Source organism: Nocardia puris (genome assembly GCF_003315035.1).
Taxonomy (GTDB): domain Bacteria; phylum Actinomycetota; class Actinomycetes; order Mycobacteriales; family Mycobacteriaceae; genus Nocardia; species Nocardia puris.
Window position 1 is genome coordinate 52,826 of sequence record NZ_QNRE01000004.1, and the last position, 114,366, is coordinate 167,191.

General features: G+C 70.3%; 103 protein-coding genes and 1 pseudogene (1 of these 104 running past the window's edge). 54 read left to right on the plus strand and 50 right to left on the minus strand.

All coding sequences use genetic code 11. The annotated features are described in order from the left end of the window. Positions 1-252 precede the first annotated feature (252 nt). Entirely contained in the window at positions 253-633 is a 381-nt protein-coding gene (locus DFR74_RS13355; protein WP_147265821.1) for a hypothetical protein, read from the minus strand. Positions 634-898: 265 nt separating this feature from the next. Here DFR74_RS13355 and DFR74_RS13360 point away from each other — a divergent pair, with 265 nt between their 5' ends. Then, positions 899-1,579, plus strand: a complete 681-nt coding sequence (locus tag DFR74_RS13360) for a phosphatase PAP2 family protein (RefSeq protein ID WP_067503620.1) — start codon at positions 899-901, stop codon at positions 1,577-1,579. A 21-nt stretch (positions 1,580-1,600) separates the two neighbouring features. Further along, the gene (locus tag DFR74_RS13365; protein WP_067503617.1) at positions 1,601-2,107 is read left to right on the plus strand and encodes an SRPBCC family protein; all 507 of its coding nucleotides are present in this window, start codon (positions 1,601-1,603) and stop codon (positions 2,105-2,107) included. A 39-nt stretch (positions 2,108-2,146) separates the two neighbouring features. Here the strand turns inward: DFR74_RS13365 and DFR74_RS13370 are convergent, their stop codons facing one another. The 6 genes from DFR74_RS13370 to DFR74_RS13395 form a co-directional block, all read right to left on the minus strand. Then, the gene (locus DFR74_RS13370; protein ID WP_067503614.1) at positions 2,147-2,497 is read right to left on the minus strand and encodes a hypothetical protein; all 351 of its coding nucleotides are present in this window, start codon (positions 2,495-2,497) and stop codon (positions 2,147-2,149) included. 86 nt (positions 2,498-2,583) lie between these two features. Beyond that, the gene (locus tag DFR74_RS13375) at positions 2,584-3,108 is read right to left on the minus strand and encodes a flavin reductase family protein (RefSeq protein WP_067503611.1); all 525 of its coding nucleotides are present in this window, start codon (positions 3,106-3,108) and stop codon (positions 2,584-2,586) included. Continuing rightward, complete coding sequence (locus tag DFR74_RS13380; RefSeq protein ID WP_067503608.1) at positions 3,101-3,613, minus strand: NADPH-dependent FMN reductase; 513 nt, start codon at positions 3,611-3,613, stop codon at positions 3,101-3,103. The genes DFR74_RS13375 and DFR74_RS13380 overlap by 8 nt, the downstream gene beginning before the upstream one ends. A gap of 29 nt (positions 3,614-3,642) precedes the next feature. Then, positions 3,643-4,989, minus strand: a complete 1,347-nt coding sequence (locus tag DFR74_RS13385) for an acyl-CoA dehydrogenase family protein (RefSeq protein ID WP_067503604.1) — start codon at positions 4,987-4,989, stop codon at positions 3,643-3,645. After that, positions 4,989-6,104, minus strand: a complete 1,116-nt coding sequence (gene sfnG, locus DFR74_RS13390) for a dimethylsulfone monooxygenase SfnG (protein ID WP_067503600.1) — start codon at positions 6,102-6,104, stop codon at positions 4,989-4,991. Before sfnG ends, DFR74_RS13385 begins: the two co-directional genes overlap by 1 nt. A 181-nt stretch (positions 6,105-6,285) precedes the next feature. Further along, positions 6,286-7,671 carry a styrene monooxygenase/indole monooxygenase family protein gene (locus DFR74_RS13395; protein WP_067503598.1) on the minus strand — a complete coding sequence of 462 codons (1,386 nt, stop codon included), beginning with the start codon at positions 7,669-7,671 and terminating at the stop codon, positions 6,286-6,288. Between the two features lie 97 nt (positions 7,672-7,768). Here DFR74_RS13395 and DFR74_RS13400 point away from each other — a divergent pair, with 97 nt between their 5' ends. Then, entirely contained in the window at positions 7,769-8,254 is a 486-nt protein-coding gene (locus DFR74_RS13400) for a GAF domain-containing protein (protein ID WP_067503593.1), read from the plus strand. A gap of 7 nt (positions 8,255-8,261) precedes the next feature. Here the strand turns inward: DFR74_RS13400 and DFR74_RS13405 are convergent, their stop codons facing one another. Both DFR74_RS13405 and DFR74_RS13410 read right to left on the minus strand, forming a co-directional pair. Then, positions 8,262-9,692: an LLM class flavin-dependent oxidoreductase gene (locus DFR74_RS13405; RefSeq protein ID WP_067503994.1), complete on the minus strand. Its 1,431-nt coding sequence runs from the start codon at positions 9,690-9,692 to the stop codon at positions 8,262-8,264. Further along, positions 9,689-10,900 (minus strand): acyl-CoA dehydrogenase family protein, encoded by a 1,212-nt coding sequence (locus tag DFR74_RS13410; protein ID WP_067503589.1) that lies wholly within the window; start codon positions 10,898-10,900, stop codon positions 9,689-9,691. The genes DFR74_RS13405 and DFR74_RS13410 overlap by 4 nt, the downstream gene beginning before the upstream one ends. 101 nt (positions 10,901-11,001) lie before the next feature. Between DFR74_RS13410 and DFR74_RS13415 the strand changes: the two genes are divergently transcribed. After that, on the plus strand, positions 11,002-11,304 hold the full coding sequence (locus DFR74_RS13415) for a DUF1905 domain-containing protein (protein ID WP_067503585.1): 303 nt from the start codon (positions 11,002-11,004) through the stop codon (positions 11,302-11,304). A 173-nt stretch (positions 11,305-11,477) separates the two neighbouring features. Here the strand turns inward: DFR74_RS13415 and DFR74_RS13420 are convergent, their stop codons facing one another. The 3 genes from DFR74_RS13420 to DFR74_RS13430 form a co-directional block, all read right to left on the minus strand. Beyond that, a complete protein-coding gene (locus DFR74_RS13420; protein ID WP_147265822.1) occupies positions 11,478-11,891 on the minus strand; it encodes a hypothetical protein in 414 nt (137 codons plus the stop codon). 63 nt (positions 11,892-11,954) lie between these two features. Next, a complete protein-coding gene (locus tag DFR74_RS13425) occupies positions 11,955-12,251 on the minus strand; it encodes a hypothetical protein (protein WP_067503577.1) in 297 nt (98 codons plus the stop codon). Continuing rightward, the gene (locus DFR74_RS13430; RefSeq protein WP_067503573.1) at positions 12,238-12,462 is read right to left on the minus strand and encodes a hypothetical protein; all 225 of its coding nucleotides are present in this window, start codon (positions 12,460-12,462) and stop codon (positions 12,238-12,240) included. The genes DFR74_RS13425 and DFR74_RS13430 overlap by 14 nt, the downstream gene beginning before the upstream one ends. Positions 12,463-12,559: 97 nt before the next feature. Between DFR74_RS13430 and DFR74_RS13435 the strand changes: the two genes are divergently transcribed. Continuing rightward, a complete protein-coding gene (locus DFR74_RS13435) occupies positions 12,560-13,348 on the plus strand; it encodes an alpha/beta fold hydrolase (RefSeq protein ID WP_067503570.1) in 789 nt (262 codons plus the stop codon). Positions 13,349-13,361: 13 nt separating this feature from the next. On the opposite strand, the gene DFR74_RS13440 is transcribed toward DFR74_RS13435, so the two are convergent. From DFR74_RS13440 to DFR74_RS13450, 3 genes are read right to left on the minus strand one after another with little or no spacing between them, the layout of a single operon-like run. Next, positions 13,362-13,997, minus strand: coding sequence for a TetR/AcrR family transcriptional regulator (locus DFR74_RS13440; RefSeq protein ID WP_067503567.1), 636 nt, complete (start codon positions 13,995-13,997; stop codon positions 13,362-13,364). 4 nt (positions 13,998-14,001) lie between these two features. Then, positions 14,002-14,766 (minus strand): crotonase/enoyl-CoA hydratase family protein, encoded by a 765-nt coding sequence (locus tag DFR74_RS13445; protein WP_067503564.1) that lies wholly within the window; start codon positions 14,764-14,766, stop codon positions 14,002-14,004. Then, positions 14,763-16,292: an acetyl-CoA acetyltransferase gene (locus DFR74_RS13450; RefSeq protein WP_067503560.1), complete on the minus strand. Its 1,530-nt coding sequence runs from the start codon at positions 16,290-16,292 to the stop codon at positions 14,763-14,765. The genes DFR74_RS13445 and DFR74_RS13450 overlap by 4 nt, the downstream gene beginning before the upstream one ends. 118 nt (positions 16,293-16,410) lie before the next feature. On the opposite strand from DFR74_RS13450, the gene DFR74_RS13455 reads away from it, so the two are divergent. The 4 genes from DFR74_RS13455 (at position 16,411) to DFR74_RS13470 (ending at position 20,407) form a co-directional block, all read left to right on the plus strand. Continuing rightward, positions 16,411-17,160 carry a crotonase/enoyl-CoA hydratase family protein gene (locus DFR74_RS13455; RefSeq protein WP_067503557.1) on the plus strand — a complete coding sequence of 250 codons (750 nt, stop codon included), beginning with the start codon at positions 16,411-16,413 and terminating at the stop codon, positions 17,158-17,160. A 198-nt stretch (positions 17,161-17,358) separates the two neighbouring features. Beyond that, a complete protein-coding gene (locus DFR74_RS13460; RefSeq protein ID WP_067503552.1) occupies positions 17,359-18,465 on the plus strand; it encodes a DUF4185 domain-containing protein in 1,107 nt (368 codons plus the stop codon). Positions 18,466-18,549: 84 nt separating this feature from the next. Beyond that, a complete protein-coding gene (locus DFR74_RS13465; protein ID WP_232331626.1) occupies positions 18,550-19,707 on the plus strand; it encodes an erythromycin esterase family protein in 1,158 nt (385 codons plus the stop codon). A 10-nt stretch (positions 19,708-19,717) separates the two neighbouring features. Then, positions 19,718-20,407 (plus strand): class I SAM-dependent methyltransferase, encoded by a 690-nt coding sequence (locus tag DFR74_RS13470; protein WP_067503548.1) that lies wholly within the window; start codon positions 19,718-19,720, stop codon positions 20,405-20,407. Between the two features lie 166 nt (positions 20,408-20,573). Here DFR74_RS13470 and DFR74_RS13475 read toward each other — a convergent pair whose 3' ends face one another. Continuing rightward, positions 20,574-21,170: an alpha/beta hydrolase family protein gene (locus DFR74_RS13475; protein WP_067503546.1), complete on the minus strand. Its 597-nt coding sequence runs from the start codon at positions 21,168-21,170 to the stop codon at positions 20,574-20,576. 230 nt (positions 21,171-21,400) lie between these two features. On the opposite strand from DFR74_RS13475, the gene DFR74_RS13480 reads away from it, so the two are divergent. Both DFR74_RS13480 and DFR74_RS13485 read left to right on the plus strand, forming a co-directional pair. Then, positions 21,401-23,236 (plus strand): acyl-CoA dehydrogenase, encoded by a 1,836-nt coding sequence (locus tag DFR74_RS13480; RefSeq protein WP_067503543.1) that lies wholly within the window; start codon positions 21,401-21,403, stop codon positions 23,234-23,236. Between the two features lie 391 nt (positions 23,237-23,627). Next, positions 23,628-24,713 (plus strand): DUF4185 domain-containing protein, encoded by a 1,086-nt coding sequence (locus tag DFR74_RS13485; RefSeq protein ID WP_067503540.1) that lies wholly within the window; start codon positions 23,628-23,630, stop codon positions 24,711-24,713. A gap of 78 nt (positions 24,714-24,791) precedes the next feature. Here DFR74_RS13485 and DFR74_RS35390 read toward each other — a convergent pair whose 3' ends face one another. After that, positions 24,792-24,995, minus strand: coding sequence for a hypothetical protein (locus DFR74_RS35390; protein ID WP_067503537.1), 204 nt, complete (start codon positions 24,993-24,995; stop codon positions 24,792-24,794). Between the two features lie 571 nt (positions 24,996-25,566). Between DFR74_RS35390 and DFR74_RS13490 the strand changes: the two genes are divergently transcribed. After that, positions 25,567-26,706, plus strand: a complete 1,140-nt coding sequence (locus tag DFR74_RS13490; RefSeq protein ID WP_067503534.1) for a sialidase family protein — start codon at positions 25,567-25,569, stop codon at positions 26,704-26,706. Positions 26,707-26,779: 73 nt separating this feature from the next. On the opposite strand, the gene DFR74_RS37100 is transcribed toward DFR74_RS13490, so the two are convergent. Beyond that, positions 26,780-30,640, minus strand: coding sequence for a VanW family protein (locus DFR74_RS37100; protein ID WP_232331625.1), 3,861 nt, complete (start codon positions 30,638-30,640; stop codon positions 26,780-26,782). A 201-nt stretch (positions 30,641-30,841) separates the two neighbouring features. On the opposite strand from DFR74_RS37100, the gene gnd reads away from it, so the two are divergent. Beyond that, complete coding sequence (gene gnd / locus DFR74_RS13500; protein WP_067503532.1) at positions 30,842-31,867, plus strand: phosphogluconate dehydrogenase (NAD(+)-dependent, decarboxylating); 1,026 nt, start codon at positions 30,842-30,844, stop codon at positions 31,865-31,867. A 40-nt stretch (positions 31,868-31,907) separates the two neighbouring features. Here gnd and DFR74_RS13505 read toward each other — a convergent pair whose 3' ends face one another. Together DFR74_RS13505 and DFR74_RS13510 are read right to left on the minus strand one after the other, a co-directional pair. Continuing rightward, positions 31,908-33,245: a lipase family protein gene (locus tag DFR74_RS13505; protein WP_067503530.1), complete on the minus strand. Its 1,338-nt coding sequence runs from the start codon at positions 33,243-33,245 to the stop codon at positions 31,908-31,910. A 1-nt stretch (position 33,246) separates the two neighbouring features. Next, the gene (locus DFR74_RS13510; protein WP_067503527.1) at positions 33,247-34,521 is read right to left on the minus strand and encodes a hypothetical protein; all 1,275 of its coding nucleotides are present in this window, start codon (positions 34,519-34,521) and stop codon (positions 33,247-33,249) included. A gap of 647 nt (positions 34,522-35,168) precedes the next feature. Here DFR74_RS13510 and DFR74_RS37975 point away from each other — a divergent pair. Next, positions 35,169-35,339: a helix-turn-helix domain-containing protein gene (locus DFR74_RS37975; RefSeq protein WP_170160755.1), complete on the plus strand. Its 171-nt coding sequence runs from the start codon at positions 35,169-35,171 to the stop codon at positions 35,337-35,339. Positions 35,340-35,462: 123 nt separating this feature from the next. Here DFR74_RS37975 and DFR74_RS13520 read toward each other — a convergent pair whose 3' ends face one another. Then, positions 35,463-36,785, minus strand: a complete 1,323-nt coding sequence (locus tag DFR74_RS13520; RefSeq protein ID WP_067503521.1) for an acetyl-CoA C-acetyltransferase — start codon at positions 36,783-36,785, stop codon at positions 35,463-35,465. A gap of 246 nt (positions 36,786-37,031) precedes the next feature. Here DFR74_RS13520 and DFR74_RS13525 point away from each other — a divergent pair, with 246 nt between their 5' ends. Both DFR74_RS13525 and DFR74_RS13530 read left to right on the plus strand, forming a co-directional pair. Then, positions 37,032-38,390 carry a 3-oxoacyl-ACP reductase gene (locus DFR74_RS13525; protein WP_067503518.1) on the plus strand — a complete coding sequence of 453 codons (1,359 nt, stop codon included), beginning with the start codon at positions 37,032-37,034 and terminating at the stop codon, positions 38,388-38,390. After that, positions 38,387-39,256 (plus strand): MaoC/PaaZ C-terminal domain-containing protein, encoded by an 870-nt coding sequence (locus DFR74_RS13530; protein WP_067503513.1) that lies wholly within the window; start codon positions 38,387-38,389, stop codon positions 39,254-39,256. The genes DFR74_RS13525 and DFR74_RS13530 overlap by 4 nt, the downstream gene beginning before the upstream one ends. Before the next feature lie 75 nt (positions 39,257-39,331). Here DFR74_RS13530 and DFR74_RS13535 read toward each other — a convergent pair whose 3' ends face one another. From DFR74_RS13535 to DFR74_RS13545, 3 genes are all read right to left on the minus strand, one after another. Next, entirely contained in the window at positions 39,332-40,630 is a 1,299-nt protein-coding gene (locus tag DFR74_RS13535; RefSeq protein ID WP_084537322.1) for a DUF5685 family protein, read from the minus strand. A gap of 86 nt (positions 40,631-40,716) precedes the next feature. Then, complete coding sequence (locus tag DFR74_RS13540) at positions 40,717-41,313, minus strand: TetR/AcrR family transcriptional regulator (RefSeq protein WP_067503510.1); 597 nt, start codon at positions 41,311-41,313, stop codon at positions 40,717-40,719. Between the two features lie 88 nt (positions 41,314-41,401). After that, a complete protein-coding gene (locus DFR74_RS13545) occupies positions 41,402-42,562 on the minus strand; it encodes a glycoside hydrolase family 3 N-terminal domain-containing protein (RefSeq protein WP_067503986.1) in 1,161 nt (386 codons plus the stop codon). A gap of 305 nt (positions 42,563-42,867) precedes the next feature. Between DFR74_RS13545 and DFR74_RS13550 the strand changes: the two genes are divergently transcribed. The 4 genes from DFR74_RS13550 to DFR74_RS13565 all read left to right on the plus strand — a co-directional run bounded on the left by DFR74_RS13550 (position 42,868) and on the right by DFR74_RS13565 (position 49,141). Next, on the plus strand, positions 42,868-43,347 hold the full coding sequence (locus tag DFR74_RS13550) for a universal stress protein (RefSeq protein WP_113975122.1): 480 nt from the start codon (positions 42,868-42,870) through the stop codon (positions 43,345-43,347). Positions 43,348-43,604: 257 nt separating this feature from the next. Beyond that, complete coding sequence (locus DFR74_RS13555) at positions 43,605-44,696, plus strand: isochorismate synthase (RefSeq protein ID WP_067503507.1); 1,092 nt, start codon at positions 43,605-43,607, stop codon at positions 44,694-44,696. A gap of 94 nt (positions 44,697-44,790) precedes the next feature. Continuing rightward, complete coding sequence (locus DFR74_RS13560) at positions 44,791-44,961, plus strand: DUF2613 domain-containing protein (protein WP_084537321.1); 171 nt, start codon at positions 44,791-44,793, stop codon at positions 44,959-44,961. Between the two features lie 4 nt (positions 44,962-44,965). Beyond that, positions 44,966-49,141, plus strand: a complete 4,176-nt coding sequence (locus DFR74_RS13565; protein WP_113975123.1) for an alpha-(1->3)-arabinofuranosyltransferase domain-containing protein — start codon at positions 44,966-44,968, stop codon at positions 49,139-49,141. 20 nt (positions 49,142-49,161) lie between these two features. Here the strand turns inward: DFR74_RS13565 and DFR74_RS13570 are convergent, their stop codons facing one another. Then, on the minus strand, positions 49,162-50,562 hold the full coding sequence (locus tag DFR74_RS13570; RefSeq protein ID WP_067503504.1) for an Abi family protein: 1,401 nt from the start codon (positions 50,560-50,562) through the stop codon (positions 49,162-49,164). A gap of 129 nt (positions 50,563-50,691) precedes the next feature. Further along, complete coding sequence (locus tag DFR74_RS13575; protein ID WP_147265823.1) at positions 50,692-51,111, minus strand: restriction system modified-DNA reader domain-containing protein; 420 nt, start codon at positions 51,109-51,111, stop codon at positions 50,692-50,694. A 378-nt stretch (positions 51,112-51,489) separates the two neighbouring features. Here DFR74_RS13575 and DFR74_RS13580 point away from each other — a divergent pair, with 378 nt between their 5' ends. Further along, positions 51,490-53,142 (plus strand): ABC-F family ATP-binding cassette domain-containing protein, encoded by a 1,653-nt coding sequence (locus tag DFR74_RS13580; RefSeq protein ID WP_067503977.1) that lies wholly within the window; start codon positions 51,490-51,492, stop codon positions 53,140-53,142. 54 nt (positions 53,143-53,196) lie between these two features. Here the strand turns inward: DFR74_RS13580 and DFR74_RS13585 are convergent, their stop codons facing one another. Beyond that, on the minus strand, positions 53,197-54,369 hold the full coding sequence (locus DFR74_RS13585) for an acyltransferase family protein (protein ID WP_067503498.1): 1,173 nt from the start codon (positions 54,367-54,369) through the stop codon (positions 53,197-53,199). Positions 54,370-54,571: 202 nt separating this feature from the next. Here DFR74_RS13585 and DFR74_RS13590 point away from each other — a divergent pair, with 202 nt between their 5' ends. Beyond that, positions 54,572-55,729, plus strand: coding sequence for a PorA family protein (locus DFR74_RS13590; RefSeq protein ID WP_067503495.1), 1,158 nt, complete (start codon positions 54,572-54,574; stop codon positions 55,727-55,729). A gap of 153 nt (positions 55,730-55,882) precedes the next feature. On the opposite strand, the gene DFR74_RS37105 is transcribed toward DFR74_RS13590, so the two are convergent. Then, positions 55,883-57,412, minus strand: a complete 1,530-nt coding sequence (locus tag DFR74_RS37105; protein WP_232331623.1) for a polysaccharide biosynthesis protein — start codon at positions 57,410-57,412, stop codon at positions 55,883-55,885. 463 nt (positions 57,413-57,875) lie between these two features. Between DFR74_RS37105 and DFR74_RS13605 the strand changes: the two genes are divergently transcribed. Then, on the plus strand, positions 57,876-59,804 hold the full coding sequence (locus tag DFR74_RS13605) for a hypothetical protein (RefSeq protein ID WP_067503491.1): 1,929 nt from the start codon (positions 57,876-57,878) through the stop codon (positions 59,802-59,804). Positions 59,805-59,856: 52 nt separating this feature from the next. Here the strand turns inward: DFR74_RS13605 and DFR74_RS13610 are convergent, their stop codons facing one another. Both DFR74_RS13610 and DFR74_RS13615 read right to left on the minus strand, forming a co-directional pair. Beyond that, positions 59,857-60,567, minus strand: a complete 711-nt coding sequence (locus DFR74_RS13610; RefSeq protein WP_067503488.1) for an HAD family hydrolase — start codon at positions 60,565-60,567, stop codon at positions 59,857-59,859. A gap of 8 nt (positions 60,568-60,575) precedes the next feature. Then, entirely contained in the window at positions 60,576-61,748 is a 1,173-nt protein-coding gene (locus tag DFR74_RS13615) for a glycosyltransferase family 4 protein (RefSeq protein WP_067503486.1), read from the minus strand. 219 nt (positions 61,749-61,967) lie between these two features. On the opposite strand from DFR74_RS13615, the gene DFR74_RS35945 reads away from it, so the two are divergent. Both DFR74_RS35945 and DFR74_RS13620 read left to right on the plus strand, forming a co-directional pair. Beyond that, a complete protein-coding gene (locus DFR74_RS35945; RefSeq protein ID WP_157115791.1) occupies positions 61,968-62,105 on the plus strand; it encodes a hypothetical protein in 138 nt (45 codons plus the stop codon). Between the two features lie 143 nt (positions 62,106-62,248). After that, positions 62,249-63,031 (plus strand): class I SAM-dependent methyltransferase, encoded by a 783-nt coding sequence (locus DFR74_RS13620; protein ID WP_067503482.1) that lies wholly within the window; start codon positions 62,249-62,251, stop codon positions 63,029-63,031. 1 nt (position 63,032) lies between these two features. On the opposite strand, the gene DFR74_RS13625 is transcribed toward DFR74_RS13620, so the two are convergent. Continuing rightward, a complete protein-coding gene (locus tag DFR74_RS13625; RefSeq protein WP_067503479.1) occupies positions 63,033-63,326 on the minus strand; it encodes a hypothetical protein in 294 nt (97 codons plus the stop codon). A 200-nt stretch (positions 63,327-63,526) separates the two neighbouring features. On the opposite strand from DFR74_RS13625, the gene DFR74_RS13630 reads away from it, so the two are divergent. After that, entirely contained in the window at positions 63,527-64,969 is a 1,443-nt protein-coding gene (locus DFR74_RS13630) for an aldehyde dehydrogenase (protein ID WP_067503476.1), read from the plus strand. 300 nt (positions 64,970-65,269) lie between these two features. Here the strand turns inward: DFR74_RS13630 and DFR74_RS13635 are convergent, their stop codons facing one another. Continuing rightward, a complete protein-coding gene (locus DFR74_RS13635) occupies positions 65,270-65,455 on the minus strand; it encodes a hypothetical protein (protein WP_067503468.1) in 186 nt (61 codons plus the stop codon). A 767-nt stretch (positions 65,456-66,222) separates the two neighbouring features. Here DFR74_RS13635 and DFR74_RS35395 point away from each other — a divergent pair. Continuing rightward, positions 66,223-66,876, plus strand: a complete 654-nt coding sequence (locus DFR74_RS35395; RefSeq protein ID WP_147265824.1) for a hypothetical protein — start codon at positions 66,223-66,225, stop codon at positions 66,874-66,876. A gap of 82 nt (positions 66,877-66,958) precedes the next feature. Here DFR74_RS35395 and DFR74_RS13645 read toward each other — a convergent pair whose 3' ends face one another. Then, positions 66,959-67,909 (minus strand): GlxA family transcriptional regulator, encoded by a 951-nt coding sequence (locus DFR74_RS13645; RefSeq protein ID WP_113975105.1) that lies wholly within the window; start codon positions 67,907-67,909, stop codon positions 66,959-66,961. Positions 67,910-68,015: 106 nt separating this feature from the next. On the opposite strand from DFR74_RS13645, the gene DFR74_RS13650 reads away from it, so the two are divergent. Beyond that, the gene (locus DFR74_RS13650; RefSeq protein WP_067503465.1) at positions 68,016-68,765 is read left to right on the plus strand and encodes an HD domain-containing protein; all 750 of its coding nucleotides are present in this window, start codon (positions 68,016-68,018) and stop codon (positions 68,763-68,765) included. Between the two features lie 55 nt (positions 68,766-68,820). Here DFR74_RS13650 and DFR74_RS13655 read toward each other — a convergent pair whose 3' ends face one another. The 4 genes from DFR74_RS13655 to DFR74_RS13670 form a co-directional block, all read right to left on the minus strand. Further along, the gene (locus DFR74_RS13655; RefSeq protein WP_067503462.1) at positions 68,821-70,653 is read right to left on the minus strand and encodes a phosphoenolpyruvate carboxykinase (GTP); all 1,833 of its coding nucleotides are present in this window, start codon (positions 70,651-70,653) and stop codon (positions 68,821-68,823) included. Between the two features lie 240 nt (positions 70,654-70,893). Continuing rightward, a complete protein-coding gene (locus DFR74_RS13660; protein ID WP_233444439.1) occupies positions 70,894-72,411 on the minus strand; it encodes a hypothetical protein in 1,518 nt (505 codons plus the stop codon). 385 nt (positions 72,412-72,796) lie between these two features. Beyond that, positions 72,797-73,915 (minus strand): hypothetical protein, encoded by a 1,119-nt coding sequence (locus DFR74_RS13665; protein ID WP_067503319.1) that lies wholly within the window; start codon positions 73,913-73,915, stop codon positions 72,797-72,799. Positions 73,916-73,979: 64 nt separating this feature from the next. Continuing rightward, entirely contained in the window at positions 73,980-74,762 is a 783-nt protein-coding gene (locus tag DFR74_RS13670) for an SDR family oxidoreductase (RefSeq protein WP_067503316.1), read from the minus strand. Positions 74,763-74,931: 169 nt separating this feature from the next. Between DFR74_RS13670 and DFR74_RS13675 the strand changes: the two genes are divergently transcribed. The 4 genes and pseudogenes from DFR74_RS13675 to DFR74_RS13690 form a co-directional block, all read left to right on the plus strand. Next, positions 74,932-76,257 carry a lipase family protein gene (locus DFR74_RS13675; protein ID WP_067503313.1) on the plus strand — a complete coding sequence of 442 codons (1,326 nt, stop codon included), beginning with the start codon at positions 74,932-74,934 and terminating at the stop codon, positions 76,255-76,257. 278 nt (positions 76,258-76,535) lie between these two features. Beyond that, positions 76,536-77,345: a tRNA (guanosine(46)-N7)-methyltransferase TrmB gene (trmB, locus tag DFR74_RS13680; protein ID WP_084537305.1), complete on the plus strand. Its 810-nt coding sequence runs from the start codon at positions 76,536-76,538 to the stop codon at positions 77,343-77,345. Next, positions 77,345-78,070 carry an NYN domain-containing protein gene (locus DFR74_RS13685; protein ID WP_084537304.1) on the plus strand — a complete coding sequence of 242 codons (726 nt, stop codon included), beginning with the start codon at positions 77,345-77,347 and terminating at the stop codon, positions 78,068-78,070. The genes trmB and DFR74_RS13685 overlap by 1 nt, the downstream gene beginning before the upstream one ends. After that, positions 78,070-80,691, plus strand: a pseudogene (locus DFR74_RS13690) (MMPL family transporter); the annotation flags it as partial. The gene DFR74_RS13685 and the pseudogene DFR74_RS13690, both read left to right, overlap by 1 nt. A 1,953-nt stretch (positions 80,692-82,644) precedes the next feature. Here DFR74_RS13690 and DFR74_RS13695 read toward each other — a convergent pair. Both DFR74_RS13695 and DFR74_RS13700 read right to left on the minus strand, forming a co-directional pair. Beyond that, positions 82,645-85,128: a DUF2339 domain-containing protein gene (locus tag DFR74_RS13695; protein ID WP_232331622.1), complete on the minus strand. Its 2,484-nt coding sequence runs from the start codon at positions 85,126-85,128 to the stop codon at positions 82,645-82,647. Between the two features lie 127 nt (positions 85,129-85,255). Further along, complete coding sequence (locus tag DFR74_RS13700; protein ID WP_067503310.1) at positions 85,256-85,714, minus strand: hypothetical protein; 459 nt, start codon at positions 85,712-85,714, stop codon at positions 85,256-85,258. Between the two features lie 309 nt (positions 85,715-86,023). Here DFR74_RS13700 and DFR74_RS13705 point away from each other — a divergent pair, with 309 nt between their 5' ends. Beyond that, positions 86,024-87,214, plus strand: coding sequence for a helix-turn-helix domain-containing protein (locus DFR74_RS13705; RefSeq protein WP_067503306.1), 1,191 nt, complete (start codon positions 86,024-86,026; stop codon positions 87,212-87,214). Positions 87,215-87,301: 87 nt separating this feature from the next. On the opposite strand, the gene DFR74_RS13710 is transcribed toward DFR74_RS13705, so the two are convergent. From DFR74_RS13710 to DFR74_RS13725, 4 genes are all read right to left on the minus strand, one after another. Next, positions 87,302-87,946: a DUF1707 SHOCT-like domain-containing protein gene (locus DFR74_RS13710; RefSeq protein ID WP_113975125.1), complete on the minus strand. Its 645-nt coding sequence runs from the start codon at positions 87,944-87,946 to the stop codon at positions 87,302-87,304. Between the two features lie 138 nt (positions 87,947-88,084). Next, positions 88,085-88,717 carry a response regulator gene (locus DFR74_RS13715; RefSeq protein ID WP_067503448.1) on the minus strand — a complete coding sequence of 211 codons (633 nt, stop codon included), beginning with the start codon at positions 88,715-88,717 and terminating at the stop codon, positions 88,085-88,087. A 63-nt stretch (positions 88,718-88,780) separates the two neighbouring features. Then, positions 88,781-89,956 carry a MacS family sensor histidine kinase gene (gene macS, locus DFR74_RS13720; RefSeq protein WP_084537303.1) on the minus strand — a complete coding sequence of 392 codons (1,176 nt, stop codon included), beginning with the start codon at positions 89,954-89,956 and terminating at the stop codon, positions 88,781-88,783. After that, positions 89,953-91,197 (minus strand): AI-2E family transporter, encoded by a 1,245-nt coding sequence (locus DFR74_RS13725; RefSeq protein WP_067503298.1) that lies wholly within the window; start codon positions 91,195-91,197, stop codon positions 89,953-89,955. Before DFR74_RS13725 ends, macS begins: the two co-directional genes overlap by 4 nt. 128 nt (positions 91,198-91,325) lie before the next feature. On the opposite strand from DFR74_RS13725, the gene DFR74_RS13730 reads away from it, so the two are divergent. The 3 genes from DFR74_RS13730 (at position 91,326) to DFR74_RS13740 (ending at position 94,395) form a co-directional block, all read left to right on the plus strand. Next, the gene (locus DFR74_RS13730) at positions 91,326-92,846 is read left to right on the plus strand and encodes an adenylate/guanylate cyclase domain-containing protein (RefSeq protein WP_195126408.1); all 1,521 of its coding nucleotides are present in this window, start codon (positions 91,326-91,328) and stop codon (positions 92,844-92,846) included. Positions 92,847-92,850: 4 nt separating this feature from the next. After that, a complete protein-coding gene (locus DFR74_RS13735; RefSeq protein WP_067503295.1) occupies positions 92,851-93,945 on the plus strand; it encodes a lysylphosphatidylglycerol synthase transmembrane domain-containing protein in 1,095 nt (364 codons plus the stop codon). A gap of 87 nt (positions 93,946-94,032) precedes the next feature. Further along, on the plus strand, positions 94,033-94,395 hold the full coding sequence (locus DFR74_RS13740; protein ID WP_067503439.1) for a DUF3054 domain-containing protein: 363 nt from the start codon (positions 94,033-94,035) through the stop codon (positions 94,393-94,395). A 4-nt stretch (positions 94,396-94,399) separates the two neighbouring features. Here DFR74_RS13740 and DFR74_RS13745 read toward each other — a convergent pair whose 3' ends face one another. Then, positions 94,400-96,010 carry an NTF2-like N-terminal transpeptidase domain-containing protein gene (locus DFR74_RS13745; protein ID WP_232331621.1) on the minus strand — a complete coding sequence of 537 codons (1,611 nt, stop codon included), beginning with the start codon at positions 96,008-96,010 and terminating at the stop codon, positions 94,400-94,402. A gap of 453 nt (positions 96,011-96,463) precedes the next feature. On the opposite strand from DFR74_RS13745, the gene DFR74_RS13750 reads away from it, so the two are divergent. Together DFR74_RS13750 and aroQ are read left to right on the plus strand one after the other, a co-directional pair. Then, entirely contained in the window at positions 96,464-97,045 is a 582-nt protein-coding gene (locus DFR74_RS13750; protein ID WP_067503292.1) for a hypothetical protein, read from the plus strand. 21 nt (positions 97,046-97,066) lie between these two features. Beyond that, positions 97,067-97,498: a type II 3-dehydroquinate dehydratase gene (aroQ, locus tag DFR74_RS13755; protein ID WP_067503289.1), complete on the plus strand. Its 432-nt coding sequence runs from the start codon at positions 97,067-97,069 to the stop codon at positions 97,496-97,498. A gap of 3 nt (positions 97,499-97,501) precedes the next feature. Here the strand turns inward: aroQ and DFR74_RS13760 are convergent, their stop codons facing one another. Then, complete coding sequence (locus DFR74_RS13760) at positions 97,502-97,948, minus strand: nitroreductase/quinone reductase family protein (RefSeq protein WP_067503286.1); 447 nt, start codon at positions 97,946-97,948, stop codon at positions 97,502-97,504. A gap of 170 nt (positions 97,949-98,118) precedes the next feature. On the opposite strand from DFR74_RS13760, the gene DFR74_RS13765 reads away from it, so the two are divergent. Genes DFR74_RS13765 through DFR74_RS13775 form a run of 3 tightly spaced genes read left to right on the plus strand, consistent with a single transcriptional unit; the run spans position 98,119 to position 100,122 of the window. Next, entirely contained in the window at positions 98,119-99,048 is a 930-nt protein-coding gene (locus DFR74_RS13765) for an ABC transporter ATP-binding protein (protein WP_067503283.1), read from the plus strand. Beyond that, on the plus strand, positions 99,045-99,896 hold the full coding sequence (locus tag DFR74_RS13770) for an ABC transporter permease (RefSeq protein ID WP_067503280.1): 852 nt from the start codon (positions 99,045-99,047) through the stop codon (positions 99,894-99,896). The genes DFR74_RS13765 and DFR74_RS13770 overlap by 4 nt, the downstream gene beginning before the upstream one ends. After that, a complete protein-coding gene (locus DFR74_RS13775) occupies positions 99,886-100,122 on the plus strand; it encodes a helix-turn-helix transcriptional regulator (RefSeq protein ID WP_195125068.1) in 237 nt (78 codons plus the stop codon). The genes DFR74_RS13770 and DFR74_RS13775 overlap by 11 nt, the downstream gene beginning before the upstream one ends. 176 nt (positions 100,123-100,298) lie before the next feature. On the opposite strand, the gene DFR74_RS13780 is transcribed toward DFR74_RS13775, so the two are convergent. After that, entirely contained in the window at positions 100,299-101,171 is an 873-nt protein-coding gene (locus DFR74_RS13780) for an NAD(P)-dependent oxidoreductase (protein ID WP_067503277.1), read from the minus strand. Between the two features lie 130 nt (positions 101,172-101,301). Here DFR74_RS13780 and DFR74_RS13785 point away from each other — a divergent pair, with 130 nt between their 5' ends. Together DFR74_RS13785 and DFR74_RS35950 are read left to right on the plus strand one after the other, a co-directional pair. Next, positions 101,302-101,652: a winged helix-turn-helix transcriptional regulator gene (locus DFR74_RS13785; protein ID WP_067503273.1), complete on the plus strand. Its 351-nt coding sequence runs from the start codon at positions 101,302-101,304 to the stop codon at positions 101,650-101,652. Beyond that, positions 101,649-101,804, plus strand: coding sequence for a hypothetical protein (locus DFR74_RS35950; RefSeq protein ID WP_157115790.1), 156 nt, complete (start codon positions 101,649-101,651; stop codon positions 101,802-101,804). Before DFR74_RS13785 ends, DFR74_RS35950 begins: the two co-directional genes overlap by 4 nt. Before the next feature lie 43 nt (positions 101,805-101,847). Here DFR74_RS35950 and DFR74_RS13790 read toward each other — a convergent pair whose 3' ends face one another. Next, positions 101,848-102,969, minus strand: a complete 1,122-nt coding sequence (locus DFR74_RS13790) for a glycerate kinase (RefSeq protein ID WP_067503270.1) — start codon at positions 102,967-102,969, stop codon at positions 101,848-101,850. A gap of 197 nt (positions 102,970-103,166) precedes the next feature. On the opposite strand from DFR74_RS13790, the gene DFR74_RS35400 reads away from it, so the two are divergent. Continuing rightward, on the plus strand, positions 103,167-103,604 hold the full coding sequence (locus DFR74_RS35400; RefSeq protein WP_147265825.1) for an esterase/lipase family protein: 438 nt from the start codon (positions 103,167-103,169) through the stop codon (positions 103,602-103,604). Then, on the plus strand, positions 103,561-103,809 hold the full coding sequence (locus DFR74_RS13795) for a hypothetical protein (protein WP_147265826.1): 249 nt from the start codon (positions 103,561-103,563) through the stop codon (positions 103,807-103,809). Before DFR74_RS35400 ends, DFR74_RS13795 begins: the two co-directional genes overlap by 44 nt. 138 nt (positions 103,810-103,947) lie before the next feature. Here the strand turns inward: DFR74_RS13795 and DFR74_RS13800 are convergent, their stop codons facing one another. Beyond that, positions 103,948-105,513, minus strand: coding sequence for an alpha/beta hydrolase (locus DFR74_RS13800; protein ID WP_067503429.1), 1,566 nt, complete (start codon positions 105,511-105,513; stop codon positions 103,948-103,950). Positions 105,514-105,992: 479 nt separating this feature from the next. Between DFR74_RS13800 and DFR74_RS13805 the strand changes: the two genes are divergently transcribed. After that, positions 105,993-106,304 carry a GNAT family N-acetyltransferase gene (locus tag DFR74_RS13805; RefSeq protein ID WP_067503262.1) on the plus strand — a complete coding sequence of 104 codons (312 nt, stop codon included), beginning with the start codon at positions 105,993-105,995 and terminating at the stop codon, positions 106,302-106,304. 1 nt (position 106,305) lies between these two features. Here the strand turns inward: DFR74_RS13805 and DFR74_RS13810 are convergent, their stop codons facing one another. Continuing rightward, positions 106,306-107,067, minus strand: coding sequence for a lysophospholipid acyltransferase family protein (locus DFR74_RS13810; RefSeq protein ID WP_067503259.1), 762 nt, complete (start codon positions 107,065-107,067; stop codon positions 106,306-106,308). A 173-nt stretch (positions 107,068-107,240) separates the two neighbouring features. On the opposite strand from DFR74_RS13810, the gene DFR74_RS13815 reads away from it, so the two are divergent. The 7 genes from DFR74_RS13815 (at position 107,241) to DFR74_RS13845 (ending at position 113,629) form a co-directional block, all read left to right on the plus strand. Next, positions 107,241-107,882 (plus strand): YqgE/AlgH family protein, encoded by a 642-nt coding sequence (locus tag DFR74_RS13815; RefSeq protein WP_084537301.1) that lies wholly within the window; start codon positions 107,241-107,243, stop codon positions 107,880-107,882. A 67-nt stretch (positions 107,883-107,949) separates the two neighbouring features. Then, positions 107,950-108,468, plus strand: a complete 519-nt coding sequence (locus tag DFR74_RS13820) for a sigma-70 family RNA polymerase sigma factor (protein WP_067503253.1) — start codon at positions 107,950-107,952, stop codon at positions 108,466-108,468. Then, complete coding sequence (locus tag DFR74_RS13825) at positions 108,465-109,166, plus strand: anti-sigma factor family protein (RefSeq protein ID WP_067503249.1); 702 nt, start codon at positions 108,465-108,467, stop codon at positions 109,164-109,166. The genes DFR74_RS13820 and DFR74_RS13825 overlap by 4 nt, the downstream gene beginning before the upstream one ends. Before the next feature lie 85 nt (positions 109,167-109,251). Further along, the gene (locus DFR74_RS13830) at positions 109,252-110,910 is read left to right on the plus strand and encodes a thiamine pyrophosphate-binding protein (protein ID WP_067503246.1); all 1,659 of its coding nucleotides are present in this window, start codon (positions 109,252-109,254) and stop codon (positions 110,908-110,910) included. Then, on the plus strand, positions 110,907-111,563 hold the full coding sequence (locus DFR74_RS13835) for a hypothetical protein (RefSeq protein ID WP_067503242.1): 657 nt from the start codon (positions 110,907-110,909) through the stop codon (positions 111,561-111,563). The genes DFR74_RS13830 and DFR74_RS13835 overlap by 4 nt, the downstream gene beginning before the upstream one ends. Positions 111,564-111,569: 6 nt before the next feature. Further along, positions 111,570-112,598, plus strand: coding sequence for a 3-oxoacyl-ACP synthase III family protein (locus DFR74_RS13840; protein WP_067503239.1), 1,029 nt, complete (start codon positions 111,570-111,572; stop codon positions 112,596-112,598). After that, the gene (locus DFR74_RS13845; RefSeq protein WP_067503237.1) at positions 112,595-113,629 is read left to right on the plus strand and encodes an aminotransferase class I/II-fold pyridoxal phosphate-dependent enzyme; all 1,035 of its coding nucleotides are present in this window, start codon (positions 112,595-112,597) and stop codon (positions 113,627-113,629) included. Before DFR74_RS13840 ends, DFR74_RS13845 begins: the two co-directional genes overlap by 4 nt. A 152-nt stretch (positions 113,630-113,781) precedes the next feature. Here the strand turns inward: DFR74_RS13845 and DFR74_RS13850 are convergent, their stop codons facing one another. Further along, positions 113,782-114,105: a hypothetical protein gene (locus DFR74_RS13850; RefSeq protein WP_195125062.1), complete on the minus strand. Its 324-nt coding sequence runs from the start codon at positions 114,103-114,105 to the stop codon at positions 113,782-113,784. Between the two features lie 94 nt (positions 114,106-114,199). Here DFR74_RS13850 and DFR74_RS13855 point away from each other — a divergent pair, with 94 nt between their 5' ends. Continuing rightward, positions 114,200-114,366: the 5' portion of a cupin domain-containing protein gene (locus DFR74_RS13855; protein WP_067503233.1), read on the plus strand. Its footprint extends 223 nt past the window's final position; 167 of the gene's 390 nt are visible here — the first part of the coding sequence; it begins with the start codon at positions 114,200-114,202; its stop codon lies off the right edge, out of view.

A 114,366-nucleotide genomic window follows, 5' to 3' on the forward strand; every position in this document is an offset into this window, starting at 1 on the left:
GGGAAGATTTTGCAACCGATCAAGCCTGAAACCCGGCGAAACCGACCGAACAGCGCAATGGCTTCTTCACGACGATGAGACTCGGGAAACGCAATAATCGCTGGTCATGGCGTCTGACCACCGGATTCGCCCCGCAGCATGGAAGTGGATTTGCAGACAGCGTATTGGGAAGCAGCGATTCTACCATTGAACTACATCGGCAGTGTGTCGCTCGCGACTTTATCAGACCGGGGTCCGGGCCGGTCAACTCTGTTACTCGGGAGGATCGGGCCGACCGGCCCGATCCCGCTCACGTGCTGTTCGCAGCTCGGCGATCTCCCGCTCGAGGTCCTCCGCCACCACCGAAGAAGCGGCGATGGTCTCATCGGACCGTCCCCGGGAGCCCCGGGCGTACCACTCCCTATCACTGTCGGGCGCGTAGCGGCCGGTAGCTTTCGCGAGAACGAGCCAGAGATGGCGCACAAGCATGGCTACGGCGATCACGACGACGGCGACGATGGATTTGACCATCGTGCCGTAGAGCACCGCGCCGACACCTCCATCACTCGATGCCAACGATAAGGCGAAGGCGCCCCCGAGCAAGCACGCAAAGACCAAGGGCGGCAACCACACCGGACCGAACTTGTTCGCCATCGCCCCCTCCCCGAGAATCCGCCCGCGCAAGCCCCGCGGGCATCGGACGCGCAGTGCCAGTTTACAGCGCGGTCCCGGGTACCTCCTGGACGAATCTCCTCCGAACCGAGAAACGCGCTGCTCATACGCCTTGGCTCGGGCACCGCGGGCCGGGACGTGCTTTTCTGCGCGGCTCACGCATGACACCAAGCCTTCGCGGTGGCGCCGCGCACCACGCGGGCCGGGCCCGGCGAATCAAGAGCTACCGAAGTGTCATGGTGGAGGGGTGACTTCCGAATCGGATCGGCGTTCGCGGGTGGCGGGGGTGCTGGTCGCGAGTGGGGTGCTGCTCGTGGCGTTCTTGGCGGTGCTGACGCGCAGTGTGGTGGCGGGCAGCGGGTTGGCGGCGGCCGATCCGGACGTGGCGCAGTGGGTGGTGGTGCGGCGCAACGGGACGCTCACGACGCTGGCGGCGGCGGTGAGCGATCTCGGCAGCACACTGGCGATGACGATCGTGGTGATCGTGACCTGCGGTGTGCTGCTGTATTGGCGCGATCAGCTGGGGGCGGTGCTGGTCGCGACCGCGGGGATCGGCGCGGGGTTGATCGTGACGATCGGCAAGCGGGTGATCGGGCGGGAGCGGCCGCCGGTCGCGGAACGGCTCGCGGTCGAGTCCAGCCTGTCGTATCCGTCGGGGCACAGCGCCGGGTCGTTCGCGGTGATCGGGATCGTCGCGATCGTGCTCATCCCGCTGTTGAGTCGCGCGGCGGCGCGGATCGCGGCGGCGGTGCTCGCGGCGTTGTTCGTGTTCAGCGTCGGTTTGTCGCGCGTGTACCTGGGGATGCACTGGCTCACCGACGTGCTGGCCGGGTGGAGCGTGGCGGCGCTGTGGTTGCTGCTGTGCGTGTGGGCGTTCTTTTCGATCGGATGGCGTCCGGCCGAGGTCCGCGCGGACACCCGGGCCTGAGCCGCCCGCTACAGTCGGGGCGTGTCACGCACGAAAACGGTCTCGGGCAGCATCGTCGTCGCCACCGACCCGGAAACGGTCTACGACCAGGTCAGCGACGTCACCCGCATGCACCGGTGGAGTCCGGAGAACACGGGCGCCCTGGTCGCCGAACCGGGCGTGCCCGCGCGGGTGGGCGACTGGTTCGTGGGCACCAACCGCCGTCGCGGCGTCCGCTGGAGCACCGGCTGCGAGATCATCGCCGCCGAGCGCGGCCGCCGCTTCGCCTTCCGCGTCCGCCGCTACGGGGTCGGCGCGAAACCCGCCCTCCCGGTCGCCATCGCCACCTGGGAGTACACCTTCGAACCGGTCCCCGAGGGCACCCTCGTCACCGAAACCTGGACCGACGACCGCCGCGGCTGGCCCGACCTCCCCACCCTCTGGTTCGACCGCCTCGTCACCGGCCACCCCGGCTTCGCCTCCTTCCAGCGCCGCAACATCCACCGCACCCTCACCAACCTGAAAACCGACCTGGAATCCGCGGACTGAGAGCCCGACCCTCACCCGCCACCGGCCGCTCTGCGACACCTAGTCGCTCTGGGCCCAGGCTGCTACCGGGAAGGTGAGGTAGATGCCGAAGTTGCGGAGGGGGGTGGAGTCGGCGATGGCGGCGTGGAGGGTGTCTACGCGAGGTTGGCGGGTGGCGGCTCGGGAGCCGAAGTACTTCGAGCGGATTTCGATGACCGCGTCGAGGGCGGAGCGATCGTAGGGGCCGCGAGGGTGGAAGCGGAGTTCGACGTCGCCGGGTTGGAGGTTGTGGTCGTAGGGCTCCTCCGGGCATTCGACAGCCAGGGAGACCAGATGGGGGAGGTGGTCGGCGAGGGCTTCGAGGGTGGATTCGGGGACGGAGGGGGCGTAGGTGACGTCGATCAGTGGCACGGTAGGAGGGTAGTCCCCTGTCCGCGTGGTGATTCGATAGCTGAGGGAGATCCCGCCCGGCGGCCGGCCGGGCGGGATCGGGGTGGTCAGCTGGCCACGTGGGCTACTTCCGCGGGTTCCGCGTGCAGGCGGCGGAACCTACTTCCTTGGAAGACAAGGGGTTCCAGGTCGTGGCGGGCGGCGAGGCGGGTGATGCGGAGGATGACGACGGTGTGGTCGCCCGCGGGGACGAGGGATTCGGTGGTGCCCTCGATCCAGGCGGTGGCGCCGTGGATGAAGAGGGCTTCGGCGGCGCCGCGGTGCAGTTCGGAGGCGCGGAAGCGGTCACCGTGGCGGGAGCCGAGGGCACGCGCCGCGTCGTGCTGGTCGGTGCCGAGCAGGCTCAGGCCCAGGTGCGAGGCGGCGGCCAGGTGCGGCCAGGTGGAGGAGCTGTCCTGCACGCAGAACGACACCAGCGCGGGCTCCAGCGAGACCGGCACGAAGGTGCTCACCGCGAGACCGTAAGGGGTGCCGTCCACTTCGGCCGCCACGGCCACGACGCTGCTCGGGAAGTTCGCGAACGCGCGCCGCAAACCCGTTCCGTCACCGGGGGTTTCGAAGAGATCATGCATGTTCCACCGCCTTGCCCGCGGCCAGCGCCTGCGCGACCGGCCGCCATCGTTGCGTGTAAGCGTCGATCGCGCCGTCCTCGGTGAAGGTGCGATCGGAGAGGTAGAGACCGGGAAGCGCGGCAGTCGCGCCGATCTCCACGAGGACCGGTTTGAGCAGCAGATCCGGCGCCAGCGCGTGCGCGGGCCCGGCGCCGAGCATCACCGGCACGGCCACCACGCCGGCCAGCCCCGTCCCGCCCTCGAACTGTTCGAGGAAAAGCTTGAGCAGTCCGGTGTAGGTGGCCTTGAAGGTGGGGCTGGCGACGACGACCAGCTCGGACTCGCGCACGGTGCGCACGGCCGCGCCGACCCGCTCGTCACCCCAACTGAGCAGGGCGGGACCGAATTCGACCAGGTCGAGCACGGTGGACTCCACGTCGGGGCGCAGCCCGCGCGCGACCAGGGTGCCCGCGTCGAGGGTGCGCGAGGCGGGTTTCGGATTGCCGACGACGACGGTCACTGTCACAGCCGATGTCCTCACTTGTTGATAGCCGGTCAGATCACGCCGTGTAGCGGCGGCGCGGAATCGTGCAGCACGGCGCGGCCGATGTGCTGGTACTTCCAGCGGACCGGGTCGTGCAGGGTGTGGGTGCGCGCGTTGCGCCAGAAGTGGTCGAGTCCGAGTTCGGCTGCCGCGCTGCGGGTTCCGCTCACCTCGAACAGGGCGGAGGAGACGTCGGTCGCCGCGCGGTCGGCGAGGACCTTGGCGGTGGCGACGGCCAGCGACGCGGAGGCGATCGGGTTCGGCACCGGAACGGTATCCACCGCCGACGGCCCGGAATCGGTAGTGTGTCGCGCCACTCGGGAGCCAGGATCCGCGGCATCTCCGGAAGCGGAGGAATCGGACCGTGCCGCGCGACCGGACGGAACCTGCGAGCCCGGCACCTCGGAAACAGCGGCGCCCACCGCCACCCCGGCCGCGGTCAACGTCGCCTCGGCCGCCGACACCGCCACCGACAACTCCCCGAACCGCTGGATCAACAGCGGATCGTCGATCGCCCGTGACACCCCCGCCTCGAACCACGGACGGCTCTTGCTCCGCACGAATTCCGTTGCGGCGCTGAGCGCTCCGCGCGCGATACCGGTGTCGATCGCAGCGTGCAGCAGCTGCGCGAACGCACCGTACCCGGTGGGCGCGTTCACCGCGCCCGCCCGCGCGACGAGCTGATCGCGATCCACCACCACACCGTCGAATTCGACGGTCCCGCTGCCGGTCGTGCGCTGCCCCAACCCGTTCCAGTCGTCCACAATCCGCACACCCGGGGTGTCGGCGGGCAGGTAGACGACGTACTCCCCAGCCGGCAACCCGCTCGCGCCGTCCGGATCGTCCAGCCGCGTGAGCACCGCCAGCAGATCCGCGAAAAGCGAACCGGTGCAGTAGTACTTGATCCCGTCGACGCGGAACCGATCCCCCACCGGACGCACGGTGGTCGAGATCTCGGCGACCGTGGCCCCGCCGCGCTCGGACTGCGCGTTCGCGATGCGCGCGCCGTCGAGCACCTGCGAGAAGTGCCGCTGCCGCTGCGCGTGAGATCCCGCCAGCCGCAACAGGTTCAGATACACGAAGTGGCTGTGCGGGATCTGCGCGATATTCGGATCGGCCGCCGCCAGCACCCGCACCACCTCCGCCACCGCGCCGGGCGGCAGGTCGGCCCCACCGTATTCGGTGGGCACGGTGACGGCGAGCAGTCCCGAAGCGGCCAACCGGTCCACTTCCGCGTGCGGCAGTCGCCGCTGCCGGTCGCGCTCGGCCGCACCCTCGGCGAACTCCGCCGCCAGCGCCGCCGCCACGCGCAGAGCCTGCTCCGCCGACGTGATGCGGTCGGCGGCGACCGCGGTCATCAGCTCACCGCCGCGACCGGTTCGCGGGCGGCCTCGAGCTCGCGCACCAGCGGGAGCACCTTCTCGCCGAAGTACTCGATCTCCTCCTGGAAGTGCAGGAATCCGCCGAGGATCAGGTCGACGCCGAGCGCCTTGTAGGCCACGATCCGCTCGGCGACCTGTTCGGGCGTGCCGATGAGCTCGGTGCGGAAGCCGTCGTTGTACTGGACCAGATCCTCGAAGGAGGAGTCGGCCCACATGCCCTTGCGGTCGCTGGTCGAGGCGCCCGCTTGCTGCACCGCGTCCCGGAATCCTTCCACCGCGGGCTTGTTGGCCTTGGCGATGATCTCGCGCAGGGTGTCCTGCGCCTCCTTCTCGGTGTCGCGGGCGATGATGAAGCCGTTGAGGCCGAACCGCACCTCGCGGTGGTGTTCGCGGGCCACGGCGCGCACGTCCTCGAGCTGTTCGGTGACGCCGTCGAAGTCCTTGCCGTTGGAGAAGTACCAGTCGGCGTAGCGACCGCCGTTGCGGCGCGCGGCCGAGGAGTTACCACCCTGGAACAGTTCGGGATTCGGCCGTTCGGGAGTGTTCAGCGGCTTGGGCTCGAGCGTGAAATCGCGGATGCGGTAGAAGTCACCGCCGTAGTTCACCTCGTCCTCGGTCCAGATCTTGCGGATCACCTCGAGGAATTCGGCGCTGCGCCGGTACCTTTCGTCGTGCTCGAGCCACGGCTCGCCGAGCGCTTGGAATTCGCCCGCGAACCAGCCGGAGACGACGTTGATGGCGAAGCGGCCGCCGGAGAGGTGGTCGGCGGTCGCGCCGAACTTGGCCAGCACGGCCGGATGCCACAGGCCCGGGTGCACGGCGGCGATGACCTTCAGGCGCTCGGTGGCGCCCAGCAGCGCGAGGCTGAACGAGGTGGACTCGTGCTGGAACTCGGCGCCGTAGGAGGCGGTGTAGCGGACCTGGGAGAGCGCGTACTCGAATCCGTTGTTCTCGGCGGTCTGGGCGAGTTTCTTGTTGTATTCGAAGTCCCAGCTGGTGCGCTGCTCGATATCGCTGGTCACCAGGCCGCCGCTCACATTGGGCACCCAGTAGGCGAATTTGATCTCGTCGGCGATCCGTTCCGTGCTCATGGCCGCTCCGTGGTTGTCTCGGGACTCGTTCGGATTGCCAGGCGTCCGCTACCCGGCTTTCTCCCAGTGCAACACCGGCCCGACCGGCAGACGAGGGTTTGAATCTGTGCGATCGGATGCCGCGACAGGCACGGCGAACACCCCGCGCGGTGGTGACCGCGCGGGGTGTGAGTACGTCGGATCAGGCGCGGGCGAGCGCGCTGCCGTAGGTGGACCGGGCGAACTTGCCCGCCGGCGCGAACCTGGCGAGCAGATCGGCCGCGTTCTCCCCGGTGACGGCGGTGATGTAGTCCGCGGCGGCGTCCGGCGAGTCGATGCCGACGAACGGCAGCGGCCGGTGCAGCAGCCCGACCAGCGCCGAGGCGAAGCGCGGATCCACGGCCGCGGCGGCGAAGAACTGGTTGCCGATCTCGGCGAGGTCGGGGTCGCCGAGGAACAGCTGCGTCACCTTGCTCGCCGCGACGGCACGCGCGGCCAGGAACTCCGAGTACCTGGCGCGCAGCCACTCCTCGTCGAAGGCGCCCTCGTGCACGGCCGCCGCGGCGACCAGGCGCTGGGCCTGGATGAGCCCGCTCTGCGCGCCCTGGCCGGCGATCGGGTCGTAGGCCACCGCCGTGTCACCGAGCGCGCCCACCGCGTGACCGCCCGCCGTGCGGCCCACACCGACCCGGATGGCCGGACGCACCGCGCCCTTCAGCCACGAGTGCGGGTCCTCGGCGATGTTGCGGGTGGCCAGCACCTCCGGCAGGTCCCACTCGATGTAGTCGCGGTAGAGGTCGTGCACGATGCGCAACGCCGACTCGGCGGAATCGGCTGCGGCGAAACGCTTTTCCCAATCGCTGCCGGGCCGCGCCCAGCCGAGGAACGCCCAACTGGGGCCGGCGTCCTTGTGCAGGTACGGCCCCCACCAGCCCTCACCCTGTTCGGCGAGGATGGAGAACCCGCTGTGCGCGCTGCCTGCGACGCTGCGGTGGGCGAACACGTCCGGCCCGTGCTCCAGGCCGGTCACGGTGACGGTGAGCAGCGACCGCTGCGGCGCGTCGTAGGCGGAACGCTCGGTGTCGATGGGGAACAGCTCCGAGAGGCCGCCGCGCCCGGTGGCCACCAGCGTCAGGTCGTTGGCGGCGGCGATCGGATCGAGCGATTCGGGCGTCACCTGCTCCACCACGAACCGGCCGCCGCGCTCCAGGATCGTGGTGAGCCGTTCGTCGGCCTTGAGCCGGGTGTCGACCGCGACGCCGACGTAGCCGTCGAAATGGCCGTCGAACGCGATGAGTTCGGCCTGCTCCGGGCCCGCGATACGCACGCTGAGCCCGGTGTGGCGGGGCGCGCGCCCGGTGAAGTTGTCGAGGCCGAGCGCGGACTCGGCCTGCTGGGCCTCCCCGAATTCGAGCGCGGTGCCGGTGGCGGGCACATCGTCGCGCAGGGCGCGCTGATCGCGATCGCTGTAGAGGGTCACGTCGAAACCGGCGTCGAGGAGGCCGAGTGCCGCAGTGACGCCGGCCTGCCCGGCGCCGATCACCGCGGCCGAACGTGTGGAACGGGAAACGGAATTCTGCGAAGTCATTGTCGGATAGTGCGCCTCGCGGGCGCCGTGGCGCAGGGGTTGGGATCAGCGAGAATCAACGGGCAGACAGGGTTTCGCCGGCGCCTACCATCGCGTCATGTCCTTCACCGTGGAGAACCTGACCGGCGACCGTCCCGAACAGTACCGCCAACTGGCCGAACAGGCGCGCGCGCTGGTGGCGGGCGAATCCGACCGGATCGCCAACGCGGCCAACCTCTCGGCGCTGATATTCCACACACTGCCCGAATTGAATTGGGCGGGTTTCTATTTCCACGACGGCACGGAGCTGGTGGTCGGGCCGTTCCAGGGGAAGCCGGCGTGCGTGCGAATCGCGCTCGGAAATGGGGTGTGCGGCACCGCCGCCGCGACGCGCACCACGCAGGTGGTGGCGGATGTGCACGCGTTCCCCGGCCATATCGCCTGCGACGCCGATTCCCGCTCGGAAATCGTCGTCCCGCTCACGCGCGGTGCGGAACTGATCGGCGTTCTGGATCTGGACAGCCCGAAACCCGGGCGGTTCGACGAGATCGACCGGGTGGGCATCGAAGCGCTGGCGGCGATTTTCGTCGATTCGCTCGGGTGAGCGGCGGCTATGAGACCGGCGCCGTCGCGCCCGGCCGCGACACCGCATCGGGCAGCGCCGTCGAACCCGGGCCGCCGAGCCGATACCGCGCGCCCCGATGCTCCTCGGGCAGCCGGTCACCCTTCTCGAACAACGCGTTGCGCAGTGTCCCCGGCGTGTACTGCGCCGCGTACGCGCCGCGTTCGGTCAGCACCGGAACCACGTGCCGCACAATATCTTCGAAGGTGCCCGGCGTGATCGCGTAGGCGAGGTTGAACCCGTCCACGTCGGTGTCGGCGACCCACTCCTGCAACCGGTCCGACACGGTCTCCCCCGACCCCACGAAGACCGGGCCGATGCCGCCGATGCCCGCCCAGCGCCCGATATCGCGCACGGTCCATTCGCGGCCGTCGTCGTCGAACTCCTGGAACGCGGCCACCGCCGACTGGATCGCGTTGCTCTGCACCGCGCCGATCGGGGCGTCGAGGTCGTAGCGGGACAGGTCGATTCCCATCCACCCGGACATGAACACCAGCCCGCCCTCGACGCTGGCGTAGCTCAGGTACTCCTCGTGCTTGCGTCGGGCGGCCTCGTCGGTGGCGTCGGTGATGATGGTGGCCAGCGCGTAGATCCGGGCCGCGTACGGGTCGCGCCCGGCCGCACGCAATGCGTCACGGATGCGGGAAACCGTCTGGGCAAGCACGCGTTTCGACGGTGCGGCGACGAAGATCGCCTCCGCGTTCTCCGCCGCGAAGCGCACGCCGCGCGGGGACGCGCCCGCCTGGTAGATCACCGGCGTGCGCTGCGGCGAGGGCTCGGACAGGTGCACGCCGGGCACCGTGTAGTGCTTGCCGCTGTGGCCGATGTGGTGCACCTTCGCCGGGTCCACGTACACGCCGCTCGCCGCGTCGCGCACCACGGCGTCGTCCTCCCACGAGCCTTCCCACAGCTTGTACAGGACCTCCAGGTACTCGTCGGCCTGGTCGTAGCGGTCGTCGTGGTCGAGCTGGTCGTCGGCGCCGAAATTCCTTGCGGCCGAGGGCAGGTAGCCGGTCACGACGTTCCAGCAGATGCGGCCGCGGGTGAGGTGATCCAGCGTGGAGAGCCGGCGCGCGAACGGATACGGATGCTCGAAACCGGTGCCGGTGGTGATGCCGAACCCGAGGTGCTCGGTCACCGCCGCCATGGCCGAGACGAGCAACAGCGGGTCAGCGACCGGGATCTGGGCGCCCTGGCGCAGCGCCGCGAGGTCGTTGCCGCCGTAGACGTCGTAGGTGCCGAGCACATCCGCGATGAAGATGCCATCGAATCGCCCCTGTTCCAACAGGATCGCCAGATCGGTCCAGTAGCCGAGCTCCTTGTAGCGGTGCGACCGGTCGTCGGGGTGGCGCCACAGTCCCGGGGACTGGTGCGCCACGCAGTTCATGTCGAAGGCGTTGAACCGGATGCGCCGGGTCACTTGGCGGCTCCGCGTTCGCCCGCGCTCCACGCGAACGGCAGATCGGTGCCGTTGAGCAGGTGATCGCCGATGGCGCGGGCCTTCTGGATGGCCGGGTTGTGCACGGAGATGGTGCGCGCGTTGCGCCAGTGCCGGTCCAGCCGCAGGCCCTCCGACACGATCGAGGCGCCACCCACCTCGAAAAGCAGGCTGGTGGCGGGCAATACCGTGTCGATGACACCCAGCTGCGCCCGCGCCGCCGCGAGTTCCACTGCCACCAGCGCCTTTTCGTCCTTCGCGCCGGCGTCGAGGACTTCGTCGAGCTGGTCGGCGACGGCCAGCACGGTGGCGCGCGCGGTGTAGGCCGCGGCCGACAGCTTGCCGATCACCTGCTGCACCAACGGGTCGTGACGCGGCAGGTCGGCCGCCGAGTGGGTGTAGCCGCGGGTGCGCTGGGCGACCCACTCCCGGGTGTCGCGTTCGGCCCGCTGCGCGATGCCGGCCAGCACCGCCAGCTGGACGAGCTGGAGGTAGGACGTGCCGTAGGTGGGTCCCGGCGCGCCGTACCCCGGGCCGAGGATGCGGTCCTCGGCGACTGGGACGTCGGTGAATTCCGTTGTGCCACTGGCTGTGAGGCGCTGACCGAATCCGTCCCAGTCGTCGTGCTGGCGCACCCCTTCGGCGTTCGCGTCCACTAGCACGCCCACCCGCTCGCCGTCGCGGTCGGCGGCGGCGAGGATGTAGTCCGAGTAGAGCGAACCGGTGCTGTAGTACTTGGTGCCGTTGAGCAGCCAGTGGTCGCCGCTGCGGGTGAGGGTGGTGCGGTAGCGATCCACCGCGCCCACACCGGGTTCGGTGATGGCGTTGCCCACCAGCGTGCCGTCGCTCAGTGCGCGCAGCCACTGCTCGCGCCGCGGGCCCGGATCGGCCAGCAGTTGGTCCTCGACGAACGAGAAGTGCACGCGCAGCGCCTGCGGCAGGTTCGACTCGGCCGCGGCCAGGTCGATGAGCAGCCGGAACAACTGGCGCACGCTGACGCCGTAGCCGCCGTATTCGACCGGCACCCGCAGCGCGCCGAACTTGGCCGCCCGCAGCCAGGCGATCTCGTCGTGGGCCAGTCGCCGGTCGGTCTCGCGTGCCACCGCGTCCCGGGCGATCCGTTCGAAGATCGGCCCGAAGATCTCATCCAGATCGGAGTCCGCGGTGCGTTTCTGCTCGATGGATGTCATCACCCCACGATGGACGCGATCATCGCCGGCCTCACGGGTTGCGCGCAGCGCGATCCGAATACCCGGCGGATCTGTCGGACCACCGGCCTAGAGTCACGGGCGTGGCGAGTTCGCGGTTCACTTTCACGGCGGAGGTGTGGGAGCACGCCGGCGCCGGGTCCTGGCATTTCGTCTCGCTGCCCGAGGACGTCGCCGACGAGATCGAGGAACGCTACGGGCACCGGACCGGCGGCTTCGGCGCGGTGAAGGTGCGCGTGACGATCGGGGGTAGCACGTGGTCCACGTCGGTGTTCCCCGACAAGTCGCGCGGCACCTACATCCTGCCGGTGAAGAAGCCGGTGCGGGTCGTCGAGGACCTGGGGGCCGGGTCACGCCCGCGGATCGAGATGGCGGTCACGCTGTGAGCGAGGCCGCGGGTCCCGGTCGGCAGCCTTTCTTCGTACCGGCGACGCTCTGCGTACAGCGCGCCACCCCCCAGCGGCCTCTGTTCGCACCGGCGACGCTCCGCGTTCAGCGCGCCACCCTTCCCAGCGGCCGCTATTCGTAGCGGCGGCGCTCCGCATTCAACGCGCCGCGCTCAGAGGATGCACTCCTGGACCAGGCGCTGCGAGGCCGTGGACAGGCGCGCCCGATCCTCGGCGCTGAGCTCCAGTTTCGAGGAGTCGATCGGACCCGCGGAGAAATCGGTCTCCAGGATCTCGCGCAGCCCGCTCTCCGAGATCTCCTCCTCCACGTAGATCCTGGCGGCGCAGTCGGCCTGTTTCTGCGGCAAGCCCTTACCGGTGAGCGCCGCCGCGATCTCCGCTTCGGTGAGGTCCCCTCCGGCGGGCGCACCTTCGGTGGGAGTGGACGACGACGTGGCCGCCGATGTCGTCGTGGTCTGCGCCGGGGTGGTGGGCGCCGGGACGTCGGCCACCGGTTCCGCGTCGCCGCCGCAGCCTGCCAGCAGCGGCAGCGCCACCAGCGCCGCCGCCATGAGGGTGGTACGCACCGAGAATGCCTCGCTTCCACACGATTTCGCTCCCGCGGACGGTATCAGCCCGAGGGCTCCCGGTCACAGGTCCAGCGCGGCCCGCAGCGCGGTGTCCAGGCGTTCCTGCACCTCGGCGTCGATCTCGTCGACGCGTTCGGCCAGCCAGTCGCGGTAGATGCGGCCGATATTGCCCGCGTGCACCCAGCCGTGGCCGGGCACCGCGACGGCGAGGATATCGAGCGGATCGGTGTCGAGCAGTTCGGCGGCGACGAGCCACGGGCGCGGCGAATCGTTGATGCCGTCACTGCTGATGAGCACGACGGTACGGCGCCGTGGCGAACCGTGCGGGTGATAGAGCCACAGTTCACCCCTGCGCACGCATCGCCTCCTCGGCGGCGGCCAGTTCCGCCTCGTCGGCCGCGGCCTGGGCGGCCGGGTCGGGCACGGGGCCGACGCCGGTGCGCACGGCCTCGCGCCGGGCGGCCTTGGAGATCCACGCCGACGGGGACATGCCCGCGCGGGCCGCCGCCTGTTCCGCGAACGACCAGGCCGCCTCGTCCAGCGAAAGAGTGACCTTACGCGTTGCCATACCGTTTATCGTACCCGCGAGCGAACGCTCTGCCAGGGTAAACGCGGGTGCGCTACCGTTGGCACGCCGCCAATGGAACGGAAATGAGGGGCCGCCGATGCCGACGTTGAACCACCACCGGACCGGAGCGGGCGAACCGCTGGTGCTCGTGCACGGGATCGGCAGTCGCTGGCAGGTGTGGGAACCGGTGCTCGAGTCGCTGGCCCAGCGGTTCGAGGTGATCGCCGTGGACCTGCCCGGCTTCGGCGGCTCGGACCCGCTGCCGCACCCGACCACCGTGCCCGCGCTGATCGACGCGCTCGCGGATTTCCTTGCGGCGCAAGGTATCGAGCGGCCGCACGTGGCGGGCAATTCGATGGGCGGGTACATCGCACTGCAACTCGGGGCGCGCGGGCTGGCGCGCTCGGTCACCGCGTTCTCCCCGATCGGGTTCTGGGACACGGCCGGTCGCGTGTGGACGCAGCAGTCACTGGGCAAATCGGTGATCCTGGCGCGCACCCTGCGGCCCGCTCTGCCACGCATTCTCGGCACCGCCGCGGGCCGGACCGCGTTCCTGGGCTTGGTGTTCGGCAAGCCGTGGGCGGTGAGCAAGCAGGTCGCGGTCGACACCGCCGAAGGCGCGGCGAACGCCCCCGGCTTCGACGGCGCCCTCGCCTCGTTCTCCGAGGTCGGCCTGCCCGACGTGGACGCCGTCGCGAACATCCCGGTCACGGTCGCCTGGGGCAACCGCGACATCCTGCTCACCTACGCCACCCAGAGCCGCCGCGCCCGCGTCGAGCTCCCCGAGGCCAGGCACGTCACGCTGCACGGCAGCGGGCACACGCCGTTCTACGACGATCCGGCGGCGTGCGCGGGAGTGATCTTGGACCAGTTGTCCAGGGGCTGAACAGGATTCGTTCCTACGTCGTGCTCAGAAGAGCCTCCGGCGACTCCGGACCGAGCAGCAGCCGCACGGCGTTCTCCCAGCGGCGCTGGAGGATTCGGTTGTGCCCCGTGTCGCCGGTGAGCAGGGCGCGCATGGCCATGCCGGTCATGATCTCGAGGGTGAACTCGGTGATCGTGGGCACGCGCGGATCGTCGGGGAATTCGGCGCGGAACAGGTCGCGGATACTGGTGTGCATCCGCTCGAACAGGCGCTGCTCCAAGGGCAGAAACGCGGCGCGCAGTTCCTCGTCGGTGCGCGCGCCGACCCAGATCTCCAGCGCGGCAAGGAAAGTCGAGTCCTCGAAGATGCGCGCGGTGAGCCCCACGGCGGTGGCGAGCCGGTCGGCGCCCTGCGGGATCGCGGCGAATTCGGCGGCGAGCTGGTCGGCCCGGCGTGCCGCGATGTGTTCGGCGACACCGGCCAAGAGATCGGCCTTGGTGGGGTAATGATGTTGCAGCGTGCCGCGCGGCACGCCGGCCCGGTGCTGTACCTCGAGCGTGGTGGTGCCCGCGTAGCCCACCTCGAGCAGGCTCTCCACGGCCGCGTCCAGGAGCCGCGTGCGCATCCGCTCACGGCGCAGCGCCTGCGTCTCCCGGACGCGGCCCGTCATCGGATCAGCGCCCCTGCCACCGGGGTTCGCGCTTCTGCGCGAAGGCCAGCGCGCCCTCGGCGGCGTCCTTGGAGAACAGTGCTGGCAGCGCGATCTCGCCCTGTTTGGCGAAGCCCTCGGCCACCGTCCAGTCCGGCGACTCGTCGATGATCCGCTTGCTCGCGGCCACCGAAAGCGGCGCGGCGGCAACGATTTCCGCCGCCAGCTCCAGCGCGACGTCGAGCGCGGCGCCGGGCTCGGTCACCCGGTTGACCAGGCCCAGCTGGTAGAGCCGCTCGGCGCCGATCCGCCCGCCGGTCAACGCGAGTTCGGCGGCGATCGGCCGGGGCAGGCGCTGCGTCAGCCGCAGCACGCCACCACCGGCGGCCACCAGGCCGCGCTTCACCTCGGGGATGCCGAACTGGGCGTCGCGCGCGGCGACGAGGAGATCACCGGAGAGCGCGAGTTCGAAACCACCCGCCAGGGCGAACCCTTCGACCGCCGAGATCATCGGCTTGGCGGGCGGTTTCGCCGCGATGCCCAGCGGACCCCGCTTCTGCGTCATCGGCATCTCGCCCTTCGATGCGGCGACGAGATCCATTCCGGCGCTGAAGGTTCCACCCGCGCCGGTGAGCACCAGCACGCGCGCCTCGGCGTCGTCCTCGAACGCGTCGACGGCCGCCTCGATGGCGCGGGCGGTGGCCAGGTCGATGGCGTTGCGGGCCTCGGGGCGGTTGACGGTGAGCACGGTGATCGCCTCACGGCGTTCGACCAGTACCTGATCGGTCATCGGGCGGTCCTCTCGGTGCGCAGGGTGAGACGGTCGGCGGCCAGATCGGCGGGCGCGCCGATCGGATCGCCCTCGGTGAACGCCGCGAGCATGCCGGCGTCCGAAACCCGGACCAGTATGCGGGCGCCCGCGGGATTCAGTGCGCTCACCACCACGGCTTCGGGTTCGTCGATGTGGTCGGGCGCGGGGCCCTTGCGGTAGACCACGGTGTAGGCCTCGACGGTCGCGGGGCCGGTGTAGCCGGGTGCGGTCTCCCGGCGCGCGGCGGGCACATCGGCCTCGACCGGCTGGAACAGTCGCGCGGGCGGCCGCGAAGAGTACACGCCCACACCGTGTTTCGTGACGTACCAGCCGAGCGAGGTGGACAGGCCGTAGGCCGTGTCGTCAGCGCGCAGCCGTTCGGTGAGGGCGGCCAGCGCGTGCGTGGAGTAATTGTTGCCCGGTCCGCCCCCGAAGGTGAGACCACCGGTGAGGGTGAGCGGGCGCGACGGGTCATCGATCGGCAGGCCGAGCGCGTCGGCGGCGATCTGCACCGCGACGGGGAAGCAGGAGTACAGGTCGATGTGCGCGACCTCATCGATGCCGATGCCGGCGGCCGCGAGCGCCGCGCGCCCGGCGGCCGCGATGGCGGGCGAGGCGGCCATGTCGGTGCGCTCGGTCACGAACCACTCGTCGGTGGCGGTCGCGCCGCCGTGCGGGAAGACCCAGCGCTCGCGCGGCACCCCGGCGGCGTCGGCGGCGGCCGCGCTGCACACGATCAGCCCCGCGCCCTGATCCACCGACAGGTTCGCCACCAGCAGTTTCGGATACGGCGTCGAGACCAGCCGGTTCGCCGACGACGGCGTGACCAGTTCGGCGGCCGAATGCTCGCGCGGCAGCCACGCGTACGGGTTGGCGGCGGCGACCGCGGAGAACCGGGACCACAGCCCGCCGATGCGCGCCGCGTGCTCCGCCTCGCTCAGGCCCAGTTTCGCGCGCAGGGCCGTCTCCATGAGCGCGTAGAAGTAGACCGGGCCCCACATGCCCGCGGCCGTCTCCATCTCGGAGTTCGGGCCCCGGTCGGAGCCGACGATCTCGGTGGGCGCGGCGTCCTCGGGCTGTTCGGGCCAGTCGAGCGCGGCGCCGGAGCGAGTGGCGGCGTTCCACGAGGCGACCGCTTCCGCGCCCGTGATCAGGGCGACCTCGGCCCGGCCGCGCGCGATCTCGCCCGCGACCGTGTTGAGCAGCCGCTGCGGCGCGTCGCCACCGAACCGCACCGATTGCAGCGTCCGCGCCGGCGCGGCGCCGAGTTCGGCGGCGACGAGCGCCGCCAGGTCCGGGTACGGCTTGCTCACCGGGGCCGCGGCGGCGATCAGGTCGGCCGATTTCAGCAGGCGATCGCCCGATCCGCTGTCGGCGCCCGCGCGGCGCAGGGATTCGGCGGCGAGCGCGACGGGCCCCGGCAACCCGGCATCGCCGGTACGGTGCACGACCTGTCCGACGCCGACGATCACCGGCGTCCTCGGGTCCATTCCGGCTGGCAGCATGGTTCCTCCACTCCCAGTACCGTCAACTCTGACGGTAACTTGCCTTCGATTAGAGCAGAGGCCGCCGACCGGGGCAATGGCCCGTGGACAAGAACTGACTGCCGAGTAAGATCTGGGCATGGGTTCCCACATCGCGCTGCGGTTCGACGGCGATCGCGCCTACGTCACGCTGGACCGGCCCGACAAGCACAACGGCCTCACCCTCGAGATGCTGGGCGACCTGGTCGACGCGGCGCACACCGTCGGCAAGCGCGAGGACGTGCGCGCGGTGATCCTCGGCGGCAACGGGCCCAGTTTCAGCAGCGGCCTCGACATCGCCAAGGCCGCGAGCGACCCGCTGGCCATCGTGCGCAATTTCGTGCCGCTGCCCTGGCGCGGCACCAACACCTTCCAGGAGGCGTGCTGGGCGTGGCGCAGGCTGCCGGTGCCGGTGATCGCCGCCGTGCACGGCCGCTGCTTCGGCGGCGGGCTCCAGCTCGCCCTGGCCGCCGACTTCCGGTTCGCCACACCCGATTCGGAGTACTCGGTGATGGAGGCCAAGCACGGCCTGATCCCGGATATGACCGGCGCCGCGACGCTCTCGCGACTGGTCGGCGTGGACAAGGCGCTGCTGCTGACCATGACCGCCGATATCGTCGACGCCGCCTACGCCGAGCGGATCGGCCTGGTCACCGAGGTCACCGCCGATCCGGTGGCCGCGGCCGAGAAGCTGGCCGACCGCATCGCCGCCCGCCCGCAACACGCCGTCGCGAGCGCGAAGAAACTCTTCGATCGGTCCTGGCACGCGGCCGCGCGGCGCACCTTCGCGATCGAGCGCGCGACCCAGCTGCCCCTGGTGCTGCGGCTGGCATCGGGCCGTAAGGGTTAACCACAGTCTCCGGGCCGAAACCTTGTATCCGGGCCTTCATTTTCACCGTTCGACGGTGCAAGCCACCATTTTTCCCGGCATCGCTGTTAGCATTTCGGACGATTTGGCAGCTAGTCGAAGTGTGGCCCGGAACACAGTCGGTTGGGGATGTGACCGGTCCCCGCCTCGGCTTATCAACTCCCGGAGGGCCGAAGAACCGTGAAGAAGACCGCCTCGATCCTGCTGTCCACACTGGCGGGGGCCACGGCCGTGCTTCTCACCGCCCCCGCGCCCGCGGTGGCCAACCCCAACGCCATCAACCCGATCCCGGTGCTCAACGGCACCAACGGACTTCCCGTGCTGCACGGACGCAGTCGCGCGGTCTTCCAGGTGACGGGCATGGCCAGCCCCAACAACACCCACAACTACAACGTGCTCGGCACCGACCTGGGCATCATGTGGGACAACGGCCGCGGCGAGATGCTCACCGCCTTCGGCGACACCGCGGGCCTGGGCTTCCCCAATCTGCTCGCGGGCAGCACCTGGGCGTGGCGCAGCAACATCCTGGTGCGCAGCAACACCAAGAACCCCGCGCAGGGCATCTACTTCGACAGCGTGGTGCGCGACATCTTCGGGCAGGCGCGCGATCTGATCCCCTCCCCCAAGATCCCGTTCCTGGAAATCAGCCGCATCCCCACCGCGGGCATCGCGGTCGACGGCGTCCAGTACATGAGCATGATGTCGGTCAAGACCTGGGACAACGTCGGCGAGTGGACGACCAACTTCTCCGGCCTGGCCGCCTCCGCCGACAACGGCGAGACCTGGGCCGACCTCGGCCACACCCGCAGGCCCAACGAGGGCGGCAACGCCAACTTCCAGATGGGCGCCTTCCTGAAGTCGGGCGGTTTCGTCTACCAGTACGGCACGCCGTCGGGCCGCAATAACGCCGCCTACCTGGCGCGCGTCCCCGAACGCGAGATCCAGAACCTCGGCGAGTACGAGTACTGGGACGGCCAGGGCTGGAAGAAGAACGACGTGAACGCGGCCGCGCCGGTCATGCACGGCGTCGGCGAGCTCTCGGTGATGTGGAACGACTACCTGGGCCAGTACATCTCGCTCACCACCGACCCGTTCAATTCCGTGGTGATGCGCCGCGCGTCGTCGCCGGAGGGGCCGTGGAGCGCGCCCGAGGTGCTCATCGACACCCGCGAGCTGCCGACGGCCTACGCGCCGTCGATCTTCCCGTACCAGACCGGGCGCGATCTGTATTTCCTCACCACGGTGCACACCCAGTACAACGTGGTGCTCATGCGTGCCACGCTCTGAATCTCCCTCCCGGGGCTTGACCTGAACGATGGTTGATGTTCGAGGGTGGTCTCAGGACCTACCTCGAGCCCCAGGGAGGACATCGTGACCACCCCAGCAGTACGTGCATGGCTGCGCGCCAACGCCGTGCCCCTCGTCGACGACGGCCCGGTCCCCGCGTTCGACGGTGCGCGCATCGTCGGCATCGGCGAGTCGACCAGGTTCTCCCGGCAGATCACCGGCCTCCGGCAGCGCTGGACCCGCGATCTGATCGAGCACCACGGGTTCCGCGCGCTCGGCCTACAGGACAGCGCCCGCGCCGGTGCACGATTGGACGCGTACGTCCGCGCGGGCGTGGGCGATCCGGTGTCGGTGCTGGACGGCGCGTGGGCCCCGTGGCGCACGACCGAAACCGCCGAGGCGCTGCGCTGGTTGCGCGAATTCAACACGCGACACCCCGACGACATGGTCACCGTCTTCGGCGTGGAACCGCCCGCGGCCGAACCCTCGGACTACGACCTCGTGCGCGACCACGTCTACGCCGTCGCACCCGATCGGCTGCCCGAACTAGAGGCGCACCTGACGCCGATTCGCACGGCGCACCGGATCGGCGAACACGTCCAGCGGCACCAAGGCATCCACCCCGGCCGGCCATTCGTCGAGGACGCCGCCGATGCCCTCGCCCTCGTCGAGGCACTGCCCGACGCACCGGGAACAGCGGAAGTGCTCGCCGCGATGCGCTCGATCCACCACTTCCACGCCACCAGCGTGGCGGCCGGTGGCGCGCAGGCCAACGAACACGCCTCCGCCGAGTCGATCGCCGACCACGCGGCAAGCGCGAAGGTCGTGTACTGGGACGGCATCGCCCACACCTCGGCGCTGCCGCTGGGGGTCGGCTCGGCGGTGTTCCGCGGCGCGGGCAGCCACCTGCGGGAACGGTTCGGCGCGGCGTACGCGTCGGTGGGGATCGGGTTCCACCACGGCGACCTCGGGGTGGCGGTCGCGCCGCCGCCCGGCCCTGATCTGCTGGAATCGGCGCTCGGCGAGTTCGGGCTGTCCGCGTTCTCCGTGGACCTGCGCGCCGGCGGGCTTGACGCGCCCGCGCGGATGCGCGTCATCAGCGGCGTGTACGACCCCGAGCGCGACGAGGACGCCACGGCCGAGGTGCCGTCGCTGTCGGGCGCGTTCGACGTGATCGCGCACATCCGGGAAACCGCCCCGGTGGACTGGCTTCCCGAACCGGCGTCGGCGCGCGGTCAATAGACTCGTGCGCATGGATGCGGCCGAGTGGGACGCGCGGTACGCGCAAAGTGAATTGGTCTGGGGCGCACCGCCGAACAGCACCGTCGTGGAGCACGTCTACGGGCTGGAGCGGCGCGCGCCGGTGGGCGAGGACGCGCCGGAGCTGCCGCGGGCGCTGGACCTGGCCTGCGGCGAGGGCCGCAACGCGCTGTGGTTGGCGACGCACGGCTGGCAGGTGCACGCCGTCGACTACTCGCAGGTGGGGATCGACAAGGGCCGCACCGTCGCGACCCGGTTGTCACGGTCGGTGCGCACCCGCATCACCTGGCAGTGCGCCGACGTCACCGACCTGGACGCCGCCGAAATCACCGGGCCGTTCGAACTGGTCCTCATGGTGTTCCTGCACCTGCCCGCCGAACGGCGCCGCGCCCTGCTGCGCCGCGCCGCCGGGATGCTGGCGCCCGCAGGCACTCTGCTCGTTCTCGGGCACGACAGCATCAATCTCACCGACGGGTACGGCGGACCGCAAGACCCCTCGATCCTGTTCACGCCCGACGATGTGGTCGCGGATCTGGGCGGGGAATCCGAGGAGCTGCACATCCGGACCGCCGAGCGCGTGCTGCGGCCCACCGAAGGGCGCGATGCGATCGACGCGTTGGTCGTCGCGACGCGGCCGGGGCCGAAGATCGCCGAGATCGAGCCGATCGGCGCGCCGGACTGAGCGAGCCCAAGCCGCCGTCCACCCGGCGGGCCGAGCGACGCGAGTCCCGACCCGTCCACCCCGGCGGGCCGGACCGAGCGACGCGACCCGAACCTGTCCGCTCTGCGGGCGCGATCGCCGGCACGCGGTCGCCTGGGATCGCCGATCGGTCAGCCCGCCTCGCGCCTCACTCCGACCAGCGCACCAACCACGGCCGCACGGCCTCGGTGATCAGGTCGAACCCGGCCCGGAACGAATGCGGCTGACCGGGGATCACCCGGACCTCGGCGGCGTCGGCCGCGTCGGGGATGCCGAACGGGTCGTTGGCGCCGTTCACCACCACGACCTCGACCGGCGCCGCCGCGAGCAGTTCCTCGCGCCGCGTCTTCTCCGGTTTTCCGGGCGGATGCAGGGGGAACGAGATCGCCAGCACACCGCGGGCATCGGCCGCGACGGCCGTCCGGCACGCCACCCTGGCCCCGTTGCTGCGCCCGCCCTGGATCAGCGGCACACGCCGCACCTTCTTGCGCAGCGCGGCCACGATCTCGAGCCACGCCGCGTCCTGCTTCACCGCCGAGCCGGGCGCGCGGCCGCCCGCGACCCGATAGGGCTGAGTCACCCTGGCCACGGCGCCGCCCAGTTCGACGGCCGAATCACGCACGGCGAGAATGTCTCTCGTATCGACGCCGCCGCCCGCGCCGTGCGTGAGCAGCAGCAGGAAGGCCGGTGACCGCGGCCGGTCGAGCTCGACATCGGCCGGACCCGCACTCGTCTCGATGCGCACACCTCACCGTAACCGGCCTCGTGTAGCGAGCACGGGCGCCTCGCGCGGGGGCTGTTCAACGCGTCACATTGCGGCCGTTCGTCTTTGCCAAGCCCTTACCGGCCGGTAATATGTGTCATAAGTTACCCGCGAGTAGCATGCGGAAAACCGGAACACTACCCCGGTGACGACCACGGGCGGGAACGGCAACCACACCGACCGCACCAACTCAACGGAGAGTGAGTACTGACATGGGTCACTACAAGAGCAACGTCCGCGACCTCGAATTCAACCTCTTCGAGGTGCTGGGCATCGACTCGCTGCTGGATTCCGGCGCCTACGGCGATCTGGACAGCGACACCGTCAAGGAGATGCTCAACGAGGTGCGTCGCCTGGCCGAGGGCCCGCTGGCCGAGTCCTTCGTCGACGGCGACCGCAACCCCCCGACGTTCGACCCGAACACCCACACGGTCACGCTCCCCGAGTCGTTCAAGAAGTCCTACCGCGCGCTGCAGGACGCGGGCTGGGCCAAGGTCGCGGTCCGCGAGGAGCTCGGCGGCCTCGGCGCCCCCAGCGCGGTCTCCTGGGCCCTGGCCGAGATGATCCTCGGCGCCAACCCGCCCGCCCAGATGTACGACGCGGGTGCCGGTTTCGCGCAGGTCTTCTACAACAACGGCACCGATGAGCAGAAGAAGTGGGCTCAGATCGTCGCCGAGCGCAACTGGGGCGCCACCATGGTGCTGACCGAGCCCGACGCGGGCTCCGACGTCGGCGCGGGCCGCACCAAGGCGATCAAGCAGGAGGACGGCTCCTGGCACATCGAGGGCGTCAAGCGCTTCATCACCTCGGGCGACTCCGACGACCTGTTCGAGAACATCATGCACCTGGTGCTGGCCCGCCCCGAGGGCGCCGGACCGGGCACCAAGGGCCTGTCGCTGTTCTTCGTGCCGAAGTACCACTTCGACTTCGAGACCCAGACCCTGGGCGAGCGCAACGGCGTCTTCGTCACCGGCCTCGAGCACAAGATGGGCATCAAGGTCTCGGCCACCTGTGAGGTCACCTTCGGTGGCCACGGCATCCCCGCCAAGGGCTGGCTGGTCGGCGAGGTGCACAACGGCATCGCGCAGATGTTCGACGTCATCGAGAACGCCCGCATGATGGTGGGCACCAAGGCCATCGCGACCCTGTCGACCGGCTACCTGAACGCGCTGGAGTACGCCAAGCAGCGTGTCCAGGGCGCCGACCTGACCCAGATGACCGACAAGTCCGCGCCGCGCGTCACCATCACCCACCACCCCGACGTGCGCCGCAGCCTCGCGCTGCAGAAGGCCTACGCCGAGGGCCTGCGCGCGGTGTACCTGTACACCGCCGCGCACCAGAACGAGGACGTCGCCCAGCTCGTCTCGGGCGCCGACAAGGACGTGGCGTTCCGCGTCAACGACCTGCTGCTCCCGATCGTCAAGGGCGTCGGCTCCGAGCGGGCCTACCAGTACCTGACCGAATCGCTGCAGACCCTGGGCGGCTCCGGCTTCCTCCAGGACTACCCGATCGAGCAGTACATCCGCGACGCCAAGATCGACTCGCTCTACGAGGGCACCACCGCGATCCAGGCGCAGGACTTCTTCTTCCGCAAGATCGCGCGTGACCGCGGCGTCGCCCTGGCGCACGTGGCGGGCCAGATCCAGAAGTTCATCGACTCGGAGGCGGGCAACGGCCGCCTGAAGGGTGAGCGCAAGCTGCTGGCCACCGCGCTCGAGGACGTGCAGGGCATGGCCGCCACCCTCACCGGGCACCTGATGGGCGCCCAGGAGCAGCCGAGCGAGCTGTACAAGGTCGGCCTGGGTTCGGTGCGCTTCCTGCTCGCCGTCGGCGACCTGCTCATCGGCTGGCAGCTGCTGCGCCAGGCCGAGGTCGCCGGCAAGGCCCTCGACAACGGCGCCACCGGTGCCGACGAGGCCTTCTACAAGGGCAAGGTCGCCGTCGCCCAGTTCTTCGCCCGCAACGTGCTGCCGGAGCTCACGGCCACCCGCGCGGTGCTGTCGAACCTGGACAACGACATCATGGAGCTGGACGAAGCTGCCTTTTAATTGCCGCTCCGCGAATCTTGCCCACCCGCCTCTCCGCGTATAAGGCGGCTGCGCCAGGTGCGAGCATCGTGAGGTGCCGTCTGCGGTCGTGTGGGCGGTAGCGTCGGCCCGTTCCCCGACGAGTTACCCATGTTCTCGCGAGATCTCGTGGGGACTTGGGTGAGAGCTTGACTAGGAAGTGGCCCGGAGGATTACTCCGGGCCACTTTCGTTTGTTCGGGTCGGCGCCCTTCGATGCAGGTGAGGTGTTGTCCACAGGGGTGACAGTTGTGGATAACACCGCGGGGAGGCTCGCTCGGGGGCGGGGGCGCGGCTATGGTTCTTGGGGTGCGCTCATGATCTGGAGCGCGGGTTGTATCCGCCGGTGACGCCCGTCAGGAGGGACCGTAGGAATGAAGCGCTCGCTGTCGGTGCTCGCGAAAGCCGGGGTGGTCGCGACCGCGTGCCTGGTCGCGCTGGCCGGACCCGCCGCGGCGGACCCGAACAACGTCAACCCGATTCCGGGGCTCAACGGGTGGCGCGGGTTGCCGCAGCTGCCGGGGCCGACGCAGGCGGTGTATCAGATGACGGGCATGGACAGCCCGAACCGCACGCAGAACGTCAACGTGCTCGGCACCGACCTCGGCGTCATGTGGGACGACGGGCGCGGTGGCATGCTCACGGCGTTCGGCGACAGCGCGGGCCTCGGCGTGCCGAACCTGCTGGCCGGCAGCATGTGGGCATGGACGTCCAACGTCCTGTTCCGCAGCACCACCAAGGACCCGTCGCAGGGCATCCCCTTCACCGGCGTCGTCCCGAATCCGTTGCCCAGCCCCAAGATTCCGGGCATCGAGATCAGCCTCATCCCCACCGCGGGCATCTCCGTGGGCGGCGTGCAGTACATGAGCCTGATGTCGGTGCGCGAGTGGGGCGATCACGGCCGCTGGAACACCAACTTCTCCACCCTCGCCGCCTCCGGCGACGGCGGACAGACGTGGGCGCAGCTCACCAACACGCGGCGCGGCAACACCGACGGACACGAGCGCTTCCAGCAGAACGCCTTCCTCAAGACCGGCGGCTACGTCTACCGGTACGGCACCCCCGCGGGCCGCAACCACCTCGGATTCCTCTCGCGCGCCAAGGAATCCGACATCGCGAACCTCGACGCCTACGAGTACTGGGACGGCAACGGCTGGAAGCCGAACGACGCGAAGGCCTCGGCGCCGATCGTCGACGGCGTCGCCGAACTCTCGGTGATGTGGAACGACCACCTGGGCCAGTACGTCATGCTGACCACCGACCCGTTCAACTCGGTGGTCATGCGCACCGCGTCCGCCCCGGAGGGCCCGTGGAGCCCGCCTCGCGTCCTCATCGAGGCCGCCGCGCTGCCCACCGCCTACGCGCCGATGATCTTCCCCTACCAGACCGGCCGCGACTTGTACTTCCTGCTGACGGTGCACTCGCAGTACAACGTGATCCTCATGCGGACACCGCTGTAAGCGAACAGCGCGAGGGCGGCCCGGAGACCAATCCGGGCCGCCCTCTTCGCATTTGGGCTGTTCCGGTGCGCGCGTGACCTACGCGCCGTCAGCGGAGCCGGACGACAGGGCCTTCACCAGGTCGAGGAGAACCTTGTCGATCGGGTACATGTCCGCGACCTGCTGGGCCGACGGCGCGCCGGCCGGGGCGGGCGCGGGGGCGGCCGCGGCGGCCACACCGGAGCCGGCGACGACGATCCCCGCGGCGGCGAGGGCGATTCCGAATGCGCGAAGCTTGGTCATTGAGCAACATCCCCTTTGGAACTAATCGGACGGCCGCTCGGTGCGGCCGACCCCAGCGTTTCTACCACGGTGCGCCGACAGGTCAAACCCATACCCGCCCGATCAATGGCGCGGCAACACATATGAAACCTTTCATCCTGAAGTACTCGTAAAGCCCACTGAAATAGCGGCAATCAGCACAACGCAATCTCGAAAGGCGCTCACGGCTGAACTCGCCCTCCTCCCGGCGCTCTGACCAGCCAAGGGGCACAAACGAAATCGCCCCGCCGCGAGGGCGACGGGGCGATTCGCACGCATGACCCCTATTCGGTCGCGCCACCGTCGGCGCCGTCGCCCGAACCGCTCGCCAACGCCTTCAGCAGCGTGGTGAGGAGGTGGCGGAGCCGGTGTCGACGGGCTCCTCCCCGGTGACGTCACCGGTATCGGGCGCCATGCCGCAATAATTCGGGTTTCGGCTACGAACGCATCTCTCGGCCTTCGCTACGACGTCGGCGATTCGCATTGTTCGGTCCAGCGGAGAAATCCGACTACTGTGGTGCTTTCGTGTCGCGGGTGGTTCTCGGAGGTGCGTATGGGGCGGCTCCGAAAATGCGCGGCGCTGTTCGCCGCCCTCGTTCTCACGAGCGTCGGCTGCGCCGAGACACCGTCCCCTCGGTTCGATCCGCTGTCGATCAGCTTCCTCTCGGACACAGAGGGATTCGTGCTCGGCACCGACTCGCCCTGCCCCGCCGGTGCATCGCGCCTGGCGGTGCGGCGCACCGTCGACGGCGGGGTGACCTGGCACGAGATGCCCGCGATCGTGCCGCCTCCCGGGACGACGAACCTCCGGTTCGTCACCGCGCGAGACGGATGGGCGCGGACGCACGTGCTGTGGGCCACGCACGACGGCGGGCTGACCTGGCGTGACGCGAAAGCCGACGAGGGCTCGTTTCCCGAATGGGGCGGTCGGGGCAATCTGGCGCTCCGCGACCGGACCGTCGAGTCGATCCGGGTTTCGCGCGACGGCGTGCCGACGATCCACCGCGGCGGTGTGGGCGGCGGCGACTGGGTCGACGTCGCGAGCCTCGAACTCGGCCCGAAGGACATGAGAAAGCCGTTCGTCGACGTGGCGGGCGACGGTGACAGAACGTGGATCTGGGCATTCGAGAGGGAGTCCGGAACTCCCGCGACCGGAGCGATATGGGACGGCAGCGGTCTGGCGCGGTGGACACCGCCGTGCTCCGGTCCGCGGGACCGCCCGGTCGAAGTGCGCGCGCCCGCCCCAGCCACCGTGCTCGTGGCATGCGGCACCGGCGATCTCCGAGCCCGCGACGAACGCGAAGTCGCGCTGCTGCGGTCGACCGATGGCGGCGAAAGCTTCACCGGCGCTCCGCTCCCGGCCGACCCGGCGTTCGGGTCCGGGGTCCGGCTCGTCGCGGCGCCTACACCGAGAGATCTACTGCTGGTCACCGGGATCGGACTGTGGCACTCCGGAGACGGTGGGCAGAATTGGAGCGTCGCCTACAAACCGGATCGCCTGGGTTCGCAGCAGCAGGGCGGACCCTTCATCTCCTACCCGTCCGACGCGGTATTCCGCACGCCGAGTTCGGGTTTCCTCATCGAGACCAGGCGGTGGATGCCGGATACGGCCCGAAGCTATCGGGAGCAGCGCACTCTGCTGCGCACGGAGGACGCGGGGAAGACCTGGACGGCAATGGAATTCGACGCCTGAGACGTCGCGGTTCGCACAGCGCACCTTCGGTGCCGAACAGGCCGACCGGCTGATCAGGTCGGTGCGCGGGCCGCTACTCCCCTTCGTCCGGGTCGGTTTGCCCCGCGCCCGGCCTCGTTCCGGTCGGCCGCGAGCCTTCCGGTTCCGACGTTTCCGCCGGTTCGGACTCCTCGGGTTTCGGTTCCGGTTCGGCCGATTCGCATTTCACCACCGGGATCGGGTCGTACTTGACGGTGCGGGTGGTGCGGGAGATCTCGGCGCCGGTGGCACGGTCGGTGATGACGCGGGTGTCGGAGATCGTGAAGCCCGGAGCGCCTTGGGAGGGGATGCAATCGCGGCCTTCGGGGAGCGTGATGGTCTGGGGCTCCGTGGGTTTGGTGCGTTCGCCGGTGATGGATTCGACGTTGACGGTCTTGGTGCCCCAGATGCGGACGGTGATCTCCGAAGAGGTGGCGACGGTTTCGATGTAGACGCCGGTCTCGGTGTTATTGCGGAACTTCAGGTCGATCGCGCCGTCGAAGACCGTCGCTTCGCGCGCGGCCGGGTACCGCGAGATGTAATAGCTGTGCTCGGTGTGGCCCGCGTCCTCGAGGCCCGCGAAGTAGGCGGCGTTGTAGAGGGTGGTGGCGAACTGGCTGATGCCGCCACCGACCGCGGTGCTGGGGCGGCCGTGGTCGATGATGCCCGACTCCACATAGCCCTGCTCCACCCCGCGCGGGCCGGTGAACTCGTTGAGCGAGAACGTTTCTCCGGGCAGCACCACCGCGCCGTTCACCTTCGCGGCGACGGTGCGGATGTTCACGCCGGAGGGTCCGCTGAACCCGCCCGTGGTGAACGCGCCCATCGGTTCGACGATGCGCAACGCCTCGGCGGCCTGCGTGGTGAGTTTCGGTTCGACCTTCGCGTACACCGCTTCCGCGTTGCGCTGCGCGGTGGCGGTGAGCAGCGCGGGCAGGCGCTCGAGGGTCTTGGGCCAGTCGACCTTGTCGCCGACCACGCCGGGCACCACCCGCGCCGTACCGCCGCCGACGGCGAAAGTCGCGTCCTTGGGCTCGACTTCGGATTCGGCCAGCTGCGGCGCGAGCAGCGCGGTCGCGGCCTCGGTGTTGTAGCGGACGGCCAGGCCGCCCTGGCCGTCGGGTTCGAAGATCAGCACGGTGGCGATCTGCTCGGGGGTCAGGCGGGCGTCGCCGCCCTTGCCCTCGAACACCACGTCGGCGCTCACGGCGGGCTGAGCGATCTCGCGCAGGGCGCGGTCGACCGCTTCCGGCTGCACGGTGAGCGGGGCCGGGATGACCGGCAATTCGACCGTGCCGCCGTAGATCCAGTTGTCCACCAACGCGTTGCGCGCGGCGGGAATGTCGAGCACGCGGCCCTGAACCGGCGGCACCGCAACGGGATTCGCGCCCTGGAAGGTGATGGTGCCCTCGACGGTCGGCCGGTCGTAGGCGCGCAGTTCGGTGATCTTGCCGTCGAGCTTGGCGTCGTCGACGGTGCTGATGACGGAGATCTCGCGCTTGCCGAACAGGGAGATCAACCGGGTGACCGGGTTGAGGGGCTGGCCGCCGATATGGTCCCAGGTGGCGTTCCAGTCGATCGAGAGGCCGGCCTCGGCGGGGACCATGCGATCCTGCACGTCGCCGATGCGCAGCGGAAGTTCTTGTGCGGAGCGGTTTTCGAGCGCGCCGCGCAGTTTGGCGTCGGCGGCGTCGACTTCCATACCGCCGATGTCGACACCCGCGACCACGACGCCGCGCGGCACATCACCGGAGGAGACCACCGCGTCGACGGCGTAGGCGAGACCGCCGATGGCGATGAGGGCGCCCGCCGCGAATCCGGCGCGCCGGGCGGCGGGACGCTGCCACCACGGACCCGAACCGGCGGACCCGGGTCTCGGCCTGGGCCTGCGCGCGTTCATCCAGCGCTGTGCGCCCGCGGCGAGGCCACGCCCGGCGCCTGCGGGCGGCTGTCCGTCGTCATGTGCGTCCTGAGTCTTGTCGTGCGCCCGGTCGGCGGTCTGCCCCAGGGCCGTCGTGCGGGCGCTCTCGTTCGCGCCCGGATCGCTTGCGGTATCCAGCTTTTCCGTCGCCCACGACTCGACCGGCCTGCCGTGCGGGGAATCGGAGGCGAGCGGCACGCCGAAGGCGTTGGTGCGTTCGTGCGGATGCGAGGTCGCGTCCTGCGCACCGGAATGCGGTCCGGCCGCCAAGTCGAAACGCTCCGTCGCGTACTCGCGATCGAAAGGCTCGGGCGGCGCGCCGATTACGCCACCGAAGTCGGCGGAGGCGGTCGCGTCGGGTTTGCCTGCGGCACCGGGGTTTTCCGGGTGCGGCTTGTCGAAAGCGTTCGGCGCGTTCGCCGGTGACCTGTCGAACGCCGCTCGATCATCCGGAGCGTTCAGGGGCGCACGTACAGCCGCACCCATTCCCCCTCGGATATCGAAACGCTCGGTGACATGCTCCTGCTCGAACGCCGGCACCTCGCCGGTGCGCCCGGCCGGCTCCGAGCCACCGAATCCGGAACCCGTGGGCGGCCACCCCTCCCGATCCGGCGAGTTCTGTCCGCTCGCCCCGGGCTGCGCGGTCGGGATCGGCCGGGTGTCCTGGCTCGGCGCCTCTTGCGCGGCGAATCCGGGCTGACCGGAAGGATGCGGGTGGCCCTCCTGGCCCGGCGCACCCTGTGCGGGCAAGTCCAGCCCGCCGAAGCCGAGCTGTCCGTCGGCCTCCGAACCGCCACGCCCTGGCGACTCCGGCCCCGTATCGGGTCGCGCACTCGAATGTCCTTCTTGGCCTATCGAATTCGACGCGCTTCGAGTGGGAGCGTGGCCGCCACCGGAGTTGCCGGTCAGCCCGCCGTCGGGACGCGCGCCACCGTCGGGACGCGCGGCACCGTCGGGACGCGCGGCACCGGTGACAGCGGCACCGGTAAGACCCGCACCGTGCTCCGGCCGTGGGTCGGCGTTCGTCTGCTCGGCAGAACCCACGCGCGGCTCGGCGTTCGGCGGGGGCGGCGGGTTCAGCCAGCCCGAGGCGCGCGGGCGATCGGGCGCACCGCCCGACTCCCCGGCGCCAGGTCGACCGGCAGCGCGGGATTGCCCGCGCAGATCCAGCTCATCGGTCGGTTGCGAGGGATTCACCGCGGGCGGCTGATCAGCGGGCCGCGACTGTCCGAGCCCGGTCCCCGCCTCGCCTCGGTTCGGAAGCGTCAATTTCTCCGTCGGGTAGGAGTGCTCGAACAGGCTCCCCTGTCCGCCTGCCCGCTCCGACTCGAACGGGTTGAACGGGCCGCCCTGCTCCGGCCCGGACCACTCCCCCTGCCGACGCGCCGCCGGCCCGGTACTCGACGGCCCAGCCTGCTCCGGCCCGGACCACGCACCCGGCTCACGCCCGGCCGACTCAGCACCCGACGGCCCACCCTGACCACTCACCCCACGATCGTCACCCTCGCGCACGACCTTCGCGGGCTCACCGAACGCGCTCCACCCCGCACCACCGGTGTTCCCCCCGGGTCGCTGAAAGAAGCTCTGCTGCCCCCGTGCGGGCGACGGCGGATTGCCACCGCTCGGCGGCGGATTGCCGCCGCTCGGCGACGGAGCGCCCGACGGCTGCTCGGGCAATTCGCGAGCATTCCCTTCGGCGCCCTCCGGCCCCGAGACCTGTAGCGGCTGGGTGGCGGTGGAGTCGCTGGGGGATCCGGCGGTGGGCGTGACCTTCGTCACGGTCGGGCGAGGAGTCGGCTGCGCGGAGTTCCGGTTGCGGTAGGACTCGAGGAGCTGACGGAGTCCCACTTCGCCACTTTGGGGTGCGCTGTCGCGCTTTCCGGTGCTCGACTCGCTGGTCACGAACCGTCCTCCGATGAATCCGGTGAAGTTGGCCGACCGCGCACGCTGCCGGTCTTCGCCCACGATAGTGGTCCGCGGCCCGGTCGGCAGCACGGTCGTGCACCACAGCAAATCTTGCGCAAAGAACCGCCCCGAACGCGGAAAGGGCCCCGCGCAGTTGCCGGGTCGGGGGTCTGGCAACTGCGCGGAGCCGATCTGTTTATCGGGGCAGCGCACCGCGCGTTACACACTTCGCGCGACAATCGACGGCGACCCTCCTACCCCGTCCCGCCGAACTCGAGGAGATGGACGCCAATGCAGCTGGGAATGATCGGCCTGGGCCGGATGGGCGCGAACATCGTCCGCCGGATCGTCAAGCACGGGCACACCGCCGTCGGCTATGAACGCAAGCCCCACCACATCGAGGAACTGGGCGCCGAGCTGGGCGAATCCTTCCGGGGAAGCACCGACCTGAACGAGTTCGTGAGCATGCTCGACACGCCACGCGTGGTCTGGGTGATGATCCCGGCGGGCGCGACCGGCGCGGTGATCGACCAGCTCGCCGAGGTGCTCGAGCCCGGCGACATCATCATCGACGGCGGCAACAGCCGCTACCACGAGGACATCAAGCGGGCCGCGGCACTGAAGCCGAAGGGCATCCACTACATCGATATCGGCACTTCCGGCGGCGTCTTCGGGCTCACCCGCGGCTACTGCCTGATGATCGGCGGCGAGGCCGAGCAGGTCGCGTACCTGGATCCGCTGCTGAAATCCATCGCCCCCGGCGTCGAGGCCGCGCCGCGCACCCCCGGGCGCACCGGCGAGCCCACCCCTGCCGAGCAGGGCTACCTGCACTGCGGGCCCGCGGGCGCGGGGCACTTCGTGAAGATGGTGCACAACGGCATCGAGTACGGCGCGATGGCCGCCTATGCCGAGGGCATGAACATCCTGCACAAGGCCAACTACGGGTCCCAGCAGTCCGGCGAGTTCTCGGCCGAGGAGACCCCGCTCGAGCATCCCGAGTACTACCGGTACGACATCGACGTCCCTGAGGTCACCGAACTGTGGCGGCGCGGATCGGTGGTCGCGTCGTGGTTGCTGGACCTCACCGCCGAGGCTCTGCACGCCGACCCGAACCTCGACTCGTTCGGCGGACGGGTGTCGGATTCCGGCGAGGGCCGCTGGACCGTGGATGCCGCGATCGACACGGGTGTGCCCGCGCCGGTGCTGTCGGCCGCGCTGTTCGCCCGTTTCTCCTCGCGCGGCGAGGCGCTGTACGCCGACAAGGTGCTCTCGGCGATGCGCAAGGCGTTCGGCGGGCACCACGAGTTGCCGAAGTGACCGACCGGCTCGGCGTGCGTCGCCGAGCCGGTATTACGCGTCAATCGAACCTGCTGTCCATCCATTCGATGGTCTGCATGCCGAAAAGGTCTGTGCCCCAGCCGTACAGGTCGGTGATCATGCGCACCATGCTGCAATTCGTCGGCTGGTAGGTCACGTCCGCGCCCTGCGCGCGGTAGATGTCGGCGAGCTCGCGGGAGTCGGCGGCGGGTACCAGCGACATGAACGAATCGTCGGCCGCGCAGGAGGCGATGAGCATCTTCGAGGTCGGCGTGCCCGAGCGGCCCAGGATGTTGTCCTCGAACGCGTGCTGGAAGCCCGGCTCGTCGGCCGGGTTCAGTCCGGTGTGGAACAGCATGTGCAGCGGCAGGAACGGCAGGCCGAAGTACGCGGGCGTCTGGCACTGGGTGCGGAAGAAGTCGGCGATCGCCTTGCCCGCCGGGTTCAGTTTCTCGTCGATCCGCATCTCCGGGTACCAGGGTTCGAGCCCGAGCAGCGTGGCGAACGCGAATCCGGAACCGACCGACCCGTCCGCGACGCGCATGAAATTGCGCGGTTTGACGACCATGCCTTCCAGCACAGTCGATTTCACGTTCAGGTCCGGTGCGTACTCGGGGTGGCGTTCGGCCGAGAACGCCGCACCCACACCGCCGCCCGCGATCCCGAACAGCGCGACCTGCGCCCGCGAATCCAGTCCCGCGTCGGGGAGCCGCAATGCCGCACGCGCGCCGTCGAGTTGGGCGTGGGCGGCGAACTTGCCCGCGAAGACGCCGTGCGGTTTGCGGTCGGCGTCGTTGCCCACGTCGGAGATCATCACCGCGTAGCCCTTGCCGAACATCATGGCCAGCGGCCCGAGCGCCGACCAGGACGCACCGTCCATCGGGGCGCCGCCGGTCCACTGGGTGCTCGGGTGACAGGACCAGCCGACGCTGTCGTTGGCCTCCTGATAGGAGATGAGCTTGCGGTCGGCGTTCGGGGTGCCGTCCACCGGGATCATGAGGATGCCGGTGCTGATCACCGGTGTGACGCCATCGATTCCGGTGGTGACGTACATGAGTTTCCACGCGTTCAGATTCGCGGGCTTGACGCCCGTGAACAGCACGTCCACTTTCTTGGACTTCAGTACCGTGCCGGGCTTTTCGTTCCCGGTGAGCGGAGGCTCCTGATAGAAGGGATCATCGGCGGCCAAGCCCTCCAGGATCTCGTGCGGCGAGGCGGGCTGCGCGCCTCGCAGAGAGCCGATCACGTAGCCGTTGAACACCTCGCCCAATCCGGGCGTGCGCGGCGGAAGCGGCTCGGCGGCGACGATTCCGGCGCACGAGACGGCCAGGGCGGCAGCGGCGAACGCGGCGGCCGCGCGAAAAGTACGACGTTTCATGTCAATTCACCGCCAGTTCGGTCTCGACGGGTTCGACGCGCAGATTGCGCGCCGCGGAATCCAGCAGCTGCGGGATGTTCAGCAGGGGCCGGTGGGTTTCCATCTGGATCTCGTAGGGAGTGCGCATCACGGCTTCCAATGCGGGCCAATTGTTCTCGACCTGGAACTTGTATTTCGGGAGCAGTTCGGCGGTGATGTAGTCCCAGCGCGCGTCGAAGACCGACCAGTTCCAGTCGGGCAGCGGCAGGACCAGCCGGGCGGGGCGGCCGTCGGCCTGCGTGAACGGGATGCGCACCGGGCGGAATTCGCGGGGCGGTGCGACGCCGGCCACCGACGGCGAACCCGCGGCGCCGCTGACGTAGGTGATGGCCTCGCCGACCGCGCCTTTGTATTCGCGGACGTGGTCCCACTGGGCGCGGATAGCCCATTCCTGTTCGCGGCGAAGCAGAGTCGCGTTGCCCGCGGCGATGCGGTCGCGATCGCCGGAAGACACATCGCGCCAGGCGTTCATGATCGACGCGTCGAACAATCCCGCGGCCTGGAACTCCTCGAGCGCCGGAAGTCCTTCGGTGACATAGGCGTCGTGCATCGGCATCAGGTCCGAGAAGATGTTCTTCTGCATCACCAGGATCATCCCGATGATGTAGTGCAGGTCGCCTGGGGTGATCTGCGAGCCGGCTTCGGCGAGCGCGCGCAGGCCGCCGGGGAGTTGCGCGACGGCGGCCGGGCCCGCGGCCTGCTGCACCGCGGCCACCACGCCGCGCGCCGACTCCGATATGCCGGGAAGCGCGTAGAGGGTGCCCATCAGCTCGAAATCGAGCAGGCCGCCGCCGAAGTCGGCGCCGACCTGGCCGCCCATGCCCGCCCACTGGAGTTCGCGGTGGGCCAGTTGCAGGTCCTCGTAGTAGCGGTAGGAGCGGATCAGGTTGTCGCGGTTGGCCTGTACGCCCGTCCTCGGGTCCCAGGAGCGCAGGTCGATGCCCGCCTTGCCGGTGGCGTCGACCAGCCAGTACTGGAAAAGCAGGGCGGCGTAGCGGGTGGGGGCGATGCCGCGCGAGCGGGCCTCGTCGAGCAGGCCGCGCAGTTCCGCCGCGTCATAGGGCAGGTCGGGGTGGACGCCGCCGGGGCCGTGCGACGCGTCGCGATTGACCAGCGGTAGGTCCAGATATCGATCCACCGCGCCGTTCGCCCCCGCGGGGCCCGCGACCGCGAGCCCGAGCCCGACCACCGCCGCGATCGCCACCGCCGCGGCGCGCAGCGAAACACCTATACGCATCAGCCGATTCAGCCTTCCTGTGCGGGCCCACCCCGGGACGCTTCCCGGATGCGGATCGATTTCCTGTCGGTAGCTAACAATCGAACATCTCCACACGAGAGGCCCCGACACGCTCCCGAACCCGCCGCATCAGCAGGTTACGAGCACGTAAACACAGAGATCATCCTGAATCAACCCTCGCCACCCCACCCTGCAACCCTGCCGAACGGAACCGAACCGTCATATTCGCGAGCAATTTGCTACAACATCGCAGGAAGGGTGCTACTTCACCTGAAGCCACCCACCTCGAGTTCCGATGAGAATCTTCACAACCCGTAACGCGCGAACCAGCGCCGAACACCGCCCGGACTCATGCGCCACGGCGACCGGCCGCACGGCGCTCGGGCCCAGCCCACCCTTTGCCGACCGCGCCGGCCGTCATGGTCGGATACCTGATCGTCGACGGCGCCTTCATCGACACCGCCCTCGAGTCGGCAGGATTCTGCCGACTCACCGGTCGACATCGCCGACGATGGCCGAAAATCTCAAAATCGGCAATATATTGCCGATTGCCTACCGATGAGCGCTATCCTGGTGCTCCGAAGTGAGAAATCGGCAATATTCTGCCGATCCGGAGGTCGAACGTGATCAGCGATATCGGCAGGGCCGTGCGGACGACGCGACGCGCGTACAACCTGACACAAGAGCAACTCGCGGAGTTGGCGGGCACCTCCACCCGCACCATTCGCGAGATCGAACACGGCAGCGGCTCCACGAGTATCGGAACGGTCGCCGCGGTCCTCGGCGCCCTCGGCCTCACATTGCGAGCCGACCGATGACCCGGCTCGACGACCTCCGGCGAATCACCCGGGCCGACGTGTCACTTTTCGGAGCTGATACCCCCGAAAATGGCCGTGGCGCCCGGCTTTCGGAAAGCCGGGCGCCACGAGAAACTACCTGCGTCAGCGCTCCAGGATGGCGACGACGCCCTGGCCGCCGGCGGCGCAGATGGAGATGAGGGCGCGGCCGCCGCCCTTCTCGGCCAGCTGCTTGGCGGTGGAGGCGATGATGCGGCCGCCGGTGGCGGCGAAGGGGTGGCCCGCGGCGAGCGAGGAGCCGTTGACGTTGAGCTTGCTGCGGTCGATCGCACCCAGCGCGCCGTCCAGGCCCAGGCGCTCCTTGCAGTACTGGTCGGACTCCCAGGCCTGCAGGGTGGCCAGCACCACGGAGGCGAAGGCCTCGTGGATCTCGTAGAAGTCGAAGTCCTGCAGGGTGAGGCCGTTGCGGGCGAGCAGGCGCGGCACCGCGTAGGTGGGCGCCATGAGCAGGCCGTCGGGGCCGTGGATGTAGTCCACGGCGGCGACCTCGGAGTCCACCAGGTGCGCCAGCACGGGCAGGTTGCGCTCGGCGGCCCACTCGTCGCTGGAGAGCAGCACCGCCGACGCGCCGTCGGTGAGCGGGGTGGAGTTGCCGGCGGTCATGGTCGCGTCACCGGCCTTGACACCGAAGACCGGCTTCAGGGTGGCCAGCTTCTCGATGGTGGAGCCGGGGCGCAGGTTGTCGTCGCGGGTCAGCCCGAGGAACGGGGTGATGAGGTCGTCGAAGAAACCGCGGTCGTAGGCGGCGGCCATGTTCTTGTGCGACAGGTACGCCAGCTCGTCCTGCGCCTCGCGGGAGACGCCGAACTCCTTGGCGGTGATGGCGGCGTGTTCGCCCATCGACAGGCCGGTGCGCGGCTCGGCGTTGCGCGGGATCTCGATGCCCACCATGGAGGGACGCAGCTGGCCGACCAGCTTGAGGCGGTCCTTGGTGGTCTTGGCGCGGTTGGCCTGCAGCATCCACTCGCGCATGCCCTCGCTCACGCCGATCGGCGCGTCGGAGGTGGTGTCGGTGCCGCCGCCGACGCCGGCCTCGATGCGGCCGAGCGCGATCGCGTCACCGACGGTGACGATGGACTGCAGGCCGGTGCCACAGGCGAGCTGCAGGTCGTGGGCCGGGGTGTAGGGCGAGAGCTTGCTGCCGAGCACGCTCTCGCGGACCATGCCGTGCTCGCCGACGCGCTTGAGGACCGCGCCGCCGACGACCATGCCGAGGCGCTCGCCCTGCAGGTTGAACCGGCTCACCAGCCCGTCCAGCGCGGCGGTGAACATGTCCTGGTTGGAGGCGTTGGCGTACGCCTTGTCGGAGCGAGCGAACGGGATCCGGTTGCCGCCCACAATCGCGACGGGGCGCGCCGTCTTCGCGGTCTTGGCCGTGCTCTTGGCCGAACGGGCTTTGCTTGTCACTCGAGTCTCCAAGGTCTCGTCGGGGAATTGCCCGGCGCTCGGGTGCCACGAACGCCGTATCGCATCGGTTTACTTTAAACTTACTCTGGAGTAAGTTTGTTGTCGACACCGCATTCCCCGAAGGTGCGCCGACACGCCTCGTCGCCCGGTGCCTCCCCCGCAGGTCGCACCCGCAGCGCGTAGCGTGCCCGGAGCACCCGCGAACGCGACAGACATCCGCCGAGAAGACAAGAAAAGGTAGGAACCGTGGCAGCCAAGAGCAAGGGCGCACCCAACCTCTACGGATCGTTCGTCCACTCCGCCCCCGGACAGTTCCTGGCCAGCAAGCTGGGTCTGCCGCAGCCGGAGAACCTGCGTCGTTACGTCCCCGGCGAACCCCCGCTGACCGGCCCGGTGCTGATCGGCGGCAAGGGCCGCGTCGCCGAGCCGGTGCGCGCGCTGCTGAGCGACTACACCTTCGCCGACTCGCTGGTCCAGGGCACCAAGCACGGCGCGCTGGTGTTCGACGCCACCGGCATCGGCGCCATCGAGGACCTCTCGCAGCTGTTCGAATTCTTCCAGCCGGCCATGCGCAGCATCGCCGCGTCGGGCCGCGTCGTCGTGATCGGCACCACGCCGGAGCTGGCGGCCACCGTCGACGAGCAGATCGCCCAGCGCGCGCTGGAGGGCTTCACCCGCTCGGTCGCCAAGGAGCTGCTGCGCGGCGCCACCGCCCAGCTGGTCTACCTGCACCCGGAGGCCTCGGCCACCGCGACCGGCCTGGAATCCACCCTGCGCTTCCTGCTCTCGGCCAAGTCGGCGTTCGTCGACGGCCAGGTCATCCGGGTCGGCAAGGACGACAACGCCGCCGCCGGCATCAACTGGGACCGCCCGCTCGAGGGCAAGATCGCCGTGGTCACCGGCGCGGCGCGCGGCATCGGCGCCACCATCGCCGAGGTCTTCGCCCGCGACGGCGCGACGGTGATCGTCGCCGACATCCCGGCCGCCGGTGAGGCGCTCTCGGAGACCGCGAACAAGGTCGGCGGCACCGCGCTGGCGCTGGACGTGACCGCGCCCGACGCCGCCGACAAACTCGCCGAGTTCGCCACCGAGCGCTTCGGCGGCATCGACATCGTCGTGCACAACGCGGGCATCACCCGCGACAAGCTGCTCGCCAACATGGACGAGGGCCGCTGGAACTCCGTGATCAACGTGAATCTCGCCGCGCCGCACCGCATCACCGAGGGCCTGGTGGCCAAGGGTGTGCTGAAGGAGGGCGGCCGCGTGATCGACGTGTCCTCCATCGCGGGCATCGCGGGCAACCGCGGCCAGACCAACTACGGCGCGTCCAAGGCCGGCGTCATCGGCATGGTGAACGCCGAGGCGCCGAAGCTGGCCGAGAAGGGCATCACCATCAACGCGGTGGCGCCCGGCTTCATCGAGACCGCCATGACCGCGGCCATCCCGCTGGGCACCCGCGAGGCGGGCCGCCTGATGAGCTCGCTGCTGCAGGGCGGCCAGACCGTGGACGTGGCCGAGACCATCGCCTACTTCGCCAGCCCCGCGTCGAACGCGGTGAGCGGCAACGTGGTCCGGGTCTGCGGTCAGAGCCTGATCGGAGCATGATGACCGAGACCATCACGCTCACCGAAACCCCCAAGAACAGCAGCCTTTTCGTCAAGGCCGCGCTGGGGGCCGTTCCGGTGCCGCTGCTTTCGGCACGCAAGCCGCAACTGCCCGACCGGGTGATCGAGCTGGAGGGGCTGCGGGTCGATCCCGACCACCTGGCCGCCTACTGCCGGGCGACCGGCCTGCGTTTCGGCGATTCGCTGCCGCTGACCTACCCGTTCATCCTCAGCTTCCCGCTGGCGATGCAGCTGGTGGTGGCGCGGGACTTCCCGTTCGTGGCGGTGGGCGCGGTGCACGCGCAGAACCTGATCGAGCGCACCCGCGACATCTCGGTGTCCGAGCCGCTGGATTTCCGCACGCACATCGAGAACCTGCGCGAACACCCGAAGGGCCTGCTGGTGGACGCGATCACCGAGGTGAGCGTGGGCCGCGAACTGGTGTGGCGGCAGGTCACCACCTTCCTGCACCAGCAGCGCACCTCGCTGTCGGGCGGGCCCAAGCCCGAGCCGAAGCCCGACGAGGTGCCGCCGCCCCCGCTGCGCACCCTGCGGGTGGATCAGAAGACGATCACCCGCTACGCCAACGCGTCGGGCGATCACAACCCGATCCACACCTCGGCGTTGGGCGCCAAGGCTTTCGGCTTCCCGAAGGCCATCGCGCACGGCATGTGGTCGGCGGCGAACATCCTGTCGAACATCGAGGGCCGGATTCCCGAGAAGACCACCTACGCCGTGAAGTTCGGCAAGCCGATCCTGTTGCCCTCGACGGTGAACGTCTACGCCGATCAGGTCGACGGCGGGTGGGATCTGGCGCTGCTGAACCCGAAGAAGGGGTACCCGCACCTCACGGCCACGCTGCGCTGAGTGGACGTCGGCACCGCCCCCGGATCGCGTTGATCCGGGGGCGGTTTCGCGTTTCGGCGGCGCTCGGATCGTGGATCAGCAGTCGCAGCAGCAGTTTCCGCACTTGCCGCAACTGCCGCAGCAGTTGCCGCAGGACGAGGTGCAGTCGGCGCAATCGCAGCACCGCTCACACCAGCGCTTCCAGCGCGGTTCACGCCGCCGCCGCGCCTGCTGGTCGCGCTCGTCCCACCGGGGTGGTGGTGCGCTGCCCCAGGTCGCCGCGACGGGGATGAGCTGGCCGCCGGTGAACGCTGTTGCGGAGGCGAGCGTGTCACCGGATGTTCCGCAGGCGTGCCCGGATTCGGCGGGATGACAGACATGGGACGCGAGCGCGCCCATGCCCCGGCCGACGCGGTGCACGAGGGAACGCAGCGGGTCCAGCAGCATCCACCGGACCGTGGACACCTCGGCCAGTTCGGATTCCGCGAGGGCGATGCGCAGCGCCCGGTCGGATTCGCCGATCAACTCGTACGCTTCGGGCAGCGTGGTGCCGGTGGCGCGGAGCGGGTTGAAGCGGTCGACGTCGTCGTCGTAGTCCTCGACAGCGTCGGTGAGGTGAGCGATGCGGCCGAAGTGGCGGCCCGCGATGCGCAGTGGCTCGACGTTCTCCGGCCGGTCCGCGAGAACCGCTGTGTGCGCGAAGAACTCGGCGGCGCACAGCTGGGTCGGCGAGGTGAGTACGTCGAGAGGGTCAGCCCCACCCTGCGGTTCGCCGCCGAACGTGAATGTTCCACCGCGACTACGCGACTCGCCGGGGTCCGAAGTCTCGCACGCTGTGCCGTGGCGACGCTCTCGCGCACTGTGCCGCGGCGCCGAGCCGCTCGACCCGTCGTCTGCGGCTAAGGCGGCGACCGCCTCCCGCTCCAACCGTGCCTGCGAATCAATCGCGGCGACAAGCGGTTCCACATCGAACCCGATGGTCGCCGCCTGTGCGCGGGCGGCGTCGGCCCAGCGCGACGACACCCGCGTCATCGGGCGGCGGGCCAGTGCGGAGCTGTCGCCGTCCTCGACGTGATCGCGAATCTTGGCCGCCCCCAGCAACAGTGACGCCGTCACCGCCAGCCGCACACCGGGCGAATCGGCGGTGGCGACCCGAGCGCGCCGCATCCCGCGCAACGGGCACGGCCCCGCCTCGGCGCGCGGCGCGGGTGCGCGGAGCTGCGCTTCGGTGAGCATGCCGAGCAGCAGCGCGTCGGTGTTGGTCGCGGCGCGCGCCAGCTGACCGTGCTCGTCGCGCAGACCCAGGCACAGCCCGCACAGGTGCGCCCGCCATTCGCTCGCGTCGATTCCATACCGCGCCGCGCCGTGCGAACACGGCCTGAGCATTCCGAACATTCCGCCCCGTAAGTTTCGAGATTCCGGTGAACGGATGAACATAGGCCGAGCGCGAACCACCCGGCAACAGGAACGACGAGCGCGCCCTACTCCGGCTTGCGCCCCGCCAGACCGCGCCAGGCCAGATCGTCCAGCAGGTTCACGGCTTCCGCCACTTCGATGCGCCCGCTCGCGACCCGGTCGGCGATGGCCTCGCCCGCTCCGATCACGGCGACGGCGACCACGTCGAAGTTGGTGCCGGGTTCGGCGTGCCTGGCGCTGGATTCGAGCAGCTTCGCGGTGAGTTCGATGACCCGCTCGCGCGCGTTGTCGATCTCGGAGGCGAACGCTTGCTGGCCGATCGCCTGACGGTAGAGCACCTGCCAGGAACGGCGGTTGTGGTCGACGAAGCCGAGGAAGCCCTCCAGCGCGGTGCGCAGCTGTTCGTGCGGTTTGAGTTGCGGGTTGCCCGCGGGCGCCACGGCCTCGATGAAACGCATGCCCTCGCGCTGGATGCAGGCGCGGAACAGTTCGTCCTTGGAGCCGTAGTACAGGTAGAGCATCGGTTTGGAGATCTTCGCCTCGGCGGCGATGGCGTCCATCGAGGTATCGTGGAACCCCTTGCGCGAGAACACCTCGACGGCCGCGTCGAGCATCTGCTGCTCACGAACCGCCCGGGGCAGTCGCTTCGTTCCGCCGGCCATCCACTCTCCTACCGCATGGTGAAGCTTTCATCTTACTCCAAGGTAAGTTAGGCCGGATCGATTTGCCGAGGTGTACCGCGTGCCCGCGTCAGCAGGCCAGGGCGCCCTTGTACTTCCCCATCCGCACGACCGACGCGTCCACCTGCGCGGTGGGCAGCCGACCGTTCGCCACGGCCTGCTCCAGCCCGTCGAGCACCGACGAGACCGCGGTGGTGCTGATCCACAGGGCGTTGTCGGCCCCGGCGACCAGCGCGGCCTCCACGGCCTGCTCGATCCCCATTCGGTCGGTGATCGCGGCCATACCGCTCAGGTCGTCGGTGAAGATCGGCCCGTCGAAGGGTGCCGCGCCGTAGCCGGTGCCCTCCCGCAGCAGGCTCATGACCTGCGGGCTGATGCTGGCGGGCACGTCGGGCGTGGTGAGACCGGGCACGTCGAGGTGGCCGATCATGACGGCTGCGCCCGACCCGATCAGGTTGCGGAACGGCACCAGATCCACGGTCTGCAATTGGTCCAGCGGCGGGGTGCGGACCGCGCCGGTGTGGGAGTCGCCCGACCCGGAGCCGTGGCCGGGGAAGTGCTTCATCACCGTGCCCACGCCCACCTCGCGCATGGCGCGGATGTAGGCGTCGGCGTAGCGGGTGACCACCTCGGGATCGTCGGAGAACGAACGGTCGCCGATGACGGTGTCGTCGGGCTGGCTGCTGACGTCCACGTCGGGCGCGAAGTTCACCGTCACGCCGAGGTCCTTCAGCGCGCGGCCACGGGTGAGGGTGGCCTCGTAGAACTGCTCGGGCGTCATGGTCTGCGCGGTGACGCGGGCCGAGGGGGCCGGGCCGATGAGATCGCGCACGCGCGAGACGCGCCCGCCCTCCTCATCGATCGTCACCATCAGCGGCGCGACGGCCTGGGCTTGGAGCGCGTCGAGGGAGCCGTCGGTGAGCATCGACCGGTCGGTCCATCCGCCCACGAAGATGCCGCCGACCTGCTCGGTGCTCACCACGTTGTTCGCGTCGGCCGCGCCGGTGATGCCGACGGTGAGCAACTGCGCGAGCTTCTGGCGCGGGGTGAAACGCGCGAGGTATTCGGCCGCGCAGTCCCGCGCGGCGGGGGTGGTGGGATCGGCGGTCGCCTCGGTGGTGCCGGGCGTGCCCGTGGGCGATGCGGTGGTGGTGGACGGCGTGTCGCCGCCGGAGCACGCCGTGGCGAGCGCCGCGCACACCGCGAACAGGGCCAGTGCCGTTTTCCGCATGGGATCCCACGGTAGTTCGCGGGCGGAACGCGAGTTCGGACGGGTCTGCCCGCGTGCGCCGGACCGACGGATGCGCGCGCCGGGAGCCAGAGCCCACATGATCGGCTCCGGCGTCGCCCGCGCTCCCGGTTCCTCGGCGAGCGCGCCGGCTGTCCCGGCCCGCATCGCCTGCCGACGCCCGCACATGCTCATCGACCCGATTCCCCCAGTTCAGCGCCGAAATCTCCGCGCGCCGCCGCCGCGTGGGCCGGCGCGAACGGGGTACCCTCGACAACACAACCGCTCGACTCCAGCGGGAGGTCACCGTGCCCTGCGATCTGATGCTCATCGCCTACGACGGTTCCGAGAACGCCAAGCGCGCCATCGAATACGCGGGCCGATTCCTCTCGGCGAACAGAGCCGTGGTGCTCACGGCGTGGGAGCCGATGGTGCGCCAGGCGGCGCGCCTGTCCGGACTGTCGGGCGTCATGCAGCCGGAATGGGTGCCCGACGAGGAGATCGAGGACATCGCCTACGTCGACGCGCGCAACACCAACACCGAGGGCGTGCGGCTGGCCAAACTCGCCGGACTCAACGCCGAGGCGCGCACCGCCGAATGCACCACCACCATCTGGAACGCCATCGTGGCATGCGCCGACGACCTGGACGTCGACATCATCGTCGCGGGCACCCGCGGCGCCACCGGCATCCGCGCCCTGCTGCACAGCAGCGTCGCCGACGCGGTGCTCAAACACTGCCACCGGCCGGTCCTGCTGGTGCCGCCCGGCAAGGAACCGCACCGCTGAGCGCGAGCGAGGCACAGCACACCCATCTCGGCCTCGCCGCCAACGCCATCCGCCGCACCCCACCTGCGATCAGACGTCTCATTCGCGCCTTCCGACCACCTCGGGGAGGGAGCCTGACGACCGACTGTTCGCGGCCACCAGCGCGCCAACAAACACAGCCCGCTTTTGTCCACCCCGCCGCGCCCCGATGAGACGTAGATCGCTCGCGGCGAGCTAGCACAACAATTGCGCTCGTGACCGGCCTATCGTCGGAATCCATGAACGGATTCCTGCTCGCCCAGCCCGGGGCCGTGATGCGCTCGACCGGGAGTGCCGCGGCATTCGACCAGGTGGAGGGGGCACGAGCCGCTCTGCGCGACGGCGCGGGACTCGTCGTCGGCGCGCTCGCGTTCGACCCGGGCAAGCCCGCCGCGCTCACCGTGCCCGAACGCTTCGAGTACACGGCCGGTCCGTGGCGCCCCGCCGCGGTGCCGCCGCTGCCGGAGGTGCGGGCGGTCACCGAGATCCCCAGCCAGGCCGAGCACATCGCGCGCGTCACCAAACTGGTCGAGCAGCTCAACGATCCCGCGCAGCCGCTGCGCAAGGTGGTGGCCGCCAGGGCGGTGCTCGCGGAGGCCGCCGAACCGCTCACCGCCGACCTCGTCGCCGCGCACCTGCTCACCCGGCACCCGCACGCCAACGTCTTCTCCGTCGATCTCACCCCGTCGGGCCGCACGGGCGCGGCGCTGATCGGCGCGACCCCCGAGGTGCTGGTCGCCCGGCACGGCGACAAGGTGACGTTGCGCCCGCTGGCGGGCACGCTGCCGCGCCACCCCGATGCCGAGACCGACGCCGCCCGCGCCGCCGAACTCCTGGCCAGCGCCAAGAACCGCGACGAGCACGCGTTCGTCATCGAGTGGATCCGCGACATCCTCACCCCGGTATGCGCCGAACTCGACATCCCCGACGGCCCCGAACTCGTCGACACCCACGACGTGTGGCATCTGGCCACACCGATCACCGGCCGCCTCGCCGACCCCTCGATCACCTCGCTCGACCTCGCGGTCATGCTGCACCCCACCCCGGCGGTGTGCGGCACCCCGACCGAGCTGGCGCTGGACACCATCAACCATCTCGAGGAGGACCGCGGCTTCTACGGCGGCGCGGTGGGCTGGTGTGACGCGCGCGGCGACGGCGACTGGATGGTCGCGATCCGCTGCGCCGAACTCTCCGCCGACGGCCGGTCGCTGCGCGCGCACGCGGGCGGCGGGATCGTGGCGGCCTCCGAGCCGCGCGCCGAACTGGACGAGACCTCGGCCAAGCTGCGCACTTTCCTGGGCGGGCTGAACTGCGCCGTGCCACAGGACTGAAACCGCCACGTTTGTCACCTAGCTCACGCCGGGGTGGTTTCATGCGGTAGGTTGACCCGGAATACGCCCTGCTTCGATGTATTGGAGTGCCGTAATGAAGTTTGCTGTTCCTGGTGTTGCGAGCGCGGTCGTCGGCGCCGTGCTCGGTGCGATCACGGTGTTCGCGATCACCGCCGCGGTGCAGCAGAACAGCCGCCCCGACATCGATCGCAGTGGCGACGCCGACTCCTCGCTGCTCAACAGCGTTGAGTACGGCAGCCGCTGAGCCGCTGACCCCAGACCTATCCGCCGACTCGCTCGGCACACCCGGCGCGGTCCCGGCTCGGCCGGACACCGCGCCGCTCGGTAGACGGTGGTTCGCCGCGACCGCGGTCGTGGCGTTCCTGCTGACCTTCCTGCAGGCGCCCGGCCTGACGGTCGCCGACACGAAGTACGACCTGGCGCAGAATCCGCTGGGTTTCCTCGACCGCGCCTCGCACCTGTGGAACAGCCTGGCCCCGATGGGGCAGGTGCAGAACCAGGCGTACGGGTACTTCTTCCCGCACGGCGCGTTCTTCTCCGCCGGTGATCTGCTCGGGCTGCCCGCCTGGGTGACGCAGCGGATCTGGTGGGCGCTGCTGCTGCTCGCCGGGTTCTGGGGGATCATCCGGCTCTGCGAAACGCTCGGCATCGGCACGCGCGGGTCGCGCATCGTCGCGGCGATCGCGTTCACGCTCTCGCCGCGCGTCCTCACCACCCTCGGCTCCATCTCCTCGGAGACGCTGCCGATGGTGCTGGCGCCGTGGGTGCTGCTCGCGCCCGCCGCGCTGGGCAACGCCTATCGCAAACACACACGGGGCGGCGCGGATTCACCCGCCGGAAGCGCGCTGGCACTCGCGCTGATGGGCGCGGTGAACGCAGTCGCGACCGTCGCCGCGTTCCTGCCCGCGCTGCTGTGGTGGGCCTCGTACAAACCCGATCGCCGCTGGTGGCGGTTCACGCGGGCGTGGGTGCCGCTGCTGGTGCTGGCGACGTTCTGGTGGGTGGTGCCGCTGCTGCTGCTCGGCCGCGTGAGCCCGCCGTTCCTGGATTTCATCGAGTCGTCCGGTGTGACGACGCAGTGGGCGTCGCTGGCCGAGGTGCTGCGCGGCACCGACAGCTGGACGCCGTTCGTGTCGCCGGAGCGCATCGCGGGCGCGGTGCTGGTGACGCAACCGGCCGCGGTGCTGGCGACGGGGTTGATCGCCGCCGCGGGCATGGCGGGCCTGGCGATGCGGTCGATGCCGCACCGCGGGCGGCTCGGGCTCATCCTGATGGTGGGGCTGGTCGGGATCTGCGCCGGTTACGTCGGGGAGCTGAGCGGGCCGTTCGCCGATTCGGTGCGCGTGTTCCTCGATTCCCAAGGCGCGCCGCTGCGCAACGTGCACAAACTCGAACCGCTCATCCGCATCCCGCTGGTGCTGGGCCTGGCTCACCTGCTGGCGCGGGTGCCGCTGCCCGGATCGGCGCCGATGGCGCGGTGGCGCGAGGCCTTCGCCCATCCCGAACGCGACAAGATGGTGGCGCTGGCCGCGCTGATCCTGACGGCGCTGGCGCTGGCGACCTCGCTGGCGTGGACCGGCAAGCTGGCGCCGCGCGGCGCCTACGACGCGGTGCCGGAGTACTGGCACCAGACGGCGGACTGGTTGCGGGACAACGCCTCCGACACGCGCGCGCTGGTGGTGCCGGGCGCCCCATTCGGCAGTCAGGTGTGGGGCCTCACGCGCGACGAGCCGTTGCAGGCGCTGGCCACCACGCCGTGGGCGGTGCGCGACGCGGTGCCGCTGAACCCGCCGGGCACGATCCGGGCGATGGACTCGGTGCAGCGGTTGATCGCCGACGGCAGGCCCTCGGCCGGACTGGCCTCGACGCTGGCCGAGCAGGGAATCGGCGTCCTGGTGTTGCGCAACGACCTCGACCCGGAGACGTCGCGGTCGACGCGTCCGATGCTGGCGCACCGGGCCGTCGAAGGGTCGCCGGGATTGACCAAAGTCGCCGAATTCGGTGCGCCCGTGGAAGCTTCGGTGGTCGCCGACGGCCTGGTCGCCGACGGTGATCTGCGGCCGACCTATCCGGCGGTCGAGATCTACCGGGTCGATCCGGCGGCTCCGGGTGTGGCGGATGTCGAAATACTCTCCGGCACAGGGGCTCCCGAGTCGTTCCCCGGTGCGTACACGGTGCCGCTGTCGTCGGTGCCCGTCGTGCAGGGTGGGCCCGAGGTGCTGGAGCGGCGCAACCGCGACGGTTCCGCGCCGCACCCTTCGCTGCTCGCGGCCGACGCGGCGCGGGCCGGGGTGCCCGTCGGGGCGGTGACCGTCACGGATACGCCGATGAACCGGGAGGCCGATTTCGGCCGCGTCGACAACCACAACTCGGCGCTGCGCTCCCCCGACGACGCGCGCCGCACCCACAACCTCGTCCCGGACTACCCGGTGGACGGCGCCGAACTCGTGCAGGGCGAATGGTCCGGCGCCACGGTCACCGCGTCGAGTTCAGCGGCCGACGCCACCCAGCTGGGCGGCGCCGCGCCCGGCAGTTCGACCGCCGCCGCCGTGGACGGCGATCCCGCCACCTCGTGGATCAGCAACGGCGCGGAACGCGCACTGGGACAATGGCTTCGGCTCGATCTCGACGAGCCGGTCGGCGTCGGGCAGCTGCGGTTCACGGTGAGCGGAGCCGCCATCGGCGATCCGGTGCGCTGGGTGGAGGTGCGCACCAATAACGGCAGCACCTCGGTGCGGGTCACCGAACCCGGTGAGCCGCTGTCGGTTTCGCTGCCCGCCGGAAAGACCGACTGGGTCCGGATCACGGCGACGCGCACCCGCGACGGCAGTGGCGGCGGACAGTTCGGCATCAGCGAACTGGAGCTGTTCGACTACACCGTCCGCGACGCACCGGAGCGGGTGAACATCCGGCACCGCACGGTGCTGCCCGCCACGCCGGACGGCGCGCAGGTTCTCGGCTGGGATCTCGGCCAGGAATTCCCCGGGCGCAGTGCGTGTTTCGATTCGCCCGACCGCGTGCGGTGCCACAAGGGCCTGGCGCTCTCGGCCGAGGAGCCGGGCAAGTTCGAACGCACGCTCTCGGCGCCCGCGCCGATGGCCGTCACGCCCGAGCTCACCGTGCGCACCCGGCAGGGACCCGCGCTGGAGGCGCTGCTCACCGATCCGGAGCGGCCGGTGGCGCGCGGACAGTCCGACGTGGGAGATCTGCGCGGGTCGGCGTTCGCCGCGACCGACGGCGATGTGCGCACCACGTGGACCGCGCCCGAGGACACCGCGCGCAACGCGGCCGGCGCGAAACCCACACTCACGCTGGAACTTCCGTCGCCCACTCTGGTGACCGGGATGGAGATCACGCCCTCGCTCGGCGGGCTGCCCGCCCCGCCCGCGACCGTCGCGGTGAACCTCGGCAACGGTCCGCAGGTGCGCGAGGTGGACGGGCCGACCCGGATCTCATTGTTCCCCACGGTCACCGACCGCATCGAAATCAGCGTGCAGAGCTGGCATTCGGTGCTCGACCGCACCGCGATCGGGTTCACCCTCACCCAGCCCACCGGCTTGGCCGAGGTGTCGGTGCTCGGGCCGGAGTATCCGGCGGCGGCCTTCGATCGCGAACTCACGGTGCCGTGCGAACTCGGCCCGACCATCGCGCTCGGCGGACAGGTCGTCCGCACGTCGGTCACCGCGACCGTCGAGGAACTGCGTTCGGGTGCACCGGTTTCCGCTCGGGTCTGCGATCCGGTGGAGCTGCCTGTCGCGCAGGGCGCGTCCGACGTGGTTGTCGCCCCGACGGAACTGTTCTCCGTCGACCGGCTGCGCCTGAACAGCACCGCGCCGGCCCCGCCCGTCGCGGCCGACGGCACCCGAGTCCTGGTGCTGCCGTTGAGCACCAACGTCGGATGGGAGGCGCACACCGCCGACGGACGCGCCCTCGACCCGATCGTCATCGACGGCTGGCAGCAGGCGTGGTTGCTCCCCGCCGGCGTCGAGGGCCCGATCACCGTGTCGTTCCCCGCCGACCGCTGGTACCGGCTCGCCATCTTCGGCGGACTGCTGCTCGTGCTACCCCTCTTCTACCTCGCGATTCCGCGCCGTGGACACCCCGCCGCCGAACACCCCGTCCGCACCTGGGGCACCCGCCCGATCGCCGCCTTCGGCCTGCTCGCCACCGCCACCATCATCGCGGGCCCCGTCGGCGCGGGCCTCACCCTCGCCGGCCTCGCCGCCGCCCACTTCCAACCGCACCGCACCGCCAAATCCCTTGCCGCGGTAGCGGGCCTGTTCACTGCCCTCAGCATGGCCGCCCTCTCCACCGGGCCCTGGCGCGCGCCCGGCGGTTACGTCGGCGACTCCCTCTGGGTGCAGTTGCCCGCGCTGATCGCGGTGGTCGCCGTGGGGCTGGCCGCCCTTCCGCGGCGGAGGTGAAAAATGGCGGTAGCACCATCTCAGGTCACGTGATCGACCGGCATCGCACCGTCGACGACTGCTTCGGTCAGTACACCACCATTCAGTGCGGCCATTGGCGTGGCCCCATCCAGATACGCATTGGGGCTACTCCACCATCGGCCGGTACGCCACGGCTCTTCCTTCGCATTCAACTTCGAATTGGCATACTCGGCAACAGGTTTGATGCACCCCTCGGTCTTGTCCAGCTGAAATACCGGAAAGCGGTAGGTGGAGCCGACGGGAAACCCGAGCAATCTACTGTGGGAGCGCGCGTAACGCACAGCGCTGGTGCGGCGTTTCGAATTCGCCCGAGTATCAATGACAAGACCGACATCAGACGTGCCGACGCACTCGAATCGTTGCAGTAGTTCGCGGTGTTCAGCCAGCAGCGGATCGGGTGGCGGGACGTATCCCTCGGTCCATATCGGCTGCTCTTCCCAACCGGGCGGGCAGCCGATACGACCGTCCGGCTGCCCGGCCTCCGCGAGTCCGGACCGAATCAGTTCCACGGTACGAACACGCCAGCGGGAACCACGATCGAGTTGACATGTGAGGTAGGCGAGTACAGCCAGCGACGGATAGATCCGCGAAACGGAACGCACTCCGGCGGCGTGTGCGAGATCCGGCACCACCTCCAGCCTGCTCAGCTGGTCGGTCATGTTCTTGTTCCACAACCGCACATGGTGAGCACAGGTGTTGCGCACGTAGGAGAGGTGAGTCACCCACTTCGCGAATGCCGCACCATCACCATCGCAGTTCGCGTCGTAGACGCCGAAGCCGGCGGCAATGATGTTCTTCTGCTGCGGCTTCATGCCACCGAGCACTGTCGCCAGTCCTCCGAACGTGAGCAGCTCGGTAACCACCCAGATGGGTAGCGGCATTCCATACTTGCGCTTGAAGTGATCGACGAACTCTTCTTTCGACCGCTTCTCCAGATTCCGAACATTGGTCAGCCACTTCACGTGCTCGCTCTCGAGCCACAGCCCGTTCCCGGCAATGGGATTCGTCCCGACCACGCGAGTGAACGAGCTGTCGAACACTGCCGGGTCCAGGTGCGCGAATGCGTGCCCGGCGCCGAGGGTATAACCGAGTTGGACACGTAGCGCGACCTCGACGCGTTCGAGGGCATCCAGCACGTGCAATCGCAATCGGCGATCGAACTCGTACAGAGCCAGAACACGATCGAACGTAGTGCCGGGGAGGAACAGATCGCCCGGCTCGGTCTGAGCACTGTCAGCGGAAGGTGCACGAAAGATGTACCAGTAGCCGCTCAACCGGTAGTAGCCGATTCTCCGGAGCGTATCGATCGCCGAGCGACGGTCGGGGATGTCCATCCCCCGATCCGACAGCAACTCGACTTGCTCCGCCAGCGTCTTGAACGGCTTGTCGTACGTCGTCATGCCACCCCCTGCCTGATCCGAGCGCTCCTCGACGAGCGCTGTCCTCGGTCACCCCTGCTAGACTGAACTCACATGGCCGACCGTCCGCTCCCGCACCAGGGAGGGACGGTCGGTTCTCTTTATCTCTGTCTATTCGGCGTTTTCTCGAGCAGCGTCTCTGAGTTCGCGAAGGCTCTTGCCCGAGCGAACGTGTAACCAGTTCTGCCAGCCGTCGATCTCGGTGCCGACAAGGTCCTTCAGCGCAGGTGACGGTGTGCTGTAGCGACCACGCTCGGTCTTGATGTACCCCGTGACCGTGACCTCTCCGGTGAAGATCTGGCCTTTGCGGACCCGCTCGTGCCGAAGTTCGTCGCCCCCCTGAACCAGCCCCGCGCGCAGGAGTGGCATAAGCCTGCCGACCCGCCTCGGCACTGTCGGCGCCGGAGGCACAGGCTCGGCCTGCTCGAGCAGCACACGACGAAGCACGTCGTTCGGAAGTTCGAACCCACTCCGAAGACGAACGAGCGCTTCGTACACGTCGTCGTCGACCTCGATCTGGTGGAACCGCACCGACATCCTTCAACTAATCGTGGAAAACTTTAAGTTCTTGCAGATTAACGTCAGGCAGTGGTGAACGCAACCGGAATGCGTCAGGCACAGCCATGCGCAGTTCGGCCCTGCGGAGGCACCGTGCGCATCCGGCCCGAGTCCGGTCGACGCGGGTGTGAGCACCGTGACCCCGAAACTCGGTCGACGGATCGCCCGTCCTCGGGTTATGGTCGATCTCGTGCAATACCTCTTCTTCCTCTGAGAGCTCCGGGCCCGCATCCGCACCGGCGGATGACGTGCGGCCCCGCATCGATGTGCCCTCGCGCGGTGCGCGCGCATTCATCGACCAAGGCACACCCCGTGATTCCCGCCGTGGATGGCGTGTGCCCGGAGGAAGACATGAACACCACTCGTATTCGGCCTGCCCGTGCGCAGGCGCAACTGTCCTGCTCGAATATTCGCGTCCGGCGCGGTGAGCGCACCGTGCTCGACGGCGTCGATATGACGGTGTCGCCGGGTTCGCGGTGGGCGATCGTCGGGGAGAACGGGCGCGGCAAGTCCACGCTGCTGCACGTGCTCGCCGGGCTGCTCGCTCCCGACGACGGCGTGGTGCGGCGCGTCGGGACGCTGGCGCTCGCCACCCAGGAGATGCCCGACCACGACGAGCGCACCGTCGGCGACGTGATCGACGAGCACCTGGCCGACGCGCGCGAGGCGATGCGCGGGCTCGACGCGGCGACCGAGGCGATGGCCGAGGGCCGCCCCGGCGCGGACGAGCAGTACAGCGAGGCGCTCGACCTCGCGCAACTCCTCGACGCCTGGGACGCCGACCGGCGCGTCGACGTGGCGCTGGCCGGGCTCGGCGCGGTCGCCGACCGGGCGCGGCCGCTGGCGACGCTGTCGGTGGGCCAGCGGTACCGGGTGCGGCTGGCGGTGCTGCTCGCCGCGGGCGACGACTTCCTGCTGCTGGACGAGCCGACCAACCACCTCGACCGCGCCTCGCTCGACTTCCTCACCGCGAGGTTGCGGGCGTACGCGGGCGGTGTGGTGGTGGTGAGCCACGATCGGGCGCTGCTCTCGGATGTCGCGGAGACGATTCTCGATCTCGACCCGACCCGCGACGATCGCCCGCGCGTCTACGGCGGCGGGTACGCCGGCTACCGCGACGGCCGCCGCGCCGAACTGGAACGCTGGGCCGACGAGTACAAGCAGCAGCAGACCGAGCACACCCGGCTCGCGCAGGATCTGTCGTCGGCGCAGAACCGGCTCGTCAGCGGATGGCGGCCGGACAAGGGCACCGGCAAGCACCAAAGAGCCACGCGCGCAGGATCTCTGGTGCGCGCGGTGCACCGCCGCCAAGACGAGCTGGAACGGCATCGCATCACCGCGCCGCGCCCGCCGCAGCGGTTCACCATGCCGGAACTGCCGGAGCGGGCCGGTGTCACGGTGGTGCGCGCCGAGGAGGTCACGGTGTCGGGCAGATTGCCCGAACCCGTTGAGCTGTCGTTGGATTCGGGCGATCGCCTGGTGATCAACGGACCGAACGGCGCGGGCAAATCCACATTGCTCGCCGTGCTGGCCGGACTCGTCGAACCCACCGCGGGGCAGGTGCATCGGGCCCGCAGGTCGCGAATCCACTTGCTGCGCCAGGAATCCCGGCATCCGCTGCGCCGTCGCGCCCGCGAGGTCTACGAATCACACGTGGCGGAGCTGGTGACGGCGGGCATCCTGCCGGAACACGAGACGGTCGGCCTGTCCGCGCTGGGCCTGCTGTCCTCAGCGGAGACGAACAAGCCGGTCGGCGACCTCTCCATGGGCCAGCAGCGCCGTCTCGACCTGGCCTGCGCCCTCGCCACCCGCCCCCACGCCCTACTCCTCGACGAACCCACCAACCACCTCTCCATCCAACTCGTCGACGAACTCACCGAGGCCCTGCGCGCCACCCCCGCCGCCGTGGTCGTAGCCACCCACGACCGCCAACTCCACCGCGACCTCTCCGACTGGCCCGTCCTCGACCTCTCCACCCGGGAGGTGTCCCCCGCCCGAAACTGACAACGGCGCCGGGCCGCCCGAAGCGACGGCCCGGCACCGCGCAAACCCCCGTGGTCAGGGGGCGGGGTCCGGGGTTGGTGCTGAGGGTTTGCGGTCGAAGCGGCGGGCGAGGCGGCGGGAGGGTTCTTCGATGAGGGCGTAGCTGGCGGCGGCGAGGGGGAGGGTGATGGCGATGGTCAGGAGCAGGACGTAGGGGAAGTTGCCGCGGAAGGGGAGGATGCCGAAGACGGGGAAGACGATCGACAGCACCACCAGGTGCCAGAGGAAGATGCCGTAGGACCAGCGGCCGATGGTGAGGGCGAGCGGGGATTCGAGCAGGCGGTGGCGATGCTCGCCGAGGACCAGCGGGGCGAGCAGGCCGAAACCGATGAGCGCGCCGAGGCCCATCTTCGCGGCGTACTGCCACGGTTCGGCGCGGGTGAGGCCGCCGGGGCCGCTGAGTTCGGTGGCCGAGAGCAGAAAGGCGGTCAGGGCCATACCGCCCATGAGCCACCGGTTGCCGCCGATTCGCCGCCAGAGTGATAGCGGTTGCGCATCGAAAACGAGTTCGGCGAGCAGCATGCCCGCCGCGAACCAGGGCAGGTACCCGGGCAGCCAGTTGTCGGCGTTGATGGCGTCGGGCGTGGGCACCGGCAGGAAATTCCAGACGAGGCTGACCACGCCCAGACTCAGTACGGCCGGGATACGCAGTCGCGCGGACTCGCCGCGCAATCCCACGACCGCGAACGCGAGCAGCGGCAGCACCAGATAGAAGGCCACCTCCACCGCGAGGCTCCACATCTGGGTGAGGCCGTCGGTGAGCGTGAGCGGGACATAGATCTGGAGCAGCGCCAGATTCGACACCCACACCCGGATGCCCGCGGTGTCGGCCGCGTTCGGCAGCAGGATCAGCGCCGCGCACACCACCGCCCAATACGCGGGCAGGATGCGGGCGGCGCGATGGCGCAGGTAATAGCCCGTCGACGGGGCGGTTCCGGCTCCGCGCGCCGCCGCCGCGTGCGGGCGCCACAGCAGGAACCCCGACAGCGCGAAGAACACCGCGACCGCCATATCGAAGCGCTCCCAGATCGCGCCGAGCACCGGAGTGTTGGACGCGCCGGTCTGGAAGGCCACGTGCGTGAGCAGAACGCCGAGCGCCGCGAGCCCGCGCATCCCTTCGAGCGCGGGCAGGAAGGCGCGCGGCCGTGCGGGCGCGTCGACGGTTCCGGCGGGGCGGGTGAGGGTCATCGGGAACAAGTCTGCCCTACGAGAAATCCAGTGAGAACTACTCGTTTCACTTTTCGCGCTAAACTCGGGCGATTTCTGGTCGGAATCCGGCCTCGGCACGGCATGGTACGGCAAAGGACTGTTAGTGTCGGGGCTCACGAGTGCCGCGGCCTGCCCGCAGTACTAGCCGGACCGACCGTGTTCTATGACGAGGAGTGTTTGCATGGCACTGAGTGCCGGTACCAGAAGGACGGTGGCCTGCCTGCTCGTAGGTCTCGGCGCGTTGCTCATCGTGGTAGCGCTGATGATCCCGACCTACACCGTCGACAAACTGGCCAAGACTCCTCTCGACCTCGAGATCACCACGATCGCGAACAGCGTGCCCGGCGAAGAGAGCCTGGTGCTGGACTCGCGGTCGCTGACCTCCCCGGAGGGCTCGGCCAGGGTGGACACCGACGTCCCGCTCATCTCGCAGCGGTTCCTCACGGTCGAAGAGCCGTCGAACGCCACCGAGATGACGGTCCAGGCCGGTCAGACGCTGCGCCGCATCGACAGGCAGGGCGACACCGGCCTGCTCACCGCGAGCGTCGACCGCGTCACCATCGACCGCAAGACCGGTGAACCGGTGGCCACCGAGCCGAACGGTTCGATCGCGGTCAATGTCGATCCCCAGACCATGGAGAGCATCGCCGACCCGGTGCAGCACGTCGGTCTGCAGTACCGCTTCCCGATCGGCACCGAGAAGAAGTCGTACCCGTACTTCGACCTGAACGCGCGGTCCACCAACGACATCGACTTCATCGAAGAGACCGAGGTCAACAACACCAAGGTCTACCTGTTCCGGCAGACCGTCCCGGTGACCAACCTGTGGGACGTCGTGCAGGCGCCCACCAACCGCCTGAGTCTGCCCGCCAACAAGTGGGGCCTCGAGGGTGAGGAGCCGGTCACCATGTACCGCTTCTACACCAACGTCCGCGAGGTGTGGGTGGAGCCGCAGACCGGCACCGTCATCAAGGGCGGCGAGCACCTGCACATCTTCTACGGCCGCAGCGCCGAGCAGCAGGATGTGACCGCGCTGAAGTCGCACCTGGTGTTCGACGAGGCGACGATCGAATCGCAGATCGCGGTGGCCAAGGACAATATCGACCGCCTGTCGCTGTTCGGCCGCGTGCTGCCGATCATCCTCGGCGTGCTCGGCGCGATCCTCGCCATCATCGGCGTGCTGATCGGCGTGCGCGGCGGCGGCGCGACCACCCCGGCGACGCCGGCCCGCGGCGGTAACTTCCCGCCCAGTGGTGGTGCGGCCCCGCCCCGTTCGCCCGCACCGCGCGGCGCGGATGACGCACCGACCGAACAGATCAAGGTGCAGAAGAATCTGTAGCGCGGATCTGTAGTTCAGCGGAACGGCTCCCCTGCCTGATGGTGGGGGAGCTGTTTTGTGTTTGGGGTGATCGCCGCGCGGGATGCGGAACCCGAAGAGCGATAACGCCGGCGGCGGGTCGTCACCTGGCGCATATCCACCTCACTACCTGGGTCAGGTTGTGAGGTGGGGTTTCTCGGCGGCGCGGAGCACGGTTCCGGCGACGATGACCGTAGTCACGGTGGCGACGGAGACGGCCGTGACGATGAGGGTGGGCACCGTGCGCGCGAAGGCGATCATCAGCGCGACCTCGACGGCGAGGCCGAGCCAGGCGAGGGCGGCGGTGGCCGTGCGGTCGACGGCGATCGCGGACAGCACCGCGCCTTGCAGGACGGCCAGGACCGCGCCGTGCAGGGCGAACAACCACAGCAAGCCCTGGATCGGGGCGTAGTCGCGTCCGGCGAACAGCGGCGCCAGCGGTGCGGCGAGGGCGGCGCCAGCCACGGCGAGCACGCCGATGCCGGAGAGCACGGCGAGTGCGTCGCGGATGGCGCGGGCCGAATGCGCGGGCTGGGCCATGCGCGGGTACAGCACCACGCCCACGGCGGCGGGCAGCCAGAAGGCGATCTTGGTGGCGATGGCGCCGAGGGCGTAGCGGCTGGCGTCCTCGTCCTCGAGCACCATGCGCACGACGATCAGGTCGGCGGAGGAGAGGGCCATGAGGGCGGCCTGGAGTTGCGCGGCGCGCAGGACGGGGAGGACGCCGGTGCGGTGGTCGGCCCGGGTCGGCTCGGCCGCAGCGTCGGCGACGGCAGCGGTGTGCCTTGTAGTGGACCTACGGGTTCCGTCCGCGCGCGCACCGCCGGTCTCGTGCTGCGTTACCTCGCCGGGCCGGGTGGTCGGTGCGGATTCGCTGGGAACCGGTGCGCCATGCTCACCCTCGATGTGAGACCGGCCCTCGACGGCTTGCCGTGCGTTTTCGTGGGACTGTCCCTCGACGGTGTGCGGTGCGTTTTCGCGGGACTGCCCCTCAACTGCGTGCCGTCCGTTTTCGCGGGACTGCCCCTCAACTGCGTGCCGTCCGTTGTCGCGGGACTGCCCCTCAACTGCGTGCCGTGCGTCCGCGGCGTCGCGGCTCGCGAGGGTGCGGGCGAACAGGGCCGCGCCGCTCAGTCCGAGGGCGGTCGCCCACAGCGCCGGGGCGGCGCCCGCGCCCATCGCGAGCAGGGCGAGGGCGGGCGTCACGCGGGCGATGCCGGCCGCGCCGAGCACGATCGCCAGCTCGCGGAAGCGCCGATTGCCTTGCAGGATGCCCTGTTCCCCGGAGAGCAGCACGAGCGCGGGCGCGGCCGCCAGCGCACCCGCGCAGGCGAGCACACCCACGTCCAGCGCGACCGTCACGACGGGCACCAGCACCACCGCGACGGCGGCGACCATCGCCGCGCACCGCCACTGCAACCCGCGCAGCGCGGCGGTATCGGCACCGCGCACCCGCTCGCGCGCGACCACGTTCTGCAAGGCGAGAGCGGGCACCGCGCACAGCAATTGCACGGCGAGCAGACTGGCGAACTCGCTGTAGCCGCCGACGCCGAGCCACCGCCCGGCCAGCAACTGCAACAGGTACCCCGCCACGTTGGCGGTCATGGCGCCTGCCGTCACCAGCGTCAGGTCCGCCACCACGGGAGGACGACGGACCACGGACATCCCGCAATGGTCCCACCCCGATGTGAAACACCGCCACACGGGCGGGGTACTCACCGAGGGGCGGGCCCAGCGCGTGCCGGTTACTCGCGCCGAGTGAACACAGTGCGAGCCGCCCGCACCCGACTCGGGTCGGTCGCGGCCGGCCGCCACCTGGTCGCGGTTCACCACGCGGACCGGAGATCGTGGAGTGGTCCCGATTCGGAGCCGGATTCGACCTCGACTAACGGACACCCCTGAGGAGTGAGCCCGTGAGCTCCGCCGCATTCGGAAATGCTGCCCGCAACCTCGCCCACGCGATGCGTGCGGATCGGCACGTGCGGGGGTGCTCGATCCGGGGACGCCGTCGCGTGGTCAGTACTCGACTGTGTGGAATACGCATCCGGGGGCCCGTGGAGTGTGGGATCGCCGGAGTGAGGTGGCTGTCGGGGTGTGCCGGAGGCGGGGCGTCGTAGGGTGGGCTTCCGTGAGTGACGGCGGCGGGGTTCGGGAGCGGGTTGTCGCGGCCGTGTACAGCGCCGCGCTCGCCCTGCTGGTGGTGGGGCCGCTGCTCGGTCCGGGGTATCTGCTGTTGCGCGACGCGGTGAGCACACCGCGCTCGTATCCGACGGATTCGGCGCTGGGGTTGGGCGACGCCGCGCCGCGCGCGGTCCCGCAGGACGGTCTGCTGGCGGCGGTCTCGACGGTGGTGGACGGCGGGATCGTGGTGAAGGCGATCCTGGTCGCCGCGCTGTGGGCCGCCGGGTACGGCGCGGCGGTCCTGACCCGCGAACTGCTGGGGGCGCGCCTGGCAGCCCAGCTCGTCGCGGTGACGGTCGCGGTCTGGAACCCCTACGTCGCCGAGCGCCTGTTGCAGGGCCACTGGAGCCTGCTCACGGGCTACGCGGCCCTGCCGTGGATCGTGTTGGCGGCGTATCGGATTCGCACGGGCGGACAGAGCGGCAATCCCGACCGCGACAGGTCACCCTTCCAAGCATCGAACCCGACGCACACACGAAGCGGTGAAAACGCCGACAGCGCACCGAACATCGCGGATCAGAGCCGCGAGCAGGGTGATCGGAGCCGCGCCCGGGGCTCCGAGTCGAAGGGGCCGCTCGCGGTCGGGGAGCACACTTGGCGCGCGTGGGCGATGCTGGCCGGCGCGCTCGCGGCGGCAGGGCTGACGCCGACGGGGGCGCTGCTCGCCGGGGTCACGGCCGCCGTGACGGTCGGGTGGCGCAGGCTGCCCGTTTTGGTGGCGCTGGTGGTGGCGGCGTCGGCGCCGTGGTTGGTGGCGACCGCGCTGTCCGGCGGGGGCGCGGAGCCCTCCGATCCGGCCGGGATCGCCGCGTTCGCCGCGCGCGCCGAACCCTGGCTCGGGACGCTCGGGTCGCTGGCCGGGCTCGGCGGCATCTGGAACGGGGACGCGGTCCCGGATTCGCGCACCACACCCATCGCGTTCCTCGCGACCCTTCTCCTGCTCGCGGTGGTGGCGGCCGGTGTGCGCACTGTGCTCACCGACGGCGCGCGCGGGCGGGACAGCCTCGCCGTCCGCCGCGCGCTCGTCGCGCTGGCCGGTGCCGCCGTGGTGCTGCCCGCGCTCGCCGCCACCGGGTGGGGCATGGCGGCGATGGAATGGTTGGTCGTCAACGTGCCGGGCGCGGGTCTGCTGCGCGACACCCAGAAGTACGTGGCGCTGGCCGTACCGGCGTACGCGCTGTGCGCCGCCGCGGCCTGCGGGGCGCTCGCGCGGGTGTTGTCCAGCGCTGATGACGTTGCGCCGCAACAAGATCGCCCGAGTCGCGGGAGCCTCGCCCTGATCGCGGCCGCGCTCATCGCCGCCGTCATCCTCCCCCTGCTCGATCTGGCGTGGAGCGTCGGAGGATCACTCCGTCCCGTCCGTTATCCGGCCGGATGGGAGTTGGTCGCGCAACGCGTCGACGCACCCGGTGACGTCGCCGTCCTCCCGGCCGGCATGTTCCGCAAGTTCCCCTACACCGGCCCGGCACCGGTCCTCGATCCCGCGCCGCGCATGCTCCCGAACGACGTCCTCCAGACCGGCGAACTACCGGTCCGAGGGCGCACCGTCGCGGGTGAAGGCACCCGCGCCCGCGAGGTCGAAGATCTACTACTGCGCGGTGGTGACGCGACCGACCTGGCGGCGCTGGGCGTGGGCTGGGTGCTGGTCGAGCGCACCACGCCGGGCCCACTCGGCGACTCGGAAGCCACTCTGGCCCAGCTGAATCCGGCCTACACCGACGATCACCTCGCTTTGTACCGGGTCCCGGGTGTCGTCACCGACGATCACGTGACGCCGGTACGTCGCTGGACAGCCATTGCGGCCCACCTGATCTGGGCCGCACTGCTCCTCGGCGCCCCGGTCGCCGCACTGGTTCTACGGCGAAGGCCACGCTGAATCCGACCACACAGCCGGGCCGAATCCCACGCCGCGCCTTGGCCCGCGAACCTCAGCGCACGAGCACATCCGGAAGCTCCTCGAGTGACCCGATCACCCGGATCCCCTCGTCGATCACATTGCCGCCCCGCGCATTTCCGCGATCCAGCCAGTACGCCACCAGCCCGGCGTCCCGCGCCCCCACCGCGTCGACCGCGTACTTGTCCCCCACGGAGGCAACTTCGCGAGGCTCCAGCCCGAGACTGTCACACCCGGCGCGAAAGATCGCGGCGTCGGGCTTCGCCACCCCGTGCTGATCGCTGCACACCAGCGCGTCACCGAAATACGGCAGCAGGCCCACGATTCCGAGCTTGCGGCGCTGCGCCTCCGCCGACGAGTTGGACACGACCCCCAGCCGGTACGCGGGCGCGAGCCTGCGCAACGCGGGCTCGGTATCGGGAAAGGCTGCCCACGCGGCGCGCCGGTGCGTGTCGTAGCGACGGAACCACTCGGCGATCTCCGCTTCCGCCAACGCGATACCCAGACCGTCGAGAAACGCGCGCGTCCGGACGCGCTGCTGCTCGGTGAAAGTCAGCTCACCACGGACGAATCGATCGAAATGCGTATCGGTGAGCTCCCGCCAGATGCGCAGCGCCGCAGCCGGATCGGTGAAACGGTCGAGCAGTCGCTCCGCGCGCAGGTGCGCGAACAGCCCGGACTCCTCCGAGTTCGAGAACGCGAACAGCGTGTCGTCCACGTCGAACAGGACCCCCCGGACAGCCATGCCGCTGTTCAGTCGACCGGCGCGGGCGCCACCAGTCCCGAGACGTACTCGCCGCGCGCCACCGCCGCCAACACCTCGTACACGCCGTTCCCCGTTTGCTCCCAGGAGAATTCGCGGGCGCGGGCGCGGGCCTTCTCGCCCATGTCGGTGCGGGTGGCCGCGTCGGCGAGCAGTTCGCCCGCGGCGTCGGTGAGCTGGACGAGGTCGTCCACCAGCACGCCGGTGACGCCGTCGACGATCGAATCGGTGAGCCCGCGCGAACTGCGGTAACCGATGGTGGGCACGCCGTGCTGCGCGGCTTCGATCACCGCCAGGCCCCACCCCTCCTTGCGGGAGGGGAGCACGTGTACCCAAGCGCGCGCGAGCAATTCGTGCTTGCGGCGCTCGTCCACGTGCCCATGGAACGTGACGGCGTCGGCGATGCCGAGCGCGCGCGCGGTGGCCTCCAGATTCTCGGCCCACCAGCCGCCGCCCACCACGTCCAGGTGCAGGCCGGGGATCGTGCCCCGCAGCCGCGCGACGACCTCGAGCGCGTCCTCGATCTGCTTGTGCGGCACCAGCCGCGACAACACCACCAGGCGCGGGCTCGCCGCGCGGGTCACCGCGGCGCCGGTCGGGGCGTCGGCGGGCACGGGCTCGGCGCCGTTGCGCACCACCGCGATTCGCGTGCGATCCACGCCCAGCGTCGCCAGCTCCTCCGCCGAGGGCAGCGACACCGTGAGGTACTGGTTGTCGCGGTGCGCGCGGGGCGACAGGCGCGATTCGATCCACCACCCGATCCGGCCGATGAGGCGGCCCGCGACCGGCCACTGCTCCCGGTGCCCGTGATGCACCAGCACCACCGACGGCGCAGCGGCGGCGACGCCGGCGAAGAAGGGGATGCCGTTCTGGGTGTCGATGATCGCGTCGGGCCGCACGCCGCGCAGCGGGCCCAGGCCGAGCCGGCCCAGCGCGATCGCGGCCAGCGCGCGCGGGTAGACGGTGTAGCGGCCGCCGCCGCGACTGATGTCGATGCCGTCGACGTGCTCGCGCCGCGCCGCGCCGGGGTAGCGCGCGGTGCGCAGCGTGACCTTGACGCCCCGCGCGGCGAGCTGCGCACCGACCTGCTCGAGGTACCGCTCGCTGCCGCCGCCCTGCGGGTGCCCGGTGTCACGCCAGCAGAGCAGGAGGACTTCGCGCACGGTGGAGCTTCTCTCGTCGACGGGTCGGACACGGATGTCCGGTACACCATAATGGACGTCACAGTTTCACACGCGCGTTCATCGTCGCGTTGGCGTACCCTGCCAATTCTTTGAAACGCCCACATTTCACTACCCGATCCGGATACCCTCCCGCCACCCCCGTTTGCCGGGGGCACGGCCGGTCGAGCGTTGGCCGGCCATCACGATGAGGAGAACACCATGAAAACGGCACGGACGCGCACCGGCGGCGGTGGCGGCGGCAACGGCGACTTCGACGGCGGGCTGCTGGGCATCATCCTGGCACTGCTCTCGTCCTCCACCTCCACGGGCAGCGGCGCCAGCAGCGGCATCGGCTGACCCACCGCATCGACCGGACGTACCCGGTCGATCCGACGAACGGTCCGGCACTGCGCGGGTGCCGGACCGTTCCGCTGCCCGGACGCGCCCGCACCTCCGACCACCGACCACCCACACCCCCACCCTGTGGAAAACTCGGCGCCGTGCTGAGAGCAGAGAAACCGCCGAGGAGAGCGCCCCGATTCGCGCGACGCGCGACGCTGCGCCGTTCGCTGCGCCTGCTCGGCAGCTTCCGCTTCGAGCAGACCGATCCCGCCGTATTCTACGGCGGACTCGCCACCGACACCGCCGCCATGATCGGCGACTTCTACACCGACGTCACCGGCCGGTCGCTCACCGGAACCACGATCCTCGACGTCGGCGGCGGTCCCGGCTACTTCGCCGACGAGTTCGCCGCCGCGGGCGCGCGCTACATTCCCGTCGAGCCCGACCCGTCCGAGATGCACGCGGCGGGCCTCTCGGTGCCCGGCGCGGTGCGCGGCTCGGGCATGGCGCTGCCGTTCCGCGACGGCGCGGTCGACATCTGCTTCTCCTCCAATGTCGCCGAGCACGTGCCCGATCCGTGGGCGATGGCCGACGAGATGGTGCGCGTGACGCGCCCTGGTGGGCTGATCGTGCTCTCCTACACCGTGTGGCTGGGCCCGTTCGGCGGGCACGAGACCGGCCCGTGGCACTACCTGGGCGGCGAGTACGCGGCGCGCCGGTACCGCCGCAAGACCGGCAAGGAACCCAAGAACCGGTTCGGGGAGTCGCTGTTCGCGGTGCGCGCCGCCGACGGGTTGCGCTGGGCGGCAACCACTCCGGCCCGGGTGCACACGATCTTCCCTCGCTACCACCCGCACTGGGCGTGGTGGCTGGTGCGGGTGCCGTGGCTGCGCGAGCTAGTGGTCAGCAACCTGGTGGTCGTGGCCACCAAACCGGCGTGAGCTACTGCGCGAGCCACCCGCGCCGCCAGCGCGGCGCGCACTCCTCGCGCGGCGCCCACGGCGACTCGCGCATGGCCAGCCCGACCGTCTCGAGGGCCGTGAGCCCGACCTGATCGGCGAGCACGCCGACGGTCGCGACGACCTCCGCGGCCTGCATCGCGGCCGTCGCCTGCTCGAGCGTGAGCGTGCGGCCCGGTAGGTAGGAGACCACCCACCCGCCGCCGCCCACGCTCCTGGCCTGATGGTCGGTCCGATCGCTGGTCATCAGCGACCTGCCGATCACTTGCACCGCCATGACGATTTCACCCCGATCGCGGTCCGAAGATCACATGCTGATCAGTAGCTACAGCATCCACGGTCGCGAGGCGGAACGCAATAGTGCGTTCTCCGAAAAGCGAACCGACAGGTTGGAATTCGAGCTGGTCAACGCGGTCCCGAGCGGGGAAATTAGAACAGGTTGCAGACAGCGGGGCGGAAAAATTGTAACGTGTTCTCATGCATTACGACAGCTTGTTCATCGGCGGACGCTGGACCGCGCCAGCGGGCTCCGAGCGCCTCCAGGTCATCTCACCGGTCACGGTCGAGCCGGTGGGCAGCGTCCCCGTGGTGGAACGCGCCGACGTCGACGCGGCGGTCGCCGCCGCCCGTCACGCGTTCGACCACGGCCCGTGGCCCAAGACCCCGCCCGCCGAGCGCGCGGCGGTGCTCACCAAGGCGGCCCGGCTCATCGAGCAGCGTTCGGCCGACCTGCTTGCCGCGCTCACCGCCGAGATGGGCGCGCCCACGGCCACCGCCCTGACCCTCAACCAGATCCCGGCCGTCGCCGCGCTGGACGCCTACGCCGAGCTGGCGGAGTCGTTCCCGTGGCACGAGACGCGCACCGGCATCTTCGGCACCACCCACGTCACGCGCGAGCCGCGCGGCGTGGTCGCGGCCGTCACGGCGTGGAACGTGCCGCTGTTCCTGGCCGCCAACAAGCTCGGGCCCGCGCTGCTGGCCGGCTGTTCGGTGGTGCTCAAGCCCGCGCCGCTCACCCCGCTCAGCACCAATATCGTGGCCGATATCTTCGCCGAGGCCGGCGTGCCCGAGGGCGTGATCTCGGTGCTGCCCGCCGAGGCCGACGTCGCCGAGTACCTGGTGTCGCATCCGGGCGTCGACAAGATCACGTTCACCGGCAGCACCGCCGTCGGCCGCAAGATCGGGGCCATCGCCACCGGCCAGCTCAAGACGGTGTCGCTGGAACTGGGCGGCAAATCCGCGGCGATCGTGCTGCCCGACGTGGACCTCGCCAACATTCCGGCGCTGGCGTTCGCCGGTCTCATGAACACCGGCCAGGGCTGCGTGGACCAGACCCGCATCCTGCTGCCGCGCAGCCGCCACGACGAGATCCTGGACGCGCTGGTCGCGAGCGTGCAGGCCATGAAGGTGGGCGATCCCGCCGATCCCTCGGTGGTGCTCGGCCCGCTCATCTCCGAGAAGCAGCGTGAACGCGTCGAGGGGTACATCGCCAAGGGCAAGGCCGAGGGCGCGCGCCTGGTGCTCGGCGGCGGACGGCCCGAGGGGCTGGACCGCGGCTGGTTCGTGGAGCCGACCCTCTTCGCCGAGGTGGACAACAAGTCGACCATCGCACAGGAGGAGATTTTCGGCCCGGTGCTCTCGGTGATCCCGTACGAGACCGAGGACGAGGCCGTGGCGATCGCGAACGACTCCGCCTACGGCCTGGCGGGTTCGGTGTGGACCAGCGATATCGACCACGGGCTCGAGATCGCGAGCCGCGTCCGCACCGGCACCTACGCGATCAACTGGTACGCCTTCGACCCCAGCGCCCCCTTCGGCGGCTACAAGAACTCGGGCCTGGGTCGCGAGAACGGCCCCGAGGGCCTGGACTCCTTCTGCGAGCAGAAGTCGGTGCTCATGCCGATGGGCTGGACGAGGTAGCGATCGCACGACGACCGGCCCGCCGAGTGTTCGGCGGGCCGGTTCTCGTTGGGGGGCGGGTGCGTCCTGCGGCGGCAAGGCAAGCAACGGCACGACACACCGGGTCATGGGGCCGAGCGGACGAGACCTACCGGGGCCTTCCGCCGCCCGCAACTGTTGAGCGGGCATTCCAGGCGGGAGGGTCCACAGGGAGCGGGCTGTTCACGCGCGGCTACTCGACGCGCCACCTGGTTTCGGCGGCGATCACGGTCAGGGGCGCAGCCGACTGAGCTTCCGCGACGGGTCCACCGGGAGCGGCCGTCAGTCGTCCGGCATCACGACGCGCAGCGCGGGGTCGCGGTCGGGACGGGTCTGGGGGTCGACCACCTCGACGCGCCAGCCGGGGGGCAGGGCACGTTGCAGGCGGCCCGCGGCGCGGGAGATGGGGGTGCTGGTGTCCGGATCGATCATCGCCGGACTGTCCGCGTCGAACTCCAGGTCGGTCATGCTCCAACCACCTCTCACGTCGATCGGTCGCGGGCCCGGGTCGATCGGGTGGCGACGGCGCTGGGGAAGCAGTTCGTGCGACCGGCGGACCGCCCGTGCGGCGAACCCACCGGCTGTGAAGCCGGGAACGAGAACAGAATAGGGCACGACGGGCCGTTTGCGGTGAAACACGGCCCGTACGAGTGCGAGCCGACCGGCGAGTAGCCGGTAGGGGTGCGCAAGTCGGGGCATTCTCGGCGCGCCTCCCGTCTGATCGGCGAGCTCGCCGACCGTTCCCCGCCGGGGTGCCTGCGCCCGGCGCGCCGACCCCGGATTCATGACGCGACAACAGATATGCCCGGACCCGCGGTAGCGCCTCCCCCGGAGCGCGTGAACCGGAACGGAGTTGGCCGCCGCATCCCGCGAATCGGCACGCGGAGCGCCTTATTGGCAAATCCATGGCAACAGATTGGTGACACCCCATCCGGCGCACGCCGGTCACTGGACGGTCGACCGATCAATACAACGGCGGACCGCTCGGCTCGACTGCGCACAATCCCGCGCAACCGCGAATCGCGCAACCTACCCGAAAAGCGAACAGTACCAGTCACAAACGCGCATAAACGCACGTAAAACGTTGTCCTCCAATCGGTTCCACAATGTGGAGAGTCTCACATTATTTGCCATCGCCGAACGGCCGCCACTACGAATTAGGGCGTTCAGATCGTTCGATTCGACGTTCGATTCGTCCACCTCGGGGGTCGGGGGTCGGGAGGGAGAAACTTTTCATGTTCCATCGTGCTGCCATGCGGGTCGGCCGTAAGGCGCTCATCGCCGCGCTGCCGCTGGCCGTGGCCACCACGTTCGCCGGTGCGGGCGCGGCCTCGGCCGATGACTACACCGAGCAGCGGGCGCAGCTCGCGGCCGCGATCTCGTCGTCCGGCTCGGACGCCGGGATCGGCTACGACACCGAGGTCGCGCCGGATCTCAGCGCCGTCTCGGTGACGCTGGACGCCGCCACGTTCCAGGTCGGCGAGCACTCGGTGCGGATCGTGAACGCCGGTGGCACCGCCGTGTCGGAGCTGCCGCTGGCCATCGCCACCCCGGCGGGCGAGGTCGCCCTCGACGCGACCGTGTCCGAGGACGGCCGCAAGCTCTCGGTCGCCACGCCCGCGGCGTCGGCGGCCAGCACCGAGCTGTCGGAGATCGCCACCAACCCGCACGCGCAGAACCCGGATCCGGTGCTGAACGGCGCGGCCGGCGGTGCCGTCGTCGGCGCGATCGTCGGCGCCATCACCTGCATCCCGACTGTGCTGGCGCTGGTCGTCGGCTACGTCGTGTGCGCCGTGCCCGGTGTCATCGGCACCGCGATCATGGGCGCCGTGATCGGCGCGATCGTGGGTACGGTGCAGCCGGATGTGATCCCGCAGGTCCTGCCCTGACGGATCGCTGATCATCGCGACATCGCGCGTCGCTTCGAGCGGTGCGCGATGTCGTGTTGTCCAGGAAGCCCTTTCGCACGGATCAGCGGCGCAGGGAACGGCGATAGCCGGCCGGAGTGGTCCCCGTCGCGGCCCGCAGGTGCGTGCGCAGCGCGGTGACGCTGCCGAAACCGGCGTGCGCCGCGACGACGTCCACCGGCAGATCCGTGGTTTCCAGGAGTTCGCGGGCGCGGGCGGTGCGCTGGGCCTCCAACCACCGGCGCGGCGTGGCCCCGACTTCCGCCTTGAATCGCCGGATGAACGTGCGCTCGCTCATCAACGCGTGCCGGGCCAGCGTCGAAACATCGGACACCGCGGCGATATTCGCTACGGCCCACGCGAGAGTGGCGGCCAGACCGGAGGATTCGCCCTGGCGCGGCATGGGATCCGGAATGTATTGCGCCTGTCCACCTTCCCGGTGCGGCGGCGTGACATTCCAGCGGGCGAGTTCGGCCGCCGCGCCCGCGCCCAGTTCACGGCGCACCACATGCAGGCACAGATCCAGCCCGGCCGACAGACCCGCCGAGGTGAGAATGTCGCCGTCGTCGACGTAGAGCGCGCCGGGGTCGAGCCGCACGGCGGGATACAGCGCGGCGAACTCGTCGCAATACGCCCAGTGGGTGGTGGCGGGGCGCCCGTCCAGCAGACCGGTCTGCGCGAGAACGAACGCGCCGACGCAGATGCTCACCAGCGTCGCGCCCCGCGCGCTCGCCGCCCGCAAGGCGTCGGCGACCTCGGTGGCCAGCGGCATCGTGGGCAACCCGATGCCGGGCACCACCACGACATCGGCCTGCTCCAGCAATTCGATTCCATGATCGACGTGCAGGTCGAAACCGTTGGGCGTCCAGACCTTTCCGGGCCGCACCCCGCACGTGCGCATCTCGAATCCGCGCCCCTCCCCGGTCTTGGCCGGACCGTGCCGGAACGCCTGGACCGCGACCGCCAGGTCATAGGTCATGACGCCGTCGAGCGCGAGAGCCACCACCTGCTTCACACCCCCACTTTGGCACGAATCCAAGGGTAGGTGTCATTCGCGCCGCTGGCCGGGTGGGCTGCCGCCCGATTGACTGGCCTTCGACGACGAGAACGAGGAGGTCGGCGTGGGCGCGCCAACGGGATTCGACTGGGAATGGGCCGAGCGAACGGGTGGAAAGCTCACCGGTGCGCAGCGGCGGCAACTCACCGCCAAACTGGCGGCCACCCTGCCCGGCGTGGTCGCCGACCGGGTGCGCCTCGCGCTCGGCAAGCGAGGTGCGGGACACGTCGACCTGGACGCCGCCCCGCCCGATTCGAAGCTGTCCCGCGCGACGGAAGAGGAAGCGCGCGAATGCCTCTCGCCCTACGTGCTCGAACACTCCTATCGCACGTACTATTTCGGGCGCGCGCTGGCGGAACTGAGCGGCACATCCTATGACGACGAACTCGCCTACGTCTCCTGCCTGCTGCACGACTTGACACTTGAAACACCCTCTCCGGGAGCATGTTTCGCTGTTGACGGCGCGGAGCGGGCGAAGGCTTTCGTCACCGCGCACGGGGCGTCCGAACACCAGGCGCACCTCGTGGGCGCGGCCATCGCCGCCCACCTCACCCCGGGTGTCGCCGACGATCTCGACACGGTCGGGATCGTCTCGGCGGGCGCGGCGGCCGACGTCCTCGGCCTGCGCCTCGCCGATCTGGACCCGGTATGGGTGGACCAGCTACTCACCCGCCACCCGCGCGCGGACTTCAAACGCCGGGTGCGCGCAGCCTTCGACGCCCAAGCTGCCGCCGCGCCGAATACCCGCATCCACTGGATGATGAACACCGCGCGCTTCGGCCCCCTCATCCGCTTCGCGCCGTTCGACGAGTAAACCCCCGAAACGCGAAACCGCCCGCACCGAGACGGTGCGGGCGGTTCGGCGACGATCAGCCCAGGCGCTGCTTCAGCGCCTCGAACTCGTCGCGCACGCCCGAGGGGAGCTTGTCGCCGACGAACTCGAACCACTCCTCGATGAGCGGAATCTCCTTGCGCCACTCCTCGGCGTTCACCGCGAGCGCCTCGTCGACGTCCTTCGTCTCGACGTCCAGGCCCTCCAGATCCAGCTGCCCGGCGGTCGGGACGTTGCCGATCGCGGTCTGCTCGGCCTGCGCCGTACCCTCGATGCGGCCGATGATCCACTCCAGCACGCGGGAGTTCTCACCGAAGCCCGGCCACAGGAAGCGGCCGTCGTCGCCGCGGCGGAACCAGTTGACATAGAAGATCTTCGGCAGCTTGGCCGCGTCGGCGCTCTTGCCGACGTTGACCCAGTGGCCCAGGTAGTCGCCCACGTGGTAGCCCATGAACGGCAGCATGGCCATCGGGTCGCGGCGCACCGTGCCGACCTTGCCCTCGGCGGCGGCGGTCTGCTCCGAGGACAGCGTGGCGCCCATGAACACGCCGTGCTGCCAGTCGAAGGACTCGGTCACCAGCGGCACCGTGGTCTTGCGGCGGCCGCCGAACAGGATCGCCGAGATCGGCACGCCCTGCGGGTCGTCCCATTCGGGCGCCAGGATCGGGCACTGCGACATCGGGGTGCAGTAGCGGGAGTTGGGGTGCGCGGCCAGCGTCTCCGTCTCGCGGAGGTACCAGTCGTTGCCCTTCCAGTCGATCAGGTGATCGGGCTCGCCCTCCAGGCCCTCCCACCACACATCGTTGTCGTCGGTGAGCGCGACGTTGGTGTAGACGGTGTTACCCGCGTCCATGGTCGCCATGGCGTTCGGGTTGGAGCTGTGGTTGGTGCCGGGCGCGACGCCGAAGAAGCCGTACTCCGGGTTCACCGCGTACAGGCGGCCGTCCTTGCCGAAACGCATCCAGGCGATGTCGTCGCCCAGGGTCTCCGCGCGCCAGCCGGGAACGGTGGGCTGGATCATGGCGAGGTTGGTCTTACCGCAGGCGCTGGGGAACGCGGCCGCGATGTAGTAGGCCTTGTTCTCCGGGGAGATCAGCTTGAGGATGAGCATGTGCTCGGCCAGCCAGCCCTCGTCGTGGGCCATCGCCGAGGCGATGCGCAGCGAGTAGCACTTCTTGCCGAGCAGGGCGTTGCCGCCGTAGCCGGAGCCGTAGGACCAGATCTCGCGGTCCTCCGGGAAGTGGGTGATGTACTTGGTGTCGTTGCACGGCCACGGCACGTCGGCCTGGCCCTCGGCCAGCGGCGCGCCCACCGAGTGCAGCGCCTTCACGAACGGCCGGTCGGTGCCCAGCTTCTCGAGGGCGGCCCGGCCCATGCGGGTCATCACGCGCATCGACACCACGACATACTCGGAGTCGGTGATCTCGACGCCCAGCTTCGGGTCGTCGGCGCCGAGCGGGCCCATGCAGAACGGCACCACGTACATGGTGCGGCCCTTCATCGAGCCGCGGTACAGCTCGGTCATGGTGGCGCGCATCTCGGTCGGGTCGACCCAGTTGTTGGTGGGGCCGGCGTCGGCCTCGGTCTTGGAACAGATGTAGGTGCGCGACTCCACGCGCGCCACGTCCGACGGGTCGGACAGGGCGAGGAAGGAGTTCGGCTTCTTGCGCTCGTCGAGCTTGCGGAAGGTGCCCGCCTCGACCAGCTGGGCGGTCAGGCGATCCCATTCCTCGTCGGAACCGTCCGCCCAGACCACCCGGTCGGGCTGGGTGAGTTCCGCGACTTCCTGTACCCAGGCGAGTAGTTCGCTGTGCTCGGTCGGCGCCTTGCCGTCGGATCCACGAAGACCAGGAATGGTCGCTGAGGTCATGAAAACTCTCCTGAGATGGGCGGCTGTCCGATATCCCGCCGCCCGGCCCGAGGCCCATGACCGGCGCGGAACACCGAGCGCCACCGTTGGCGGGAAGGCACCCGCTGCGACCAGTCGAAAGCGCGCCCCGGCTGGACGGCGTACAAGGACGAAGCGGACGCCCAGGTTCCTGCTAAGAGGTTAACGCGATGTGACGATCGGTACGGCATCGGGTTCCCCCCTATGTACCCATTCTGTCGCCTATTCAACAGGCACGATGTGCCGGTCGATGATCGCAATGTCGCGTTCGCACGCCGCGAGTTGTCCCGGTTGCTCGGCCGCGGCCCGCCGGATCAGGGCTTCCAGTTCGGCGACGCGCCGGTCGGTTTCCAGCGCGCGGGTGGCGCCCGCGCGCACCACGCGGTCGGCCAATTCGGTCTCCGCTTCCACCAGCGCCGTCGCCACACGCTGCTCTAGCTGGGCTTTCACGTTGACCAGCGCGTCGGCGACCCACTGGCGCACGTGCGCGCGATCGGCGACCAGGCGGCGCGCGCGCACCACCCACCACGCCACCAGCGCGCCCAGCAGCAGCGTGACGGGGATGCTCGCCACCTCCAGCGCGGGCACCAGCGAGAGCGGCATGACGAGCAGTCTGCCGAGGCCGACACCTGCCGACGCGCCCAGTGCGATCATCACGTGATCTTCGACACCGCGATGCCGCGGCTCCGGATCGGGACCCACCCGCGGCGCCGGATCGAGCCTGCGGTGCGGCGGCGTCTGGGCGATCTGTCCGGTTTCGTCGAGGCGGTACGCGAGTTCGGCCATGCGGCGCTCGATGGCGGAGTCGACCACGCCGGTCAGCTCGGTGACCGCCTGCTGGAGGCGATCGGGGTAGTCGCCCAGTTCGGCGGGGCGCAGGCGGTCGAGCTCGGCACGGGCGGCGGTGTGCAGGGCGCGGACGTGGCCGCCCACCTCGGTCATGAGATCGACGCGGGCCAGGTGCAGCCGGCCGCGCAGCGTGGACATGGCGGTGGCGCGCCCGCCGTCGCGTCCGGCGAGCAGCGCGGCCCGCTCCTCGCGCCAGCGCACGGGTTGCGCGCCGGCGCGCAGGGCGGCGACCTGTTCGGCGATGCGCTTCCTGGTGTCGGTGAGCACGCGGTGCAGCACGGCGCCGTAGCGGTCGCCCACGGCGGAGCCCGCGCCCGCCGCGGCGGCGACCAGGTCGGCGTGCAGGGTGGGCAGGCCCGAGCGGTCCACCAGACCGGCGTCGCCGCCCGCGCGGCCCGCGACCGCCAGGCGCGCCGACACCGGCAGGATGTCGAGTTCGTCGAGGCCGTTCGCCGCCAGGATCTCGAGGTTGTGCGCGAGCACCGCGCGCCAGTCCTGGTAGGCGTGGATGCCGTTCATCACCAGTAGCACCCGGGCCCCGTCGGCGCGCAGCTTGCGCACGGCGGTCAACGTGCCGGTGCCGAGCGCGCTGCCCGCGTCCAGCAGGACCAGCGCCACGCTGGAGGGCGCCGCGCCCGAGGACGAGGTGGTCTCGACGGCCGCGCCGGGGTCGGTGATCGGATCGGTGAAGTCGATGTGCGGCTCGTAGCGGGCCAGTTCGGTGCGCAAGAGCGTGGTGTTCGCGTCGTCGGGGCCGATCAACGCGACGGTCGAGGCGTCCCCCGCGCCCCGCACCGCCTTGAGCAGCGCCGTGCCCTGCGGATGCCAGCGGGCCACCACGGCCTCGACCTCGTCGGGGAGGGTGTGCGGCGCGGCCGGGGATGTGCCCACGACAGGAGTGCCGGACGGAGGCGCGACATCCGGAGACGCGGGAGGCGGCGGTGATGGGTGCGCGCCCACCGCCGGGCTCGACGCATCGACTGGCGAATTCGTCCCATCCCGGGACGGGACCGGAACGCCCGCAGGCGGAATCGATCCGACCGGCGACGAGCCCGGCACGGACGACGGCCCCTGCGCGGGTGGGGGCGAACCCGAGGGCGGCGCTCCCGGCCTCGGTGGCGCGGCCGTGGTGGCGGGATCAGCAGCGGGCGCGCTCGGCACGGGATCGGGCTGGGAATCCGCCGCACCAGGGTCGGCGGTCCGTCCGGCCCACCCGCCGAACGGGCGCCACTCCTGGGCGGTGGCCGGGTCCGGGGGTTCGGCCGGACCCGGCCGGTCAGAGTCCGGCACTGCTCATCCGTTCCCATAGTCGGATGTAGCCGTTGTGGACGCGCAGGGCGGCGCGGCGGGCGACCGGCGGCATATCGCTGGACACCACGGCGCGCCAGCGGGCGGCCCTGGTGAGGGCATCGTCGGCGTCGGCGGGCGCGGGCGACGGGTAGCCGGCGGCCAGGTGCGCGACGGCCGGGTTGGCCAGTCCCGCGGTGAGCGCCAGCCACATCGCGTCGTCGCCGTAGAGGTAGTGCTCGATGACGTCGCGCACGGGCGCGCCACCGTCGGGGACGGCGCGCGCCGCCAACCGGGCCAGCTCGTCGAGCAGTTCGCCGCCGCGCAGCGCCGCCACCTGCTCGTAGCGACGATGCAGCAGCCGGTGCAGCGCGTCGATGCCGCTGGCGGCGTGCAGGATTTGCAGGATCGCGTGCGGGCTCAGGCCCGGATCGTGGCGCAGCGCGCTCAGCGCGCAGTTCACCCCGTGCAGCTCCCAGCGGTGCAGCAGTTGCTCGCGCTCGGCGAAGTCGGGGCCCGCGGCGGGCGAGACGAACAGGTCGGCCGAGAGCGTCAGCGAGGGGTCGGCGTCGGCCGCGAGCCTGCGCAACGTGGCCATATCGGCGTCGGTCACCGCGCCCGCCCTGGTGCGCACGGCCAGCGCCGACACCACCGGCAGCGTGACGATCCCGAGTTCGCGCGAGTACTGCTCGGCGGCCACCACGGCGTCGCCCCAGCGCGAGCCGATCGCGTCGGCCTTGTTCAGCACCACCACCGTGCGCTCGGGCGGCAGACCCGCCAGCACCCGGCGGTCGGCGGGCTGCGGCGCGCCCGCGAGCACGTAGACGACGATATCGGCGTCGAGCACCGGATCGGGCACGCCGGGCTCGTCCACCGGACCGGTCTCCGCGGCCGACATCAGCGCCAGCGCGTGCAGCACCGTGGTGCGCCCGGCGTGCGCGCGCCCGGTGACCTGGATGCGCGGCGGCCTGCGCCACGCGGCGACGGCCGCGTTGGCCTGCTGCCCGAGGGCGGCGGCGCGGCCGCCGAGGGCTTGCAGGTCGTAGAGCAGTCGGTCGAGTTGATCCTGTTCGCGGGTCCGCGCGGTGAACTCGGTGGCTGTCGGCATGGTGGCACCCCCTTTTCGGTGCGCAATTCTGTCAGACGAGGGCCGCTCGGGGCAGCCGAGGAGTTCAGGACCCGGAGAAGAACTTGTTGACGGTGCGCACCGCCCAGCCCGGCGCGACCTTGGCCGCCGTGGCCAGCACCTTGGCCTGGGCGCCGATCTCGTAGTGCACCTTGGGCAGCCTGGGCCGCTTGCTGGTGGCCTCCCAGATCCCGTGCGCCACGTCCTCGGCGGTGAGCCGGACGCCGAGCGATCTGGTGGTCCCGGTGTCCACCCCCTCGACCATGGCGGTCGCGACGAACAGCGGCCACACCGCGATCACCCGGATGTCGTGGCGGGCCCATTCCAGGTCCAGCGCCTCGGTGAGGCTCTTGACCGCCGACTTGCTGGCCCCGTAGCTGGCCAGTTCGGGCTGGCCGTAGATCGCCGAGGCCGAGCACAGGTTCACCACCTGGGCGCCCTTGGTGTCGCGCAGGTACGGAAAGGCGTAGTAGCTGCCCGCGATGACGCCGCCGATATTGACGTCCACGATCGCCTGGTGGGCCGCGATGTCGAGCGCCTCGAAACGCCCCGACCGCAGGATGCCCGCGTTATTGATCAGCACGTCCAGGCGCCCGGTCTCGCCGTGGAACTCGGCCAGGCGCTGCTCCCATTGCGTGTTGTTCGTCACATCGAGCACGCCGGTCTGCGCCGTGCCGCCCGCCGCGGCGATGTCGGCGGCGAGCCGGCTCAGGCCCACCTCGTCGATGTCGTAGGCGCCCACGTGGTACCCGTGCCCAGCGAAAACAAGCGCGGTGGCCCTGCCGATGCCCGCCGCCGCACCGGTGATGAACACCGTCGGTGAACTCATGCGGGCAGTCTAGTGCCGGAATCGCCCGTTTCCGCGAGGGAATTCCGCGGCCGCCGGGGGCTATCGCGGGTTATCGGTGTTCACTTATTGTCAGCGGACGTGGCCGTCACCAGTGTCGGTGTGCAGCATCGCTTTTGGTGACGCTCTTCGGCCCTCCGAGGAGGTTGCGATGAGCGTCGACGCCATCGGTGTTGTCGGCAGCGGCGAACCGCTCTTACCGAGCGCCGACCCGTTCCACCGCCCGCCCCGCGGGTTCGCCGCGCGGCCACCCGGGACGATCCTGCGCAGCCGTCGCGTCGACCTCGCGGCATTCGGCCTCGTACCGCAACGCGCCTCGGCCTGGCAGCTGCTCTACCGCAGCACCGATATGCACGGCGCGCCGGAGGTGGCGATCACCACTGTGCTGCTGCCGGACGGCGCCGAACCGGGCGAGGACCGTCCCCTGCTGGCGTTCCAGACGGCGATGGACGCCGTCACTGAACGCTGCTCCCCGTCCTACGCGCTGCGCCGCGGCTCGCGCGCGCTGGGCTCGGTCACCCAGATGGAATGGCTGCTGGTCGCGAACGCGCTGCGCCGCGGGTGGGCGGTCTCCCTCGCCGATCACGAGGGCCCGCACGGCAACTTCGGCGCGCCCCGCGAACCCGGGTACCGCGCGCTCGACGGCTTGCGCGCCGCGTTGAGCTTCGAACCCCTCGGCCTGCCCGCCGACACCAGAATCGGCGTGTGGGGCTACTCCGGGGGCGGTATGGCCAGCTCGTGGGCGGTGGAGATGGCGCCGACCTACGCACCGGAACTCAATATCGTCGGGGCGGTGCTCGGCGCGCCCGTCGGCGATCCGGGACAGGTCTTCGAGCGGCTCAACGGCGGTCATTACGCGGGGCTGCCCGCGATCGTCATCGCCGCGTTGCACCGGCTCTACCCGGCGCTGGGCGAGGTCGTGGCGCGCGATATGACCGACGACGGCCGCCGCTTCCTGGGCATCGCCGAACGCTCCACACCGCTGGCCGCCATCCTCGCGCTGGCGGGCAAACGCGTGGACGACCTGATCAGCCGCCCGCTCGACGAGGTGCTGGCCTCCCCCGAATTCCGGGCCATGTTCGACGACCTCCGGCTGGGCAACTCCATCCCGGCCTGCCCGCTGCTGGTGGTGCAGCCCGTACACGACCAGGTCATCCATATGGACGGCGTGGACGGGCAGGTGGCCCGCTACCGGCGCGGCGGCGCGCACGTGACCTACGTGCGCGACCGGCTCAGCGAGCACTTCTCGATGATGGTGCTCGGCACCCCGATGAGCCTGGACTGGCTGGCCGACCGTCTCGCGGGCGAACCGCCGACCGCCGACGGCGACACGACGGTCTGGTCGGTGCTGACCTCGCCGACCACGCTGCGCGGCCTGCTGGAGATCGCGACGACCACCGCCCGCGTACTGCTCGGCCGCCCGCTGCGGTCCGACCCCGCGCCCGCACCGGCCGCCGTCACCGAGCGGGCCGCCTGAGGGGGCCGGGCGGCGTGATCACCCGCGACCACACGCCGACCCCGGCAATGGGACTTGACAGCGCGACCACACGCGACCGCGCGCCGGTCCCGGCACCGGGACCGAACCCAGTCACCACCACACCGCGAACACCCCGCCGACCCCGCCCTCACCTGGCGCACACGGCCCGGTGAGCACCCGCCGACGACGCGCGCCGAGGGAATCGGACACCGCCCGCCGCCCGCGCGAAAGCGCCCGTCCGGGGTACGAGTGCCGTGCGGTTACGGTGATGCTGGACAATGGACGCCGTGAACGACGCCGCCAACCACACTGTCGAGTCGGTTCCGGGCAGGCCGTCCACAGCGTCGGTCCCGCTCGAAGCGGGCCGACGATCGCCGACCGGATCCCGCCTGTACCCCCGCGTGACCAGCTTCCGCTCCCGCCGGGGCGCGCTGACGCCCAATCAGCAGGGCGCCTGGGAGCGCATGTGGCCGGCGATCGGCCGCGAGGTCGGCGACGCGCCGCTGGACGCCGCCGCCTGGTTCGGCCGCGAGGCGCCGCTGGTCATCGAGATCGGCTGCGGGACGGGCACGGCTACCGCCGCGATGGCGCAGGCCGAACCGCACCTGAACCTGATCGGCATCGAGGTCTACCAGCCGGGCCTGGCGCAGCTGGTGCAGCGCGTGGAGCGCGACGGCATCCAGAACGTCCGCCTGCTGCGCGGCGACGCCGTCGACGTGCTCGAGCACATGATTGCCGAAGAGTCGCTGACCGGGGTCCGGGTGTTCTTCCCGGATCCGTGGCCCAAGGCACGCCACCACAAGCGCAGGCTGTTGCAGCCCGCGACGCTGGCGCTCATCGCCAATCGGCTGAAGCCGGGCGGTGTGCTGCACGTCGCGACCGATCACGCGGGTTACGCCGAGCACATCGCCGAGGTCGGTGCCGCGGAACCCCTGCTCGTGGGCCTGAACGAGGTCACGGGCGGCCCCGGCGGCGCGGTGCTCGACAACGCGCCGATCGGCTTCGAACGGCCCGTGACCAAGTTCGAGGGCAAGGCACATCGGGCCGGAAGCGCCATCACCGACTTCATATGGGGCAAGATCGAGTGATGAGCCTTAGCGAGATGGCCCACGAAGTCGTGGATGTTGCCGGGGGGGTGCACGGCGGGTCGGAAGGCCCCGGCGGCGCCACGCCGGATGTACGCCGGGTGCTGCTCGTCTGGGACGCCCCGAATCTCGACATGGGGCTGGGCGCGATCCTGGGCGGCCGCCCGACGGCCGCCTACCGCCCCCGTTTCGACGCGCTCGGCCGGTGGTTGCTGGCGCGCACCGCGGAACTGTCCGTGGGCAGTGCCACCCGGGTGGAGCCCGAGGCGACGGTATTCACCAATATCGCGCCCGGCACCGCCGATGTGGTGCGCCCTTGGGTGGAGGCGCTGCGCAACGTCGGCTACGCGGTGTTCGCCAAACCGAAGATCGACGAGGACTCCGACGTCGACGCCGACATGCTCGCGCACATCGAATTGCGCAGCCGCGGCGCCGGACTCGCGGGCATCATGGTGGCCTCGGCCGACGGTCAGGCCTTCCGCGAACCGCTCGAACAACTCGCCGCCCAGGGCGTGCCGGTCCAGGTGCTCGGCTTCCGCGAGCACGCGAGCTGGGCCGTGACATCCGATACTCTCGAATTCATCGACCTCGAGGACATCCCCGGCGTGTTCCGTGAACCGCTGCCGAGGGTCAGCCTCGACTCGCTGCCCGACGAGGGCGCCTGGCTGCAGCCGTTCCGGCCGCTGTCGGCGCTGCTCACCTCTCGCCCTGCCCAAGGAGTCGCTTAGTGTTCACGCGCTGGGGCGATCTGGTCTACCGGCTGCGCTTCGCCGTCATCGGCGTGGTCACGGCCGCCCTCCTGGCCCTCGGTGGCTACGGCCTCGGCCTGGAGGACCATCTCAGCTCCAGCGGGTGGGACGACCCCACATCGGAGTCCGCGCAGGCCGCCAAGATCGCCGACGCCGCCTTCGGCCGCGATCACAACAGCGACGTGATCCTGCTCTACACGGCGCCGGAGGGGAAGACGATCGACGACCCGGAGTTCCGGGACAAGATCGTCGAGAGCCTCAACCGGCTGCCGCGCGAGCATCCGGAACAGATCGCGAAGGTCAACGGCGCGTACTGGATCACCGAGACCGGGCCCGGCCAGCCGATGCTGTTCGGCTCCAAGGACAAGAAGTACACCTTCGCCTCCATCGCCATCGTCGGTGACAACGACACCGACATGGTGCGCAACTTCCGCGCGGTCAAGGACGTCTTCTACATCGACGGCGTCGACGTGCAGGTCACCGGCCTGCAAGCGGTGGCGGGCACGCTCAACGACACCATGGCCTCCGACCAGAAGCGCATGGAGCTGCTGGCCATCCCGGCCGTCGCGGTGCTGCTGTTCTTCATCTTCGGCGGCCTGGTCGCGGCCGGCCTGCCGCTGGTGGTGGGCGGTCTCACCATCATCGGCGCCAACGGCATCATCATGGCGTTGACGAAGTTCACCGAGGTGAACTCGTTCGTGGGCGGTGTCGTGTCGATGATCGGCCTCGGTCTGGCCATCGACTACGGCTTGTTCATCGTCAGCCGGTTCCGCGAGGAACTGGCCGAGGGCTACGACACCCGCGCCGCCGTGCGCCGCTCGGTGATGACGGCGGGGCGCACGGTCGTGTTCTCCGCGACCATGATCATCGCCAGCCTCGGCGGCATGCTGCTGTTCCCGCAGGGCTTCCTGAAATCGGTCGCCTACGGCACCATCGCCACCGTCTCGCTGGCCGCGCTCACCGCGATCACCATCCTGCCGGCGATGCTCGCGATCCTCGGCCCGCGCGTGGACATGCTCGGCCTCAAGCGTTTCCGCAAGACCAAGACCGCCGAAGAGGTGGAGAACAGCTTCTGGGGCCGGTCCACCCAGTGGGTGATGAAGCACCCGCTCAAGATCGCGGTGCCGATCTGCGTCGGCCTGCTGCTGCTGATCATCCCGGTGAAGAACCTGGCGTTCGGCGGCATCAACGAGCGGTACCTGCCGCCGGACAATCCCACCCGCGTCGCGCTGGAGAACTTCTACGAGGTGTTCCCGCTGCGCAAGACCGACCCGGTGCAGCTGGTGATGGTCTCCGAGGACAGCCAGGCCGTCGGCAACGTGTGGCGCCAGGCCAACGACGCCCCCGGCCTGACCGGTGACTTCTCGACGCCGAGCCGCTCGGTGGACGACCGCAACGTCTACCGCATCGAGGCGACGCTCGAGGACTCCGAGAACGCCAACCCCACCATCGACTATCTGCGCTCGCTCGACGTGCCCGACAACGTCGAGGTCTACGTCGGCGGACAGCCCGCGATCCAGAAGGACAGCATCGACGCGCTGCTGGACCGGATGCCGCTGATGATCGCGCTGGTGCTGTTCACCACCACGGTGCTGATGTTCCTGACGTTCGGATCGCTGGTGCTGCCGATCAAGGCCGCCCTGATGAGCGCGCTCGGGCTCGGGTCCACGCTCGGCATCCTGACCTGGATCTTCGTGGACGGGCACGGTTCCGGGCTGCTGAACTTCACCCCGCAGCCGATCATGTCACCGGTTTTGGTGCTGATCATCGCGGTGATCTACGGCTTGTCCACCGACTACGAGGTGTTCCTGCTGTCCAGGATGGTGGAGGCGCGCAGCCAAGGCGCGTCCACCACCGAGGCGGTGCGCGCCGGCACGGCGCACACGGGTCGCATCATCACCGCGGCGGCGCTGATCCTGCTGGTCGTCGTGGGCGCGTTCGCGTTCTCCGACCTGGTGATGATGCAGTACATCGCCTACGGCCTGATCGCGGCGCTGATCATCGACGCCACCATCCTGCGCATGTGGCTGGTGCCCGCCACCATGAAGCTGCTCGGCGACGACTGCTGGTGGGCGCCCGCCTGGATGAAGCGCATCCAGGAGAAGATCGGCCTGGGCGAGCCCATCCTCGACGACGAGCGCCCCGGCGGCGGCGAAGTGGTCGACCTGGTGAAGACCACGCCGATCACCGATCCGGTCACCATGCAGATGCCGGCCCTGCCGGAGAGCAAGCAGCGCAAGTCGCCGCGGCGGCCGCGCACCATCGAGGAGATCGAGGCCGAAGCGCCCACGCAGCGCATGGATTCGCTGCCGCCCGCGCCGCGGCCGGTGCTGGGTCCGCACGATCCGACGCGCCCGCGCGCCAGTTCGCTGTCGGGGTTGCCCGATCCGGGTGAGTCGCGAGCTGCCAAGGATCCGGAGCCTCCGGCCGTGCCGGATGTGGATCCGAATCCGACACAGCGCTTTTCGCCGATCACCGGGGATGCCCCCGGGATCTCGCTGCCCGCCGAGCATGCTTCGGGGCCGAAGCCGCCGCGCCGGATCTCCGATTCCGGTGTGCCGGACGAGGTTTCGTCGGAGGATTCGACGCCGGAGCGGCCCGCGGGGTTCTCGACGCCAGGTGCGCCGGATTCGCCGGCCGGAGTTTCCGGGTTCCGGTTGCCGGAAGCCGAGACCCAGGAGCCCGGTGGATCGCCTGCGTCGCAAGGTGATTCGGATGCAAGGTTCCGGTCCGGTGCGGATTCGGAGTTCACGCTCGGTGGCGAGTCGGGTGCCGGTGCGCACTTCCGGTCCAGCGAGAACTCGGGAGTGCCGCTCGGCAATGCCGCGGGGCCTGCTTCCGGATTCGCGTTCCCCGGTGCGGAATCGGCGCGCTGGTCCGAGACCGAATCCGCCGGGGCGCGGGACGATTCGGGTGCCGATCGCCGGTTCCTGAACGGCGATGCGGATCACGGGCGGTCCGAGGCGGGCGACTCGCGTGCCGCCGACGGGTTCACGCTTCCGGGTGCGGCCTTCGGGCGCCGCGATGATACCGACGCCGCCGCTACCGAAGCGCCCGATTCCGGGGCGTCCGGCGATCCGGGCGTGCCCGGTGGGTTCCGCCCGTTCCAGGCGGATTCGCCCGCGCCGCAGAGCAGCCCGTTCGACGCGGGCACCGGGCTCATCGGCGCCAACCCCGACGCGTCCGAGGACGAGTCGCCGGAATCGGACCTCCCCCTGCCCCGTCTGCCACAGCGCCGACCGGCAAGTCCCGAGAGTTTCTCGCGTCCGGACGCTCCCGACGCGAGCCGGGACGTGTTCACCGCGCCGGGCGCTTCCGGAGCGCCCGAGGGCTTCCGCCCGTTCGACCCGGAAGCGGACGCACCGCAAGGGAATCCGTTCGGCCCGGGCATCGGATTCACCGCGCCCGAGGCGCCGGGCTCGGCGCTGCCGCGACGCGGTGGTGCGCCCACACCGCCGGGCGGGGGATACGCGGTGCCCGGATTCGAGCGGGAGGCTACGTCGCCGGATCGCGGTCCCGCGCACACCAGCCCGGCCGCGCCGGAGGACCTCTGGTCCGCACCCGGCACCGAGGATTCGGTATCGCACGGAAGCCCCTTCGGCACTGCTGCCAGCGCGGATTCGCCTGCGGGCGAGGATGTTTCGCGGAGTGCGGGCCACGGTGACGTCGGGTTCTCGCCGTCGGATTCCGAGGCGGCGCGCGGTGTTTCGCAGGGCCGTGAGTTCTCGGTGCCCGGTTTCGGCCAGTACGTGCCGTCGCAGGGTGCACCTGATCCCGGCTCGGCTTCGGGTCGCGACGAGCAGACCCGAGGCCCTCTCGACGCGCCCGTCAACGGCAGCGCCGCCGCGCCGGGCTTCCCGACCGCGTACGACGCGCCGGGACAGGGGACTTCCGAGGAACCTCGAGGCGAGGGCGACCGGCCCGGTGCAGCCGACGGGCCTGCCATCGACGACCGATCCCGGGCAGCCGACCGACCCGGTGCCGCCGATGACGAAGCGGCGCGCCGCGAGGCCGCGCTCTCCGAGTCGACGCGCCCGCTGCCCGCCTCCGAGCTGGCCGGGCCGTGGCGTCCACCGTCGTCCGGCGACGCGGAAGCTTCCCCGTTCGGCCCCGCGCCCACGCAAACCCGGCCGTCGGCGAATCCGCCGCGTATCCCCGTCGGCCGCACCGAGCCGCCGAACACGGATCAGCCGCGCCCGCAGCACATCCCGGCACCGCCGAACCCGATCCGTCACGCTCCCGGCGCCACCCCGGACACGTCGCGCCAGACCCCGGCCGACCAGGCCGCGGACGCTCGCGACACCACCCCGGACGACAACCGCGCCAGCATCGAGAACTGGATGGCGGAACTGCGCTCCTCGCGCCGCCGCCCCATCGATCCCGACGCGGGCAAGCACCACAGCGGCGACGGCCGCTCGGTCAGCGTGGACGAACTCCTGCGCCGCAACGACGACGACTGAGCCGAGGCGGCGGCCGTACCCGCGCCGCCTCCACCGTGATCGCACACGAAAGAACCCCGCCCCCAAGTGTTTCGGGGGCGGGGTCCGGTTCGGTCAGGCGGCCGGGTTCTGCTCCGGTTCCCGTTCGCCCGCCTCGGCGAAGGCGCGGGCGTAGCGGGTGCCGGTGAGCAGCAGGAGGATGCCGACGGCGAGGAAGACGGCCACGCGGACCAAGCCGTCGAGGGTGGCCAGGTCGAACAGGAACAGCTTGGCCAGGGCGGCGGCCGTGACGAGCAGGCCCGCGGCCAGCGCCACCTTCGCGACCGACGGCTTGCGCGCGAGGTTGCGCAGGCCGTAGAACAGCGCGGCGGTGGCGGCGGCCATCCAGCCGATGGTGGCGACGCTGTGGCCGATGATGAACCCGTCCTCGACACCCGTCGCGACGCCGATCGACACGAACGCCGCGGTCACCAGGTACAGCGTCAGGAGGCTGGCCGCCAGCCACAGCACCGATTCCTCGGTGCCGCCCTTCGCCATTCCGGGCAGCCGGCGCACACCCCACACCGCGACCGCGACCACCGCGATGCCGAGGAGAGCGGCCAGCACCGTCGACACGCCCAGCTGTTCCTCCGCGAACCGTTGCGAGGCAAGCGTTTCCGGAGAGGCGGCGTCGAGCAACACGAGCCCGCCGAGCAGCGCGAACACCACACCGATCCCGGCCGCCACCACTGAGCGGACCTGCCCGGCCACCGCCAGGAAGGCCAGGGCCACCAGCAGTGTCGCGATCGGCAGGGTCTGCGCGTTCGTCACGCCGATGCACGCTTCCAGCAGGGCGAACGACCCGGTGACGGCGGCGGCGATCGCGGTGTGACCCGGAATCCGCGCGATATCACGCAGTTTCGGGATCAGCGGCACCGCGGCGACCGCGAGCAGCACCGCGGCGGCGACACCCGCGATGAGCGCGGCCGGGTACCGGTCGAACAGCACGGGCACCGCGAGCAGCGGCAGCGTCGCGACCGCGAACATCGCGGTGGCGGTCACGTCTTGCGCGTGGGCGCGCACCATGATCAGCGTGCCGGCCAGTCCGACCACCGCGATCGCGGACGCCGCCGCGAGCAGCCACAGCGCGCGGTCCTGCTCGACGGTGTCGAAGGTCGCGACGGCGATGCTGACCAGTGCCGCCAGCACCACGGGCACCGTGCGCGCCACGTGCAGGAACGGCCACTCCCTGCCGAGTTGCACTGGCAAGCAGGCGAATTGGAGCACGATCAGGAACGCCAGCAGCACCAGTTCGGAGGTCACGAACGGCGAGAGCAGCGCCGCGCCGAGCACCACCAGCACCGCCAGCGGCTGCGACTTCCACTGCACCGCCAGCGCCACACCGCCCGCCGCGACGGCCAGCGCCACCGCGAGGCCGAGCACCGGATGCAGCCACTCGTAGTAGGCCGTCACCGCGACGACATTCAGGTACGCGCCCGCGATTCCGGTGCCCGCCAAGGCGATTCCGCCGACCCGGCCACCGGTCCTGCCGAACACTCGCATGCCCGCGACCACAAGCCCCGCCGACAGCACCGCACCGGTCGCGACCCGCGCCACCGGCCCGTACAGGCCCGCCTGCGCTGCCAGCACCAGCAACATCACCACGCCGATGAGCGTGACGCCCACACCGGCGATCGCGAGCACCCGGCTGATCACGCCGTCGCGCTGCCACCACGGCACCCCGGGCTGCTTGCGCACCGGCGGCGGCCGCATCCCCGGCGGCACCGCTCCCCCACCGTGCGGCACCGGACCCCGAGGCGGCCAACCCTGCGGCGGCCGCCCGGCATACCCGGGCGCGTAGCCGGGCAGCGGATACGGCACCGCCCCACCCGGCCACCCCTGCTGCCCGGCGGCCTGCCACTGGCCCGGATTCCACTGTCCGGGCGGCGGAACCGGCACACCGCCGGGCGCGCCCGTGGCGGCCGATGTATCGGGCATCGCGGTGCCGGAAGAACCCTCGGCACGCGCCGAACCGGTGCTCCCGAACCCGCTGGCACCTTCGGCGGCGCCGGCATCACCGGCCTCGTCCGCACTTCGGGGTCCACCGACACCCGCCGGCTCACCCGCCGGTGTCGAACCGGACGCACCGGCGGACTTCGACGAAACCGCTTCCGCACCAACAGAAGTCCGATCCCCGCCGCCCGGCGTGCTACCGCTCGCGCCCGGCATCTCACCGGCCGCGTCCGGCACACCAACGGCCGACCGACCCGCCTCCGTCGGCGCGGACGCATCGGTTACGCCCTGCGCACCGGCGAGCGCGCCGGATCGCTCCGACGCCGTTTCGGCAGGAGGTCGGCTCATCGCGCCGGCCGACTCCGGCCGCGTCCCCACCGGAGCCCCGGCCTCGGCCGTCCCCGGCACAGCCGAACGCCCGGCCTCCACCTCGGCCTCCGCCGAGGCACCGGTCTTCCAGGAAACGCTGCGCGGGACCGTGAGGTCCGCGGCCACTTGTTCGCGCAGCAGCGCGAGGTCGCGCCCGAGGACACCCATCCGCGTTCCGAGCGCGGTGAACTCACCGGACAAGCGCGAGATCAGCGCGGGATCGAGAGATGTAGTCATATCTCCATGCTCGGCCCCTCATCCGCGCCGAACATGAGTAGAAACACCCGGACCGCGCTCGATATCTACGCGACTTCCGCCCGACCGGCCCCCACCCGTGGGAGTGGGGGCCGGTCCCGCCGGATGGTCAGGCGGTGTGGGCGCGCACGCCCGTCACCTGGTGCACGGCGCGGATGACGGCCGCGCGGGGCGGCATGCGCAGCACGCCGGACCCGGGTTCGCCCGCCCAGTGCCAGCCTTGGGGCGAGTCGGTGCTGGGCAGCAGCACGTGCCTGCCGCCCGGCACCACGGTGACCCCGTGCCCGGCGAGGGTGCGCCGGACGTGCGGATCGACCGGCGTGACCGGGCTGGGCGGGTTGACCAGGAAGGTCCAGGTGCGTTCGCCCGGATCGGCGATCACCGGGGCGTGACCGGTCCGGTCCAGCGCGGCGAGCACCCGTTCACCCAGATCGGGTGGCATGACGATCGCGCCGAGGATGGTGCCCGTGGTCACCACGGGACGTCCGGCGAGCAATTGCACGGGCAGCCCGTAGCGATGACGCAGCAGGTGGGCGGCTTCGTGCGGAGTGTGACAGCTTTCGAACATGGCGATTCCCCCTCAGACGATGCGGTGATGGTGGCGGATCGTCCCGGGTAGTACGCCGTCGCGCGGTAAGTGCCGCGCGGGTCGGTCGGTGAGTACCTGCGATGCGGTCGCGCGGTCGGCGCGCCGGGCTCGCACAGTGGTGTTCGGCATCGTGGTCATTTGCCGTCGCCCTTTGCGTTCTCAAAGTTGCAGAAAGGCAACGGTATTCCAACGGGGGGCCGACGAGTCGTACGTAATGTCCCACTTCATGTGAAAGGTATGGCCTAGCGTCGTACCCTGAAACCCGGATGTAACAAAGGACATGGCTACATGGACGACTCATCGATCGGGGTACGGATCCGGCGTTTCCGCGGCAAAGCGCTTACCCAGCGCCAGCTCGCGGACCAAGCCGGGGTGAGCGTCGACCTGGTGCGCAAGCTGGAGCAGGGCGGACGCCAGACCGCGTCGATCGCCAGCCTCCAGAAACTGGCGCGCGCCCTCGACGTGGACATCTCCGACCTGGTCGGCAAACGCCACGGGATACCTTCCGGCAACCCCGACGCGGGCATCGTCGCGATCCGGCGCGCGTTGACCCCGGTTGACGATCTGCTCGGCGAGGTGCCCGAGGAGGAGGCGGTGAGCCTGGACGACGGCCGCCGCGCCGTCGACTACGCCTGGGGCGCCTACTGGGCGGGGCGCTACGAACTGCTCACCACCATCCTGCCCGCGAACCTGACCCAGTTGCGCGCCACCGTGCACGCCGCGCGCAACGGCACGGTCGCGCCGGCCAACGAACTGCTGGCCCGCATGTACTGGGTGACCGGGTGCACGCTGGTGCACCTCGGGCAGACCGATCCGGCGTTCCTGGCCATCCGCCAGGCGCTGGCCGCCGCCGAACTCGGCGACGATCCGCTGTTGCTCGCGACGGTGCGCGGTTCGGTCGCCTGGCAGTTGCTGGTGCAGGGGCGCTACGACGAGTCGCGCCGGGTGGCGCTGCGCGCGGCGGCGGAGCTGGAACCGGCCGGTGACGTTGCGCCGGCGCATCTTTCGGCCTACGGATCGCTGGTTCTGCAGGGCGCCACCGCTTCCGGGCGCGCGCAGGACGTGCCGGAGGCGCTCTCGCTGGCGCAGGCGGCGGGCGAGGTGGCGGTGCGCCTCGGCACCGATCGTCAGGACTACGAAACCTATTTCGGCCCTTCGCAAGTCATCATGCAGACGGTGGACGTGAACGTCTCCTCCGAACGCTATTCCGAGGCGCTGACCGCGGCCCGCGAGATGCCCGCCAGTTCCGGCCTGCCCCAGGCCTCCCGGGCCCGCCACCTCACCGACACCGCCGTGGCGCTCACCCGCACCGGACAGCACCAGCGCGCGCTGGACGCGCTGCTCACCGCCGAGCGCGTCGGCGGCCCCGACTGGCTCAAATACCAATCCCTGCCCCGCCACATCGTGTCCGAACTGCTCGACCACGACCGCCGCATCCCCCTGCGCGCCCTGGCCCGCCGCATCGGCGTCAACACCTGACGCGAATCACCGAGACGCGCCGGACGATCCCCACCGCCGGCACATGACGTGCGAGTCACCAAGTCGCACCGAACACCGCCGAAACCCTCACATCCCCATGAACTTGCGCCAGTGGGTGCTCAGCGGGTGTTTGGCGGTGACGCTGCCGAAACGCAGCCGGCCGTGGACGACGATGTGGAGCGGGCCGATCGGGGGGCCGGTGCGCACCTTGTTATTGATGCTGGAGCCGATGAGGTCGAGCGCGTTGAGGTCGACGGTGGCCTTGTCGGGGACGATGAGGGTGAGCGAGCTGCACACGTCGTCCACGCGGAGTTCGACGACCTGGGTGGTCATCACGGCCTCGGTGAAGTCGAGGGTGACGCCGGAGAACCAGCTGTTGAGGTGCAGGGTGGCGGGCACGGTCCACGGGCCGCGCCGGGTGGGGTTGGACATGCGGCCGCGGATCACGTCGGCGCGGGCGGGGACGGCCGCGGACGACGCGACCGGCGACGGATGCCCCGGCGCGGCGTTGACGAAGTTCGTGGGCGTGGCGGCGGGCTGCCCCACCAGGCGCACGCCGGGCAGGTCGATGAGCACGGCGTTCAGCTCGCCGCGCGTCTTGGCGGCCAGCGCGGTGTCCATGCGCTCGGTGAACTCCCCGAGCGAGAGCATGCCGAGGCCGACGGCCCGCTGCAACAGCTGGCCGACGTGTTCGCGCTCGGCGTCGGAGACGCGCAGATCCCGGTCGCTCACGGTCTCCCCGCGCCCGATACCGCTGGTTTCCGATTCGGCGCCGCCCATGGCGTCGAGATTACCGAGAATCCGGACATCGCGGCATCAGGGCGATCCCCGATTCCCGGGGGCTCGCGCATCCTCCGGAAGTCGGACGCGCTACTCGAGCCCCTGCTCGATGGCGTAGCGGGTGAGCTCGACGCGGTTGGCCAACTGCAACTTCCGCAGCGTGGCCTGCACGTGATTCTCCACGGTGCGGTGGCTGAGCCCGAGCCGCGACGCGATCTGCTTGGCGGACAGGCCTTTCGCCACCATGCGCAGCACCTCGGTCTCGCGTTCGGTGAGCGCGGGGCGGTGCGGTTCGTCGGGTTCGGCGGGCGCGGTGGCCATCCGGCGGTACTCGCCGAGCACCAGCCCGGCCAGGCCGGGGGTGAACACCGGCTGACCGGCGGCGGTGGCGCGCACCGCGTCGACGAGTTCGGCCGCCGACGCGCTCTTGACCAGGTAGCCCGACGCGCCCGCCTTGATCGCGTCGAGCACGTCGTCGCGTTCGGCCGAGGCCGAGAGCACCAGCACCCGGCTCTCCGGCGAGACGCGCAGCACCTCGGCGGTGGCCTGGGCGCCGTTGCCGTCGGGTAGCTGCATATCCATCAGCACCACGGCGGGCCGCACGGCCGCCGCACGCCGGGTGGCGGCCGCGACGCCGTCGGCGGTCGCGGCCACGTGGAAACCGGCCTCGCCGAGGTCGCGGGAGACCCCGTCGCGCCACATCGGGTGGTCGTCCACCACCATCACCGAAACCTGCTCGGCCACACCGTCATCGGTCACCGCGACCTCCTCTCGACGCCGTTCTCGTCACGCCGGGCCGCCGCGCGGTACCCGGAACTCCCATTCCACACCCTCACCCTCCCCTTCCGTGAGCAGTTCGGCGACCCCGCCGAGCGCGGCGATCCGCCCGACGATGGAGCGCGACACGCCCATCCGGCCCTCAGCCTCGGCCTCGGCGAGCCGTCCCGCCGGGATGCCCACCCCGTCGTCGCGCACGCTGACGATCAGCTCGTCGCCCGTGTCCTCCAGCAGCACATAGGCTTTCGCGTCGGGCCCGGCGTGCAGTTCGACATTGGTCAACGCCGTCGACACGGCCGCCGCGAGTTCCCCGGCCGCCCACCGCCCGACCCGCACCGGCTCACCGGGCGTGGACACGAACACCTTCGGCGTGGCGTGCGCGGTGAGCAGCGGGCGCAGGTCCACTTCCGCCCCGCCGCGATCCTCGCGCACCCCTTGTTCGGAGATGAGCACCCGCAGCGCCACCTCCTGCTCCCCGGCTCGCTGCGCCAATTCCTCGGTGGCGCCGCCGATCTCGCTGCCGCGCCGCTTGATGTAGCTGAGCACCTGGAGCACGCCGTCGTGCACCTCGCGCGCCAACCGCTCGCGTTCCTCGGCGGCGGCGGTGAGCCGCACCGCGCGCTGCAACTGCTCCTGGGCGCGCCGCGCGGTGTTGGCGGCCAGCCCGAGCGCCAAGCCCACCGAGACCAGCACCGGGGCCGTGGCGTCGGCCCACACGTCCTGCCCCCACTGCTCGCGCGCGGTGATGATCATGCAGGCGATCAGCAGCCCCGAGGCGATGCCCAGGATCGGGCCGCGCAGGATGGCCGCCGAGATCACGGCGTTGGCCGCCCACATGGTGGTGGGCAGGGTCTGATGCCCGTGGTACCAGTCGTAGTCGGCGACCAGGCGGGTGGCCCAGATCAGCCCGATCACCACCACGTGGTCGCCGATCACCACCCAGCGCCGCACCCGCGCCACCTCCTCGCCCTGCCACTGCGAGAGCATCAGCGCCGACGCGCCCGACCACAGCACCATGAGCGCGATGAAGAACCAGCTCAGCCGCTGATTCTGGTAGTACGGCACCGATGCGAACTGCTGACCCACCGCGTACAGCAGCGTGACCAGGCGAAACGCCTGCACCGCCCGCCACAGCGGCGCGGTGGCGGCGTCCTCGGGGTCGGGTTCGGCGGCGCGCGTGGTCACCGGGACCCGCCCGGTTTCGGCGTGCGCAGCAGCGGCGAGTCGGGGCGGCGCGCCTCGCTCTCCAGGGTCGCGGCCACGTCGAACCGTCCGGGCTCTGGACGGTCCGGTTCCGCCGAATACAGCCGGTAGTCGCCGGAGCGCAGCTCGCCGATCGCCTCCTGCGGACTGTCCACCAGCAGCGAGCGGATGGCCGTGTTCATCACCGCGACGAACGGCACCGCCAGCAGCGCGCCCGCGATCCCGCCGAGCACCAGGCCCGCGGCGATCGCCAGCACCACGGCCAGCGGGTGGATGCTCACCGCCCGGCCCAGCAGCAGCGGTTGCAGCACGTGGCTCTCCAGCTGCATCACCGCGATGATGATGCCGAGCACGATCAGCGCCGTCACCAATCCCTTGGTGACCAGCGCGATGAACACCGCGATGAACCCGGCCAGGAACGCGCCGATGATCGGGATGAACGCGCTGATGAACACCAGCGAGGCCAGCGGCAGCGCCAGCGGGACGCCCAGGATCGCCAGCCCGGCGCCGATGCCGATCGCGTCGACCGCCGCCACCACCACGGTGGCGCGCACGAACCCGACCAGCGAGCCGAACCCGAGCTGCCCGGCCAGGCGCACCCGCTCGCGGTGGCCCCTCGGCACGATCCGGGTGACGAACTCCCAGATCTGATCGCCGCCGTAGAGGAAGAAGATGAGGATGAACAGCGTCAGGAAGGTGCCGGTGAGGATGTGCCCGATCACCGTCGCGGTGGTCAGCGCGCCCGAGGTGAGACTGTCCTGATTGGACTGGATGGCGTTGACGATCGTGTCGCCCGCGTTGCGGATCTGGTCGTCGCTCATGTGGAACGGGCCGTTGATCAGCCAGTCCTGGATCCGCTCCACGCTCGCGGTGAACTCGTCGGTCAGCTGCGGCACGCCGGCCACGAACTGCTCCACGACGAAGGTCATGATGCCCGCCACCACGCCGAGCGAACCGACCAGCGCGACGAACACGCCCACCCAGCGCGGCACGCCGAGCCGCTGCATCCAATCCACCAGCGGGGCCAGCAGCGCGGCCGCCAGCAGCGCGATCGCCAGCGGTATCACCACCGTCGCCAGCCGCTGCACGATCATCGACAGTGCCAGCACCGCGGCGAAGATCACCAGCAGCCGCCACGCCCACTCCGCGGTCTGACGGACGATCGGATGCACCGCGTCGGCCGCCGGACCCCGGCTCGGCGCGCTCTGCTCGGGTTGGCTCACCCCCCGCAGCGTAATGGACCCGGATGGCGCGCCGAGGGCGTGAACGCGCGGGCGGGGGCACGAACCCGCATGATCGAAACGCTAGATTGGTGAGCGTGTCAGCGCCCCTGCAAGCGGTCAAACAGACCATGCGCACGCGCTGGCCGCTATACCTGACATCGATGCTGTTGGCCAATGCCTTCGGCGCGGTCCTGGTGTGGGCGTTCCTCCAGTACGGTCTGCCCACCCAGGAGGGCGAGGCGGCCGGCGCGCGCCGCATCGGCCTGGTGGTGCCCGCCCTCGTCTTCTGCACCGGCGGGCTGCTCAGCCTCGCCGCGTCCGCGCTGATGCTGCGCCCGGTGATGCGCTGGCAGGTGCGCGGCGGTCCGCCGAGCCGACAGGAGCAGATGGCCGCGCTGCACGCGCCGCTGCGCCAGGCGATCCTGCACCTGGTGCTGTGGATCATCGGCGGCGCGGTGCTGGCCGGGATCATCATCGTCGAATCGCCCGAACTGGCCGGCGCGGTGGTCATCACCGAGTGCATGGCCGCCACCATCGTGTTCGGCTTCACCTACATGCTGGGCGAACGCATCCTGCGCCCGGTCGCCGCGCAGGCGCTCACCGAGGGCTCGTTCGACCACACGCTCACCCCGGGCGTGGGCACCAGGATGGCGATGACCTGGGGGATGGGCACATTCGCGCCCACCATCGCCATCGTGCTGCTGTGCGTCACCCAGATCTCCACCGACGTGCGGTTCTCCGCGCAGTCGCTGGCCATCTCCATCCTGCTGCTGTGCGGTGTGGTGATCATGCAGGCGCTGGCGCTGTCCATGCTCACCGCCTCCAGCATCTCCGATCCGGTGCGCCAGCTCAGCCAGGCCATCGACAGTGTCCAGGACGGCGCGCTCGACGTGCAGGTGGAGGTGTTCGACGGCAGCGAGATCGGCCTGCTCCAGGTCGGTTTCAACCGGATGATGGAGGAGGCGGCCAAACGCCGCCAGCTCCAGGAGCTGTTCGGCCAGCATGTGGGCGAGGAGGTCGCCCAGCGCGCCCTGGACTACGGCACCGAGCTCGGCGGTGAGACCCGGTTCGTCGCGGTGCTGTTCGTCGATATGGTCGGTTCCACCGCCACCGCCGCCGAACGCCCGCCCACCGAAGTGGTGAGCCTGCTCAACGAGTTCTTCCGCGTCGTGGTGGACGTGATCGACCGGCACCACGGATTCGTCAACAAATTCGTCGGCGACGCCGCGCTCGCCATTTTCGGCGCGCCGCTGGACCGCCCCGACGCGCCGACCGCCGCGCTGGCCGCGGGCCGGGAATTGCGCGAGGCACTGCGCGAGGTGCCCGGATTGGATATCGGCATCGGGGTGTCGGCGGGTCTGGCGGTCGCGGGCAATATCGGCGCGGCCAACCGGTTCGAATACACGGTGATCGGCGATCCGGTGAACGAAGCGTCCCGGCTCACCGAATTGGCAAAGGACCAGCCGGGCCGGGTGCTCGCCTCGGGCAGCGCGCTGTATTTCGCCGACGAGAGCGAACAGAGCAATTGGGAGACCGGCCCCGAGGTGCAATTGCGCGGCCGCCGCCGGAAAACCCGGCTGGCCTGGCCGAAGGCCCAGACCGATCCCCGTGCCGAATCGGACGCCGAGACCGCGGATTCGCTAGGCTGACCTCGTGGCGGCCAACGGGGAGCGCACCGGCGAGCACACATCGCCGCCGTCCACCCGGAAGTCGCGCACGGGCCGATACCGGTGGGTGAAATGGGTGCTGGGCGCCGCCCTGCTGGCCCTGCTCCTCGCCGAAGGCGTGTATCTCGCGCCGCGGTTGCACGAATCCTGGCGCAAACTCACCGAAATCCATTGGGGCTGGGTCGCGCTCGCCATCGCTTTGCAGGCGTTGTCGATGAGCGGATTCGGGCGCGTGCAGAAACAATTGCTGCGCGCGGGCGGCGTCGAGGTGAGCCAGCGCAAATCGGTGGCTGTGGTGTACGGCGCCACCGCCATGTCGGTGACCCTGCCCGCGGGACAGGTGTTCTCCACCGCCTTCACCTACCGCCAGACCAGGCGCTGGGGCGCGAATCCGATGGTCGCGTCCTGGCAGTTGGTGATCTCCGGCGTGATCGCGAGCATGGGACTGGCGCTGCTGGCGTTCGCGGGCGCGCTACTGGTCGGCAACCGGGTGGGCCCGGTGCAGCTGGTGCTCTCGGTGGCCGTGGTCGTCGCGGTGGTGTGGGCGGGCAACCACCTCGCGCGCAACCCCGGCGCCCTGGAATCGATGGCGCGGCGGATCCTGGCCCTGATCAACCGGATTCGCAAACGGCCGCCCGAGCGCGGGATGGGCAAGGTCTCCGACGTACTGTCCCAGCTGGAGTCGGTGGACCTGGGCAAACGCGACGGCGCGCTGGTCGGCGTGTGGGCGCTGGTGCACCGGTTCGCCGACGTGGCCTGTCTGGGCGCGGCCTGTTACGCGGTGGGCGGCGATCCGAAGATCGCCGGCCTGCTCATCGCCTTCACCGCGGGTAAGGCCGTGGGTTCCATCCCGTTCGCGCCCGGCGGCATCGTCTACGTGGACGCCACGCTCATCTACGGGCTCACCGCGGGCGCGGGCCTGCCCGCCGCGCAGGCCGTCGCGGCCGCCTTCGTCTACCGCATGGTGAGTTTCGTCCTCCTCGCGATCGTCGGCTGGATCATCTTCGCCTTCCTCTTCCGCACCCCGCACTCCGACGACGCCGCCTACGAGCGCGAATTCGAGGAACGCCGTGCGGTGTAGTCGCGGCCGCGGGGTCACTGGCGAGTGCATGCACCGTCCACCCCGTCCGGTATGGGCGGCCGTCCAGTGCCCACTACTCTGGCGCGCGTGAAGAGACTGTGGCCGCTGGCGGTGGACGTGGTGTTGGTGATCCTCTTCTGTGCCATCGGCCGGCGCAGTCACGACGAGGCGGTGCTGGCGGGGTTGGCCAAGACCGCGTGGCCGTTCCTGATCGGGCTGGGGATCGGGTGGGGCGCCGCGTACGCGCTCACCTCGCGCAACGGCGACCGGTTCGACGGAACCACGCTGTGGCCCACCGGAATCCTGGTGTGGGCCTGCACTCTGGTGGGCGGCATGCTGCTGCGCGCGGTGAGCGGGCAGGGCACCGCGGCCAGCTTCCTGCTGGTCGCGGGCACCGTGCTCGCACTGTTCCTGCTGGGCTGGCGCGCGGCGGTCAAAGCGCTGGACTGACCGCTCAGGTCTCCGGCTTGGCCAGCGCCTGCAACATCCTGGCCGCCATCCGCGCGGTCGCGTTGCCGCTGTCGACCTCGCTGATGTGGATCGCGAACGCCAGGTCGCCCATGTTCGCGATCAACCAGCCGTCGGATCCGGCCGGCGCCGCGTAGGCGATCACGGGGAAGGACCGCAGCGGCGCCAAATCCGGCGCGGCCATGCCCTCCCGCAACATCATTCGCAGCCGCTCGGTCAGCTCACCCGAGAACGGCGTGAGCTCGGCGTCGGTCGAGGCGGGCCGGCCCGCCTCGATCATCGGCGCGGGCACCCCGCCCCTGGCGATGGAGGCGGCGGCGATCGCCATCCCGAACGGGCTGGCCAGCACCGCGTCCGAGCCGCCGCCCTGGCGCACCTGCTCGGCGGTGCGGCCCGCGATGGCCAGGCGACCGGTCACCTCGTCCAGTCCCGGCACGTGCACGTCGAGGCCGATGCCCAGCGTCGGCGCGGCCTCCGCGGCCTCCTGCACCGACACGTCCTGCGGCGCTTTACCGTCCTTCGCCGCCGCGACGGCGCGCAGCAGTTCGATATTGCCGCCGATCGGGTAAAGCCCCGTGAACGAGATCGGCCCCTGCTCGGTGGCGTAACTGTTCTGTGCCACCGCGACCACCGCACCGTTGGACGGCTGGATCGCGACGATCGAGGCGGGCGTGCCGACGCTCACCACGGCGTCCTCGGCGGCGCGCTGCAAGCGCTGGTCCATGGTCGCGGCGATGTCCGGGCCGGGCGGGCCCTGGTAGCCGGCCACCTGGCCGACGAATCGCCCGTCGGCCTCGAAGATCTGCACGCCCCACCCGGAATGCTGTTCCTGGCTGGCCTCCCACACCTTGCGCAGCGCGTCCAGTTGCGGCGACCACACGCGCCGGTCGGCGGCGATCAGCCGGGGCTGCTTCTCCATCACCACGCCCGGGATCGGGGCCATGCGCGGTTCGAGGATCGCGAAATCGCCCTCGCGCAGGTTCACGGCGGTGATCGGCGCGCCCTCCGCGTTCGCCAGCTGCTCGCGCAGCGATTCACCGGTGATCAGCGGCGCGACGGGTTCGATGGCGGCGGCCAGCGCGTCGGTGGAGGCCACCGGATCGGCGATGCGCGAGGGGTCGAGCTTGATCACGTTGATGATCTGCTCGGTCATGAGCGGTTCGCCGACGATATCGATCACGCGCGGCGGCGGTTTCGGCGTGGTGCGCACCAGTTTCACGGTGCGGCTGCCGGTGAGGTCGGGCATCACCACGGCGGGCTCCCACGAGATCCGCCAGCCGATGGCGAGTTTGCGGACGGTGCCCTGCACGCTGTAGCGCCAGTCCTTGTGCTCGCCGAAGTTCCAGCCGACGTCCATGCTGAAGAGCGCCGATTGCCCGTCCAGGTCGATGAATTGGGTCTTCTCGTAGTCGGCGGTGCCCGGCGCCAGCCCCTCGAACATTTGCTTCAATGTTGCGGATGCGGCGTTCGGGTACGAGGTGAGTTCGGCGGCCTTGCCGTAGTCCTGCTCGTCGAGCAGTTCGGTGAACCGTTCGACGATGGCCTCGGGCTCGTTCGGTTCCTCGCTGAACCCGCACGCACCCATGGCGATCGCCACAGCCGCCACCCCCGCGAGTGCCACAGCAACCCGAACGCGAAAGCGGCGGGATCCCCACACATCCATGTCGCCCACTCTTCACTCTTGTCACTTCAGTAACAAGACAACCGTACCTGAATCGACCGTGCCCGCCACGCCCCGGTGATCGGGCCGTTACCCATGCTCAGCCCTACCGATTGTGCCCGATGAGCGGCGGTGTTCGGACTCGATCACGAGTGGTGTCCCGTCACAAGGCGATAACCGGGCGCCGCTACGGTACCGGCCGGATCGCGGACGCGGGCGAGAACCGCCCACGGCGGCGATTCGCCGCCTCCGCGACCTGTCCGGCAACGCGCGACGCCCTCTGGATACCCGATCTTGTCCCCGTTCACGCACGGCGAAACCGCGCGGTCGATTTGCGGCGTAATCTTGTAATCACCGCAATAAAGCACCATCGTAAGTAGGTGATCGACCATGCGTAAACACGGCTTCGGACGACCGGGCGGCTGGCAACAGGCCGACCTGCCCGACCCCGCCGATGTGCCCGACTGGTTCGCCGGTCGATTGCCGCAGGACTGGTTCACGGGCGAGCCGGTGATCGAGGTGGACCGCGAGGAGATCGTGGTGATCGGCGAGTTGCCCATGCCCGAACCCAAACGCGCCGAGGAGGGCGACGAGGCGCCCACGGAGAAGATCCCCACCGCCACCAAGGAGGGTGCGATCTCCCGGTTCCGCGAATCCACACGGCCCGACCGCATGAAGATCGCGAGCGAGGCGCAGCGCCGCTACGGGCGCAACGTGGCCTGGGGAGTCTCGGTGGACGGCGAGCGAATCATGTTCACCCAGCTGGCCGTTCCGGTGATGACGCGCCTGCGCCAACCCGAGCGCAAGGTGCTCGACACCTTGGTCGACTCCGGCGTCGCCCGCTCCCGCTCGGACGCGCTGGCCTGGACGGTCAAGCTGGCGGGCAAGCACGCCGAGGAGTGGCTCGAGGAACTGCGCACCGCCATGCGCAAGGTCGACGACCTGCGCTCGGAGGGCCCGAAGGGGCTGTGAGCGCGCGATAGGGTGTCGGGCATGGCCGCTCCGATTCTGGTCCTGAACGGGCCGAACCTGAACATGCTCGGCACCCGTCAGCCCGAGGTTTACGGGGCGGCGACGCTCGACGACGTGGTCGCCCTGTGCGAGCGCACCGCGGCCCGGTTCGACCGCACGGTCACCGCGTTCCAGTCCAATCACGAAGGCGCGCTGATCGATCGCATCCATCGGGCGCGGGGCGCGGAGTCGGCCATCGTGATCAATCCGGGCGGACTCACCCACACGTCGGTGGCGTTGCGCGACGCGCTGGTCATCCCGGAGGTGCCGATCGTGGAGGTGCACATCAGCAATGTGCACGCCCGCGAGGAATTCCGGCACCACTCGTTCGTCTCCCCCATCGCGACGGCCGTGATCGCCGGGATGGGGATTCAGGGGTACGCGGCCGCGATCGAGTTCCTCGCGACGCGCTGAGCGTCAGGCCAGCCGGAAGACCGGGAAACCCGGTGCGATGGCGGCGAGTTCGGCGTCCGTGGAGTCTTTGGTGACGCCCTCGAAGAAGCGGCCCACCTCCCAGCCCCACTTCTCCAGGTAGAGGCGCAGCACGGGAATCTTGTCGGCGTCGGCGATCTCGGTGGCGGAGAACGGCTCGACCTTGCGCCCGAGGCGCAGTTCGCCCGTGCCCGCCGCGCGCAGGTTGCGCACCCACTGGGTGTGGCCGCGTGGCGCCACCAGGTAGCGGTCGCCGGAGGGATCCACCAGCAGGTTGACCATGGTGGTGCGCCATTCGCCGCTCGTGCGCCCGCGCACCGCGAGCAGTCGCGAGCCCGCGACACCGATCCCGATCCTGGGCAGCCAGTTCAGCACCCGGTTGAGCACGGGATCGAGGCCGGTGGGGGCGAGGTAGCGGGGGCTGGCGTTCATAGCGACTCCTATTGTGTGAGCACTGCTCTCTACTGAGAACGATACTCCGGCATGCTCGCGCCAAAGTCAAGAGCACTGCTCTCTAATCACGGGCGAGAAACAGCGCTGATGCGGCGAAAGGTAGTAGGTATGCTACGAGTCATCCGGTCTGGACAACGGGAGGACAGTCAATGACCGTGGAAGAATCCGTCGCGCTCGATGTCGAAGGCCTGCGCATGCGCTACGGCCCGAAGGACGTCCTGCACGACGTCACGTTCCAGGCGCGCACCGGCGAGGTCCTGGCCCTGCTCGGCCCCAACGGCGCGGGCAAAACCACCACCATCGAAATCCTCGAGGGGTTCCGCATGCGGTCGGCCGGACGCGTAGACGTGCTCGGCACCGACCCGGCGCACGGCGGGGAGGCGTGGCGGGCGCGCATCGGCGTCGTCCTGCAGTCCTGGCGCGACCACGCCAAGTGGCAGGTGCGCGAACTGCTCACCAACCTCGGCGCCTACTACGCGCCCTACGGCACCGAGAGCGTCCGCAAGCCGTGGGACATCGACGCACTGATCGAGGTCGTCGGGCTCACCGACCAAGCGAAGACCCGAGTCGGCGCGCTCTCCGGCGGCCAGCGTCGCAGGCTCGACGTGGCCATCGGCATCGTCGGCCGCCCCGAAGTGCTGTTCCTGGACGAACCGACGGCCGGGTTCGACCCGCAGGCCCGGCGCGAATTCCACGACCTGGTCCACCGTTTGGCCGACGACGAGCGCACCACCATCCTGCTCACCACCCACGACCTGGACGAGGCGGAGAAACTGGCCGACCGCATCCTGATCCTCGCGAGCGGGCGAATCATCGCCGACGGGTCGGCCGACGCGCTCTCGCGGCGCATCGCGGGCGAGGCGGAGGTGCGCTGGACCCGCGACGGGCAGCGTTTCGTGCACACCACCGTGGAGTCGACGAAGTTCGTCCACGACCTGTTCAAGCAGCACGGCGATCAGATCGGGGAACTCGAGGTACGCCGCGCCTCACTGGAAGACACGTACATGACCCTGGTGCGCCGGTTCGAATCCGGACAGCCCGACACCGAGGTCCGCACCCTGGAAGAGGTGGGTCGATGAATCCGGTCGCCAACGCCGTCCGCGCCGGACTGTCGCGCGGCGTGATCGAACTGCGCCAGTCGCTGACCAACGGCACCGACCTGTTCGGCCTGCTGTTCTGGCCGATCGCCATGGTGATCACGCTGGTCTTCCTGCGCAACAGCACCTTTCAGGCCACGGACTTCGAACTCGGCACGCTGGCGCTGCCCAGCATCCTCGGCATGCTGGTGGCGTTCAGCAGCATCGTGAGCATCGCACAGCTGTTGGCGGTCGAGCGCGAGGACGGAACCCTGTTGCGCGCCAAGGCGACTCCGAACGGAATGGTCGGCTACCTGGTCGGCAAGTCGGTGATGGCGGCGGGGTGGGTGCTCACCTCGTTCTGCGCGGTGCTGATTCCGGGGCTGCTGCTGATCGGCGGCGTCGAATTGGACACGCCCGCACGGTGGTTCGCGCTGCTCGGTATCGTGCTGCTGGGCATGCTCGCGTCGCTGCCGATCGGCGCGTGTCTCGGCTCGCTGTTCGCCACGCCGCGCGGCGTGGGTTTCGCGTCCATGCCGATCATGGCGCTGGTGGCGGTGTCGGGGATCTTCTACCCGATCACGTCGCTGCCGGGCTGGTTGCAGGGGCTGGCGCAGGTGTTCCCGATCTACTGGCTCGGCCTGGGCACCCGCTCGGCCATGCTGCCAGAGGAGGCGGCGGCTCTGGAGTTGACCGGTTCGTGGCGGCACCTGGAAACCGTTGCGGTGCTGGGCACTTGGGCCGTGGTCGGCATGCTCGTCGCGCCGGTGCTGCTGCGCCGGATGGCGCGCAAGGAGTCGGGATCGAGCGTCGCGGCGCGGCGGGAGAGGGCCATGCAGCGTGCCTACTGAGACGATCTACAACCGGATCGCCATGCTGCGCGCCGAGCGCGGGATCTCCCGCCGCGAACTCGCCGAAGCGCTGGGGGTGCACTACCAGACGATCGGATACCTGGAGCGCGGCGAGTACAGCCCCAGCCTGCACCTGGCGATGCGGATCGCGGAGTACTTCGAGGTGACGGTGGAAGTGGTCTTCTCCACCAAGCCATTTCCTCGGCTGGGTGCTGAAACCGCTTGACGGGAAGCGGGTCCCGGGACGGATCCGGCGTGCGAGATAGCCACGATCCCACACGTCCGGATCCAGCCCGAACCCCACACATGTGGAGCCAGTTCTTATGGCCGAGCAGTACGCCGAAGGCGTTGGCTAACCCTTTCCTCAGTTGGGTGCCGAAAGCGCTTGATGGGAAGCGGGTTTCAGCGCCCGGCCAGCAACTCGAACACCGAAACCCCGTGTCCCGCTTCCTCACTGGCCGCGACGGCCTTGCGCCACAGCGCCTGTGAGGCGTGCGAGAGGCTGGCGTCGACGCCGACTTCCTCGCTGGCGTCGATGATGTGCTGCGCGCCCGCGACCATCATCTTCAGCGACGCCACATCGCGCCAGCCGCCCGCGAGGTTGGTCTCGCCGAACTCCTGGATGAAGTACTCGTAGGCGCCGGCCGAGCGCACCGCGTACGGGAGGAACTGGTTGAGGTCGTGGCCCGACTTCACGATCATCGCCGTCGCCTGGTCGAAGGCGAGCAGCCAGGGGTGGAAGAAGGTGAGCAGGGCCTGGTAGTAGATCTGCGAGAGGCCGTCGTCGGTGCCCAGGTACTCCTGCGGGCTGAGCGGGCGCAGCAGCTCGGCGTGGGCGTCGAACACCTCGCGGGGGCCGCTGTAGAAGATGTAGGAAGCGGGGTGGCCGATGTTGTCGCCCGCCGACATCACGCCGCCGGAGAGGAACCGCGCCCCGCGCTCGCGCACCCACGCCGCGCCCGTGCGGGCCTTCTCCGGCGAGTCCGACGAGAGGTTCACGATCGCCTTGCCGGGCAGGTGGTCGGCGGCCTGGCCGAGCACGTCGTACATGGCGTCGTAGTGGGTGAGGCTCAGCACGGAGACCTCGTTGGCGTCGAGCGCTTCGGCGACCGTCGCGGCCCGCTTCGCGCCGAGCTCGACCATCGCGTCGGCCTTCGCGGCACTGCGGTTCCACACCGTCACCTCGACGCCGGCGTCGAGGAACGCCCGCACCATCGCCTGACCCATCGGGCCGAGGCCGAGCACGGAGACGGAGCGGGTTGACTTCTCGGACATCGTGTCCCTTTCGATTCGCGGATCTTCCTGCACTGCCACCGATGCTCGTTCGTGCAGGTAGAGTCGACAAGACCGCACGTTCGCGTGGGGATACACACCTCGAGGTACGCAATCTGGTCAGGAGGCCGGCATGGGCAGCGACAGTGACACGGATAACATCTGCGGAATGTCGCTGGCCATCGACGTGGTCGGCGGCAAGTGGCGGATGCACCTGATGTGGGCCCTCGCCGACGGGCCGCAGCGCTTCGGCGAACTGCGCCGCCTGCTCGACGGCGTCAGCGAGAAGGTCCTCGCCGAGAACCTGCGCCACCTCGAATCCCACGGCGTCGTCCACCGCGAAGTGTTCGCCGAAATCCCCCCGCGCGTCGAATACACCCTCACCCCCTTGGGCCAGGAACTCGCCACCGCCCTGCACCCCCTCGAACAGTGGGGCGACAAACACCGCTCCGAAATCCTCCGCACCTTCGCCTCGGCGAGTTGACGCCCACCCCGGGGGAGGCGACCGCCCGCATCGACGCCGAGTTGGTGGCCGAGGCGGGTGTCACCGAGGTCGACCGCGCGGAGGCCGCAGCGGCGTTCGCCGGCGCGGAGCACGCCGCGGCGGCGGACCAGGACGGGCCGGTTCGGCCTTGATCGCGCCGGACGGCGGAGCGCCGACCAGCCGCTGATCACGAGGTCAGCGCTTCAAGTGCCGTTCGGCGATCTGTTCGCCGAGGCGGTGGAGGAGGGACTGTGCGGCGGTCATGCAGCGGGCCGGGTCGGGTTCGAGGTCGGTCAGGGCGTAGCAGGCGGTGAAGCCCGCGGCTTGTATTTCGTTGTCTGACAACATATTTCGGCCGACGGCGGCGATGACGGGGAGGTCGGCGCGGCGGGCTCGGGAGGCGACGCCGATCGGGGCCTTGCCGTGCAGGCTCTGGGCGTCGAAGGACCCTTCGCCGGTGACGACGAGGTCGGTGCCGGCGAGGAGGGTGGGGAAGTCGAGGAGGTCGAGGACGACCTGGATGCCGCTGCGGACCTCGGCGTTCAGGAAGGCGAGTGCTCCGAAGGCGGTGCCGCCCGCCGCTCCGGCGCCGGGCACGTCGGCGTATTCGGGTCCGGCGACGCGAGACCAGTTGGCAAGGGCCGCTTCGAGAGTCGCGCGCTGGGCGAGGTTCGCGCCCTTTTGGGGCGCGTAAACGGCGACCGCGCCGGTGGGGCCCAGCAGGGGGTTGTCGACGTCGCACGCGAGGGTGAAGCGGGTGGTGGCGACGGCGGGATGGAGACCGGTGCGATCGAGCGTCGCCGCATCGGCGAGAGCCGCACCGCCGGAGGGGAGTTCGTGCCCCTGCGCGTCGAACACGCGGGCACCGAGCGCGGTGAGCATCCCTACGCCACCGTCGGTGGAGGCGCTACCGCCGAGACCGATCACGATGTGCCGCGCGCCCGCGTCGAGCGCGTGGCCGATGACCACTCCGAGCCCGTGAGTCCCCGAATGCAGCGGATCGAGTTGCCCGCCAGGCAGTTTCACCAATCCGACCACTGCCGCCAACTCCACGACAGCCGTATCCCCCTGCCGCGCATACGAAGCCGGCCCGACAACCCCGGTCGGCCCCGGCGCCCTCACCTCCACCCGCTCCCACCCCGCCGCGACGAACGCGTCCACCGTCCCGTCCCCGCCATCCGCCACCGGCACCTGCCGGATCACCGCCCCGGGCACCACCCGTGCGATCCCGCCCGCCAGCGCCGCCGCCACCTCCGGCGCCGTCAACGATCCCTTGAACTTGTCGGGGGCGAGCACCACCCTGGGCGCGTCGTTCATCCCCACATTCTGACCGCGGCCACCGGAACCCGCATGTCAAGCCACCGGAACGCGGCCACCGCGCCGGAGGGCTCGGCCTGCATGAGGGGAGCGCCGGAAAGACCACCCATGATCGGAACGATCATTCGTTCCGATCATGAGCTCCTGACGCGGCGGGTTCCGGAGGTGAGTCCGGCCGGTTCTCGAAGTCGGCGAGGGTGACCTCGAGCCAGTTGCTCGCCGACGGCCGCTGCGTCTATGGCTTGGAATACGACTCGCTGCAACCGGTTACGGCGTCGGTCGACTATTTCACCCACGCCGCCGAACGGATCCTGGCCCTCAATGGCGTCGGCACGCTCGACCTCGTCGGTAAATCGCAGGGCGGCTTGATCGCCCGTGCGGTCAGCCTGAGACTCGCCGAAGGGACCGCTGGTTCGGCTCGCCAGGTCGTATCGATATTCGGTCCGCAGCACGGCATTCGCACGGTGGTGGCGGGGAGGGATGTCACCGGGGCGATCGCCGGGGTCCTACCGGTGGTATTCCCCGAGCGACGCGGCCCTGGCCGATATGGTGGCGGGCTCTCCGTTCCCGACCGAGCTCAACAGTGGCCCGATGACAGCGGCCGACGTGCGCTACACCATGATCGCCACCCGTGACGACGCGATCGTCACGCGGTACACCTCCGCGTTCATCGACGCGGCCAACGTCACCAACATCCTCGTCCAAGACGGTTGCCCGCAGGACCGCACCGGGCACATCGCCGGGTCGACAGACCCGCGGACCATCGATCTCGCGCTCAATGCCCTCGATCCGCACGAACATCCCGCCCTCCGCTGCGTTGCCAACGACGACCGGAGGTGAGGTCCGCGTGCGCGAATCGACCCGCGGATAGCGTGGCCTCAGCGGCGCCTTCGGGTCGAGTGCGGTCGGGCCGCACACGATGAGCCGTTGCGCGCTCACCGGCCTCGGCCGATCACCGACATGCGGTGTGTGCCCCGCTCACCGCACGGTCAACGGCGCCTGATCCGCACGATCGATCGTCACGACCCCGCTGCGCAGGTACTCCAGCACCGCCTCGTCCACCGCGGCGTTCCCTCGCCCGAACACCCCGTGATCCCCGCCCTCGACGGTGATCAGCGAGCCGCCGAGCGCCCGCGCCATGGCCGGGCCGCCCTCGTACTGGGTGAGGGCGTCGTGGCGGCTCTGCAAGAGCAGGGGTGGGGTGGTGAGGGCGGTGCCGGTCAGGGCCACCGGTTCGGTGACAGGTTCCCAAGAGCCGCAGCTCATTCCGGAGCGCACGAGGTCGGCGCGGGCGTCCATGGCGTTGCCCCCGGAGACGATGGTGCCGACGGCGGAGCCGATGAGCTCGGGACGCGGCGGCACCGCGTTCTCGTTGCAGGTGATGGCCGCGAAGACGAAGCGCCCGGTCGGGTCGGTGGCGGTGGCGGTCTCGATCGCGAGCAGGCGGCCCACGTTCGCCGGGTCGCCGTTGGTGTCGGCCATGGCCCGCGCGAAGGTGGGCCAGTAGGCGCGGGTGTAGGTGGCGACGGCGGTCGCGGCGACCAGCGGCACCTGCGCCGACGCGCCGCCGGAGAGCAAGGTGCGCACCAGGTTCTGCACCTTGCCCGCCTGCTCGACGGTGCCGTTGACGCCGTCGCGGGCGATCTCGGCCAGCGGTTCGGGCAGTTCGCCGGGCAGGTCGGCGACGCTGGCGGGCGGCGGGGTCAGGTTGGCGTACCAGCCGCCGCCTTGCGCCGAGACCAGCCGCACCCAGTTCTGGTAGACGCGCAACGCCGTGTCGCCGAGACGGTATTCGTCGTCGTGCTCGGCGATCCAGGCGAACAAGTCGTCGAGGCGCTGTTTGCCCGCCGCCTGCTGCTGGGCGAACTCCTCGGTCCACACCCAGCCCGGATGCACGTTGGAGTCCAGCACCATTCGCTCCACCCGCTCGCCGAACAGCGACGCGTACACCGCGCCGAGATAGGTTCCGTAGGAGGTGCCGAGGTAGCCGATCCGGTCGATGCCGAGCGCGGCGCGCACCGCGTCCAGATCGCGCGCGGTCTGCTCGGTGGTGATGGTGTCGAGGTAGCCGGGCTGCGCCGCGTCGCATGCCGCCTTGATCGCGCTGCGCGTGGCGCCCGCCGAAATCTGTTCCGCCCCTTCGGCTCCGGTCACGCACCGCAGCGGCGTCGCCCATCGCAGCCCGCGCGGCTGCACGGCGATCCGGTCGTAGTGCTCGGCGATCGCGGCGGGCATCGTCTCGGCGCGCTGGGCCCAGTAGCCGAGCGCGTCGGCTCCGGGACCACCAGGATTGGCGAACAGCACGCCGTGCCGGGCGCCCTTGGCGGCGATCCGGCTGACGGTGAGGTCGATGCGGGGACCGTCGGGATCGGCGTGGTCCATCGGCACGCTCACCACGGCGCACCGCACGTCGGCGCCCGCGGGCACCGAACCGTCCGGGCAGGAACCGAATACGGGAGCGGCCCTCGCCGACCCGGCGACCATCGTCGCGCCCAGCAGCACCGCCGCCCCCACGGCGGCGACCGCCCGTGAAATCCTGATCATGTTTCGCACCTCCGCCGAGCCACCGCGCGGCACGACCAAGAGCATTCTGCGCAGCCACGCGCCCGGCCGACAAGTCGTACGGCGGTATCCGGCGACCACGCCGGCCCTGTCATCGGGGCCCGGCCCGAGGAATCCGCGGCGGGAGTTCGTCGTCTGGCAGGACGGAAGCCGGGAGTTTCTTCGGCGACGCGACCGGCGTGGATCCGGTCCGCGCGCCGGACGGGACCCCGAGACAGGTCCGAGGGGCTGACCTGGTCCGGACGCCGGGCGGCCCGTCACCAAGGCGCAGGCGGCCGACGCGGTGGAGCGGTGCCGGGAACAGGCCCGGCGTTTCGCGAGCTAGGCGCGGGTTCGACGACCGATCCGTGGCCCGCGAGGGCGAGCCGATGCCGGGTCCACCCTGGCAACGCGGCGCGCACGCCCGGGACACTGCCTCGGTGGATGCGTCGTCACGACAGTGTTCGGAGTAGCGTCGAGCCATGTCGACCGAGGTCCGGGACAACACCGCGCAGCAACGATTCGAGATCTACGTCGACGGCGCCGTCGCCGGGCACACCGAATACCAGGACACCGCCTCCGAACGCGCCTTCGTGCACACCGAGATCGATCCGCGCTACGAGGGCCGCGGGTACGCGAAACAGCTCGTCGCGGCCGCGTTGTCCCGCAGCCGCGACGAGGGTTTCGGCATCCTGCCGCTGTGCCCGATGGTCCGCCACTTCGTGGAGACCCATCCCGAATACATCGCGTCGGTACCGCAGTGGGCGCGTACGAGATTCGGGCTGCCGCAGTGACTCAGTAGGCGGCGACGGCGCCGTCCAGCGCCAGTTGCAGATCGGTGCGCACCAGCCGGGCGATCTCGGCCGGTTTGGCGGGCAGGTCGGTGATGGGCGGGCGGAAGTAGAAGCTGGCAGACACCGCCTCCTCCTTGGTCGGCTCGATCGCCGGGTCGGCGCGCGGGCCGTAGCTCAGGCCCAGGCACACCAGCGCGGGCTGCACGTCGAGCTTCATGGTGCGGAACGCGATGTGCCCGATACCGCTGCCGATGGCCTGCACCTGGGTGGGGTCGACGTCGTTGCAGGTGCCCTCGGGGAAGATCGCCAGGTGGTCGCCGCCGGCGAGTCGTTCGGCGCAGACGTCCATCATCCGCTGCCCCGCCGCGTTCACCGCGCGGATGCCGTGATCCTTGCCGCGGAACACCGGGATGCCGCCCATCATGTCGACCTTGCGGCGCTGCTCGGGTTCGACGAACAGCTCGTCCTTGGCCAGCACCCGGACCTTGCCGATGATCGGGCGCAGCGGGCTGCGCCATGCCGCCGCCGCGACGGTGTAGGGATCGTTCTGCGACAGGTGATTGATGGCGAAGATGGTCGGCGTGCCCGAACGGATCAGCGCCTTCACCTTCTGCTTCGCCTGCTCGGCGTAACTGATCCGCGGGCGGTAGCGGCGTCCCAGAAGGGCATAGGCGGCCAGCGCTTTCAGGCGGTTCTGCCGGTGATTTCGATAGAAGTCGTAGACGGTGTCACAGTTCTCGAGAACGACCTCGGGCGGTTGCATGACCCGAGCCTACGACGCCGGGCCGTGAGCGACGTACATGAGTCCGGCGGTACCACCTTGGCGGACAGCCCGACCCAGACAGTCGGGCCCGCGCGCGCACTTCCGCGCACTTTTCCAGAAATCCAGGCCCCTGGAAACGAGCACTCCGGCCGACAAACTGCGATGATGTCCGAGTGGCACGCCCAGATGACCCGGACGATCGCAAGACTCACGGCGGGCACGGCGACCGCCGCCGCGGGCCCCGGCGCGGCGAGGCAGTCGTGCGCGCGGGCACCTTGTTGCTGGCCGCCACCGATCTGGTCGAGCCGACCTTCCGCCGGACCGTCGTGTACATCATCGAGCACAACGACTCCGGCAGTTTCGGTGTGGTGCTGAACCGTCCCACCGACACCGCCATCCACGACGTGCTGCCGCGGTGGACCGAGATCGCCGCCTCGCCGCGCACCCTGTTCGGCGGCGGACCCGTCAAACGCGACGAGGCCCTGTGCCTCGGCACCCTGCGCGAGGGCGCCACCACCGCGGGCGTGCCCGGTATGCGCCGCGTCGACGGCCGCGTGGTGATGATCGACCTGGACGCCGATCCCGACAAGATCGCCCCGCTGGTCGAGGGCATCCGCGTCTTCGCCGGGTACGCGGGCTGGACCTTCGGCCAGTTGGAAGGCGAACTGGAGAACGACGACTGGATCGTGCTCTCGGCCATGCCCGGCGATCCGATCAGCACCGGCCGCTCGGACCTGTGGGCGCACGTGCTGCGCCGCCAGCCGCTGCCGCTATCGCTGCTCGCCACGCATCCGATTGAACTCGAACGCAACTGACAACGTGTACTCCTCGAGACGACAGGAGTCACACCGCATGAAGCGTACGAACTGATCCGGTGAGCGCATGGCGAAACCACCGGACGACCAGGCCGAATTGATGCGCGCGCTGTACGCCGAGCACGCGCCCGCGCTGTGGCGCTACACGCTCGGGCTGGTCCGCGACCCGGGCCGCGCCGAGGACATCGTGCAGGAAACACTGCTGCGCGCCTGGCAACGCCCGAACGTCCTGGACCAGAGCACCACCTCGGCGCGGGCGTGGCTGTTCACCGTCGCGCGCAACCTCGTCGTCGACGAGCACCGCAGCGCCCGCAACCGCCGGGAGTTCCGCACCGACAGCCCGCCCGAACAGCCGGCCCCCGACCAGGCCGAGCGCGCCCTGGACGGCTGGCTCGTCGCCGACGCGCTGGCCAAGCTCAGCGCCGACCATCGCGAGGTGATCGTGCGCGCCTACTACCGTGGCTTGTCCACGCATCAGATCGCCGAGGAACTCGACATTCCCCCGGGCACCGTGAAATCCCGTATGCACTACGGCATGCGGGCGCTGCGACTGGCTCTACAGGAGATGGGGGTGACCACCCGATGACGGACATCGCCGACGACTACACCACGTGGGACGCCCCGTACGTGCTCGGATCCCTCACCGGAAGCGAACGCCGCGAGTACGAGGAGCACCTCGCCGGCTGCGCGAGCTGCCGGGCGGCGGTGGCCGAATTGGCGGGTATGCCAGGGATGCTCGGCCTGATCGACGCCGACACCGCACTCGACATGATCGCCGACGAGCCGGCGCCGTCGGTGCCACCGGTGCCCGATCTGCTGCCGCGCCTGGCCGCCGCCGAACGCAAGCGCAGGCGGCGCGACCGCTGGTACGCGGTGGGTGGCGCGGTGGTCGCGGCCGCCGCCGCGGTGGCGATCGCGATCCCGGTGGTCTCGTCCGTCACCGACGCGGGCACGCCAGCGACCGAACAGGTGATCGCCGAACGGTCCATGAGCCCGCTGGAGCCCTCGCCGGTCACCGCGAGTTTCAAGCTGCTGGCCGACGGCGACCGCGCCCGCGTGGTCATGACCTGCACCTACGGCGACAGCGACCAGCGCTACACCTGGAAGTACCGGCTCACGGTCACCGGCACCGACGGCAGGCAGCTCGAGCTCGACGAGTGGCCCGCGGGCCCCGGCACCGTGCTGACCGTGGACCGCACCCTCGACATGGCCCCCGACCAGGTGCAGAAGGTCGAGATCAGGTCGGTGGCCACCGACAGGGTGATCCTCACCGGATCGGTCTGACCGGCGGGTGGTCGACGACTGAACCACCCGCCCGGCCGTCTCGTGTATCTGCTGTACGAGCACTCGGGTCTCGAAGGGAGCATCCATGCCGGACCGGGTCGTGGATCATCTGGTGCGCGCGGTTTCCGCGCTGGGCGCGCGACACGTCTTCGGCGTGGACGGCGCGAATATCGAGGACCTGTACGACGCGCTCTTCGATTCCGGCGTGACCGGCGTGGTCGCCAAACACGAGTACTCGGCCGCCACCATGGCCGACGGGTACGCGCGCGTCACCGGCGGGCTCGGTGTGGTGGCCGCGACCTCCGGCGGCGGGGCGATGAATCTCGTTGCGGGGCTGGCGGAGTCGTACGCCTCGCGGGTTCCGGTGCTGGCGCTGGTCGGGCAGCCGCCGACGGCGCTGGAGGGGCGCGGGGCGTTCCAGGATTCCAGCGGGCGCGCGGGCACCATCGACGCCGTCGCGCTGTTCGGTTCGATCAGCGGGTATTGCGCGCGAGTGGAGCGGGCCGCCGAATTGCCCGTCCGTCTCGCCGACGCCGTCGCCGCCGCCCGGCGCGGCGCGCCCGCGGTGCTGCTGTTGCCCAAGGACGTCCAGCAGTCCGCACTCGACGCGCCGCCCTTCCGGCTGCCGCCGCGACCGCATCACCGCGATCACTCGGCGCTGCGCCGGGTGCGGGCGGCGATCGAGGCGGCGCGGCGGACCGGCAAGGTGGTGATCCTGGCCGGCGACCAGGTGGCGCGCGACGACGCCCGCGACGAACTGGCCGGACTCGCGGCCACGCTGGACGCGAGCGTGGGCGTCGCGCCCGACGCGAAGGACGTGTACGACAACACCGATCCCGGATTCCTCGGCGTCGCGGGCACGATGGGCCACCCCGAACTCGTGGCGGCGCTGCGGTCGGCGGCGCTGTGCCTGGTGATCGGGACGCCGCTGCCGGTGACGGCGCGGACCGGGCTGGAGGAGCTGCTGGCGGAGGTGACCGTCGCGAGCGTGGGCGTCGCGCCGCCGCATCTGCCCGCCGTGCACGCCACCAGCACCGACCTGGCCATCACCCTGCGTGAGCTGGCGGCCGAATTCGACGGTCCCGCAGGGGTTTCCCGCCCGGCGCGCACCGCAGCGCCCACACCGCTGAGCGTGCCGGACGGCCCCGGGCTGCGCTACCGCGAGATCGTGGAGACTATCGGCGCCGCATTGCCCGCGGGGACCGATGTTTTCGCCGACGCGGGGAACACCGGCGCGGCGGTGGTGCATCACCTGCGGGTGCCCCGGGGCGGACGATTCGTCGTCGCGCTCGGCATGGGCGGCATGGGGTACGCGTTCGGCGCGGGCATCGGCGCGGCCTTCGCGCGGCCCGAGACGCGCACCGTCGTGATCGCGGGCGACGGTGCGTTCTACATGCACGGCATGGAAATCCACACCGCCGTCGAACATCGGCTGCCGATCACATTCGTGGTGCTGAACAATAACGCGCACGCCATGTGCGTCACGCGCGAACAGCTGTACTACCGGGATCGCTACTCGTTCAACAGGTTCGGCGCCGCGCACCTCGGCGACGGCATCGCCGCCATGTTCCCCGGACTGCCCACGCGCACCGCCCGCACCCGCGCCGAACTCGACGACGCGCTCGGCGCCTGCCTCGCCGCGACGGGACCGTCGTTCGTCTGCGTGGAGTGCGACCCCGACGAGATCCCACCGTTCGCCCCGTTCCTCACCGCCCTGGACGCCACCCCTAGGAGGACCCCGTGACCCGTGCGCTGCCCGCACTGAGCGATATCCCGGAAGACGTGGTGCCCGGCGTGCTGCGGATCGAGAACTCCGACAAGGACGCCACCACGCCGATCATCATGGACATGCTGCGGTCGGTGTATCCGCACGACCAGATCTTCGGCGACTTCTGCCCGGTCCAGGGCTACATCGCCGCCCCGCCGCGCGAAGTGTACGAATACCTGGCCGACACGAGGTCTCTGGAGGAGTGGACCTACAGCCTGCGCGGTTTCACCGAGACCGACGAACCCGGGTTGTGGCTGGCCTACGACCGGCTCGGTGACGCGACGAAGATCTACACCCGCACCGTCGCCCACCCCGGGGCGATGACCGTCGACTACCACTGCGCGTGGGATCAGCCCGATCACCTGTGGATGGTCTATCTGATGCGGGTGGTGGACGCGCAGGTGGTGCTGGACAAGCCGGGATCGGTGGTGCTGTGGACGAATTGCCACCATCCCTTCTACGACGAGAACCCCTACCCGCACACCGCGCCGCCGAAGCGCCCGGTGTGGGTGGGCGATTTCTGGGAGATGTTCTCCGCCGGGCATCAGCTGGAGCTGGACAACCTGCGGGCCATCTGCGAGTACCGGGCCGCGCACGGGCTGCCCGTCAAGCCCGACTGGATGAAGTGAGACCCCATGAGCGAATCCTCCGCCGCCACGGTCAGTTTGGCCGACGTGTCGTCGTACCTGCCCGGTGAGCCGATCGGCACCGAGTACTTCACCCGGTTCGCGCGTTCGGACCGGATGGCGAAGAACGTGATGTTCCGCTCGCCGCGCACCCGCCACCACGTGGATCGCGACGAGACCGCCGTCGACATGGTCGAGCGCGCCGCCACCCCGCTGGCCGAACGCCATGGTGCGCAATTGTTCTCGAAGATCGACGTGCTGCTCACGCACACCCAGCTGCCCGACAATCCGGTCATGGGATGCGGACCCGAGGTGGCGCGGCGGCTGGGCATGCGGCCGCAGATCGCCTACGACCTCCACAACGGCGGCTGCGCGGCCTTCGTGAACATGATGGGGTTGGCGCGAATGATCCTGCGCACCACCGACGCCCGCACGGCGCTCATCGCGGTGGCGCAGAACTGCGCGGGACCGGTGTTCACCCAGACCGAGATCCGCAAACTAGCCCAGGCGCCGGTGCCCGGCGACGGGTGCGGGATCGGGCTGCTCGTCAAGGACGACAGCGCGCCGATCCTGGACGTGGAGTGCCGCACGTACCCCGAGTTCGCGGGCGATATGGACTTCTCCACCAACGGGGACCGCAAGTACTGGGAGCCCGGCGAAGGGCAGGGTTGCGTGAGCTTCACCGAATCGAAGGTGACGAAGGTGTTCGCGCGCGGCAACCGGCTGGTCCCGGAAGTGGCGCACACCGTGTGCGAGCGGATCGGCGTGAAGGGCCGCGACATCGACACCTTCGTCACGAACCAGCCCAATCGCCTGTTCCTGCGCAACTGGCGCGACGCGCTGGAACTGCCCGTCGAACGCCACCCCGACACTTTCGACGCGTGCGGAAACCTCTTCGCCGCAGGCATTCCCGTCACGCTGGACACCGAGAACCGGGCGGGGCGGCTGCGCAACGGGTCGATCGTGCTGATGTCGGCCTTCGCGCACGCGGGCGATTTCGCGGCCGCGGCCGCCGTGCGCTGGGGAGCGGGGCGGTGAACGTTGGTCTGCACGAAGACACGCGGTCGTCGCGGCGTCATACGCGTCCGCGACCGCCCGCGCGATTCGATCTGAGCCTGAGCGAGAATCCCTTCGCGCCTTTGCCTTCCGTGCTGGCGGCGGTGCGCTACGAGTTGGGGCGGGGGAATCGGTATCCGGAGTTCCTGCCCGCGCGGCTGCCGGAGTTGATCGCGCGGCGGGTGGGGGTGGGTGCGGACCAGGTGGTCGTCGGGTCCGGGGCGACCGGGGTGGCGATGCAGATCATCCAGTCGGTGGCGAGCGGTGGCGGCGAGATAGTTACCAGCACACCGACTTTCGACGGGTATCCGATTCTGGCCGAGATGGCGGGGCTGCGGCTGGTGCCCGTCGAGCTGGATGCGGCGGGCGGGCAGGATCTGCGCGGGCTGCTGCGCTCCATCGACAAGAGCACCGCCGTGATGGTGCTGTGCCGTCCGCACAATCCGACCGGCACAGTGCTCACGGCGGGCGAGTTGAAGGGGTTCCTGGGTTCGGCGCCGCAGCGGGTGACCGTGATCCTGGACGAGGCGTACGCCGAATTCCTCGCGCCCGCCGACCGGCTCGACACCCTGGCGCTCCTGCGCAGGCACCCGAATCTGCTGATCCTGCGCACCTTTTCGAAGGCGTACGGGCTGGCCGGGCTGCGCATCGGGTACGCGTTCGGGCGCCGCGAGTTGGTCACGCGGGTGCGCCGCCTCCAACTGCCCTTCGGCGTCCCGACCCACGCCGTCGCCGCGGTCGCCGCGTCCTACGCCGCCGAATCCGAACTCGCCGCCCGCGTGCGCGCCATCACCACCGACCGCGAACACCTCCGCGCCGCCCTGCTGCCCCTCGGCCTCACCATCCCCCGCAGCCACGCCAACTTCCTCTACCTCCCCGGCCCAGGCACCGCCACCACCCTGCGCCGCGCCGGCATCACCGCCAAGTCCTACCCCAACGGCAGCGCCCGCATCACCGTCGGCGACCCCACCGCCTCCCGCGCCGTCCTCGCGGCCCTCACCGGGCGCGGGTGAGGGCCGCGACCGGCCCGATCCGGCCACCTGCCCCGATCCAGCACCGGTCCAGCGACACGCGAATTCAGTTGCTGCCCAACGGCGCGAATCCGGCCTCGCGGTCGTTCAGGGTGAGTGCCGAACGGCTCGTGTCCCGCCAGCGCTGCCACCGGTCAGTTCCCGCCGCCGCCACCACCGCCGCAACCGCCCCCACCGCCGGACATATCGGAACCACCGGAACTCCCGGAGCTCCCGGAACTGTCGGTGCCGAAGTCCAAGGAGGCGATCCGGCGCAGCTGGCGGCTCTGCCACCGCGCGCCGAGCCCGTCGTCAGCGGGGCCCGTCCGCCGGGCATCCCGGCGGGGCCGTCCGCGTCTCGACCACGCGATGGCGCCGAGCACGGCCGCCACGGCGAAGCACGCCGCGCTGAATCCGAACCCCAGCGGCGCGGCCACCATCATTCCCAGGATCGCGAAAGCGATGGCGAATCCGGACATGTGAACCTCCCCGGTCTTCCTCCCGTACTCCAGGGTAAGTACCCAGCGGCACACCCGCACCCACATCGATCGAGGCGGGTGGTTCCATGGGTGGGTGATTCCGCGATTGCGCGCACTACAGCCGAATCCGGCACCCGCGGCGGGGACCGCGAGCCGGGTACTGGTGCGGTTCGGTCTCGGGCGGCGCCAGATCCTGCTGCGGCAGACGGTGATCGAGCCCGGCGGCACCAGCGGTTGGCACTACCACGACGGCACGCTGGT

What these genes read in the sequence shown, in the direction of transcription:
- DFR74_RS13830 (WP_067503246.1), top strand. Translation starts at nt 109,252, where the DNA reads ATGCCGGACCGGGTCGTGGATCATCTGGTGCGCGCGGTTTCCGCGCTG.
- DFR74_RS13430 (WP_067503573.1), bottom strand. Translation starts at nt 12,462, where the DNA reads ATGGCAACGCGTAAGGTCACTCTTTCGCTGGACGAGGCGGCCTGGTCG.
- DFR74_RS13450 (WP_067503560.1), bottom strand. Translation starts at nt 16,292, where the DNA reads ATGCTGCCAGCCGGAATGGACCCGAGGACGCCGGTGATCGTCGGCGTC.
- DFR74_RS13530 (WP_067503513.1), top strand. Translation starts at nt 38,387, where the DNA reads ATGATGACCGAGACCATCACGCTCACCGAAACCCCCAAGAACAGCAGC.
- DFR74_RS13385 (WP_067503604.1), bottom strand. Translation starts at nt 4,989, where the DNA reads ATGACCGCGGTCGCCGCCGACCGCATCACGTCGGCGGAGCAGGCTCTG.
- DFR74_RS13630 (WP_067503476.1), top strand. Translation starts at nt 63,527, where the DNA reads ATGCATTACGACAGCTTGTTCATCGGCGGACGCTGGACCGCGCCAGCG.
- DFR74_RS35395 (WP_147265824.1), top strand. Translation starts at nt 66,223, where the DNA reads ATGTTCCATCGTGCTGCCATGCGGGTCGGCCGTAAGGCGCTCATCGCC.
- DFR74_RS13610 (WP_067503488.1), bottom strand. Translation starts at nt 60,567, where the DNA reads ATGGCTGTCCGGGGGGTCCTGTTCGACGTGGACGACACGCTGTTCGCG.
- DFR74_RS13555 (WP_067503507.1), top strand. Translation starts at nt 43,605, where the DNA reads ATGAACGGATTCCTGCTCGCCCAGCCCGGGGCCGTGATGCGCTCGACC.
- gnd (WP_067503532.1), top strand. Translation starts at nt 30,842, where the DNA reads ATGCAGCTGGGAATGATCGGCCTGGGCCGGATGGGCGCGAACATCGTC.
- DFR74_RS13750 (WP_067503292.1), top strand. Translation starts at nt 96,464, where the DNA reads ATGCGTAAACACGGCTTCGGACGACCGGGCGGCTGGCAACAGGCCGAC.
- DFR74_RS13505 (WP_067503530.1), bottom strand. Translation starts at nt 33,245, where the DNA reads ATGAAACGTCGTACTTTTCGCGCGGCCGCCGCGTTCGCCGCTGCCGCC.
- DFR74_RS13375 (WP_067503611.1), bottom strand. Translation starts at nt 3,108, where the DNA reads ATGCATGATCTCTTCGAAACCCCCGGTGACGGAACGGGTTTGCGGCGC.
- DFR74_RS13485 (WP_067503540.1), top strand. Translation starts at nt 23,628, where the DNA reads ATGAAGCGCTCGCTGTCGGTGCTCGCGAAAGCCGGGGTGGTCGCGACC.
- DFR74_RS13435 (WP_067503570.1), top strand. Translation starts at nt 12,560, where the DNA reads ATGCCGACGTTGAACCACCACCGGACCGGAGCGGGCGAACCGCTGGTG.
- DFR74_RS13480 (WP_067503543.1), top strand. Translation starts at nt 21,401, where the DNA reads ATGGGTCACTACAAGAGCAACGTCCGCGACCTCGAATTCAACCTCTTC.
- DFR74_RS13695 (WP_232331622.1), bottom strand. Translation starts at nt 85,128, where the DNA reads ATGACTACATCTCTCGATCCCGCGCTGATCTCGCGCTTGTCCGGTGAG.
- DFR74_RS13570 (WP_067503504.1), bottom strand. Translation starts at nt 50,562, where the DNA reads ATGACGACGTACGACAAGCCGTTCAAGACGCTGGCGGAGCAAGTCGAG.
- DFR74_RS13840 (WP_067503239.1), top strand. Translation starts at nt 111,570, where the DNA reads ATGAGCGAATCCTCCGCCGCCACGGTCAGTTTGGCCGACGTGTCGTCG.
- DFR74_RS13545 (WP_067503986.1), bottom strand. Translation starts at nt 42,562, where the DNA reads ATGCGGAAAACGGCACTGGCCCTGTTCGCGGTGTGCGCGGCGCTCGCC.
- DFR74_RS13445 (WP_067503564.1), bottom strand. Translation starts at nt 14,766, where the DNA reads ATGACCGATCAGGTACTGGTCGAACGCCGTGAGGCGATCACCGTGCTC.
- DFR74_RS13765 (WP_067503283.1), top strand. Translation starts at nt 98,119, where the DNA reads ATGACCGTGGAAGAATCCGTCGCGCTCGATGTCGAAGGCCTGCGCATG.
- DFR74_RS13410 (WP_067503589.1), bottom strand. Translation starts at nt 10,900, where the DNA reads ATGACATCCATCGAGCAGAAACGCACCGCGGACTCCGATCTGGATGAG.
- DFR74_RS13590 (WP_067503495.1), top strand. Translation starts at nt 54,572, where the DNA reads ATGGCACTGAGTGCCGGTACCAGAAGGACGGTGGCCTGCCTGCTCGTA.
- DFR74_RS13540 (WP_067503510.1), bottom strand. Translation starts at nt 41,313, where the DNA reads ATGGCCGGCGGAACGAAGCGACTGCCCCGGGCGGTTCGTGAGCAGCAG.
- DFR74_RS13685 (WP_084537304.1), top strand. Translation starts at nt 77,345, where the DNA reads ATGAGCCTTAGCGAGATGGCCCACGAAGTCGTGGATGTTGCCGGGGGG.
- DFR74_RS13810 (WP_067503259.1), bottom strand. Translation starts at nt 107,067, where the DNA reads ATGCAACCGCCCGAGGTCGTTCTCGAGAACTGTGACACCGTCTACGAC.
- DFR74_RS13440 (WP_067503567.1), bottom strand. Translation starts at nt 13,997, where the DNA reads ATGACGGGCCGCGTCCGGGAGACGCAGGCGCTGCGCCGTGAGCGGATG.
- DFR74_RS13675 (WP_067503313.1), top strand. Translation starts at nt 74,932, where the DNA reads ATGAGCGTCGACGCCATCGGTGTTGTCGGCAGCGGCGAACCGCTCTTA.
- DFR74_RS35390 (WP_067503537.1), bottom strand. Translation starts at nt 24,995, where the DNA reads ATGACCAAGCTTCGCGCATTCGGAATCGCCCTCGCCGCCGCGGGGATC.
- DFR74_RS13580 (WP_067503977.1), top strand. Translation starts at nt 51,490, where the DNA reads ATGAACACCACTCGTATTCGGCCTGCCCGTGCGCAGGCGCAACTGTCC.
- DFR74_RS13760 (WP_067503286.1), bottom strand. Translation starts at nt 97,948, where the DNA reads ATGAACGCCAGCCCCCGCTACCTCGCCCCCACCGGCCTCGATCCCGTG.
- DFR74_RS13395 (WP_067503598.1), bottom strand. Translation starts at nt 7,671, where the DNA reads ATGACTTCGCAGAATTCCGTTTCCCGTTCCACACGTTCGGCCGCGGTG.
- DFR74_RS13455 (WP_067503557.1), top strand. Translation starts at nt 16,411, where the DNA reads ATGGGTTCCCACATCGCGCTGCGGTTCGACGGCGATCGCGCCTACGTC.
- DFR74_RS13700 (WP_067503310.1), bottom strand. Translation starts at nt 85,714, where the DNA reads ATGTTCGAAAGCTGTCACACTCCGCACGAAGCCGCCCACCTGCTGCGT.
- DFR74_RS13820 (WP_067503253.1), top strand. Translation starts at nt 107,950, where the DNA reads ATGGCGAAACCACCGGACGACCAGGCCGAATTGATGCGCGCGCTGTAC.
- DFR74_RS13560 (WP_084537321.1), top strand. Translation starts at nt 44,791, where the DNA reads ATGAAGTTTGCTGTTCCTGGTGTTGCGAGCGCGGTCGTCGGCGCCGTG.
- DFR74_RS13825 (WP_067503249.1), top strand. Translation starts at nt 108,465, where the DNA reads ATGACGGACATCGCCGACGACTACACCACGTGGGACGCCCCGTACGTG.
- DFR74_RS13795 (WP_147265826.1), top strand. Translation starts at nt 103,561, where the DNA reads ATGACAGCGGCCGACGTGCGCTACACCATGATCGCCACCCGTGACGAC.
- aroQ (WP_067503289.1), top strand. Translation starts at nt 97,067, where the DNA reads ATGGCCGCTCCGATTCTGGTCCTGAACGGGCCGAACCTGAACATGCTC.
- DFR74_RS13655 (WP_067503462.1), bottom strand. Translation starts at nt 70,653, where the DNA reads ATGACCTCAGCGACCATTCCTGGTCTTCGTGGATCCGACGGCAAGGCG.
- DFR74_RS13670 (WP_067503316.1), bottom strand. Translation starts at nt 74,762, where the DNA reads ATGAGTTCACCGACGGTGTTCATCACCGGTGCGGCGGCGGGCATCGGC.
- DFR74_RS13785 (WP_067503273.1), top strand. Translation starts at nt 101,302, where the DNA reads ATGGGCAGCGACAGTGACACGGATAACATCTGCGGAATGTCGCTGGCC.
- DFR74_RS37105 (WP_232331623.1), bottom strand. Translation starts at nt 57,412, where the DNA reads ATGTCCGTGGTCCGTCGTCCTCCCGTGGTGGCGGACCTGACGCTGGTG.
- DFR74_RS35945 (WP_157115791.1), top strand. Translation starts at nt 61,968, where the DNA reads ATGAAAACGGCACGGACGCGCACCGGCGGCGGTGGCGGCGGCAACGGC.
- DFR74_RS13470 (WP_067503548.1), top strand. Translation starts at nt 19,718, where the DNA reads ATGGATGCGGCCGAGTGGGACGCGCGGTACGCGCAAAGTGAATTGGTC.
- DFR74_RS13790 (WP_067503270.1), bottom strand. Translation starts at nt 102,969, where the DNA reads ATGAACGACGCGCCCAGGGTGGTGCTCGCCCCCGACAAGTTCAAGGGA.
- DFR74_RS13665 (WP_067503319.1), bottom strand. Translation starts at nt 73,915, where the DNA reads ATGCCGACAGCCACCGAGTTCACCGCGCGGACCCGCGAACAGGATCAA.
- DFR74_RS13705 (WP_067503306.1), top strand. Translation starts at nt 86,024, where the DNA reads ATGGACGACTCATCGATCGGGGTACGGATCCGGCGTTTCCGCGGCAAA.
- DFR74_RS13510 (WP_067503527.1), bottom strand. Translation starts at nt 34,521, where the DNA reads ATGCGTATAGGTGTTTCGCTGCGCGCCGCGGCGGTGGCGATCGCGGCG.
- DFR74_RS13625 (WP_067503479.1), bottom strand. Translation starts at nt 63,326, where the DNA reads ATGGCGGTGCAAGTGATCGGCAGGTCGCTGATGACCAGCGATCGGACC.
- DFR74_RS13355 (WP_147265821.1), bottom strand. Translation starts at nt 633, where the DNA reads ATGGCGAACAAGTTCGGTCCGGTGTGGTTGCCGCCCTTGGTCTTTGCG.
- DFR74_RS13490 (WP_067503534.1), top strand. Translation starts at nt 25,567, where the DNA reads ATGGGGCGGCTCCGAAAATGCGCGGCGCTGTTCGCCGCCCTCGTTCTC.
- sfnG (WP_067503600.1), bottom strand. Translation starts at nt 6,104, where the DNA reads ATGAGCACGGAACGGATCGCCGACGAGATCAAATTCGCCTACTGGGTG.
- DFR74_RS13400 (WP_067503593.1), top strand. Translation starts at nt 7,769, where the DNA reads ATGTCCTTCACCGTGGAGAACCTGACCGGCGACCGTCCCGAACAGTAC.
- DFR74_RS13780 (WP_067503277.1), bottom strand. Translation starts at nt 101,171, where the DNA reads ATGTCCGAGAAGTCAACCCGCTCCGTCTCCGTGCTCGGCCTCGGCCCG.
- DFR74_RS13805 (WP_067503262.1), top strand. Translation starts at nt 105,993, where the DNA reads ATGTCGACCGAGGTCCGGGACAACACCGCGCAGCAACGATTCGAGATC.
- DFR74_RS13535 (WP_084537322.1), bottom strand. Translation starts at nt 40,630, where the DNA reads ATGTTCGGAATGCTCAGGCCGTGTTCGCACGGCGCGGCGCGGTATGGA.
- DFR74_RS13850 (WP_195125062.1), bottom strand. Translation starts at nt 114,105, where the DNA reads ATGTCCGGATTCGCCATCGCTTTCGCGATCCTGGGAATGATGGTGGCC.
- trmB (WP_084537305.1), top strand. Translation starts at nt 76,536, where the DNA reads ATGGACGCCGTGAACGACGCCGCCAACCACACTGTCGAGTCGGTTCCG.
- DFR74_RS13800 (WP_067503429.1), bottom strand. Translation starts at nt 105,513, where the DNA reads ATGATCAGGATTTCACGGGCGGTCGCCGCCGTGGGGGCGGCGGTGCTG.
- DFR74_RS13585 (WP_067503498.1), bottom strand. Translation starts at nt 54,369, where the DNA reads ATGACCCTCACCCGCCCCGCCGGAACCGTCGACGCGCCCGCACGGCCG.
- DFR74_RS13715 (WP_067503448.1), bottom strand. Translation starts at nt 88,717, where the DNA reads ATGGTGGTGGACGACCACCCGATGTGGCGCGACGGGGTCTCCCGCGAC.
- DFR74_RS13730 (WP_195126408.1), top strand. Translation starts at nt 91,326, where the DNA reads ATGCGCACGCGCTGGCCGCTATACCTGACATCGATGCTGTTGGCCAAT.
- DFR74_RS13770 (WP_067503280.1), top strand. Translation starts at nt 99,045, where the DNA reads ATGAATCCGGTCGCCAACGCCGTCCGCGCCGGACTGTCGCGCGGCGTG.
- DFR74_RS13635 (WP_067503468.1), bottom strand. Translation starts at nt 65,455, where the DNA reads ATGACCGACCTGGAGTTCGACGCGGACAGTCCGGCGATGATCGATCCG.